The organism is Rahnella sp. WP5, from assembly GCF_000745615.1.
Taxonomy (GTDB): Bacteria; Pseudomonadota; Gammaproteobacteria; order Enterobacterales; family Enterobacteriaceae; genus Rahnella; species Rahnella aceris.
Map to the genome: position 1 here is coordinate 1 of NZ_JQJR01000013.1, position 115,343 is coordinate 115,343.

Genomic DNA, 115,343 nt, shown 5'->3' on the forward strand with positions numbered 1-115,343 from the left:
TAATAATTCAACTAAATGAATTACTGCTTGGTCACTCTAAGACTTGATATTTTTTGCCACCGAAGTGGCTGATATCGTCTTGTGAGTGCCCACACAGATTGTCTGATAAATTGTTAAAGAGCAGTGAGTTACGCGCTTTCGCTTGCTAACTCGAGGTGGCGTATATTACGCTTTCCTCATTCAGTGTCAACCGTTTATTTTATCCGGTTGCCGCTGTTTTTAATCTTTCCGACCCGGTCACTTCGTGATGTTGTTCACGTTGTTCCCTGTCGATGGAGCGGCATTATAGGGAGTTGGATTTTAATGGCAAGCGAATAAATACAGTTTTATTTCGTTTGCCGTTTTTTTGTCCAGAAGCCGTTATTTCTGCCCTTTTGCTATAAAGGAAGGCAATGCAGCAAGGCTTTCCAGTACCGCATCCGCAGCACTTTCACTTTCCGGGGTTACGGGTTTGCCGGTACGAACTAAAATCTTATGCCCCACTCCTGCAGCAGCAGCTGCCTGCATATCTTCCAGTTTGTCGCCCACCATATAAGAAGAGGCCATATCAATGCCTAGTTCTTCTTTGGCCGTCAAAAACATCCCAGGTTGCGGCTTACGGCAATCACAGGCTTGTGTAAACTCCTTAACCAAGCCTTCAGGATGATGCGGACAAAAATAGATACCGTCGAGATCCACGCCACGATCGGCAAGCGACCAGTCCATCCACTCGGTCAGAGTCAGAAACTGATCTTCAGTAAATTTGCCGCGTGCTATACCGGACTGATTGGTGACCAGCACCAGTAAAAAGCCCATCTCTTTTAATTTAAGACAAGCATCGATTACACCGTCGATAAACTGGAAGTTATCGATTTCATGTACATAACCATGATCGACATTCAAAGTGCCATCACGGTCGAGAAAGATTGCTGAAACAGGTTGTGCCACGAATTTGCTCCTGATGGCTGATTAACGGCGCCAGTATCGCATGTTTTCAATGCTTGTGAGAATGCTAACCTGGTTGACTTAGACGTCTAGACGCCTTAGCATCCACGACATGCTACGGGGAAGACCTCCGCAGAGTTAAATTCACCACGTCACGGCAAAAAGACAGAATAAAAAATAATATGATTAAACTTTCTAACATCACCAAGATTTTCCTGCAGGGTTCGCGCCAGATCGTCGCGCTCTCTGACGTGAGTCTTCACGTCCCTGCCGGACAAATTTATGGCGTAATCGGTTCTTCCGGCGCGGGGAAAAGTACCTTAATACGCTGCGTCAATTTGCTGGAGCGCCCGACTAAAGGCCAGGTGTTGGTCGATGGTCAGGATCTGATGTCCTTCTCAGAGAAAGCGCTGACCCGCGCACGCCGCCAGATTGGCATGATTTTCCAGCACTTTAACCTGCTGTCCTCTCGCACCGTTTTTGGCAACGTTGCCCTGCCACTCGAACTCGACAATCTTTCTTCAGCCGATATTAAGAAACGAGTTTCCGAGCTGCTGAGCCTGGTCGGGCTGGAAGATAAGCATGATGCCTACCCGGCGAATCTTTCCGGTGGACAAAAACAACGCGTAGCCATTGCCCGTGCGCTGGCCAGTAATCCAAAAGTATTGCTGTGTGATGAAGCTACCAGTGCACTGGATCCAGCTACCACCCGCGCAATCCTGGAATTACTAAAAGATATCAACCGTCGTCTGGGTCTCACGATTCTGCTGATCACCCATGAGATGGACGTCGTAAAACGCATTTGCGATCAAGTTGCTGTGATCAGCGATGGCAAACTGATTGAGCAGGATAAAGTAAGCGAGATGTTCTCACATCCTAAGACTCCGCTTGCACAGCAATTTATTCAGTCAACGTTGCACCTGGATATTCCGGAAGATTACGCCGTGCGTCTGGTACCCCAGCCTGAAACGGGTCGCGTTCCTTTACTGCGCCTGGAGTTTACCGGTCAGTCCGTTGATGCCCCGCTGCTTTCCGAAGCAGTCCGTCGCTTTGACATCAACAATAATATTATCAGTGCTCAGATGGATTATGCCGGCGGTGTAAAGTTCGGGATTATGCTGACAGAAATGCACGGTTCAGAAGAAAATACTCAGGCGGCAATTCAGTTCCTGCATGAGAATCAGGTGAAAGTAGAGGTGCTGGGTTATGTCTGAGGCAATGATGTGGTTAATGGGCCGCGGAATCTGGGAAACGGTCATCATGACGCTAACCTCTGGCTTCTTTGGTTTTGTGTTAGGTTTGCCTTTCGGCGTACTGCTGTACGTCACCCGTCCGGGTCAGATTGCAGAGAATAAAAATATCTATCGCGTGATGTCAGCGCTGGTTAACATTTTCCGTTCCATTCCTTTTATTATCTTGCTGGTATGGATGATTCCCTTCACGCGTATGATTGTCGGCACCTCAATCGGTTTGCAGGCAGCGATTGTCCCGCTGACTGTGGGTGCTGCGCCGTTTATTGCCCGCATGGTTGAGAATGCCCTGCTGGAAATTCCAAGCGGTCTGGTGGAAGCCGCCCGCGCAATGGGTGCAACACCGATGCAGATCATCCGAAAAATCTTATTGCCGGAAGCTCTGCCAGGTCTGGTCAATGCTGCCACCATCACGCTGATCACTCTTGTAGGCTATTCTGCTATGGGTGGCGCTGTCGGTGCCGGTGGTTTGGGACAAATCGGTTATCAGTACGGTTATATCGGTTACGACGCAACTGTCATGAATACTGTATTAGTCCTGCTAGTGGTTTTGGTGTATTTAATTCAATTTTGTGGCGACCGCATCGTAAAAGCAGTCACACATAAATAACAAAACAACAGCTGTAATAGCTACCTGTGAATGATTTATATCCGTTTATTGAGGAAAGGACATGTCTAACAAATTCAAATCCATTGCAGTTGTCGGCGCGCTTCTGGGATCGCTGGCTTTAGTGGGCTGCGGGCCAAAAGAACAAGTTCCAAATCACATCAAAGTGGGTGTGATCGTAGGCTCTGAACAGCAGGTCGCTGAAGTTGCACAGAAAGTAGCTAAAGAGAAATACGGTCTTGATGTTGAGCTGGTGACTTTCAATGATTATGTATTGCCTAACGAAGCACTGAGCAAAGGTGACATCGATGTTAACGCCTTCCAGCATAAACCTTATCTTGATCAGCAGATCAAAGATCGCGGTTACAAACTGGTCCCGGTGGGTAACACGTTCGTTTACCCAATCGCCGGTTACTCTAAGAAAATCAAATCTATTGATGAGCTGAAAAATGGCGACCAGGTTGCGCTGCCAAACGACCCGACTAATCTCGGCCGTTCTCTGCTGCTGCTGCAAAAACAAGGTCTGATCAAACTGAAAGACGGTGTTGGTCTGTTACCGACAGTTCTGGATGTGACTGAGAACCCTAAAAATCTGAAACTGGTCGAACTCGAAGCACCACAACTGCCACGTTCACTGGATGATGCGAAAATCGCTCTGGCCGTAATCAACACCACTTACGCCAGCCAGATCAACCTGACGCCAGAGAAAGACGGTATCTTCGTAGAAGATAAAGAATCTCCATACGTGAACCTGATCGTTGCACGTGAAGATAACAAAGATGCTGAAAACGTGAAGAAATTCGTTCAGGCTTACCAGTCTGATGAAGTGAACGCTGCAGCGAATAAAATCTTCAACGGTGGCGCAGTGAAAGGTTGGTAATTGCCCGAAATCAGGAACCCTACTTTTTTCCTGAGTATTCGTTTCTAAGATAGTAAGCTCGCAAATACATCTTTTCATAAATAAATAACAAGGCGGGCTGATGCCCGCCTTGTTATTTTCTCAATACCTTGGTTCAATAACGCCACATTCTTTCCTGTAAACATATTAAAAAGCAGAGGATATACCATGCGTGCTTTACCTCTCTGTTTGTCGGCACTTTTGCTGGCGGGTTGTTCCCTGACTCAACACACACAGCCAACCCCCCCTGCGCCTGTTGTAAAAGAAGAACCAAAACCTGTCAAACCAAAGCCGACACCAGTACGCCCCGCTCCTGTAAAGCTCTATAAAGATGCAGAAGCTTTAGTCGGAACTCCATTCCGTGATCTGGGCGAAGTCTCCGGCGAATCTTGCCAGAGCGCTCAAAATGATGCGCCACCGAGTCTGGCTACTGCACGGAAAAGAATGCTGACCCGTGCATCCTATATGAAGGCCAATGCCGTATTGTTACATCAGTGCCAGATTATCAGCGGCGTACCAGGCTGCTTCCAGCAGGCGATTTGTCAGGGTTCCGCCCTGAACGTCACGTTTAAATGACCTCATTTTCTTTTGAGCAAATAGGGATCATTCACTCGCCCTATAAAGAGAAGTTTGCTGTTCCGCGCCAGCCCGGATTGATCCAGGATGGTGGCGGCGAATTACATCTGCATCCGCCTTATAACCAGCCCGAAGCTGTTCGCGGGCTGGAAGACTTCAGCCATTTATGGGTGATGTTTATTTTCCATCAGACGATGGAAAGCGGCTGGCATCCGACAGTTCGCCCACCACGTTTGGGCGGGAATGTGCGTACCGGTGTATTTGCCACCCGTTCAACCTTCCGGCCTAATCCGCTCGGGATGTCTCTGGTTGAACTGAAAGGGATTCGCTGTCAGGGTCAGAATGTCATTCTGCAGCTTGGCAGTCTGGATTTAGTGGATGGCACACCTGTTGTGGACATTAAGCCGTATCTTCCATTTGCGGAAAGCCATCCTGATGCACGCGCCGGTTTTGCTCAGCACGCACCTGATGCCGATATGCCGGTAGAATTTTTACCGCAGGCTGAACAGCAACTGGCTGAGCATGCGAGGCAATACCCGCATCTGCGCCGCTTCATCACGCAGGTTTTAGGACAGGATCCCCGTCCGGCTTATCGTAAAGGTGAAGCCACAGCGCGCGATTATGCCGTTCGTTTACTAGAGTTTAATGTCCGCTGGCGGGTCACAGGCTCTGTGAATCAGGTATTGTCCCTCGACAAAGACTAAATTTCCTCTGCCTCTCTTTTGACAATAGCAACTCGCTGGTAAACTAAGCCACTTTTCACGTTTTGGCTGCCCATGGCAGCCCGATTGCAATTTGCAGTGCTAACGGAACCAACACATCATGCGTACTACTCAATATCTGCTCTCTACACTGAAAGAGACGCCAGCCGACGCGGAAGTTATCAGCCACCAGCTGATGCTGCGCGCAGGGATGATCCGTAAACTGGCCTCAGGCCTGTATACCTGGCTGCCGACCGGCTTACGTGTTCTCAAGAAAGTTGAAAACATCGTACGCGAAGAAATGAACAACGCGAACGCCATTGAAGTGTCGATGCCGGTAGTCCAGCCCGCTGATTTGTGGCAGGAGAGCGGACGTTGGGAGCAATATGGTCCGGAATTGTTACGTTTCGTTGATCGTGGCGAGCGCCCGTTCGTACTGGGTCCAACCCATGAAGAAGTGATCACTGACCTGATCCGTAATGAAGTCAGCTCATACAAGCAGCTGCCACTGAATTTCTTCCAGATCCAGACTAAATTCCGTGACGAAGTTCGCCCGCGTTTTGGTGTAATGCGTTCCCGTGAATTCCTGATGAAAGATGCCTACTCATTCCATACGACGCAGGAATCTTTGCAGGAAACTTATGACGCGATGTACGCGGCCTACAGTCAGATTTTCAACCGTATGGGTCTGGATTTCCGTGCCGTGCTGGCGGATACCGGTTCTATCGGCGGCAGCGCCTCTCACGAATTCCAGGTGCTGGCACAGAGCGGTGAAGATGATGTCGTATTCTCTGATTCTTCTGATTTCGCCGCTAACATCGAATTCGCAGAAGCGCTGGCTCCCGCAACGCCACGTGCTGCAGCAACAGAAGAAATGCGGATTGTCGAAACACCGGACGCAAAAACTATCGCTGAACTGACAGAACAGTTCCAGCTTCCGGTTGAGAAAACGGTGAAAACTCTGATGGTTCATGCAACAGCGGAAAGCGGTCATAAACTGGTTGCTTTGCTGGTTCGTGGTGATCATGAGCTGAACGAAATCAAAGCCGAGAAGCTGCCGCAAGTTGCTGCACCACTAACATTTGCAACGGAAGCGGAGATTCGTGAAATCGTCGCGGCTGGCCCGGGTTCACTCGGTCCGGTTAATCTGCCAATGCCAATCGTCGCGGATCGTACTGTTGCTGCAATGAGCGATTTCAGCGCAGGCGCTAACATCGACGGTAAACACTATTTCGGAATTAACTGGGATCGCGATGCTGCGCTGCCAGAAGTAGCCGATATCCGTAATGTGGTAGCCGGTGATCCAAGCCCTGATGGTCAGGGAACGCTGGTCATTAAACGCGGTATCGAAGTCGGTCATATCTTCCAGCTGGGAACCAAATATTCCGAAGCGATGAATGCTACCGTTCAGGGCGAAGATGGCCGTAACCAGTTGATGACCATGGGTTGTTACGGTATCGGTGTGACTCGTGTGGTCGCTGCAGCGATTGAACAAAACCACGATGACCGCGGTATTATCTGGCCGGATGCTATCGCACCGTTCCAGGTCGCTATCCTGCCAATGAACATGCACAAATCTTTCCGTGTGAAAGATGCGGCAGAAGCGCTGTATAAAGAACTGCGTTCACACGGTATCGATGTGATCCTCGACGATCGTAAAGAACGTCCGGGCGTCATGTTCGCGGACATGGAATTGATCGGTGTGCCGCATCAGGTGGTGATTGGTGATCGTAATCTGGATGCTGAAGAGCTGGAATACAAAAACCGTCGCACTGGCGAAAAACAGATGATCAAACAAAGCGATATCGTGGAATATCTGCTGAGCCAGATCCCGCGTTAAGATCCGCTGATGATCATTCGTCCATAAAAATGCCCGCATAATGCGGGCATTTTTATTTGTGCTATTCCGCCTGAGCCTAATCGCTTTTACGGGCAGGACTTCGTTGCATCAAACCGTACGTTTTTATCTGCAACCACAGCCTTTTGCACCTGCCCTTCTTCCATTGACGGCTCTGTCATGAAATGCCCGTCCATAGAAAGGAAGACCAGCTGATTGGGGGTTTTACGCGAGGCAAGATACCCTTCTTCCAGCGATTTATTTGCCGACATCGGGAATATGTTGCCTGTCACACAATCTTTAAAGGAAGCAGCATCGGCGCTGTATTGCATCATTCCGCTCAGTGCCATTGGCGTTTTCGGCAAATTCTGCTGCACCGGCGTCAACGTATAGTTGAATGTGGACGTAATCGGCTCACCGCTTTGATCCAACATTTCCAGATTTTCATCTTTCGGATGGAAATAACGTTTCTCGCCCTGGCTGTCCGTCAGCACCAGTTTATCCGCAGTGCGGGCCCAGCGTCCGTAGCTGGCAAACACCTGATCGCCCTCTTTGCCGCCCTGATATTCCTCCTGAAGGATGTAAGTCCCATCCTGATCCAGGAATAATGACGTCTTCAGGCCACTGCAATCTGCGCACGGCAACACGCCACTGTAACTCTGCTGCATAGCCTGCAACGGTTTTTCATGATTAAAGGCGGCGGTATGGCAACCGAAGAGTGACAGCGCCCCGAGCGCCAGCACTGCACTAATGATGATTTTTTTCACAGTTTCTCCCCTACTGCTTTTCTACAGTGCCGCGATAAAAATTGTCCTGCAGCACGAAGTTAGGGCTAACGTATTTTGCCCCGTAATGCTTTTGTCGCACCCTTGCGAACTTTACTTTCAACCCGACGAATTTTAGACCCACGAGTCGGCTTCGTCGCGCGGCGCGGTTTTTCTACTACCATCGCCTGTGAAATCAGTGCCCCCAACCGGGCCAGAGCGGCTTCGCGATTCATCTCCTGACTCCGGTATTCCTGGGCTTTGATAATGACCCAACCGTCGGCAGTAACAGAATGATGATTAAAAGCCAGTAACCGCTCTTTGTAATATTCTGGCAAACTCGACGCTTTAATATCAAAGCGTAAATGGATAGCCGTTGATGTTTTATTGACGTTCTGACCGCCGTTGCCCTGAGCGCGGATCGCCGTTAATTCGATTTCGCCGTCAGGTATTTCCAGTTTTCCTGAAAGGATTAGCACGCTGATTACCTGGCTTCTTTTATGACAGACTCTTTCCATTCAGAAAAATGAATTTCCAAATTACTCTGAGCATCAGAAAGCCAAATAGTTCCGTCCTGCAATGTCGCCTGTAAGTTCATGGTACGGCTGCCAAAAGCAGTCAATTGATTCAGCAACTCATCTTCTAAATAACGGATACGCAGGTTCTCAAAACCTCTGACTTTCCCCTCGATTTGCGACCACCAGACTTTCGCAGCACGCTCACCATACGCATAAAGGACCACCTCACGCGATTGGTTACAGGCTTTTTTCAGACGCTTCTCATCAGGTAGTCCTAATTCGACCCATAATTCGATGCCGTTATGATCGTTTTTACGCCAGATTTCCGGCTCATCTTCGGCGCTTAATCCGCGGGTAAAAGTCAGTCGTTCGTCGGCATGGTAAATCCATGCCAGCAGACGCAGCATCATGCGTTGTTCTGTTTCGGAAGGATGCTGTGCCAGAGTCAGGCTGGCGTCATGAAAGAAATTACGATCCATATCAGCGATATTGACCGCTGCTTTATAAATGGTTGCTTTTAACGCCATGGTAAACCCCTTGATAATAGACGCACAGTTTACTTGAAAGCATCCTGCTGCGGCCAGTTTTCCCCCGATGGTCATCCGCAATAAAGGCTTTACGCAAACGATTTACCTTTACAGGCCTGCTAATAACTCACACTCTCCTGTGCTATAGTCGTTAAATACTGAGAGCTTATCTTTCTGCGCTTTCCTCAGAGGGATACGCTTTTTAGGGAGAACTTATGCAACAATACTGTGAGTTGGTACGCCGTAGATATTCTGAAATTGCCAGCGGTGATCTCGGATATGTGCCCGATGCGTTGGGCTGTGTATTGAAAGCATTGGACGAAGTCGCAGCAAATGCTGAACTTCCGTCTTCCGTTAGGGACCAGGCGGCCTACGCCGCCGCTAACTTATTGGTGAGCGATTATGTCGATGAATGATGAGTACCAACCCATCAATTGTGATGACTACGATAATCTCGAGCTCGCCTGCCAGCATCACCTGGTTTTGACGCTGAAGATGCGTAGTGGAGAAGTCGTTGAGGCTAAAGCCAACGATTTGTTAATGCGTAAGAAAGTGGAATATCTGGTGGTTGAGGCGAACGGCGAACAACGAGATCTGCGTCTGGATCACATTGAAAGCTTTAGCCATCCGGAAATTGGCACCGTTGTCGTCAGTGCCGAATAGCGACAACCGACGTCAGTTACCTAACGGGCAATCTCAGGATTGCCCGTTTGCATTTCTGAAGCAATCTTATTTCAACGACGTCAGACTGGCGTAATACGCTGCCAAATCACTGATATCCTGATCGGATAATGACGCACTAAAAGCCTGCATCACACCCGCCTGCCCGCCACTTCTCTCACCCTTCTTGTAAGCATGCAGTGAAAGCGCCAGATAATCTGCATTTTGCCCTGCCAGATTAGGATAAATCGAATTAATGGCTTTACCCGTTGCGCCGTGACATGCCGAGCAGCTGGCTGATTTAGACTGCCCGTCAACCACATTTCCCCCCGCCAGAGCAGGCAAATTGATCAGCATCGATGCCACTATCCCTGCCAGTGTTCTTCCCATTACTTGCATCACAACTCCCCGGGCAAATAACATCCGCCTCAAATAAACCGTTCTTTCCGTTTATTACGCAGCCGACCAGATGATCCGCCATTGCGCTTCATTATTTTCAGCCCGGGACTGGCGCGTAATAAACCAACCCGGGGCTGCCATCAATTGATCATTGTAATAAACCAAAGGGATACGGCCCCGTTCCCATGGCGGCACACCTAACTCAGACCACAATTTTTTCGCCTGGCGCGCACGATCCCGCCCGACTTTTTCGATATATCCCTGCACCTGAAAACGCACAGTGATCTTTTCGCCAGCACGTGGCTGGCGGATCAAACAGTCAGCCCCCTGCGCGATGAGAACATGATCGGCCATCAGACAGCCCAGACCGTCAGGTAGCGTTAATTTTTCAGCCGGATCCCAGCAGAGGATTTGATCTTTAAGCGACCGGCGTTCTGGCAATACATACAAACGCCCACGGAAACGCCGGACTACCATTTTCCCCAGCACTAACTGCGCCTGGGCATCTTCGCGGCTCAAAGCTACCTCATCCCATATTCTCTGCAGTTGTTCACGCGAAGGCATTCTTGCGCCACGCAATGCCAGCCAGCGACGTAATAGCGCAGAGCGTCTGACGGCTGAAAACGCCTTCAGTCTCTCAACCGACAGACTGCCCTGCTCATCGGTCAATGAAGTGAGAGACTCACTGAGCAACTCATCCAGCAGCGTCTCCTGCTCTGCGCAAAGTGATGCGCTGCGGGCTGTGGCTTGCGCAAAGTGCGGCCAGCGCTGGTAAAGTGCGGGAAAAATATCCAGTCGCAGAAAATTGCGATCAAAGCGGGCATCCCGGTTACTGTCATCTTCAATCCAGCTGAGCTTTAACTGCTTCGCGTATTCTTCAAGCTGCTCACGGCTGAGCTCCAGAAAAGGCCTTAACAAGCGATAACCGTGTGTTGAACTGTCCCCGCTCATCGCCGAGAGACCGGCAGGTCCGCTTCCACGTTTAAGCGCCAGCATGAAAGTTTCGCATTGGTCATTCAGGTGTTGTGCTGTCAGTAACACTTCACCAGCAGTCAGACTTTCAGCAAATGCCTGATAACGTGCCGTTCGTGCCGCCGCTTCAATCCCACCTTCCTGTGCATCTACCTGCACTTTAGCGACGGAGAAAGGGATATCTCGCTGCTGACAAAACGTCTGGCAGTGTGCGACCCAGTCATCTGCAAACTGGCTTAGTCCATGATGGATATGCAATGCACGCAGTTCGATATCCGGCAACGCTTTGTCGCGTAACTCAGCCAGTCCGGCCAGCAGTACGGAAGAATCCAGTCCGCCGCTGAACGCAACGCAAAGTCTTCGTGCATCACCGATTTTATTGAGCAGATGTTTTGAAAGAAATGTCACGGCCAGTTTTGAACTCATAGGATAATCAGGATTCGTACAGTTCCAGCGGCAAGCCATCCGGATCGTTGAAGAAAGTAAATTTTTTGCCGGTATAAGGATCAATTCTTACCGGTTCGCAGACAATGCCGGCTTCAGTGAGGGCGGAAATGGACTGTGCGATATCTTCAACGCTGAACGCCAGATGGCGTAATCCGCACGCCTCAGGACGACTTGGCCGGGCTGGCGGTTGCGGAAAGCTGAATAATTCAATGGTGTAATGACCATTAAGCGCCAGGTCAGCTTTCCAGGAATCGCGTTCCTCACGGTAAAACTCCCCCAGTAACGTGAACCCGAGAATGTCACAGTAGAAGTGTTTGCTGGCCTGATAATCAGAGCCAATGATGGCGATATGATGGATCTGGCGGAGATTAAGCATAGTCATGTCCTGTTGATTTCTGACCTGCACGTTACTCAGGGCGGCCAAACACGTCAATAAAAAGCCCTCCTAAAGAGGGCAGTTTGCTAGCCCGCTTCCGGAAGTTTTAAGACCTTCACCAGATAGCGCCCGTCTTCTGTGAGCCGCGTTCCATGAATATCAGTTTCAAAACCGGGGTAACGCTCGCCTATCGAACAAAGCATAATCAGGAAATCGAGCACAGCCCGACTTTCTTCCGTGATCATCTCGCCCGGCATCACTACAGGTACACCCGGCGGATAAGGCAGGATCATGTTGGCTGACACTTTGCCGACCAGTTCATCAATGTCGCATTCATCAATATGTCCGCGTACCTGATGCTGGAACATTTCGTACGGCGTCATTTTCATTTCAGGCAGCACATCAAATGCTTCCAGCATTAAACGCGGCAGGTCGTGACGAACGATCAGTTTGTGGATCCCCTGCGCCAGATCCTGAATCCGCATATTGCGATAAAAATCAGGATCTTCCGCATACAGATCAGGCAGCATATTCTTGACCCGCAAATTGAGATCATAACTGCGCTTAAAATCAGTCAGGCCGCGCATCAGACTCATGGATTTGGTTTTATCAATGCCGATACTGAACAGGAAAAGCAGATTGTACGGACCGGTTTTTTCTACCACCACACCGCGCTCATCGAGGAATTTCGCCACTAACGCCGCCGGGATCCCCTGTTCTTCCAGCTTACCCGTTTCATCCATTCCGGGTGTCAGGATCGTCACTTTGATCGGATCAAGATACATATGATCGGTATCGGCGTTGGCAAAACCGTGCCAGTTTTGATCGGGGTTCAGCGGCCAGCACTCGGCTTCATCAATATATTCAGGCTGCCAGATATCAAAGAACCAGCCCTCGGTTTCTTCCCGCAACCGCTGTATCTCCTTACGGAAATGCAGCGCGCGTTCAACCGAGCGGTTAATGAGACGCCGTCCGGGGTTACCGCGCAACATCGCCGCAGCAGTTTCTGCAGAAGCCACAATGCCGTAATTTGGCGATGTTGTGGTGTGCATCATATAGGCTTCATTAAAGGTACTTTCGTTGTAATCACCCTTAATGTGAATCATCGATGCCTGAGAGAAAGCTGCCAGTAGTTTGTGCGTTGATTGCGTTTCGTAAATGACTTTTCCGGGAATGCGCTCGCCGCTCATTCCGCTTTTACCGTCATAAATCGGATGGAAATTAGTGTATGGCACCCATGCAGAATCGAAATGAATCGACGGAACATCCAGTGTGTTTTTGATGTAATCCGTGTTGTACAGCAAGCCGTCGTAAGTCGAGTTAGTGATCACTGCGTGCACTGGCCAGGTGGCATTCTCTGTCTGTGCAATTTTATCTTCGATGCTTTCGCGGGTGAATTCATGCTTAGGAATCCCGCCAAGAATGCCATACGCGTTGCGATTGGGGCGCAAATAGACCGGCACAATATTGGTCATCATCATCAGATGGGCGAGCGATTTATGACAGTTGCGGTCAATCAGCACCGTACTCCCTGCCGGTGCCGCATACATTCCGACAATTTTATTGGCCGTCGAGGTGCCATTAGTGACGATATAACTTTGCTCGGCGCCGAAAGTACGGGCGATATATTCCTCCGCCTCTAGATGCGGACCAGTGTGATCCAACAGGGAACCAAGTTCTGTCACAGAAATCGACACATCGGCTTTCAACGTTTTGGCCCCGAAAAAATCATAGAACAACGTCCCTACCGGGCTTTTTAAAAACGCCGTACCGGCCATATGCCCCGGCGTACAGAAAGTGTACTTTCCTTCTTCTACGTAGGTGAACAACGCTTTAGTCAGCGGCGGCGTAATGGTATCGATGTATTCATCGGTGTACTGGCGGATGCGTTTGGCAATATCCTCCGCCGCACTCAGTGCGTATTCAAAGAAATAGAGCACCATGCGCATTTCATTAACGTCGACGTCCAGCGTCGAATGCGTATTGATGAAAGCGTAAAGCGGCAGATATTCATTCAGCTCATTAATGGCTGTACACAGCTCTTCGCTATGCTGATCCCAGTCGAAAATAGCGCCGCAAATACGGGCATTATTTTCGATGAGTTTGAGCAGATCCGCGCGATCGCGCGGATAAATGACCTGAAATCCGAGAAGCGTCAGCGCGCTATCCAGTTCACGGATCGGCTCGTCTTTGTAGTAAGCCCCTTCCGGGCGCATGATAGCGATAATATTCATCTGACAAATCCTTCTGTTATTTATTTTCTAAGGTATTTATAGAAACACGGTTAGTGCCTGCTGGGTACCCTTTACCGTTGAGTTTAAAGTGAAATGGGGAAATTTAAGAATGCTGGAAAGATGGATAGATGAAAACGGACAATAAAAAAGGCCACGCAATGCGTGGCCTTTCGAAAATCACCTTCAGGATCAGCAGTAGCCGTAAGTCATCAGACGCTGATAACGACGGTTACGCAGCTCTTCCGTACTCAACACATCCAGATCGCTCAGATCAGCTTCAAGTTGTGCACGCAGAGAAGCAGCCATCGCTTCTACATTACGGTGAGCGCCACCCAAAGGCTCAGGGATCACAGAGTCGATCAGTTTCAGCTCTTTCAGACGCGGTGCAATGATGCCCATCGCTTCCGCGGCCAGAGGGGCTTTATCCGCACTCTTCCACAGAATTGATGCACAACCTTCCGGCGAAATAACCGAATAGGTGCTGTATTGCAGCATATTAACTTTATCACCCACACCAATCGCCAGTGCACCACCTGAACCACCTTCACCGATAACGGTGCAGATAACCGGGACATTCAGACGGGACATTTCGCGCAGGTTACGGGCGATCGCTTCAGACTGACCACGTTCTTCAGCGCCCACGCCCGGATAAGCGCCCGGTGTGTCGATGAAGGTGATGATTGGCAGTTTGAAACGCTCAGCCATTTCCATCAGACGTAGCGCTTTGCGATACCCTTCCGGGGCGGGCATGCCGAAGTTACGACGAATTTTCTCTTTCGTTTCACGGCCTTTCTGATGACCAATGATCATCACGGCACGTTCGCCCAAACGAGCAATACCACCAACGATAGCTTTATCGTCTGCGAATGCACGATCACCCGCCAGTTCATCAAAATCGGTAAAGATATGTTTGATGTAATCAAGCGTATAAGGACGACGAGGATGGCGTGCCAGTTGGGCAATTTGCCAGGCACCCAGATCAGAGAAAATCTTACGGGTCAGTTCAACGCTTTTCTCGCGCAAGCGTGCAACTTCTTCGTCCAGATTAATATCTAATTTTTCGTCTTGACGGCTGACTGCAGTCAGCGAGTCAATTTTCGCTTCCAGTTCCGCAATCGGCTGTTCAAAATCAAGAAAATTCAGACTCATAGCATTCCTATTTTAGTCAAATTCCAGTTCCACCTGCTCAGTACCGACCAGGCCTCGCAAATCCAGCAACAGTTTGTCCGTTGGCGTAACACGCCATGACGCCCCGAATCGTAGCCGGGCTCTTGCGTTTTCTCGTTGGTAATACAGATGCACTGGTATCGTCCCCGATCGATGTGGTTCCAACGATTGGCGGAGACGGTTCAAAAGCTGGTCATCAATTTGCCTGTCAGTCAGCGAGATAGCAAGACCGCGAGCATATTTTTCCCGTGCTTCACTGATGTCCATTACATCGCGGGCCATCATTTTAAGCCCGCCACTGAAGTCATCAAAGCTGACCTGTCCTGTGGCGATAAGGATACGGTCTTTTTCCAATAAATGCTGGAATTTTTCCAACGCTTCGGTGAACAACATCACTTCCAGACGACCGGAACGGTCATCAAGTGTACAGATCCCAATGCGGTTACCCCGCTTGGTGACCATGACACGCGCAGCGAGGACCAGCCCCACTGCGACGGTCATTTTGCCCCGTTCCGTCGGGTGCATATCTTTCAAACGCTGGCCACCGCCATAACGTTCAATTTCTTTCAAATATTGTGTGATCGGATGGCCGGTCAGATACAAGCCGAGCGTCTCACGTTCGCCATCCAGAACCGTTTGTTCCGGCCATGGCATCACATTCGCGTAAGATTTCTCAACCTGCTCAGGCGCTTCTGCAAGCACACCAAACATATCAACCTGACCAATCGCCTCGGCTTTGGCATGTTGATCAGCGGCTTTCAATGCGTCGCTTAAGGAACTCATCAACGCGGCACGATGTGGTCCCAGACGGTCAAACGCCCCGGACATGATCAGCTTCTCGAGAATACGTTTGTTCAGTTTTTTGACGTCAGCACGCGCGCAGAGATCAAACAGTTCTTTGAAATAGCCGCCTTCGTTACGCGCTTCAATAATGGCTTCAATCGGACCTTCACCCACGCCTTTAATCGCGCCGATGCCGTAAACAATTTCGCCTTCATCATTCACGTGGAAATGATACAGACCGCTGTTGATATCAGGCGGTAAAATCTTCAGCCCCATACGCCAGCATTCATCCACCAGCCCGACCACTTTCTCGGTGTTATCCATATCAGCCGTCATTACCGCCGCCATGAACTCCGCAGGATAGTGCGCTTTCAGCCACAGCGTCTGATACGAGACTAAAGCGTAAGCCGCCGAGTGAGATTTGTTAAAACCGTAACCGGCAAATTTCTCTACCAGATCAAAGATTTTAATCGCCAGTTCGCCGTCAATACCCCGAGATTTGGCCCCGTCTTCAAAACCACCGCGCTGCTTGGCCATCTCGACCGGGTTTTTCTTACCCATTGCACGGCGGAGCATGTCTGCACCACCCAGCGAGTAACCGGCCAGAACCTGCGCAATCTGCATAACCTGTTCCTGATACAGGATGATGCCGTATGTCGGCTCCAGCACAGGTTTCAGGGATTCATGCTGCCACTGGATATCCGGATAAGAAATCTCTTCACGACCATGTTTACGGTCAATAAAGTTATCCACCATGCCGGACTGCAATGGCCCAGGGCGGAACAGCGCGACCAGTGCGATCATATCTTCGAAGCTGTCGGGCTTCAGACGTTTGATCAAATCTTTCATGCCGCGGGATTCAAGCTGGAATACCGCCGTGGTTTCCGAGCGTTGCAGCATGTCGAAGCTTTTTTTATCATCCAGCGGGATGGCCGCAATATCCAGCGGTGCCTCACCGGCTTTCGCACGGCGGGCGTTGATCATCTCCAGCGCCCAGTCGATGATGGTCAGCGTACGCAGACCGAGGAAGTCGAACTTCACCAGACCCGCGTATTCCACGTCATTTTTATCGAACTGCGTGACCGGGTGATTACCTTCGGCGTCGCAATAAAGCGGCGCGAAATCAGTGATTTTGGTCGGCGCAATCACCACACCACCGGCATGTTTACCGGCATTACGGGTTACACCTTCCAGCTGACGCGCCATATCGATCAGCGACTTAACTTCTTCGTCAGCCTCGTAAATCTCTGGCAACTGCGGCTCAGCGGCAAATGCTTTTTCAAGCGTCATCCCCGGATCAGGAGGCACCAGTTTGGAAATGCGGTCAACGAAACCGTAAGGATGCCCCAGAACACGGCCCACATCGCGGATCACCGCTTTGGCCGCCATGGTACCGAAGGTGATGATCTGCGAGACCGCTTCGCGGCCATACATTTCTGAAACGTGATCGATAACCCGGTCGCGTTTTTCCATGCAGAAGTCGACGTCAAAGTCGGGCATGGAAACACGCTCAGGGTTAAGGAAACGTTCGAACAGCAGGTCAAACTCGAGCGGATCCAGATCGGTGATTTTCAGGGCATACGCCACCAGAGAACCCGCACCGGAACCACGCCCCGGCCCGACAGGCACGCTGTTATCTTTCGACCACTGGATAAATTCCATTACGATCAGGAAGTAACCGGGGAAACCCATCTGGTTGATAACTTTAAGTTCGATGTCCAGACGCTCGTCATATTCAGGGCGTCTTTGTGCACGAACTTCCGGATCCGGGAATAAAAACTCAAGGCGCTCTTCCAGCCCGATTTTTGATTTTTCGACCAGAAAATCTTCAGTGGTCATATCACCGGTAGGGAACTGCGGCAGGAAATATTCGCCCAGACGGATGGTGACATTACAGCGTTTGGCGATTTCCACGCTGTTTTGCAGAGCTTCAGGCAAATCCTCGAACAGTTCGCACATTTCATCTTCACTGCGCATATATTGCTGTGAAGTGTAATTGCGCGGACGTTTAGGATCATCCAGTGTAAAACCATCGTGGATCGCAACACGAATCTCATGGGCATCAAAGTCGGTCGGCACCATAAAGCGCACGTCGTTGGTTGCCACCACCGGCAAACCGCGTTCTGTCGCCAGTGCGACCGCCGCATGCAGATAGTTTTCTTCTTCTGCCCGACCGGTACGGATCAATTCGAGATAATAGCGATCAGGGAAATACTGCTGGTAGAAATCCAGGCACTGACTGACTTGCAAATCATTTCCGCGGGTCAGAAACTTACCGACATCACCCATTCTCGCGCCGGAAAGCAGGATCAAACCTTCATTGAGTTCTGCCAGCCATTCGAGATCGACGATCGGCCCGGCAGCGCCGTAACCGCGCTGATATGCTCTGGAAATCAATAATGTCAGGTTCTGGTAGCCCTGATTATTCATCGCCAGAATAGTCAGTTGGGCCAGTTCATCACCCAGAATTTCGCTTTGGACATTCAGGTCTGCACCGATAATCGGTTTTACACCTGCGCCATGTGCTGCACCGTAAAATTTAACCAGTCCGCACAAGTTAGTGAAATCGGTAATCGCCAGAGCAGGCATGCCGAGTGACGCTGCGCATTTCACCAGCGGACCGACCTTCGCAAGCCCATCCACCATGGAATAGTCGCTATGTACACGCAGATGAATAAAACGAGGTTCGGCCATATCCAGAGTCCAGAAATGAGTGAATTAAAGGTTTGTGTGCCCGTCTTTTTTAGCAATAAAAACGGGCAGGAACAAATGACGCGTTATGCCAGTCCGAGCGCGCGTTTCACCGGTGAAAAACTTCGCCGGTGGTGTGTAGTGGCTCCAAGACGGGCAAGACTTTCAAGATGCACCGGCGTCGGATAGCCTTTGTGCTTCGCAAAACCATATTCAGGGAACTGAAGATCCAGTTCAACCATTTCGCGGTCGCGGGTGACTTTAGCCAAAATTGAGGCTGCGCTAATTTCAGCGACTTTGCTGTCCCCTTTCACTATCGCCTGTGAAGCCATCGGAAGTTTAGGGCAGCGATTGCCGTCAATCAGCACCATATCAGGCGTAATACACAAACCGGCAACGGCTCTTTGCATTGCCAGCATGGTGGCATGCAAAATATTCAGTTCATCAATTTCATGTGGTTCAGCGCGCCCGAGACTCCAGGCCAGCGCTTTCTCTTTGATTTCGATGTATAACGCCTCGCGGCGCTTTTCAGAGAGTTTCTTGGAATCTGCCAGCCCGGCAATCGGGTTAGCAGGATCAAGAATCACAGCAGCGGTGACGACTGCCCCCACCAAAGGACCGCGCCCCACTTCATCCACGCCTGCAATACAGACGGCTTGTGGATAGATAAATACATCACTCATCGCTTTGCCAGCTCCATGACAGCCTGAGCAGCCTGTTCGTCTGCGTCACGGCGGATACTTTCATGCAGTTCCAGGAACGTCTCACGCAGTTCCCGGCTTTTCTCACCACCGGCCAATAAAGGCAGCAACGCAGCAGAAAGTTTGTCAGGTACACATTCGGTTTGCAGTAATTCGGTGACAATTTCCCGCCGTGCCAGCAGATTTGGCAATGAAACATACGGCGTTTTCACCAGACGTTCCGCCAGCCAGAAAGTGAAAGGCTTCATACGATAACCCACGACCATCGGGCATTTTGCCAGCATACATTCCAGCGCTGCCGTTCCCGATGCCAGTAAAGCGGCATCACTGGCGATCATCGCTTCCCGACCTTTCCCATCGAGCAAATGCGCAGGAAGATCAGGGGCTATTTCAGCCTTGATCCGTTCAAACTGCTCGCGACGTTTGGCATTCACCAGGGGCACAACGACATGTAAATCAGGATAAGTCTGTCGTAGCTGCAAAGCTGTTTTCAGAAAATCCGCGCTGAGCATTTCCACTTCAGCGTGACGACTTCCCGGCAGCAAAGCAAGGCAATGCACATCTTCAGGAATACCGAGTGACAAACGTGCAGCCTGTTTATCAGGATGCAGCGGCATCGCATCGGCCATCGTATGACCAATGAAACGACAGGGAACATTGAATTTGTCATAAAACGCTTTTTCGAAAGGCAGGAATGCCAAAACCAGATCCGTTGCCTTGCCGATTTTGAAAACACGTTTTTGACGCCAGGCCCAGACAGACGGGCTGACATAGTGAATAGTACGCAGACCGCGCTGCTTCAAACGACCTTCAAGCGTGATGTTGAAGTCAGGAGCATCAATGCCCACGAACACATCAGGCTTCAGTTCGCTAAAACGACGGGTCAGATCTTTGCGGATTTTCAACAAGCGTGGCAGCCGTTCAAGAACTTCCACCACGCCCATTACCGCCAGTTCTTCCATCTCGTACCAGGCTTCGCATCCTTCCGCCTGCATCAGCGGACCCGCGACACCCACAAAACGGGCATCAGGATGATGCTTCTTCAAGGCTCGAATCAGCCCGGCGCCAAGAATGTCACCGGACGTTTCACCGGCCACCAGGCCAATTGTCAGAACAGGCTTTTGCATTGTTTTCCGTAGCGCAGATCAGCGAATAATACCGCGCGTTGAGCGGTCAAAGAAATCACTGAAAGGTTTAGCTTTCGGGAATTCAGCCGCGATAGCAGCGATTTCCGGTTGTGCTTCTTCCAGCGTTTTACCGCTGCGGTACAGTAACTTATAAGCATTGCGAATAGCGTGCAGATCGGCTTTTTCGAAACCACGTCGCTTAAGCCCTTCGATATTGATGCCGAAAGGTGTCGCATGGTTACCTTGCGCAATGACAAACGGAGGAACATCCTGAGCAACCCCGGAACATCCACCCACCATCACATGCGCACCGATAATACAGAACTGATGCACTGCCGTCATGCCGCCAATGATCGCGAAATCATCAACCTCAACGTGACCACCGAGGGTCGCGTTGTTCGCCAGAATACAGCGATTCCCAATGACACAATCGTGGGCAATATGTGCGTTAACCATCAACAGGTTATCACTACCCACTTTTGTCAGACCACCGCCCTGAACGGTACCACGATGAATGGTAACGCTCTCACGAATATTGTTGCGATCGCCGACCTCAACGCGTGTTGGTTCACCGGCATATTTCAGATCCTGGTTAATTTCACCAATGGAAACGAACTGAAAGATGCGGTTATCGCGACCAATTTTGGTCACGCCATTAAGAACTACGTGTGATTTAAGCTCGGTGCCTTCACCAATTTCTACCTGGGAACCCACGTAGCAGAAAGGACCGATATGAACTCTGGCACCGATAACAGCACCGTCTTCAACAATAGCGCTTGGATGAATAAAGGCGGTTTTATCAATCATGTATTAAGACTCCCGGCGGCGGGCGCACATCATTGATGCCTCGCAAGCGATCTCGCCATCGACTTTCGCGACACCTTTGAAACGAGCAACGCCACGACGCTCTTTAATGAATTCAACTTCCAGAACCATCTGGTCACCCGGCAGGACCGGACGTTTAAAGCGTGCATCGTCGATTGCTGCAAAATAATACAATTCGCCAGGTTCCAGTTTTCCAACGCTTTTAAACGCCAGAATGCCGGTGGCCTGAGCCATTGCTTCAAGAATCAAAACGCCCGGGAAAATCGGTTTACCCGGGAAATGGCCCTGGAAGAACGGTTCGTTAAAAGAAACGTTTTTCACAGCGCGCAAAAATTTCCCTTTCTCAAAATCCAACACGCGATCAACCAGCAAGAACGGGTAACGGTGTGGCAGTAAATCCAGTATCTCTTCAATATGCAGAGTATGAGTGTCAGTAGTCAAAATACTCTTCCTGTCTATAAAAACTGATGGCATCAATAACACGGCCTGCCAGACCCCAAAAGAAGGTCATCAGGCAGGCCGCAAATAGGAACGTATGTCGCAGGTTCACTCAACGAAGGGAACACAAAGCAGCACCGTAGGTGGTAATTAATCTTTTTCGATTTTACGCTCGACAGCTTTGAGGCGTTTATTCATCTCGTCGATATTCATTACCAATGCAGCCGTCTTACGCCAAACTTTATTCGGTTGTAACGGGATACCGGAGGAGTATACCCCAGGTTCAGTGATTGGTCGCATTACCATTCCCATTCCCGTCACTACGGCCTGATCACAGATTTCCATGTGACCATTGATAACACTGGCTCCGCCGATCTGGCAGTAGCGTCCAATTTTCAGACTACCGGCCATAATAACACCGCCAGCGACCGCCGTATTGTCTCCAATCACGACGTTGTGTGCAATCTGGCATTGGTTATCAATGATGACGCCATTGCTAATGATAGTGTCATCCAGTGCGCCACGGTCAATCGTGGTACAGGCACCGATTTCAACACGGTCACCGATAATGACAGTACCTAACTGTGGGATTTTAACCCAATTACCACGATCATTGGCATAACCAAAACCATCAGCGCCGATCACAGTACCTGACTGAATCAAGCACTGCTCGCCGATTTCAACGCGGTGATAAATAGAAACATTGGCCCACAAACGTGTGCCAGCACCTATTTTTGCCTCTTTACCGATAAAACAGCCTGCACCGATGACAACATTGTCACCCAATACAACGCCTGATTCGATGACTGCATTTGCGCCAACCGAGACATTCTTACCTAATGTTGCACTGTCTGAAATCACCGCACTCGCCGCGATATCCACTGCCGGTGCTGGCGTGGTATCCAGCAATTGCGCCATCCGCGCATACGTCAGGTAAGGGTTTTTAACCACTAATGCCGCTGTAGGGCAAAATGGCAGATCCGCTTCGGTCAACACTACGGCGCCTGCATTGCAGGAAGCCAACTGTTCACGGTAACGGCTGTTTGATAAAAACGTGATTTGCTCAGAGTGTGCGGAATGCATTGAAGCAACGCCGGTGATGGCAATTTCGCCATCACCGTGCAATTGTGCATCCAACTGCTGTGCGAGATCAGCCAGTCGAATTGAAGACATGTTTATTTAACCTGTTTCAGCACATCAGCAGTAATGTCTTTGCTATTGTCAGCATATGCAATGGCATTAGCATCGATAACAACGTCATAACCTTCTTTACTTGCTACAGTTTTCACAGCGTCCTGAATACGGCTCAGGATTTTGTTGCGCTCTTCGCCCTGACGACGACGGTTGTCCTGGTCGAATTGCTGCGCTTTTGCAGAGAATGCTTCACGCTGAGCCATTACGTCTTTTTCAAGTTTAGAACGGTCGCTGGCTTTCATTGTAGAGCCATCGCGTTGCAGACGTTGCATTTTGGTTTGCAGATCACGTTCCTGAGATTGCAAATCTGTCGCACGGCTTTTGAACTCGTTTTCCAGCTGTTTTGCTACAGCTTCACGAGCAGGCATTTGTTGGAAAATACTTGCTACGTTAACGATAGCAATTTTATCAGCAGCCTGAACGCTAGCTGAAGAAGCCATAACTAAACCGAGGCCTGCGGCATATAACCACTTTTTCACTATAAACTCCTTCCATCACCCGTTGTGCCATATGGCACATTAAATTACACAAAACACCTGACATGAAAACAATACACGGGCCGAAACCCGTGTATGAGATTTATCATCAGGCCATTGCGATTCTGCTGGACAACTTCTGCCCGGACAGAACGTTACCAGGTTTTACCAATGTTAAACTGGAACTGTTCTGCCTTATCGCCTTCATATTTCTTGACCGGTTGTGCGTAGGAGAAGACCAATGGTCCAAGTGGAGACATCCACTGCAACGCAAGACCCGAAGAAACACGAATGTTACCTGGTTTACTGTAATCAGGAACGCCTGCCGCAATAGTCTGCGGGGTGTTTTCCCAACCTGTATCCCAAACAGTACCGCTGTCCACGAACAGGGAAGTACGCAATGAGTTAGCGTATTTCTCGCTAACAAATGGAGTCGGAACAATCAGTTCAGCACTCAATACTGCCATTGCGTTACCGCCAACTGCGTCGTTTGAGTTATCAATCGGACAGCCGCTGTAAGATGTGTTAGCCGTAGTACATTTGTAGTATGCCGCTTTTGGACCAATGGTGTTCGACTGGAAACCACGAACACTGCTTGAACCACCGGCATAGAAGTTGTCGTAGAACGGCACTTCTTTACCGCCAAGACCGTCTGCGTAACCTGCACGCGCACGGCCCATCAGCACCCAGTCACGATCCTGATTTAGCGGCATATAACTGGTTGAATCAAATGTAATTTTATAATATTCGTTATCAGAACCCGGAACGGTTACTTTACCGTTCAGGCTGGCTTTCGTCCCCGATGTTGGGAAGTAGCCACGGTCGAGATTGTTATAACCCCAGCCGAGGTTGGCGAAGAAATCATTCGCACTAAAGTCAGCATCAGCATTGTCACTGGTGGTCACCGGCGGTTTCAGCCCAACAGAGTTCAGATAACGGAACATAGCGATCTGTGGTTCCATATTGGACAGATCGTTGTGTACGTAATCCAGACCCAGGCGCAATGAGTTATTTTCATTGATTGGGAAACCAAGATTACCGCCAATACCATAACTTCTGTTGGTATAGCTGGACAGGTCCGCATCATCAGCTTTGAAGTCGTTATAGAAGATACGACCACCCAGACTTACGCCATCAACGGTGAAGTAAGGGTCAGTGATAGTGAATTCTGCATATGTCTGGTAATCGTTTTTAGTACCGCTGATGCCAACAGAATTACCCGTACCCAGCCAGTTATCCTGCTGGACACCCACCTGGAAGCTGACACCACTCTCAGTACCGTAACCCACACCAAAGTTGAAGCTACCGGTGTTACGTTCTTTCACTTTGTAGACAACATCAACCTGATCAGGCGAACCTGGAACACGCTGCGTATCAACATCAACCGTTTCGAAATAACCCAGACGGTTCAGACGCTCTTTACCTTTATCGACCAGATCGTTGCCCAACCAGGCACCTTCCATCTGACGCATTTCACGGCGCAGTACGCTGTCCTTACTGGTGTCATTACCTTCAAAACGGATATGACGTACATAGAAACGGTTCCCCGCATCAACGTTGATATGCAGTTTGACGGTCTTGTCTGCATCATTAATTTCTGGCTGTGTAGTCACACGCGGATAGGCATAGCCATAACGACCAAGCATCTGCTTGATGTCGTTTTCCATTTTGGTGACTTTGGCGCCGTTATACAGCTCGCCTTTATCAATTTTAGTCAGGCTTTGAACTTCTGCTGAGTGACCCGCCATGCTGCCAGTCACTTCAACGCCAGAAAGTTTGTATTGCTCACCTTCTGTGATGTTCAGCGTAATGTAGATGCCTTTTTTGTCCGGCGTCAGACTGACCTGAGTCGAATCAATGTTGAAACGGGCATAACCGCGATCCAGATAGAAACTACGCAGGGTTTCAAGGTCACCCGCGAGTTTTTGTTTCTGATATTTACGGTCACCGACCACGTTCCACCATGGCACTTCATCACGCAGCTGGAAGCGTGAAATCAGATCATCGGTCGTAAAGGCATGGTTACCAACAATGTTGATCTGCTGAATTTTGGCAGAAACACCTTCGGTGAAGACCAGCTTCAGATCAACACGGTTACGTGGCAAAGGGGTCACAACCGCTTTTACCGATGCACTGTATTTACCGACGCTGTAATAGAAGTCTTCGAGACCTTTCTCGATGCTGCCGATGGTTGTACGGTCAAGGGCTTCGCCAACACGGACGCCAGAGGCCTCCAGGTTTTGCTTCAGCATGTCATCTTTCACCGATTTGTTACCGGAGAAAGTAATGCTGGCAATAGTTGGACGTTCTTTGACCTGAACAATCAGAGAATTTCCATCGCGCAGGACACGAACATCCTCGAAGTTGCCAGTGGCAAACAATGCACGAATGGTATTACTGATATCATCGTCAGTCACCGTATCACCGACGCGAACCGGCATATTGAGTAACGCCGCACCGACGGCAACTCGCTGCAGGCCTTCGAAATGAATATCTTTCACTACGAAACCGTCTGCACCGTATACGGTGGCGCTGCCAAACAGCAGCGACGCTATGAGCAACTTTTTGATCGCCATCGTTGTTATGCGTTCTTCCTAACCTAATCTCCGGCCTTAAAGACGGGAGAAATCATTGAAAAGTGCAAGCCCCATCAACAACACCAGCAAAACTGAACCAATGCGGTAACTGAAGTCCTGAACTCGCTCGGAAACTGGCCCACCTTTAAGCTTTTCTATTGCGAGAAACAGCAGGTGTCCACCATCTAATACCGGTAATGGGAAGAGGTTGATGATCCCCAGATTGACACTAATGAGTGCCAAAAACGTGAGGTAAGACACCAAACCATATTCAGCTGACATTCCTGCGCCCTGTGCGATGGATATTGGGCCACTCAGATTGTTCAGCTTCACATCTCCGGTAATTAACTTACCCAGCATGCTCACTGTGAGTTTCATCAGTTGCCAGGTTTTATCCCCGGCCTCATAAAACGCCACAAACGGGCCATACTGACGGATTGTTTTATATTCATCAGGCAGCGGTATCACTTTCGGTACCACACCAGCAAAACCCTGTATCTTGCCTTTACCTGCGGACTTCGTGTCCGGCGTCAGTGTTAACGCGACGGGATTCCCCGCCCGCTCAACTTCCAGTGCAATTGGTTTACCCGGATTGTCACGTACCTGTATGACAAACGACTGCCAGCTTTCCAGAATCTGACCATCGACTTTAACGATCCTGTCCCCGGCTTGCAAACCCGCCTTTTGCGCGGCTGAATCTGGCTGCACCTCCTGCAGAACAGATTCTATCTGCGGCCCTCTGGGAATCATACCCAGAGACACCACCGGATCCTGCTTTTCAGGATCAAACTGCCATTGACGCAAATCCAGAGTTTTCTCAACGACCTGGGATGAGCCAAATTGCGCCACATCAACCGTCGTTTGATCATCACCAATTTCGCCGACTAACGCCATACGAACTGAATCCCAATCAGGCGTTTCGATACCCGCAACAGATTTTAGTTCCATTCCGGGTGAAATATTGGATTGTGCGGCAATTGAATTTGCAGTGACATTTGCCACGACAGGACGCACGCTCGGCACGCCGATGACGAAGATCAGCCAGTAAGCAAAAACAGCAAAAATGAAATTGGCGATCGGCCCGGCGCTGATGATAGCAGCGCGCTGCCAGATTTTTTTGTTATTGAAAGATTGGTGGCGGAATTCAGGCGCTACAGCCTCGACGCGCTCGTCGAGCATCTTAACGTAGCCTCCGAGAGGAATGATGGCCAGAACATACTCTGTTCCCTGACGGTCAGTCCGGCGCCATAGCGCGCGTCCAAAACCGACAGAAAAACGTTCGACACGCACACCACAACGACGAGCAACCCAGAAATGGCCGAACTCGTGCACGGTGATAAGCACCCCCAATGCGACGATAAAGGCGGCCAGGCTCCAGAGTATGTTCATCATATGTCTAACTATTCCTTAGGAAACTTCACCGTCACAGACGGATTAATACACTAACAGCATCAGACAGGCGAATACAGGCACCGCAGCCGTCAGGCTGTCGATACGATCCAGTATTCCGCCGTGACCAGGGATCATATGACCACTGTCTTTGATCCCTGCCTCGCGTTTGAACATACTTTCCGTCAGGTCGCCCAGCACAGAAGCCAGCGCGGCAACAACGGAACAAATCAATAAGGTCGACGGTACCACATCAAGTGGTGCGTAGCGGCCAAATAACCAGGCTATGAGGGCTGAAGTCAGAAGACCGCCAGCAAACCCTTCCCAGGTTTTCCCCGGGGATACTTTAGGCGCCAGTTTATGCTTACCAAATAATTTACCAAACAGGTAAGCGCCGGAGTCTGCCCCCCAGACCAGTAGCATCACATATAACAACCACCATGCGCCAGTATGATGATTTTCTGCATAACCGTATTGGCGCAGTGCGACCATACCCCAGAAAAACGGCACAATAGTCAGTATGCCAAAGACTAAGCGCAGCACACGGGAATGGCGCCAGAAGGCTGCCGAAGCAGGATATCCAACCACCAGCACCAATGCCAGACACCACCACGCAAGCGCAGCCCATAATGAGCCTCCGACTTGCAACAGATGCACGCTTTGCTGGTAAGCAGGTATGCTCAGCATCATCGCTGCCAGCAGGAAACCACATAATATAGCCAGCCAGATGCGCTGATTACGGCTTGCAAAACCGGCCAGTTGCCCCCACTCCCACGCTGCCAGCATGCACACAACTAACGTCACGATGGCAAAACCGACAGGCGGTAATAAAAAGAGTGCTGCAATAACAATCGGTATTAAAATCAGAGCTGTGATAATGCGATACTTCAGCAAATGTTCTCCCTAGGACGCATTGGCGCCGATAGGTGTAGTCCCCCCGAAGCGGCGCTCGCGTTGTGCAAAAGCAGTCAGCGCACCTTCAAAGGTATTTTCATCAAAATCAGGCCAGAGGACATCGGTAAAGTAGAGCTCCGCGTAGGCAATTTGCCACAGCAAAAAGTTACTGATCCTATGTTCCCCACCGGTTCTGATCACCAAATCGACGGGTGCCAGTTCGCTCATACAGACCGCTGAATTCAGCAATTCTTCTGTAATCTGTTCTGCCCGCAGCGTGCCGGCTTCAACCTGACCCGCCAGAGTCTTAACGCCTTGAATAATATCCCATCGGCCACCGTAATTCGCGGCAATGTTCAGGGTAAGACCGTCGTTATTTTGAGTCATTGTTTCTGAACGACGAATGCGTTCCTGCAGACGAGCACTAAAGCGACTGACGTCGCCAATGACCCGAAGCCTGACATTATGTTTATGCAAGCTTTTGACTTCACTGTCTAATGCACGGACGAACAACTCCATCAATGCGGAGACTTCCTGGGCCGGACGATTCCAGTTTTCACTACTAAAGGCATAAAGCGTGAGTGCATCAAGGTGATGACTGGCAGCAAAACTTACCGCTTTGCGCACCGACTTCACTCCCGCTTTATGACCGAATACCCTCATTTTACCCTGACGTTTTGCCCAGCGTCCGTTACCGTCCATGATAATGGCAACATGGCGAGGTTGAGAGCAATACATATCAGACATCTGTTGATTTTCGAGGGACATAACGCGTACTCATTTCCTTTTATCAGAACACAGCGGCTTTCTGGCTGGCATAACATTCTTCTGGCTGACGACGCCACAACAGTTAGCTGGCGGCACACCTTTCTGTCGCTGGTGCGACTACACGCGCAAAAAAGCCGTGTCCCCCTTGCAGGCACGGCTTACACTGACAGATCACCGATTCCACCTTTAACACTCAGGCCCTGAAAAGCCAAATCTACTGTCAGTGTGGCGCAGACTATACCATTTCAATGTGATGCTAACAAACTGCTGCATAAGTACAAAAACAGCCTTATAGCGCAAATGTATGAAGTTTCTCACGTGCACTGGCTCTCGCCTGCGCGTCGATCTCCAACACTTCCTCAACAGAATCAGGTTCAGCGCTCACTAACTGCTCCATCACCTGACGATTCAGGCCAGCAATGTCAGTAAAACGAATCTCACCATTGAGGAACGCGGCCACCGAAATTTCATTCGCGGCATTCAGTGCCGTCGTCGCTGCCTGCCCGGTGTTGCTGGCTTCGATAGCCAATTGCAAACAAGGATAACGTGCGTAATCCGGTGCACTGAAAGTCATCGCCCCCATTTTACAAAAATCCAACGCTTCGACGTCAGTTCTGACTCTGTGCGGATATGCCATGGCATGCGCAATTGGGGTACGCATATCCGGCGAGCCAAGTTGAGCCAGCACGCTGCCATCGCAATAACGCACCATGGAATGGATCACGGATTGCGGATGGATAATCACTTCCATCTCAGCAGCAGAGGCATTAAACAACCAGCGGGCTTCAATATACTCCAGCCCTTTATTCATCATGGTTGCCGAGTCGACGGAAATTTTACGCCCCATCGACCAGTTGGGATGCGCGCAAGCCTCATCAGGAGTGACATCGCGAAATTTATCCAACGGCAGTTCGCGGAACGGGCCACCGGATCCGGTTAAAATAATGCGGGAGATCCCGTGGCTTTCGAGGGAAGCATATCCCAGCTGTTTTTGAATGGATTCAGGTAAACTCTGGAAAATAGCGTTATGTTCACTGTCGATAGGCAATAGCTGAGACTGACTATGGCGGACAGCGTCCATAAAAATGCGCCCGCAGGTCACCAGCGATTCTTTGTTAGCCAGAAGCACCTGTTTACCGGCGCGGACAGCAGCAAGTGTCGGTAACAAGCCCGCAGCCCCCACGATAGCCGACATCACCTGATCCACATCATCAAGAGCGGCCAGTTCAGTCGCCGCATCGGGTCCGGAAAGCACCTCGGTACGGCTTCCCTGTTCAGCCAGAATGGCTCTCAGCGCACGGGCAGAAGATTCATCCGCCATCGAAGCATAGGCAGGGTGAAACTCAAGACACTGCTGCGCCATAACGTCAACATTGCGCCCTGCAACCAGTGCTTTAACGGCGAAATCGTCAGGGTTAGACCGGACAACGGAAAGCGTGCTGGTGCCGACAGACCCTGTCGAACCAAGAATAGTCATTTGTTTCATGAAAATGCCCGGGATAGCGCTCGTAAATTCGGAAAGTGCACAGTCTGAAACCTCTTATCTGGCTTGTCCATGAGATTGTTCGAACAGGTAAAAAATTTAAAGCCCGATAAAAGACAAAGCGCCGCAATTGCGGCGCTTTGGAAGAAATTCAAGCCGGATTAGAACTCCATTAACTCGGCTTCTTTCTCGCTCAGAGCAACGTCGATTTTCTTGATGAAAATATCAGTCAGTTTCTGAATATCGTCCTGGGAACGGCGATCTTCGTCTTCGCTGATTTCTTTATCTTTCAACAGTGCTTTGGTTTTATCGTTCGCATCGCGGCGGACGTTACGGACAGAGACACGGCCCTGCTCTGCTTCGCCACGCACCACTTTGATCAAGTCTTTACGACGTTCTTCGGTCAGCGCTGGCAATGGAACACGAATTGTCGCGCCTGCAGAAGACGGGTTCAGACCCAAATCAGAGGTCATGATCGCTTTTTCAACAGCAGCGCTGATAGAGCGGTCAAAAACAGAGATTGCCAGAGTACGGGAATCTTCCACCGTCACCTGTGCCAGCTGACGCAGAGGCGTTGCTGAACCGTAGTATTCCACCATGATGCCATCCAGGATGCCCGGAGATGCACGGCCGGTACGGATTTTGCTGATATGCGTTTTGAATGATTCAACGCATTTTTCCATGCGAATTTCAGCGTCTTTTTTGATTTCGTTAATCACGTTGTGAACCTTTGAAAGCTGATTACCTGGCAGACCATAACATCAGTATAGTCCGTGAATACTCATGCCAGCAGAGGCTGGCTGAACGTAATGTTCAATTGTGAAGGATCACTCCGCTTTAGAAATCAGCGTTCCTTCATTTTCACCCATCACCACGCGACGCAGTGCACCAGGCTTATTCATGTTGAAAACGCGAATTGGCAGATTGTGATCGCGGGCCAGCGTGAAGGCCGCCAGATCCATCACTTTCAATTCCTGTTCCAACACTTCCTGATAGGTCAGTGTTTCGTAGAGTGTCGCTTCCGGATTTTTCACCGGGTCGGCAGAATATACGCCGTCAACTTTGGTCGCTTTTAATACCACATCAGCTTCGATTTCGATCCCGCGCAGACAGGCTGCTGAGTCAGTGGTAAAGAAAGGATTGCCGGTACCGGCGGAGAAAATCACCACACGGTTATGACGCAGCAAGCTGATGGCTTCTGCCCAGCTGTAATTATCACAAACACCGTTCAAAGGGATTGCAGACATCAGGCGTGCGTTAACATAGGCGCGGTGTAATGCATCACGCATTGCCAGGCCATTCATGACAGTCGCCAGCATACCCATATGGTCGCCTACAACACGATTCATGCCCGCCTGTGCCAGACCCGCGCCACGGAACAAGTTACCACCGCCGATCACAACACCTACCTGAATGCCGAGTTCGACCAGCTCTTTTACTTCCTGAGCCATGCGATCTAATACACTCGCGTCGATACCAAAACCTTCACTACCCTGCAGGGCTTCGCCACTGAGTTTGAGCAGGATACGTTGATAAACGGGTTTCGCATTGGTAGCCATGGTGTCTGTCCTAGAAGCAATGTGTCTTAATGGATAGTCAGTCTTTACATCATAGCGCTGTCTGAATGACATTCACGCACAATGTAATAGGAATTTGGGGCTGGATAAAACGGAACCGCCCTTTCGCAGCGGTTCCATTTTAGGGTGTATCAGATACTGATTAAGACTGTTTAGTCATTGCTGCAACTTCAGCAGCAAAGTCAGTCTCAACTTTCTCGATACCTTCGCCCACTTCGAAGCGGATGAAGTTAGTCACGTCAGCGCTATGTTCTTTCAGAACCTGGCCCACAGTTTTGCTTGGGTCGATAACGAAAGGCTGACCAGTCAGAGAAACTTCGCCGGTGAATTTCTTCATGCGGCCTTCAACCATTTTCTCTGCAATCTCTTTTGGCTTGCCAGACTGCATCGCGATGTCCAGCTGAACCTGGTACTCTTTTTCTACCACTTCGGCAGACACATCTTCAGGCTTAACGAATTCTGGTTTGCTTGCTGCAACGTGCATAGCAATTTGCTTAACCAGTTCTTCATCAGCGCCTTTAGCAGCAATCAGAACGCCGATACGAGCGCCGTGCAGGTAGCTGCCCAACACGTCGCCTTCAAGGATTTGAACGCGGCGAATGTTGATGTTCTCACCGATTTTAGCAACCAGCTGAATACGCTCTTCTTCGAACTGAGCTTTCAGGACTTCAACGTCAGTCACTTTGCCTGCAACAGCAGCGTCCAGCACTTTGTCAGCGAAAGCCTGGAAACCAGCATCTTTAGCCACGAAGTCAGTCTGGCAGTTAACTTCCAGAATCACGCCGAAGTTACCTTCGATTTTGGTTTTGATCACGCCGTCAGCAGCTACGTTGCCTGCTTTTTTCGCCGCTTTGATCGCGCCAGATTTACGCATGTTTTCAATTGCCAGCTCGATGTCGCCGTTAGCTTCAACCAGAGCTTTCTTACAATCCATCATGCCAGCGCCAGTACGTTCGCGCAGTTCTTTTACCAGGGCAGCGGTAATATCAGCCATTGTATTTTCCTCGATTATCTCAGTGCAAAAAGGGTTTTTGCGGTGAGATATTTCTCGCATTTAAGATAAGCAAAGGGGGCCAATAAAGGCCCCCTAACCAACATATTTCAATACCTGGTTAATAAGGGCTCTGCTGAGCTTGCCTTATTATTCAGCTTCTACGAAGCTTTCTTCTGCCTGAACAGCCAGATCTTGCGAACGGCCTTCACGAACAGTGGCAGCAACAGCGCTCAGGTACAGATTTACTGCACGGATTGCGTCATCGTTACCAGGGATAACAAAGTCAACGCCATCCGGATCGGAGTTGGTATCAACAATGGAGAATACCGGGATACCCAGGTTGTTAGCTTCTTTGATTGCAATGTGTTCGTGATCAGCATCGATAACGAACAGAGCATCAGGAAGACCACCCATATCCTTGATACCACCCAGGCTGTTTTCCAGCTTAGCCAGTTCACGAGTACGCATCAGCGCCTCTTTCTTGGTCAGCTTCTCGAAGGTGCCGTCCTGAGACTGAATTTCCAGATCTTTCAAACGTTTGATGGACTGACGAACTGTTTTCCAGTTAGTCAGCATGCCGCCCAACCAGCGATGGTTCACGAAGAACTGGTCGCAGTTGTGTGCAGCTTCTTTTACCGCTTCGCTTGCTGCGCGTTTAGTACCAACGAACAGGATCTTACCTTTACGGGAGGAGATCTTCTGCAACTCAGCCAGAGCTTCGTTGAACATTGGAACAGTTTTCTCAAGGTTGATGATGTGAACCTTGTTACGAGCGCCGAAGATGAATGGCTTCATTTTCGGGTTCCAGTAACGGGTTTGGTGACCGAAGTGAACACCGGCCTTGAGCATGTCGCGCATGGAAACAGTTGCCATGATAAAACCTCTATTAAGTAGTTGGGGTTATGCCTCCACGTATCCCATACAACCGACCCTGCAGAACGAATTCCCAAGGCACCCCGGCGTATGTGTCGATACGTGTGTGTTATTACTTACGTTAATAAGTACACAATGAGTGATTTTGGCTTTAATCCCTCAGAGTCGTAAGACCCAGAGCGGATTGCCGGCGCGCTTTATACCATAAATAACGGCCCGGCAGCAACTTTTGTTCACCGGATTGCTTCCCGGGAAATGATAGTTTGGCAGCAAATATCAGGGCTGATACCATAAGCCACAGCTAATTATTGACGACATCGGTGTAGAAATAAAGCACACCTGATGCACAGAACCCGCAGGACAACACATGGCTATTTCAATCAAAACCCCTGAAGACATCGAAAAAATGCGCGTTGCTGGCCGTCTGGCCGCGGAAGTGCTGGAAATCATTGAGCCTTTCGTTAAACCGGGCGTCAGCACCGGCGAGCTGGATCGCATTTGTGCCGATCACATCGTGAACAAGCAACAGGCGGTTTCTGCCTGCCTGGATTACCACGGCTTCCCGAAATCTGTCTGTATTTCCGTTAACGAAGTGGTGTGCCACGGTATTCCGAGCGAAGACAAAATTTTGAAAGATGGCGACATCGTCAACATTGATGTCACGGTCATTAAGGATGGTTTTCATGGTGACACCTCCAAAATGTTCATCGCGGGTAAACCGACGATTCTGGGTGAGCGTCTTTGCCGTATCACGCAGGAAAGCCTGTATATCGCACTGCGCCTGATCAAGCCTGGTATCCGCCTGCGCACGTTGGGTAAAGAGATCCAGAAGTTCGTTGAAGCCGAGAAATTCTCTGTGGTACGCGAATATTGCGGTCACGGCATCGGTGAGGGTTTCCACGAGGAGCCTCAGGTACTGCATTACGATGCGGATGACGGCGGTGTTGTGCTACAGGCGGGTATGGCGTTTACCGTTGAACCGATGGTCAACGCAGGCGATTACCGTATCCGCACCATGAAAGACGGCTGGACAGTAAAAACTAAAGATCGCAGCTTGTCGGCTCAGTACGAGCATACTATTGTGGTGACAGATAACGGTTGTGAAATTATGACGCTGCGTAAGGATGACACCATTCCGGCTATCCTGACGCACGACTAAACAGTCACCCGCTCTGCGGAGAGGGTATAAATCTGTGAATCAAGCCGGCGAAAGCCGGTTTTTTTTATCTTTCACGTTTATTGGTCTCTCACGTGTAGGGCTGCGCACCCATGATTGAAAACTTCCCGGCTGAAAAGAGCGTACTACTGCAAACCACGCAGGATCTCGCCCGTACTTTTCCGCTACAACCGGCCTCCCCTTCTGTCTATCCGGACGACGATTTAAACCGTCAGAGCCTGAAACAGCATATGGAACAGTTTCAGGCATGGCTGGCGGATGCCTTCAATGCCGGGCAACAGGCTGAAGAACTGGTAGACGCACGGACGCATTACATCGATCAGCTGTTACAGCGTCTGTGGACCTTCTACGGCTTCGACAATATTCCGGAAACCGCGATGGTGGCCGTAGGCGGCTACGGGCGCGGCGAATTGCATCCTTTATCGGATATCGATGTTCTGGTGCTCAGCCAGAAACGGCTTAACGATGAACAGGCATTGCGCATCGGTGAACTGATTACCTTGCTGTGGGACGTTAAGCTGGAAGTCGGACACAGCGTGCGTACGCTGGAAGAATGTCTGCTGGAAGGATTGGCTGATTTAACCGTAGCCACCAACCTGATCGAATCCCGCCTGATCTGCGGCGATGTCGCGCTGTTTCTCAGTATGCAGAAACACATTTTCAGCGACGGATTCTGGCCTTCGCCAAACTTCTTCCGCGCCAAAATTGATGAACAAAATGAACGCCATCTGCGTTATCACGGCACCAGTTATAACCTTGAGCCAGATATCAAAAGCAGCCCCGGCGGCCTGCGCGACATTCACACCATTTTATGGGTAGCCCGTCGTCATTTTGGCGCCACATCGTTGGACGAAATGGTGGCCTTTGGTTTTCTGACCAAAGCTGAGCGCAACGAACTGCTGGAATGTCAGAGTTTCCTGTGGCGAATCCGTTTTGCCCTGCATTTGCTGCTGCCCCGCTACGACAACCGTCTGCTGTTCGACCGCCAGCAAAGTGTGGCGCAATTGCTGCAATATCAGGGCGAAGGCAATCAGCCCGTCGAACGCATGATGAAAGATTTCTACCGCATGACCCGCCGGGTCGGCGAGCTGAATCAGATGTTATTGCAGTTGTTCGATGAAGCGATTCTGGCCATCGGCCCGAATGAAAAACCACGGCCGCTCGATGAAGATTTCCAACTGCGTGGCGATCTGATTGATCTGCGGGACAGCACGCTCTTTGACCGCCGTCCGGAAACTATCATCAGCATGTTCCACCTGATGGTGCGCCATCGCGAAATCAAAGGGATTTACTCCACCACCGTCCGCCTGCTGCGCCATGCCCGTCGCCATCTCAAAGAGCCGCTATGCATGATCCCGCAGGCGCGCGAAATGTTTATGTCGATCCTGCGCCATCCGGGCGCCGTGTCACGCGCGCTGGTGCCGATGCACCGCCATAGCGTGCTGTGGGCATATATACCGCAATGGGGGCAGATCGTCGGGCAGATGCAATTCGACTTGTTCCACGCGTACACAGTCGATGAACATACCATTCGTGTGCTGCAAAAACTTGAAAGCTTTGCTCATGAAGAAACCCGGCCAAAGCATCCATTATGTGTGGAGCTGTATCCGCGGCTGCCACAGCCTGAACTGTTGCTGATGGCCGCCCTGTTCCACGATATTGCCAAAGGCCGCGGTGGTGATCACTCGATTCTCGGCGCGCAGGATGTGCTGGAATTTGCCGAACTGCACGGGCTGAATTCCCGTGAAACCCAGTTGGTCTCGTGGCTGGTTCGCTGTCACTTGCTGATGTCAGTGACGGCACAGCGCCGCGATATTCAGGATCCTAATGAAATCCAGCAGTTCGCCGCAGAAATGCAGACCGAAGTTCGCCTGCGCTATCTGGTCAGCCTGACCGTTGCCGATATCTGTGCTACCAACGAAACCCTGTGGAACAGCTGGAAACAAAGCCTGATACGCGAACTGTATTTTGCCACCGAAAAGCAATTGCGCCGCGGCATGCAAAACACGCCGGATCTTCGCGAGCGCGTGCGTCATCACCGCCTTCAGGCGCTGGCATTGCTGCGTATGGATAATATTGATGAAGAAGCGCTGCACCGTATCTGGAGCCGCTGCCGGGCGGATTATTTCCTGCGCCATTCACCCAATCAACTGGCATGGCACGCAAGACACCTGCTGGAACATGACTCCACCAAACCGCTGGTGCTGGTCAGCCGTCAGGCAACGCGCGGCGGGACCGAGATATTTATCTGGAGCCCTGACCGACCGTATCTGTTTGCCACCGTCGCCGGTGAGCTGGACAGGCGTAACCTGAGCATTCATGACGCGCAGATTTTCACCAATCGCGACGGCATGGCGATGGATACTTTCATTGTACTGGAACCGGACGGCAGCCCGCTGGCACAAGACCGGCATGAAGCCATTCGTTACGCGCTGGAACAGTCGATGACGCAGGCTTATCAGCCGCCGCGTGCGCGACGTCCTTCGCCGAAACTGCGTCATTTCAGCGTGCAGACCGAAGTCAGTTTCCTGCCGACGCATACCGACCGCCGGACGTATATGGAACTGGTGTCGCTGGATCAACCCGGCCTGCTGGCACGCGTCGGGGAAGTCTTCTCTGATCTCGGCCTGTCGCTGCACGGTGCGCGCATCTCGACCATCGGCGAACGCGTAGAGGACTTATTTATTCTGGCAAATGGCGAGCGTCGTGCGCTGGATAAGCAAACTCGCCAGGAAATCACACGCCGGTTAACTGAGGCACTCAACCCTGGCGATAAAATGTGATACAAGTACCACTATCTTTTAAAACCAATTCAGGAAAGAGAACAGGATGCAGCAACTACAAACCGTTATTGAACAAGCCTTCGAGCGCCGTGCAGACATTACTCCGGCTAACGTTGACAGCGTAACGCGCGACGCTATCACTGAAGTTATCAGCAAAATCGACAGCGGCGAATTGCGCGTTGCTGAGAAGATTGATGGCGAATGGGTGACGCATCAGTGGCTGAAGAAAGCGGTACTGCTCTCGTTCAGAATCAATGACAACCAGGTGATGGAAGGCGGTGAAAGCCGTTACTTCGATAAAGTGCCCATGAAATTCGCTGACTACGATGAAGCGCGTTTCCAGCGTGAAGGTTTCCGCGTGGTGCCACCTGCTGCCGTGCGTAAAGGCGCATTCATTGCACGCAACACCGTGCTGATGCCTTCTTATGTCAACATCGGCGCTTACGTTGATGAAGGCACCATGGTTGATACCTGGGCGACTGTCGGTTCTTGTGCGCAGATCGGTAAAAACGTTCATCTGTCCGGTGGCGTAGGTATCGGCGGCGTTCTGGAGCCACTTCAGGCGAACCCGACTATCATCGAAGACAACTGCTTCATCGGCGCGCGTTCAGAAATCGTTGAAGGCGTGATCGTGGAAGAAGGCTCGGTGATTTCCATGGGTGTTTACATCGGCCAGAGCACCAAAATCTATGACCGTGAAACCGGTGAAGTGCATTACGGCCGCGTACCAGCGGGCTCCGTAGTTGTTTCCGGCAACCTGCCTTCTAAAGACGGTAAATACAGCCTGTACTGCGCTGTCATCGTCAAGAAAGTAGATGCAAAAACTCTGGGTAAAACCGGCCTGAATGAGTTATTGCGCACAATCGACTAAACTTAGAAATAGCGGGTATTGTTTTAAAAAATAACCCGCTATTTTTTTATCTTCTAAACGGCAAACTGTGCAATTAATCAATGATTAAAGCCGCCGTTCAGTTCATCATGACACTCTGATTTTCTCCTAAACGAAGGTGGCGCTATGTATGACAATCTGAAAAGCCTGGGCATTAATAATCCCGACGATATTGATCGTTACAGCCTGCGTCAGGAGGCCAATAACGATATTCTGAAGATCTATTTCCGCAGAGATAAAGGCGAGTTTTTTGCTAAAAGCGTGAAGTTTAAATACCCGCGCCAGCGTAAAACCATCGTTGCCGATAATGCCGGTCAGGGTTATAAAGAAATTCATGAGATCAGCCCAAATCTGCGCTATGTGATTGATGAGCTGGATCAAATCTGTCAGCGTGATCAGGTAGAAGTGGATCTGAAACGTAAAATTCTGGATGACTTACGCCATCTTGAATCTGTCGTGGCGAATAAAATTTCTGAGATTGAATCTGATCTGGAAAAACTCACCAACGGCCGCTGATAAATTCCGGTCAGAAGATGTGAATACAAAAAAGGTCAGGCGTTTGCCTGACCTTTTTTATTTCTTGCGCGCAGAACGGCAAAGGGTGTGACGTTATTTAAGCAACTGTCCCCATTTTTCCACCCACGGAATCGCAACGGTTTCCGGTTCGGCAGTTTCCATGGCGTCAATTTCCAGCATTTCGCCAATGCGCGATGCGCCTTGTTCCTGCAATAAATCATCCAGCTTATGGCCGCCGCCACAGAAATGATCGTAGCTGATATCACCCAGCGCAATCATGCCGTAACGCAACTCCGGCTGATAGCCCACGGTGTCACGGATGGCGACATACAAAGGCGCGATGCTGTCCGGCAAATCCCCCTGACCGGTAGTGGACGTCACAATCAGCACAAAGTGATGACGGTAGTATTGCCAGGCTTCAAGCGTGCCTTCTTCAAACAGTTTCACGTCATGACCCTGGCCTTTCAGCACGGTTTCCGCTTCCTCTGCCACCAGTAACGCATTGCCGTATACCGTACCGACAAAAATTCCGACTTCTGCCATGGGTTTCACTCCTGTGTGATGCCAATATTTCAATCAAAGGGACTAAATTTGTGCACTATCCTGACGGCAAGTTTCTGCAAACTCAACCCTTTCAAGCTCAGGGATTTTTCCCTGCCAGCCAAACTGTGTCACCACATTTTGCCAGCGATGATCCCAGCGCGCCTGAATCGACAACGGCTCACCCGTAACCGGATGAGGCAATTGCATATGACTGGCGTGCAGCATCAGCCCGGAACAGCCGAAATGCTGCGTCATACCCCGGTTTTGCTTTAAATCACCGTGCGCACTGTCTCCGATTATCGGGTGACGCAAATGCGACATATGCCTGCGCAGCTGATGTTTACGACCGGTTTCTGGTTTCAGTTCAACCAGGCTATAACGCGCCGTATCATAACGACCAACAGCCACGGGCATCTCGACCTGAGCCACCACGCGATAATGCGTGACCGCAGGCTGTGGCGCTTTATCCGGACTGGCAAACTTATCGGCGATTTTATCAAGCTCTTCTGTCAGCGCGTAATCGAGGGTACCGTCTTGCGGCACATACCCGCGAACCACGGCATGATACATCTTGCTCATCTGGTTATTTTCAAACTGCTGCGACAGTAAACGCGCCACGTCACTGGACAGCGCCAGCAGCAAAACGCCCGACGTCGGCTTATCCAGCCGGTGAACCGTAAACACATGCTGACCAATCTGATCACGCAATGTTTGCATCACAAACACCGTTTCATGGCGGTCCAGCCAGCTGCGGTGAACCAGCATACCCGCAGGTTTATTTACTGCGATAAGATGTTCGTCCTGATACAAAATTTCCAGCATGTCAGTCTTCTATGTTCAGCAAATCGTCGAGGCGTTGCAGCTGAGTCAGCAAACGGAGTGCTTCAGGCATCGCCACTTCAAAATAGGGGGTGATAGCAAAACGGGTTGGCATTGGTGTCTGGGCCTCCAGCAACGCGTACATACGGGGAACCAGCACCCATTGGAGCCATTGTTCAGCAGACAGGGTATCCACTGAAAACGGCTCTTTGCTTTCAAAGGCTTCCGCTTCCGGCGGCGTGGCGTGCCACAATTTTTCATCACGCATGACCTGCTCGATATCTTCTAAAATCTGGCGAACCTGGTTTTCTATATTCATCAATGACTCTCTTCGTTCATGGCCCCGGGCAGCCTCCGCCGGGGGGCGCAAAGCATAACATTGAAGGACTGATGCCCCAACTTTCTGCATCCTATCCAATTTATCTATCCAACCATAAGTTTTTCGTGGTAGCGATAAACGCCCGTTACGGGCAAACTACCGCCACTTTTTTCTTTACAGATCTGTCCACATGTCCGCACAACACATTCAAAAAGCACACGCAACACCGGCAAAAGCCATGCTGGCCTCCGTCACCGGCTACGCCATGGACGGATTTGATTTACTGATCCTCGGTTTCATGCTCCCGGCTATTACCAGCGAATTTGGTTTGTCTTCCTCACAAAGTGGTTCGCTGGTGACCTGGACCCTGATTGGTGCCGTACTGGGCGGCGTCATTTTCGGGCCCATCAGCGATCGTTTCGGCCGCATCCGGGTACTGACCTTCACCATTCTGATGTTCTCCCTGTTCACCGGTTTATGCGCTTTCGCACAAGGGTACTGGGATTTACTGATCTATCGCACGCTGGCCGGTGTCGGGCTGGGCGGTGAATTTGGTATCGGCATGGCGCTGATTGCAGAAGCGTGGCCGGCGGAAAAACGTAACCGCGCCTCGGCCTATGTCGGCATGGGCTGGCAGCTCGGCGTGCTAATGGCCGCCTTCCTGACACCGATGTTGTTGGGCATTATCGGCTGGCGCGGTATGTTCCTGGTCGGACTGTTACCGGCGCTGGCCTCTTTCCTTATCCGCCGCACAATGGGCGAACCGGAAGCCTTCGTAAAACACACTGCCAGCAATAATGATGGCTCACTGTTTAGCCGCATTAAGTTACTGTTCCGCGATAAAGCCACGACCAAAGCCAGCATCGGCATTCTGATCCTGTGCTCTGTTCAGAACTTTGGTTATTACGGGCTGATGATCTGGATGCCGAGTTATCTGTCGAAAAACTTTGGCTTCTCACTGACCAAATCTGGCCTGTGGACCGCCGTGACGGTTGTCGGTATGACCTTCGGCATCTGGCTGTTCGGCATGTTGTCGGATCGTTTCCCACGCTGGAAAATCTTCCTGATTTATCAGATTGGCGCTGTCGTGATGGTAGTGTGTTACGCGCAGTTGTCTGACCCGACGCTGATGTTGTTCGCAGGCGCGCTGATGGGGATGTTCGTGAATGGCATGATTGGCGGTTACGGCGGCCTGATTTCCGATCTCTATCCGGTACGTGTCCGGGCGACAGCCCAGAATCTGTTATTTAATCTCGGACGTGGCGTCGGTGGTTTTGGCCCGCTGGTGATTGGCATGCTGGTGGCACAGGTGTCATTTACCGCAGCAATTACCTTGCTGGCCGCGATTTATCTGCTGGATATTTTTGCCACTTTATTCCTGTTGCCGAAAAAGCAGGGGCAGGATGATGTCTTGGGGGCGATCGGCTGAGGAATGGCTGGCGCTTTTGGGCTGGAAGGAAGATTTTACAGAAGTAATTTTTATAGACATAAAAGTTGGGGGCACTGTTTTCACAGTGCCCCCGGTTCGTTTTATAGCAATCCAGCTACCTGAGTGCTCCCTGCTCAATCCCTGAAAACTTTTCCTGCGGTTATCCTAACCGGCTGTCCTTTGCATCGTCCAACTTTCATCCTGACTGTCTGTCCTAAGTCATCCTGACTGATGTCCCTTGGTCATCTGTGACCCGCTCAGCTTCCTTTGTGAGCTCTCTTCTCCGTCCTGGAGGTGTCCCTGGTTTCGTCCTGAAACATCCTGGCATAATCCGATGCCGTCCTGACTCTTCCTGAGCCGTCCCCTTTTTTATGAATCAGCCATCATCCTGATGTTCTGCTTCATGCTTCCTTAGTGCCTGACTAGAATCGTTGATTTCGGCCTTGGGGGCAAGGCAGGCTGTAAGCCAACCTCGGCGGGCGTAAGCTGTCTCACAACCAATAAATCAAACAACTAATTGATTTTATTTATGAAAATTATTTTAACCAGGAAGTAATTAAGTCAAATTAGCGAGATCTCTTACAGCCTTTGTGAGAGATCTCTCACACGCTTGTGAGCCATTTGTGCTCTGCGGGATGGGTCGTTCAGATGATGTTGCTCAGGCGGGACAAACAGCGGTCAGCATTGTAAGGAATTCTGATAACGATGGCGAGAGTATAGTTCGTTTTTTACTGCCGAACTGTTCCAGCACGACATTACCGGTCACATTGCATAACGAAACCAGATCCAGCTCGGAATCTGTGGTCGCCAGAAAAAGGGTGGGGGTCAGCTTCAGCCTCTTTTGCGTGACCAGATGCCCGATCAGATTTTCCTGCAAGCGGGTGAAATCTTCCTGGCTCCAGACCTGCAACAACGTCAGCGGATTTCCCTGCCAGCTGGCGGTCATGTCCCCTGCATACTGTGTCGTGTAAAACTCATGCGCCTCGGGACGCAGCTGTAATTCCAGCGCCCGTTCTACATTTTGCAAGGTCGCATCTGGGGTAAACGTCTGTGTTAGCCAGAAGACCTTGTCTTCATCTGTTTTGACCACGCACGGCGAATCCACACCAAAAAGGGCTTCACTGGCGGGCGGCATGCCGGTTTCCTGTTGCCAGAGATCGACATAACGTTGAGTAAATTCACGCAATGCTACAGAAACTTCAGACTCCATAATTCTCTCATCTTCCGGTAAGGCTGGGGTAAACTAGGGATTATTCTCTATTGTACCTATTTCGTAAGGTGACAGCATGTCCTCATATCAGGATAACCCCGCCCTGGCGCAACTGACGCTGGGTAAAAGTACGGCTTATGTCGATCAATACGACGCGTCTTTATTGCAGGCTGTTCCGCGCAGCATGAACCGTGAACCGCTGGGTTTATATCCGGACAACTTACCGTTTCATGGCGCAGATATCTGGACGCTGTATGAACTGTCGTGGCTCAATGCCAAAGGCCTGCCGCAGGTTGCCGTGGGTGAAATCAGTCTGAATGCCAACAGCCAGAATCTGATCGAATCCAAAAGCTTCAAGCTCTATCTGAACAGCTTCAACCAGACCGTTTTCGCGGACTGGCAGGCGGTCAAGGAAACATTAACCCGTGATTTAAGCACCTGCGCGCAAGGCGAAGTCACGGTGAGCGTCAGCCGTCTGTCTGAGATTGAAGGTTCAGCGGTTGGGCATTTTGACGGTGTTTGCATTGATGAGCAGGATATTGAGATCGACAGTTACGAGTTCAGCACGGATTATCTGGCCAATGCTAAAGGTGCTGAGATCGTTGAAGAATCGCTGGTCAGTCATCTGCTGAAATCCAACTGCCTGATCACCCATCAGCCAGACTGGGGTTCCGTTCAGGTCCAATATCGCGGCCCGAAAATCGACCGTGAAGCGCTGCTGCGTTACCTGGTTTCTTTCCGCCATCACAATGAATTCCACGAACAATGCGTTGAACGCATCTTTAATGATTTGCTGCGTTTCTGCCAGCCGGAAAAGCTTGCCGTTTATGCGCGCTATACACGCCGCGGTGGTCTGGACATCAATCCATGGAGATCCAACTTCCCGTTTGAACCTGCAACTGCGCGACTTGTCAGACAATAATGCGAGACGTTGCTCAAGAACTGAGCTAACGCTCTGTCAGCATTGGTAAAAGCCTGATGACGGGGTTACTGTTAAATCGCGTACGGCGCAAAAAATATGATCCGAAAAATCATGCGCCGCAATCAGGTAGCAGAAAGAATCACTGCACCCGTTGGTGTCAAGGAGCAACTTTGATTACACATATCAGCCCGTTAGGCTCAATGGATTTGTTGTCGCAACTGGAAGTCGACATGCTCAAACGTACTGCGAGCAGCGACCTCTATCGTCTTTTCCGAAATTGTTCACTGGCCGTGCTTAACAGCGGCAGCCAGACTGACAGCAGTAAAGAGCTTCTCGACCGTTACGAAAGCTTTGATATCAATGTGCTGCGCAGAGAGCGTGGCGTGAAACTGGAACTGGTAAACCCACCGGAAGACGCATTTGTGGATGGCCGGATTATCCGCTCATTACAGGCCAACCTGTTTGCTGTACTGCGCGATATTCTGTTCGTGAGCGGGCAAATCGACAACGCCGGTCGTTTTCAGCACCTGAATACCAAAAACTCAGCGCATCTGACCAATCTGGTGTTCTCTATCTTACGCAATGCCCGCGCCCTGCATCTGGATGAAGATCCGAACATGGTGGTTTGCTGGGGCGGACATTCAATTAATGAAATTGAATATCAGTATGCCCGTAACGTCGGTAGTCAGTTGGGTCTGCGTGAACTGAACATTTGTACTGGCTGTGGCCCGGGCGCAATGGAAGCCCCGATGAAAGGCGCCGCCGTCGGCCACGCGCAACAGCGCTACAAAGCCGGCCGCTTTATCGGCATGACAGAACCGTCGATTATTGCTGCTGAGCCGCCTAATCCACTGGTCAACGAACTGATCATCATGCCGGATATCGAAAAACGGCTTGAGGCGTTCGTGCGCATTGCGCACGGGATCATTATCTTCCCTGGCGGTGTAGGTACCGCAGAAGAATTACTGTATTTGCTGGGCATTCTGATGGATCCGGAAAACAGCGATCAGGTTTTACCGCTGATCCTCACCGGCCCGAAAGAAAGCGCCGATTACTTCCACGTTCTCGATGCCTTCATTAAAGAAACGCTGGGTGAAGAAGCCTGTAAGTTCTACACCATCATCATCGATGATCCGACAGAAGTTGCCCGTCAGATGAAACGCGCCATGCCGCTGGTGAAAGAAAACCGTCGTAACAGCGGAGATGCCTACAGTTTCAACTGGTCGATTCGCATTGCGCCCGATTTGCAGCACCCGTTCGAACCGAATCATGAAAACATGGCGAACCTGAATCTTTATCCTAACCAGCCACCGCAGGAACTGGCCGCCGCACTGCGCCGCGCCTTCTCCGGTATTGTGGCCGGTAACGTAAAAGAATTTGGGATCCACGCTATCGAAAAACATGGTCGCTTCAAGCTGCACGGCGACCCGGCATTAATGAAAAAAATGGACAGCCTGCTGCAAGGTTTCGTCGCCCAGCACCGTATGAAATTGCCGGGCAGCGCATATATTCCTTGCTATGAGATTTGTGCCTGATCGACTGATCACACGGCAAGTCACACTTCTAAAGCAGATCTAAGGGCGACGCGAGTCGCCTTTATTATGGAGATTAACATGGCAATACATCTGCTGATTATTGATGCCCTGAACCTGATCCGCCGTATCCATGCGGTTCAGGGTTCGCCTTGTCTGATTACCTGCCAGAACGCCATAGGTCAGTTGATTCAACATACTCAGCCCACACATGCCGTTGCCGTATTTGACGAAGATGACCGGGCAGACAGTTGGCGTCATCAGTGTCTGCCCGACTACAAAGCCGGACGCTCACCAATGCCAGATAATCTGGTTGCGGAAATGCCCAGCCTGAAAGCCGGTTTTGAAGGGCTAGGCATTGCCTGCTGGCATTCTGCCGGTAATGAAGCGGACGACCTGGCGGCAACACTGGCCGCGAAAGTGTCATCCGGCGGCCATCAGGTCACCATCGTTTCAACCGATAAAGGGTACTGTCAGTTACTGGCACCCAATATTCAGATCCGTGATTACTTCCAGAAACGCTGGCTGGATATGCCGTTTGTTCAGGAAACGTTTGGCGTATTGCCACAGCAACTCACCAATTACTGGGGTCTGGCCGGGATCAGCAGCAGTAAAATCCCGGGAGTGCCGGGAATAGGCCCGAAGACGGCGGTCACGTTACTGACGCAGACCGGATCGCTGGATGAGCTTTACGACAATCTGGAAGGCGTGCCGGAAAAATGGCGTAAAAAACTCGAAGAGCACTGTGAACTGGCGTATGCCTGCAAACGTGTATCAACGCTGCAAACCGACGTCGCGCTGGATGGCAATTTGCAGCAACTGCGCTTGCCATAAAAAAGCACTTCTCAAACGCAAGTGCTCAGGAAGGATACTCTGAATAATTTGAATTGCAGGCAGGTGGCAAGTAAGTGATTCGGGCTAACGCACGCAGCCAACGCCCCTGCAGTTCAAAGTATGACGAGTATCAGCGATCGCGCTCGTCGCGACGTCCGCCAATAGCCGACCAGAAACGGCGGATATGCACGGTGACTTCTTCGCGATCGTGATAAAGCTGCTTCGCGAAGATCTCGGCATTCACGCCATTTTCTTTCAGACGTTCGTCGATGCGTTCAAGAATATTAGAGACTTCTTCGTAACGCTTTTTCATCGGCAACTTCAGGTTAAAGATCGCCTCACGGCACCAGCCGTTGACCAGCCAGTCACACATCAGCGCAGCCACTTTAGCCGGTTTTTCGACCATGTCACACACCAGCCAGTAGTTCTTAGTGCTGGTGGATTTGTAACGGAAGCCGTCTTCACGCAGATGAATCACCTGACCGGTTTCCATCAGGCTGGGTGCCATCGGACCGTTGTCGACAGCCGTGACCATCATGCTGCGTTGTGTCAGCTGATACGTCCAGCCGCCAGGACACGCGCCTAAATCCACCGCGTACATGCCACTTGCCAGACGTTCATCCCACTCATCAGCCGGAATAAAGACATGGAAAGCTTCTTCCAGTTTCAGCGTTGAACGGCTTGGCGCTTCGGAAGGAAACTTGAGGCGCGGAATACCCATATAGAACGGTGAATTGTTATTGCTGTAGGAATACCCCACATAGCAGCAACCCGGGGCGATAAAGAACACATGCACTACCGGACGCAGCGCATTCTCTTTCTTGCCCAGCACTTTGCATTCGCGCATCGCGGAACGCAGCGGCACAGTCAGTTTGCGGCAGAACTTGGTCAGCTCTTTGCTTTCATTGGTATCAGGCACTTCAACGCGAAGCTCACCACCGTTGGTAATCACGTTCTGAACCATGCCGACAATCGGAGAAACACGATCTTCCGGCGGCAAATCTTTCAGCAACTCTCCCACCACGATCAACTGACGGGCAAAAATCAGCTCGCGGAAGGGCAGTTCTTTGGCGATACGGTCAGCATCATCTGGTTGATAGCATTCAAACAGCACATAACCGCTGTTTTCTTTCACGCGGGCAAAACCGAAGATTTCCATCTTCGCAGCTTTGTCAGTAATTTCTGCTGCGCATTCTTTTTCAAAACCCTGACGGCAGTAGAGAGCAAGTTTATTCATGGCGTTCGGCCTTTTTCTTCAGGCGCAATGCGCCGATCAACAACAAAATCCAACCGACCAGGAACAAGGTACCGCCAATCGGAGTGACAAAAACGAACAAACGGAGATGTGACAGCGCCAGACAATAAAGGCTGCCGCTGAATAAAACGGTTCCCAGCGCTAAAAAGGCGCTGCTCCAGTAGAACCACACATTGCGCTGGCGCTGCATCGCAACACCCAGAATCATCACTACCAGCGTATGAATGCTTTGATAAGTTAACCCGGTATGGATCCATGCCATTTCCGCTTCGCCGAGCGACTGGCTCAACACATGTGCGCCAAACGCACCGAAAGCGACGTAGATAAAACCGCTGATAGCGGCGAAAATCAACATTGAACGACTGGTCATTATGCGTTACCTGTTATCGTTATTTGCTGATGAAAACCTGATTAATCAATCCCATCAGCAGACTCAGGACTTTCTATCCCCAGGAATCAGGCCTCACGCCTGATCGAAACGAAAGCGCAGTTTTTCCTGCTCGCTGGCTGCACGGGCGAGGATCCACTGACGAAAGGCGGCTATTTTACCCAGTTCTGCCTGACTGTCATGACAAACCAGATAAAAAGCATTTTTACTAATTAAAACTTCACTGAACGGACACACCAGACGTCCGGCCTCAATCTCAGTCTGTGCCATGACATTATTCACCAGCGCAATACCCTGCCCGTGAACGGCGGCCTGAACCACCATCGCACTGTGGCTGAAAATAGGCCCCTGCTGCACATTCACCTGCTGCAACCCAAGCTGTTTGGTGTACGCCAGCCAGTCCCGACGGGAAGCATCGTGCAGCAGTGTGTGATGACTTAAATCGGCGGGTTCCTTCAGCGGATTATCCCCCATCAGCAACGAAGGAGAGCAAACCGGCAGTAAATACTCCGCATACAATCGCTCTGCCCGTAGCCCCGGCCAGTTACCCCGACCATGGAATATGGCGACGTCGACATCGTCGGCCAATTTATCTTCTTCACGGTCTACCGCCTGAATGCGTACATCGATGCCCGGATAAGCTGAGTTAAAGCCAGACAATCTTGGCACCAGCCATTGAATCGCAAAACTGGGCGGTAAACTGACGGTCAGCGCGCCTTTGGCACTGCGTGCCTGAAGTTTACGTGTGGCCTCATTCAGAGCAGAGAATATCTCTTTGATATCCAGATAATAGCTCTGCCCTTCTTCGCTCAGTAACAAAGAGCGATTGCGGCGGCGAAACAGTTTTAACCCTAAAAAGTCCTCAAGTGACTTAATCTGGTGGCTAACAGCGGCCTGCGTGACGAACAATTCCTCGGCAGCCTTAGTAAAACTAAGGTGACGCGCTGCGGCATCAAACACCCGCAGAGAATTCAAAGGCGGTAAACGTTTTGACATAGAATGGATACTTCTTATTCGCCGGTTAGCGGAACGCCTGTCCGTGGGTTTAGGTATTAGTTTTTTTAATCCGAGACATTATAATTTGTCCGTTGAGGATGTACAGGCAAAAACCTATAGTGGCGCCACTTCCTGAGCCGGAACGAAAAGTAGATTGGTATGAGGATGCTGAAATACTTTTGGCTTGTGGTTGTGATGTTGTGTTTGCAATTGTCTGGCAATCCAGACGCGTAGCTTGAATGCTACAAACTTTTCACTTCCTGTACATTACCCTGTCTGTCCAAAGTGATTTTTTAGCACCGCAATTTGCGGTGCTTTTTTTTGCTTTTTTTGCTGCATAAAGGACGTAAAGAAAACACCAGGCAGCAGAATGGCGAGCGCATAATGTGACAAAACCGGCTTCCTCGCAAGAGGAGCCGGTTTTGTCACAAAGCAAAATGTGAGGTTACCTGAGCGACTGACTCAAGGTGTTCACGTCAGGAATCAGTTCCCTTCTGCCATTTCTTTGATTTCAGATTTATTGATCTGCTGCTTATTGCCATACGCATCGGTATAACTGATCATACCGGTATCACTGTCGGTGCTAGGTTTGCCTTCAGCAACAATGGTGCGGCCATCGTTGGTATGCATCACGTAGTTGCTCGAACAGGCGGCAAGTGTTGTCGTCAACAGTGCAGCTGAAATTACGGCGGCGATCTTCTTCATCATAGACTCCTTGCAGATTAATATGCTTCAAATTCCTGGTTAGACTCCAGGCTAATGCTTCTAGTCTTCGTAATTCAGCATAACAAACCTCTGATGAATTTCCAGGTAACCATTCCTAAAATGAATAAGCGGCTTGTGTTACAGATAAACCTGTATTTTTAACTCAGGCCGAAGGATCTGATTTCGTATGACTGATTTTAACCCCGCAGATTTTCGTCAACAGTTTCCTGCGCTATCTCAGGGGCAATGTTATCTCGACAGTGCCGCCACCGCCCTGAAGCCGCAGGCGGTGATCGAGGCCACTGTAAATTTCTACTCTCAGGAAGGAGCCACCGTGCACCGCAGCCAGTATCATGCGGCGCAAACCCTGACAGATAACTACGAGCAGGCCAGAAGGCTGGTGGCGCAGTGGATCAACGCGCCGCATTCCGCAGATATCGTCTGGACGCGGGGAACCACGGAGTCCATAAATCTGGTGGCACAAAGCTGGCTGCGCCCGCGGCTGCAACCGGGTGATGAAATTATTGTCAGTCAGGCGGAACATCACGCTAACCTCATTCCGTGGCTGATGGTCGCACAACAATGTCAGGCGCGGGTGATCACGCTGCCAGTGGATGAGTGCGGCATTCCTGATATCACCGCCCTTTCCGCCCTGCTGAACAACAAAACCCGCTTGCTGGCACTGACGCAAATGTCGAATGTTACCGGCGGAATACCCGATATAGCCCGTGCCGTTGAACTGGCACACGCTAACGCCACGCCCGTTCTGATCGATGGCGCACAAGGCGTTGTTCATTGTCCGCCAGACGTTCAACAACTCGATATCGACTTTTATGCCTTCTCCGGCCATAAGCTTTACGGACCGACAGGCATCGGCGTGCTGTATGGCAAAACTGAATTACTCGAGAATATGGCACCGTGGCAGGGCGGCGGGAAAATGCTGACCCAGGCTTCCATGACCGGTTTTATACCGCAGGCCGTGCCCCACCGCTTCGAAGCGGGTACGCCTAACATTGCCGGTGTGATCGGGATGTCAGCAGCGCTGAAATGGTTAAAAACCGTAGATCTGCAAGCAGCAGAGAAATATACACAAAATCTGGCGAGTCTGGCTGAAGAGCAGCTTACGCAGATTGAGGGTTTCCGCAGTTTCCGCTGTCAGAATGCCTCACTTCTGGCATTCGATATCGCCGGTGTACATCACAGTGACCTTGTGACATTGCTGGCTGAACAAGGCATTGCCTTGCGCGCCGGACAGCATTGCGCCCAGCCATTGATGGATGCTCTGGGCATCAGCGGCACATTACGGGCTTCATTTGCGCCGTATAATAATGAACAGGACGTTATACGGCTGGTCAGGGCAGTAAAATATGCTTTCGATCTGTTAGCCGACTAATTCATTCTTTGGGGAATACCATGTTAGCGCCACATCCTTTCGGCCATGAGATCACTGAATCCTCACTGACCGAAAAATTCGCGTCATTCCGTCAGTGGGAAGACCGCTACCGTCAGTTAATCCTGCTGGCGAAATCTTTGCCGCCGCTGGATACGACGCTGAAAACGCCGGAAAATGAGCTGTCTGGTTGTGAAAACCGGGTATGGCTAGGCGCGGAAAAAGCGGTGAATGGAACAATGCATTTCTATGGTGACAGCGAAGGAAGGATCGTTAAAGGTTTGCTGGCAGTGCTACTGACCGCCGTGGAAGGCAAAACGCCAGACGAGATTTTAATGCGGGATCCGCTGGCGCTGTTTGATGTATTGGGATTGCGTGAGCAACTGAGTACCAGCCGCTCCAGCGGGCTTCATGCGCTGGCAGAAGGCGTAATCGCCCTGGCTCGTCAGGCTGCCTGAGCCTGACGCTGCGCCTTAGCCATCATCTTCTTCAGTACGTGGGATACCGCGACAAAACCAAACGTCGCGGTAACCATCGTTGCAGCCCCAAAACCAGACGCGCAATCCATGCGTTTAGGGCCTTCTGCGCTTGCCTTTGCAGCACATACCGAGCCATCAGCCTGCGGATACATCAACGGCTCGCTGGAAAACACACAGTCAATTCCGAGCTTACCTTTGCTGTTTTTCACCACGTTGAAATCATTTTTCAGACGTTCACGCAGTTTTGCCGCCAGCGGATCCTGAATGGTTTTCGCCAGATCCACGACAGCAATTTGGGTCGGATCAATCTGACCACCCGCACCGCCCGTCGTCACCACCGGAATTTTATAACGACGGCAATAGGCCAGCAGCGCGGCTTTAGGCCGGACGCTGTCGATAGCATCAATGACATAGCTGAATCCGTGATCGAGCATCTCAGCCACGTTATCCGGCGTAATAAAATCATCAATGCAGGTGACTTTGCACTCCGGATTAATCGCCAGAATGCGCTGCGCCATAATTTCCGTTTTTGCCTGCCCGACGTTTTCACGTAACGCATGGATTTGACGGTTGGTGTTGGTCACACACACATCATCCATATCAATCAGCGTGATCGCGCCAATACCGGTGCGGGCCAGCGCTTCCGCAGCCCATGACCCCACTCCGCCAATACCAATCACACAGATATGCGCCTGCGAGAACAGCTCCAGCGATTGCTGACCATAAAGCCGGGCAGTTCCGCCAAAACGTTGCTGATAAGCGTCGGAGTAAGTCGCTGTCATGAAAAGATAAACCTCAGTGCGTTCGAAGACTTTGTCGTTTGAAATCTAGTTGGATGGCGCGTATGCCGTGAACAACGGCTTGCCGTTCTGCGCTGATTTTAACACCCAGACGCGTCCATAGTGATTATAAAATCCTGCGGAGTGGCCAGCGTCAGGACCAATCCCCTGATACATATCGAAATGTTGTCCTTTAATCGCACCACCAACATCCAGTGCGACCATCAGACGCATATGATATTTACCGGTAAACTTGCCTTTATCGTTAAGCTCCGGCACTTCCGCCAGCAAGGTAGTACCCGCCGGGATCAGCGAACGGTCAGAAGCTACAGAGGCTTTGGCAATCAGCGGCACACCGCTGGCACCGCGAACTGGCGCGAAAGGTTCAGGCTTGAAGAAAACGAATGACGGATTCTGTTCCAGCAATTCACGCACTTCTGCCGGGCTGTGAGTATCTGCCCACTGGCGGATCGCCTGCATAGACATATTCTCACGCGCCACTTCACCGCGGTCGATCAGCACTTTGCCGATACTGCGGTAAGCGTGACCATTCTTGCCCGCATAACCGAAGAACATGAACGGGCGACCATCGCCGTAATCGACATAACCGCTGCCCTGTACTTCCATCATAAAGTTATCCATCAGGGAGTTGGTCCAGGCCACCACATAGTTATCACTCAGGGCACCGGAGTAAATCGAAGCACGATCGGGCAGACGACCGCGTTTAGGCGGCATACGGTAAAGCGGATACTGGAATTCGCCCTGACGGGTATAGCGCGCCTGCACAACTGGCGTGTAATAGCCAGTCAGTTGCACGTTACCAAAATTGTCAGCACCTTCCATCTGATAGGCGCTGATGCCGTACTGGCTAAGATTGCGGGTATCAGCCCCGGAGCGCAGCCATTGTTCAACAGCCTGGAATGTCGTGTTATTACGGCCATATAAAGAAGAAGAGGCAATTTGTACCGCAGCGACCTGATTAGAGTAATCCAGCGCATTTACCGGCTTGCCTGTAGCATTGGGCTCATTCACATATTCAAGCGCATTATCCAGACGGCCATCTTTATACTGCTGGCCCCGGTCAGTCGGTCGCGAAGAACACCCCGCCAACACCGCTAACACCAGACCACCCAGCAGATATTTACTCCAACGTCCTTTCATTATTCCGCGCTCTCTTACTTTCAGGGAAATGGCTGGCGAAACGATAACAAACGCCCTATCAGAAAGGAATTACCACAGCCGAAAAAAGTGTACTGAGCCAAATTGAACACCAAACGGCGATTTTGTGCATAAAAAGCCAGCAACTAAGTGCTTTATTTGAATAAATTCAAAAAAGGGTTGCACGAAATCTCATGGGGAGTATAGTTCGCCTCCATCGGACGCGGGGTGGAGCAGCCTGGTAGCTCGTCGGGCTCATAACCCGAAGGTCGTCGGTTCAAATCCGGCCCCCGCAACCAATTCGATATCGATGCACTTAATGCCCGGTTGAATTGTACGATGAATTAAAGCAGTATACGGACGCGGGGTGGAGCAGCCTGGTAGCTCGTCGGGCTCATAACCCGAAGGTCGTCGGTTCAAATCCGGCCCCCGCAACCAATTCGAGACAGACGCATAAAGATGCTCAGTTCGAATAATGTGATGAAATAAAGCAGTAAACAGTAGTGACGGACGCGGGGTGGAGCAGCCTGGTAGCTCGTCGGGCTCATAACCCGAAGGTCGTCGGTTCAAATCCGGCCCCCGCAACCAACTACTAAAAATCAGTGAAAAACATCAGGCACCCTAACGGGTGTTTTTTTGTATCTGAATTCCGGCGAAGCGCGGAATAATCACCCCGCCCCCGCGCGACTCATCCCATCGTCGACATCCCGCCTTGTGCGAAATACGCTTTGATCCCGGCCAGAATTGACTCCGCCACCTGCTGCTGAAAATGCGCAGTCCGCAATTTTTTCTCTTCATTAATGTTACTGATAAACGCCGTTTCGACCAGAATCGACGGAATATCCGGCGCTTTCAATACCGCGAATCCGGCCTGATCCACTTTATTTTTGTGCAGATGATTAATCTTTCCCATGCGCGTCAGCACTTCTTTGCCAAATTTCAGGCTATCGCTGATGGTTGCCGTCTGAACCAGATCAAACATCGTGTGATCCAGATACCGGTCGCCACTTTTACTGACGCCGCCTATCAGGTCAGATTCATTCTGCGTTTGTGCGAGAAAACGTGCTGCGGAACTGGTGGCGCCTTTGGTCGACAACGCAAAAACCGATGAGCCTCTTGCTGCCCGACTGGTAAAGGCATCTGCGTGGATAGAGATAAAAAGGTCTGCCCGCAGTTTTCGTGCCTTTGCCACGCGGACTTTGAGCGGAATAAACACGTCTTCATTGCGGGTCATATGCGCTTTCATATTGGGTTCACGCGCAATCAGCTTCTGTAATCTGCGGCCAATCTGCAACACGACATCTTTTTCACGGGTCTTGTATTTGCCAATAGCTCCCGGATCTTCACCGCCATGGCCGGGATCAAGCATAATCACCAGCGGCCGGCTTCGCCCCGCCTGGCCGTCTTTCTTCGTTTCCGGCGGTAACGTTCTCGCGACATCTCCGCGGTTGTAATCTTCCAGTAACGCCAGCAGCGGATCATCCTGAGCACTGATCTCACCTTCTTGCGGATACAAATCAACCACCAGCCGGTTATGGAATTCAGCGACCGGTTTCAGCGTGAAGACATGCGGATTGATTGTACGCTTTAGCTCAAACACCAGACGCACCGTTTTGGTATCAAACTGCCCCACCCGCGCCTGCCGGATGTAAGGATCACTTTGCTGGATTTTTTCACCCAGTCCCTTGAGCACACTGTTGAGATGCACGCCTTCGATATCCACCACAACGCGTGGCGGATCACTGAGCAGAAACTGCTTATATTTTAAGGGCGTGCTGGATTCGAGGGTGATTCGGGTATAAGTAGACGAGGGCCAGATGCGTACGGCAATAACCTGTGAGCTGGCCGCAAAACCTACTTTACTCACGCTGAGCATCCAGGAAGCAGCTACGGTTTGCAGGAGGCGTCATCTTCCGGGATTGTGAGTATCGTCAGTCATGCAGTCTCAAAAAGGTCCAAAAGTTAAAAAAAGATGATAAAAAACTCAATTTACGAATTCTAACGAATCATATCCTGCATGTCATTCCTAAACATTTAGTCTATTTATCAATTTGTTGTATGTTTGTGATAGGGGTTAAAACAAAAACAGAGATTTCTTACTTGCCACAGGGCCATAAAAGAATAAAAATACAAAAATTACGAATAAAAATTCATACGAGGTTTTGCCGTGAAGGAACGTAGTACTGAACTGGTCCAGGGATTTCGCCACTCAGTTCCCTATATAAATGCTCACCGTGGCAAAACATTCGTTGTCATGCTCGGTGGAGAAGCCATTGAACATGAGAATTTCAGCAATATTGTCAATGATATCGGCCTGTTACACAGCTTAGGCATCCGTCTGGTGGTTGTTTATGGCGCCCGACCGCAGATTGATGAGAACCTTTCTGAGCATAATTACGAACCGATTTATCATAAAAACATCCGCGTCACCGATGCCCGCGCGCTCGAACTGGTTAAGCAAGCCGCAGGTCTGCTGCAGCTCGATATCACAGCGCGGCTGTCAATGAGTCTGAATAATACGCCACTTCAAGGTGCACACATCAACGTCGTCAGCGGCAACTTTATTATTGCTCAACCGCTGGGCGTCGATGACGGTATTGATTACTGTCACAGCGGGCGTATCCGCCGTATTGATGAAGAAGCGATTCACCGTCAGCTCGACAGCAATGCCATTGTTTTGCTTGGCCCGGTGGCAGTTTCGGTTACCGGTGAAAGCTTCAACCTGACTTCTGAGGAAGTAGCGACACAACTGGCAATCAAACTGAAAGCGGAAAAAATGATCGGCTTCTGCTCTTCTCAGGGGGTAATCAACGAGGAAGGTAATATTATTTCCGAACTGTTCCCTAATGATGCACAGCAAAGAATTGATCAGATGGAATCCAGCGGTGACTATCTTTCTGGCACCGTTCGCTTCCTGCGCGGCGCGGTGAAAGCCTGCCGCAGTGGTGTACGTCGCAGTCACCTGATCAGTTATCAGGAAGACGGTGCGCTGGTTCAGGAACTGTTCTCGCGAGACGGTATTGGTACGCAAATCGTGATGGAAAGTGCCGAGCAAGTGCGTCGTGCAACCATCAACGACATCGGCGGCATTCTGGAACTTATCCGGCCGCTGGAGCAGCAGGGTATTCTGGTGCGTCGTTCCCGCGAACAGCTGGAAATGGAAATCGATAAATTTACCATTATCGAGCGGGATAACCTGACCATTGCCTGCGCAGCGCTTTACCCCTTCCATGATGAAGGGATTGGCGAAATGGCCTGCGTGGCGGTTCACCCGGACTACCGCAGCTCTTCACGCGGTGAAATGTTACTGCAACGCGTTGCCAGCCAGGCGAAACTTATGGGGCTGAACAGGCTGTTCGTACTGACGACCCGCAGTATTCACTGGTTCCAGGAACGTGGCTTCAAGCCAGCAGAAGTGGATGTGTTGCCGATTCAGAAACAAGAAATGTACAACTACCAGCGTCGCTCCAAAATACTGATCGCCGAACTGTAAAAATCTCACCACCTTTCCTCAGTGGTAAAAAAGGACGCTCTCGCGTCCTTTTTATTTTGCCTTGCACATCAGTACGTTATTTATCCGTGTGCGGTTCCAGCACCTGTTGCAACGTGGAGGTGTCAGGCCAGGTTTTAAAGCCCTCAGGCGCCGCATATTGTGGGGTCTTGCTGTCGTTGCCTGAGACCTGCGAAAGCATCGCCAGACCATCCTGCTTCATTACAGCCTGATCGAAATAATCCGCCAGTTGAGTTTGAGTCAGCCCGGCAATAACCCGGATCACATTCGTGCGGGTATCAAATTGCGGATTTCCGCGACTGAAATCATTCCCCAGACGGTCGGCTTCCTCATCTAGCGTCTGCGGATTTTGCTGCATTTCATGCACCAGTCCCTGTTTATATTGCAGAAACTCATCATCCTTCATTTCACGCAGACGTTTTTCTGCCTGCTGATAAAATGCCAGATAGCGCTGATACAGATAGTCAGGTTGCTTGCTGTTACTTTGCAGCAGGAAACCAATCCCCCACTGTTTTCCTACCGGAATAGGGAAAGCAAACACGGCATAACCCAGTTGTTCCTGTGTCCGAAGCTGGCTGTAGAACCATGGCTGAATAATCTGTCCCAACAATGCACTGTACGCCATGCTCTGAACTTCATCATAACCGGTGGGAACATATACCGCTGCCAGTGCTGAGTCCGAACTTGTCCCGATACGCTGGATATTTGCTTTCAGCGGCTGAGTCACTACAGCCTGCTTTCCGCGCCACCACCGTGTCCCATGCGCGCCCAGCTTTTGCATAATTTGCTGAGACATCGCTTTAACCTGATCAGCCGTCATGTTACCCACAACCATCATTTCCACGGCAGCATGGTGAACCAGTTGTTCACGGTAAGCGTTAACATCATCCAGTGTGATGGCGGAAACCAGCTTTTCACGCTCGCTGCGCTCGGTGTAAGGCACCCGCGAAAGTAACTGAACCGGTTGCAGCGCCAGCTCAAACGCTTTTCCTTTATCTGCTGAAGCTAAGCGTTCGAGATACCATGATTTCGCCTGATCAAGCTGTTCCTGAGTCGGTTTGAAATCGGGGTAGTTATCAACCAGTGCGGCCAGTAAATCAGGCAGACACTCGGTAAAACCTGTGGCAGTAAACTGCAAACCGTTATCCGGAGATGTCCCGAACGTGATCCCGCCAATGGATGCCTGATAACTCAGCTGATCAAAAGCCACGCCGGTGAGGTAATCCGTCAGGCCATAGAGCACCTGATTTTTAGCCGTGCTGAGCGACTGCTCATTGCGGAAAGAAACAGTCACATTGGCTTTAGGCTCATCAGCAAAATAACGGCTCGGCATGTAGAACACACGCAAACCCTTATCTTCAACCAGCAGCTCAGGTTTCGTCGCCGTCGAATCTTTAGTGACCAGCGTAAGTGAATCAGGAATGTACGGATTCAGCGCTGGCAGGGACAGCGAAATCCCCTTCCCCAACGTCTGCCACTGCGAGTAGGTTTGCGCGGAAACTTTATCAATTTCATATGGCGCATTAACGAAGTAGGCCACTTTATTGTGCGGCTCGTTCGGACTGATGATCCAGTAACGCGCATTTTGCGGCGTCATTTCTGTTAGACGTGACTCAATCGCTTTGGGGTCATACTGGTCAGTCAGATAAGGTGAGTCGAGAACGTGCTCGACAGGGACCCGCAACATGGTGTCCACCAGCCATTCGACATAATCCATATCACGCGTCAGCGCCGGATAGCGGAAGTCGAGCGCCATAACGTGGGCAATTTCATCAAAATAGGTTTTTTTGATGCCCTGAGCGCGTATTTCGTTGAGATAGTTGAAAATGGCTGCAATAACCGTATCGCGCTGCGCCAGTCCCTTATCAGTCAGGGAAACAGAGATATTGAATACGCCCATATTACGGTTAACCATCGGGTCCGCACCTGCGCTGATCCCATCGGCATAGCCTTGCTTCTGTAACCAGTCTGATAAGGTATTCGGGCTGCGGTTACCCATCAGATAGCTGATATAGGTGTCTGTTTTACTGCGAAAATGGGCACTATTATTATCAATTGCAAATTCAACCCGTAATTCTTTGCGCGGCTGTGCAGGAACGAAATGGATAAACTCACCCTTTTGGTCTGCTGTTAATGTCGGGACCGTAATCGGCGGCACGGCTGCGTGGTGATTGGCGATCTGACCAAAGGTTGTGGCGGCCAGCTCAGCAAGTTCAGGCAACGGTTTATTACTGTAAATCACACCGACCATCAGGTTGGCAGAATAGTAGCGCTGATAAAAAGCCGTCAGCTGATCATGAAGCTTACTGCCCGGTTTATCTTTCAACGTATCCAGGTTACCGCCTGAAAAACGGGACGCCGGATGCCTGGGATTTAATGTCTCTGCGCGAACTTGCGCCATCCGCATGCCGTCACGGGATCGGGCCATGGTCAGCTCAGCGTTCACCGCGTTACGCTCACGGTCCCCGTTGGCGGGGTCTAACAATGGTTCACCGATAGCATCTGCAAGGCGATCTACCGCTTCTGGCAAGGCATCGTTTTCTACTTCAAGATAAAACGCGGTACGGTAAGAAGCAGTGCTGCCATTGTGGCTGCCACCGTGTTTCTTAAGGAATTCAGACAGACTTTCCGGCTGAGGATATTTCTTCGAGCCCATCAGTAACATGTGCTCAGTATAGTGGGCAAGACCCAGCTGAGAATCAGGATCCTCCAGCGAACCGACAGGAATGGCGAGCGCGGCGAGTGATTTGGGGGCTTGAGAGTCAGAAACCAGCAAGACGGTCATATCATTAGCCAGTTTAATTGCCTGATACTGGCGAGGGTCGTTCTGACTTTTATTGATAGCTTGTGCAAAAGGCTGCCAGTCGGCTGCACTTGAAACAACAGGGGCCCAAAAGGTCAATAACAACAGTACCCCGGAAATGCGGGTAACGTGTTTTAACATTGCCACTCTCCCTCAATCGAATAAACGTGCCACACGGGCAATAAATATACAGCTCACCGGTAGATGAACCTCAACAAGCTGTTTTGAGCGGTTAAGCCTGCTAAGACCCCGCAGAAACAGGATAGTTGTGAAAAAAATCGAATCGGGATTTTCTTCCTATGTTCCGTCACGTTTTAACCATAAAGCCAATTGCTCCCTATAGGGAAAAATAACCCTGTTAAACTACTCTAAGCTGTTAGCCCGCCATTGCAAGTGGCTTAACAGTATTTTTGTCCGGTAATATGCGGCTTACAGGCACAACTTCAGGGGCCAAAATTGCATATTAAGCGCTGCAATATTGCCTGATATTTTGCCGGCGTTTGAATTGTCGCAGTGACCAGCTTGCAGGATTGTGCATCTGAAATGCCTGTAAATCGATATTCCCAATCTTTCGCTAAAGGCTCCGTCCCCTTTCCTGCCACTGAATATGCTTCAAGCTGGGAATGTGCTTCTGACCACGCCTGCTGAACCTGCCACTGACGCATAAACCCATTGCTCAGTGATTGGTAATAATTCAGGAGTCCCAGAATGGAAACTGACAAGAACAACATGGCGATCAGCGCTTCCGTGAGGCTGAAACCTTGCTGTGCTGAGTGGCTTTCATTCATTGCAGATCTGCTCATCAGCCTCAGGACAAAAATCCAGCCATCCCTGTGTCAGCGGTGAAAAAATCAGATTTCCACCAGTCTGTTTTTTAATACTGACTTGCTGATACTGCATAACCGGCTCATTGCCTTCAGCCATTCTTCCCTCACCACGAACCAGAAAGATATCCTGACGCAATGAAGGCCGGGTACACGTCCTGCCACTTCCTGAAACAATGAGGCCTGCGGGCATATCCCGGCACTGCCAGAGAGGTTCGCTGCTGTCTTTCCATGACTGGCGGATACCCCATGCTAATGCTGAGGCTGCATTTTCCCGGGCAATGACATAGCGGTGCTGATTTGACGTCAGCGCAAGCCCGGCGGAAAGTTGCTGTTGCAGCGAGTTAAGGGCAATCAGCCCTAATCCCATCATCACCAGAATACTCAGGATCATGGCGCTCCCCCGCTGTCTGGACGAATCGCGCATTTTTTCTGCTGTCATAAGACGTGGCCTGCAATCATCTCGGTCACCTGCCGGTGGATGAAAGGATTTTTGCTCCAGCTGGCTTCAAGTTGCAGAGAATACAAGCGGCCGGAGCCACTTGCTGCTACCTCGGTTACCACGAACCGGGTCACGCTGACTTCAGCAGGGTCGAGGAGTTTTTCCCAACCTCCACTGCTGCAATCACCCGCCCCGCGCTGGATCTCAATACCGCCCTGACGCAAACGGTAACCAAAGTATTCAGAGTCCGCCGTCCCGGGCTTATCCCATGTTCCGTTGCGGTTCAGGTCATAGATAACAAGGATGCAGGAGCTGGTTGCTTCACCCGCCGCGTTGCCGATGATGACAGATTTACCCGCGCAGGTTCCGTTACAGAAACCGGCCCGACGAATATCTTTGCCAATGGCAAAAGTAGTCTGGCGCAACAGTTGCTCGAGCTGATAATGTCGGCCCAGATTCTGGCTTCTCTGGCGCATCAGCGGATAGATTTGCGCGGCACTGAGCATCAGCATGCTGCCAATCCCCATCGCAATCATGACTTCAGGCAGCGTGAATCCCTGACAACGGGCTAAATTCACTGGCATAAGCCGATACTCAGTAAAGGCTGATTTTCACTACACGTACGTAACCGTCCTCTGACAGAAAGTACGATTCGCAAACTACCCGCTGAATTTTTTAGTGTGATATGTCCGGCAAGTGCGGCATTACGCAGGCCGTAAAAACCCATGGTTTTTTCACTGACAGCGAGTAACTCCACACCGGGTTCATTGATGGCGAATATTTTACCCACGGCATTATGACAACCTGAAGGGCGGGTTCCGCTACCCACACATCCATTAGCACCGGCAATGCCCCATAAGACAGCAGAACGATTGTAATTATTGGCTTCGGCCTGCACCCCGTACAAATACAAACGCAGTTGCTGCGCAGATTGCTCAAGCTTTAATGCCTGCTGATAATCGCGCCAGGTGTGGATTCCCCACAATGTGCACATGGCGACCAAAGTCACAACAACCATCATTTCTATCAGCGACATTCCCTCTTCCCCTACCCGCTCAAATGTTTTCATGCGGCCAAAATAGGCATTTAGATTTTTTCCGCCACTGGGAGAGTCATTTTTTCCAGGATGTCATGAGAACTATCGGTGCAACGAAATCCACGCGACAAATAAGTTGCGTGATGTCTCGCAGGGATAGTATCGGGATGTAAATCGGGATTGGAATCGTCAGTAAAAGGCGTAAAAAGTGGAGCAGAGGGAAAGCCGGATAAAAGGGAAATGGCCGCCTGACAGTGCTGTCAGGCGGTAAAAACAAGGAATCAGATCGCGACCGGCGCTTTGATTGCGGGATGCGGATCGTACCCTTCAATCTCGAAATCTTCGAAGTTGTAATCAAACAGGGAGGCAGGTTTGCGTTTAATGGCAAGTTTTGGCAATGCACGAGGCTCACGCGTCAGTTGCAGATGTGTCTGTTCCATATGGTTGCTGTAAAGATGCGTATCACCACCGGTCCAGACAAAGTCACCGACTTCCAGATCACATTGCTGCGCCATCATATGCACCAGCAGCGCGTAGCTGGCGATGTTAAACGGCAGTCCGAGGAAAACGTCGCATGAACGCTGATACAACTGACAAGACAGTTTCCCGTCGGCCACATAGAACTGGAAGAAAGCGTGGCAAGGTGCCAGCGCCATCTGATCCAGTTCACCCACATTCCACGCCGACACAATAATGCGGCGTGAATCAGGGTCTTTTTTCAGTTGTTCAACAACGCTCGCCAGTTGGTCGATTTGCCTGCCGTCAGCCGCGCCCCAGGCACGCCATTGCTTGCCGTAAACCGGGCCGAGGTCGCCATTCTCATCTGCCCACTCATCCCAGATGCTGACATTATTTTCACGCAGATAGGCGATGTTAGTTTCACCTTTCAGGAACCACAGGAGTTCATGAATGATTGAGCGCAAGTGACAGCGTTTGGTGGTGACCAGCGGGAAACCTTCCTGCAAGTTGAAACGCATCTGATGACCGAAAATCGACAGCGTGCCTGTACCGGTACGGTCGGCTTTAGGGGTGCCCTCATCGAGCACTTTCTGCATTAAATCCAGATACTGTTTCATGTTACCTCACGACAATTGTTTCTGCGGACGGCGATATGCCCAGACCATCACAATCAGGCCAATGACAACCATTGGAATGGACAGAACCTGCCCCATGCTGATGATCCCGTCGAACAGACCGAGCTGTGCATCCGGCTGACGGTAGTGTTCAACGATAATACGGAATAAGCCATATCCGATCAGGAACAAGCCTGACACCGCGCCCATCGGGCGTGATTTACGGATGAATATGTTCAGAATGATGAATAGCACGATGCCTTCAAGCAGCAGTTCATACAGCTGGGAAGGATGGCGCGGCAATACGCCGTACTGGTTCAACAAAGGCTGCCATTTAGGGTCAGCCGCCGCAATGGCGATATCTTCCTGACGGGATCCCGGGAACAGCATTGCCCATGGCACATCTGTGGTCACACGGCCCCAGAGTTCACCATTAATGAAGTTACCCAAACGACCTGCGCCAAGTCCAAACGGGATCAGCGGAGCGATAAAGTCGGAAACCTGGAAGAAGTTGCGTTTGGTTCGATGGGCGAAAATCAGCATGACCACGATTACGCCAATCAGGCCGCCGTGGAAAGACATGCCGCCATCCCAGACCTTGAAAAGATAAAGCGGGTTATCGAGGAATAAAGGCAGATTGTAGAAGAAAACGTAACCGATACGACCACCGAGGAATACCCCCAGGAAACCAGCATACAGCAAGTTTTCAACTTCATCTTTTGTCCAGCCGCTGCCTGGCTTATTGGCACGGCGTACTGCCAGCCACATCGCGAAGACAAAACCAACTAAGTACATCAGTCCGTACCAGTGGAGAGATACCGGTCCGATTGAGAAAATCACCGGATCAAACTGGGGAAACGCCAGATAGCTGTTGCTCATCTATCACCACAAATTGTTTATGATTATTGCCCGTTCAGGGGCCAGCAGGGAGCGAATAGTAGCATAGCCGGAAGGTTTTCCGGGGCTAAGCCGCTGGAAAAGTTCTGTAAAAAATCATCTCATCCTGTGCCGGAAAGCGAGCAGGATGGGAGTAATACGGCACAAAGCATCAACTCAGGTGCTTATTTACCACCACGGATCAGGCCGCCCAACCCGCGTCTTTCCATAAAAGCAGCGGTCATATGACGAACGTCCGTCGTAAAATGCGCCTGCAGCACCCGACCGGCAAGCTCTTCGGCATCATGAAGTTCGATACGGCGAAGCAGGTATTTTACACGGGCAACACTGCGCCCGTTCATACTGAGATTACGAAAGCCCATGCCGGTAAGCAGTAACGCGCCCATCGGATCACCCGCCATCTCGCCGCATAAGCTGACATCCAGCCCGGCAACCTCAGCGGTGGTGACAATTTGTTTGAGCACCCGCAGCATCGCCGGATGCAGGCTGTCATACAGCCCGGCAACGCGGGTATTGTTGCGATCAACAGCGAGCAGATATTGCGTCAGATCGTTGGTACCGACGGAAATAAATTCCACTCTTCCGGCCAATGCAGGCAACATAAAGACCATTGATGGGACTTCGATCATTACGCCAAGACGCGTATGTGGCAGCTCGTAACCCAACTGTTCTTCCACTTCACGTCCGGCGCGATCGATTAAACGACGGGCCTCATCAATCTCTTCAAGGCTGGTAACCATCGGCAGCAGAATACCGAGATTTCCGGTCGCAGCATTGGCACGCAGCATCGCGCGAACCTGAATCAGGAAAATTTCAGGCTGATCAAGAGTAATACGAATACCGCGCCAGCCCAGACAAGGGTTTTCCTCGCTGATCGGCATATAAGGCAGCTGTTTATCAGAGCCGATATCCAGCGTTCGCAATGTCACCGGCTTTTGCGGAAACAACTGCAACATGCCCTGATATTGCGCGACCTGCTCTTCTTCAGAAGGGAAGCCGCTTTGCAACATGAAAGGAATTTCGGTGCGATACAGCCCGACGCCGTCAACGCGGCTGCCGAACAATTTTTCATGGTCAGCACTCAGACCGGCGTTGAGCATCACTTTCACCCGCTCACCACTTTTCAGCGCTGCAGGTTGCTCAACATCATCTTCAGCCTTCTGACTCAGCTCCATTTCTTCGCTGATCAGCCGCGTGTATTCCGTGACCAGTACGGCTTCCGGATCAATCAGCAGCTCACCGCGATAACCATCGACAATCAGTTGTCGCTGACTGAGCAGTGCAGGCTGAATATCGGCGCCCATGACGGTCGGCACGCCCATCGCACGGACCAAAATCGCCGCATGTGAGTTAGCTGCACCATCACGAACTACCACACCTGCCAGCCGGTCCTGCGGCATTTCGGCCAGCAAAGTAGCGGTCAGTTCGTCGGCAACCAGAATAAAACGTTCCGGCCACTGTGTGTTGCCCTGAATCGTATCATCAAGATGGAAAACCAGCCGCTGGCCCAGCGCACGTAAATCGCTGCCACGCTCACGCAGATAGGTATCCTGCAAGCTGGCAAACTGCGCCGCAAACTCTTCCACGACCTTTTTAACTGCCCACTCCGCGACGGCGCCCTGATCTATTTGAGCGAACAGTTCACGCTTGAGGCGTGCATCATTAAGAAGGTGAGAGTAGAGGTCAAAAATCGCCGCGCTTTCTTTCTGCGCACTCGCCGCGAAACGTTTACTGAAACGGCGGAACTCAGCACCGGCGTCTTCCAGGGCCCGGGTCAGACGTTCGCGTTCACGTACGGTATCCAGCGTAGACGCCATATAAACGTGATCGAGCGAAGGTTGCGAGCTGTCCTGCCAGCCGATACCGATGGCCACACCCGGCGATGCGGCAAGCGCACGAACGCGCGTCTGGCGAAAGCGCCCGTAAAGCACATTAAGCTGTGCCTGAGAAAGGATCGCCGCCAGCTGAGTGGCGAGCGTGACCATAAACGACTCTTCACTTTCGTCGAACTGCCGGTGTTCGCGTTGCTGAATAACCAGCACACCCAGCAGCTGACGACGGTGAATGATCGGCACACCCAGGAAGGATCGGAAAAGATCTTCTTTTACGGCGGGGATATATTTAAAACTGGGATGGCTCTGCGCATCGGCAAGGTTAATGGGCTCAGCCAGACGCCCTACCAGACCCACAATCCCCTGATCAAACGCCAGCGTAATAGTCCGCCCGCGAGGTTTTTTCAAACCTCGCGTCGCCATCAGGTAATAACAACGGCGGTCATTGTCAGCGAGATAGACGGAACAGACTTCCGTGTCCATCGCCAGGCAGGTTTCGTTGACCAGTACATCCAGCGCATCATTGAGGCTGGACGCCATTGCTACCTTTTCAACAATTTCTCGCAAACGCGTGAGCATCTCTTCGTGACTTAGCCTCTTTTACGACGATAGGCGGGCGATGTCCTGGGAAGGGAGACTTCCTGCATCGGCATAATCGTGGTGGAAAACTCTTTCATTACACGCCGGTAAACATCGCGCTTAAATGACACCACCTGACGAACCGGATACCAGAAACTCACCCAACGCCAGCCATCAAATTCAGGCGTACTGCTGCGCTGCATATTGATATCAGCATCGTTACACATCAGTTGCAGCAAGAACCATTTTTGCTTTTGGCCGATACAAACCGGCTTTGTGTCCCAACGCACCAAACGTTTTGGCAATTTATAACGTAACCAGTTACGGGTTGAAGCCAGAATACGGACATCTTTACGGCCAAGCCCCACTTCCTCAAACAGCTCGCGGTACATGGCCTGCTCAGCGGTTTCACCAGGGTTTATGCCCCCTTGTGGAAACTGCCAGGAGTGCTGGCCGTATCGTCTGGCCCACAACACCTGACCCTGCTTGTCACAGATTACAATACCAACATTCGGGCGGTAGCCATCATCATCGATCACCGGACTACCCCAATAGCTAAACTCATAGATGTACTGATTGTTTCATACTACCAACAGGCGGTAAACCACTGGTTAATACCGATCAGCATGAATAAAAATGGGATAACTCACAGTTATACGCCAAGTTATAAACAGATTTTAAAAATCACCTGCGATTTTATTCACTTTTTCTGTGGATAGGTATGTGAAGAACTTCAGAGTAAGCAGGGTAAAACTCTTCTTAACTTATTTTTGCCGGGAAAACATGCTCCCGTAAAAACCTTTTAAAACAATTTATTACCTGCATTAAACAGAGTTATCCCACGGTTAAAAATGAGAGTTATCTCACACCTTCAAGTGATCTGGCGAAAGATCCACCAATGTTGTTTTTATCCACAGCGATCGTCTAAAAGTTGACGTCATTGCCCCAAAAATTGGATAAAACCCCTCCCGTCAAGCCTGTAAATCGAACCAGTGATCGAATTCAGGCAGGGTTATCCAAGAAATCTGTGGATAAGTAGGTGGAAGATCCTGTTCATTGTCGCCTTCAACAGGTGATCAACCTAATCGTTAAGGCGCAAAAGAAGTCAGAAACCTGAAAAAAAACTAAGACAAATCATGCTATTATTTCATTGCTCCACAGGAATAAGTTTTTATTCACTGTGCATGACAAAAGCAGTACGAAATTTAATCTATTGAGTGAGCATTGTTTTTTTATGTCTATTCCTTTACCTGCCACCCAGCCTCCGCACAACGAACAGCAACTGTTGCACCGCGCACAATCGCTGGCGGGTCATACGCTGGGTGAACTGGCCGCTCACGCTGGCCTGCCCATTCCTGAGAACCTTAAACGGGAGAAAGGCTGGGTCGGTATGCTGCTTGAGGTGTATCTCGGCGCCATCGCAGGAAGTAAACCGGAGCAGGATTTCGCTGATATTGGCATTGAGCTGAAAACGATCCCAATTGATTCCCGTGGCAGGCCGCTGGAAACCACATTTGTCTGCGTTGCCCCGTTAACCGGTAACAGCGGCGTGACGTGGGAAAACAGCCATGTGCGCCATAAACTGGCGCGGGTTTTGTGGATACCGGTCGAAGGTGAGCGCCAGATCCCCCTGGCTGAGCGCCACATCGGGGCGCCTTTATTATGGCAACCCTCTGAGGAAGAAGATGAGCAACTGCGTCAGGACTGGGAAGAACTGATGGATTTGATTGTTCTGGGTAAAGTCGAAAGCATCACAGCCCGACATGGGGAATACCTGCAAATTCGGCCCAAAGCTGCCAACAGCAAAGCGCTGACGGAAGCGATCGGGGAGTCAGGGCAACCCATTTTGACGCTGCCGCGCGGCTTCTATTTGAAAAAGCGTTTTACGGCGGCGCTTCTGGCCCGCCATTTTCAGCTTTAACCGATATCATTTCCCGCTGCCTGCGGGATAGTTTGCTACGCTAAATGTGAATATCTTCGGTACAACAAAAAGGAACGTTAACGATGATGAAGAAAACTTTAATGGCGGCCGGTGCTGCGCTTGTGGTGTTGAGCCTCGCGGGCTGTGCCAGCGATTATGTGATCTCAACCAAAGACGGCAATATGATCCTGACTGATGGTAAACCTAAGCTGGATAAATCTACCGGACTGCTGAGTTACACAGACGAACAAGGCAACGACCGCCAGATCAATAATGACAACGTCAGCCAGGTGATGAAGCGTTAAGCATTACGCTTCTTAACCCGTCGCAGAGCCAGTTATCAGGACTGGCTCTTTGTTATTTTATCCACCGACCGCGTCGTTCCTCCCGCACACACTGCCACTTCCCCCATCTGCCAGCCTTGTATATAGTCAGTTAAGGCGCTTTTTCTAACAGGCTGACATTCTCAGATATAAAGGAAGACCGGCAATGCAATATCACCGTATACCCCACAGTTCTTTAGAAGTGAGCTTACTGGGACTTGGCACCATGACTTTTGGTGAACAAAACAGCGAAGCCGACGCCCACCAGCAACTCGATTACGCCGTTGCGGCGGGCATCAACCTGATTGATACCGCAGAGATGTATCCCGTTCCGCCGCGTCCTGAAACCCAGGGGCTGACGGAAAGCTATATCGGCAGCTGGCTGAAAGCCCGTGGCAACCGTGAGAAAATTGTTCTGGCGAGCAAAGTCTCCGGGCCTTCCCGCGGCAATGACAACGCCATTCGTCCGGCTCAGATGCTGGATCGCAAAAATATCCGCGCGGCGCTGGATGCCAGTCTGCAACGTCTGAATACGGATTATCTGGATCTTTACCAGTTGCACTGGCCGCAGCGTCAGACCAACTTCTTTGGCAAACTGAGTTATCAGTACACCGAAGAGCAGTCCCCGGTTACCTTGCTGGAAACGCTGGAAGCACTGAATGAACAGGTTCGTGCCGGTAAAATCCGCTATATCGGCGTTTCTAACGAAACCCCGTGGGGCGTGATGCGTTACCTGCAACTGGCGGAGAAACATGATTTGCCGCGTATCGTTTCGATTCAAAACCCATACAGCCTGCTGAACCGCAGCTTTGAAATCGGTTTGTCGGAGATCAGTCAGCACGAAGGGGTTGAACTGCTGGCCTATTCCAGCCTGGCGTTTGGCACGCTGAGCGGTAAATACCTTAACGGTGCGAAACCGGCCGGGGCGCGTAATACGTTGTTCAGTCGTTTCACCCGTTACTCATCACCGCAGGCTGAAGCGGCGATTGCTGAATATGTCGCGCTGGCGAAGAAACGTAATCTGGATCCTTCTCAGATGGCGCTGGCCTTTGTGCGTCAGCAACCGTTCGTGGCCAGCACGCTGCTAGGCGCCACCACAATGGAACAACTGAAGATCAACATCGACAGTCAGGATCTGACACTCGATGAGGAAATCCTCGCTGATCTGGAAAACATCCACAAACGCTTCACCATTCCTGCGCCGTAAATCCTGATTGCAGGCAACAAAAAAGGGCGCTGAGCGCCCTTTTCTTTTGTGCGAAAACAACATTACGCCATACGGCGTTTCTGCATGTTTTTCCAGATCCACAACCCGGCAATCGCCAGCGCGAACACCACACCGAACCCGATGCCAATCGCCACCACCGGCGCACCGGCCATCACCACCAGCGAATACAAGCCGAGCATCAGCAGCATGGCGGTGTTTTCACCCAGATTCTGTACGGCAATCGCGTTACCGGCACCGACAGAAATCTTACCGCGATGCTGCAACAGGGCATTCAGCGGGACCACAAAGAAGCCGCCTAAAATCCCCACCACCACCAGCACAATGTAAGAACTCAGCATGCTGGTTTGCAGCGCAAAGACCACCACGGCGATACCGATGGCGACACCTGCTGGCAGGCAGCGTTTCACGGTTTCCAGACGGATTAACTTCGCCGCCGCTCCCGCACCAAACACAATCCCGATCGCCACCATCGCATTCAGCAAGGTCGGGGTTTTGTTATCGGTGATGCCCAGCGCCACGGGAACCCACAGCACCAGCAGGAAACGCAGCGTCACGCCCGCGCCCCAGAACAAGCTGGTACCGACCAGCGAGAAGCGGGTTTCGCCATCCTGCCACAAGGTTTTGCAGGCAGAGAAAAATGTCCGGCTCATTTTTGCCGGATTCCATGACTGCCCCGGACGCGCCGGGTTCAGCTTCGGAATAAACCAGTTTGCCGCCACTGCCGCGCCATACGCCAGCACACAGATACCGAGCGCCGCCAGAATGCTCCAGTCAGCCAGTGCGCCACCGGCCACAGAACCCAGCAGGATCGCGGCAATAGTAGAGGCTTCCATCAGGCCATTGGCTTTCACCAGTTGTTCACCACTGGCGATCTCGCCCAGAATGCCGTATTTCGCCGGTGAATAAGCCGCAGCGCCAATGCCGACCAGCGTATAACCGAGGAACGGATTCATGCCCGCGCAAATCACCGCCGCGCCCGCCAGTTTCAGCAGGTTAGCGACCATCATCACGCGGCCTTTGGAAAAACTGTCGGCAAACTGCCCGACAAACGGCGCGAGAATGATGTACGTCGCCACAAACGCCATTTGTAAAACGGGCTGGCTCCAGTCGGGATAAAGCTGTTGTTTGATCAGCGCCAGCGCGGCAAACAACAGCGCGTTGTCACCGAAAGCCGACAGGAACTGCGCCACGATCACCGCCGTCATACTCTTTGACATCAACGGCCCTGCAGCTGCCTTTAAAGGCTGACTCATGCTTCACTCTCCGGGTTCTCTGCCATCTCGCGCAGGGTGACAAAATCGGGTTTACCGCTGCCGAGCAACGGTAACGCTTTAACGACGCGAATTTCACGCGGCACGGCCAGTTCCGGCAACCCCAGTTCACGGGCAGCTTTACTTAACGCATCACGACGTAATTCAGGATCGGTGGTAAACAGCACCAGTGCCTCGCCTTTGCTGGCATCACTGCGCGATGTCGCCGCATGCTGTTTATCGGGTGAAGCCTTGATCGCCAGTTGCTCGACACTTTCCAGCGAGACCATTTCTCCCGCCAGTTTGGCAAAACGCTTCACGCGACCACGGATGGCACAGAAACCTTTTTCATCCAGCGTGACGATATCACCGGTGTCATACCAGCCCGCCTGCATTTCACCTGCGGCATTCTCAGCCTGCGGAGTTTCCAGCACACCCGGATTTTCGACGCGCAGATAGCCTTTCATGATGTTCGGCCCGCGCAGTTGCAGACGACCGCCCTCCTCAATGCCCGGCACGGTAATCAGACGAGACTCCATCCCCGGCAGAATTTTGCCGACGGTATTCACTTTGGTCGCCATCGGTACGTTGATCGCCCCCACCGGCGCACATTCGGTCACACCGTAGCCTTCGAGAATGCGGATACCAAATTTGTTCTGCCAGATTTCCTTGGTGCTTTCAGCCAGTTTTTCCGCACCGGCCACCACATACCGCAAGCGGGCAAAATCATACGGATGGGCAAAGCGGGCGTAATTGCCCAGGAACGTTGAAGTACCAAACAGCACGGTACAGTTCTGGTCGTAGACCAGTTCGGGCACGATGCGGTAATGCAGCGGACTCGGATACAGGAACACGCGAGCGCCGGTAATCAGCGGCGTTAACAATCCGACGGTCAGGCCAAAGGCGTGGAACAGCGGCAGCGACGACATAAAGCGGTCACGTGGCGTAAAGTCCGCCACGGTACGGATTTGCTCGACGTTAGCCAGCAGGCTGGCGTGTGAATGCACCACGCCTTTCGGATTGCCTTCAGAACCCGAAGTAAACAGCACCAGTGCTGCATCATCGGCTTTTTGCGGCAGCATCGCACGACGCGGGAAGATCAGATGGAACAGGATCCACAGCTTGTCCTGCGTGGTCACCGTGTCTTTCAAATCTTCCAAATAGACCCAGTTCGCCTCTGGCACGTTCTCCGGCAGGTGCGTCAGTTTGCCTTTTTCAAGGAACTGGCGGGAGGTAATAATGGTTTTGATCTGCGCCGCTTTCATCGCGCTTTGCAGCCCTTTGGCACCCGCAGTGTAGTTAAGCAACGCCGGAATACGGTTGCGCATTGACGCGCCAAACAGCGCCGCCGCCATGATCGTGGCATTTGGCAACAGCATCCCGACATGCTCACCTTCGCGGGTAAAACGTTGCAAAATGCGGCTCACGCCCAGGCATTTTTTCAGCAGTCCCTGATAGGTATCTTCTTTGAACGCGATATCAGCGATACAGGGTTTGTGACGGCCATAACGGGTTTGTGCGGACAACAACGCCTGATACAGCGTTTCCGGTTCGCGGGTATCCATACGCGCCTGCATCATAATTTTATGCAGTTGCTCACCGGCGAGAATGCGGCGGTCACGGGAACGCGGCGCATCCGGCATCGGAATGGTAGTCGGCGGCAAAAGATTGATGGTGACCTTCGGGAACCAGCGGATTTTAAAGCTGCCGAACAACCGGCCAAACGGCGTATATTCCGGCCCGTCTATGCGCACCGGAATGACGGTCGCCTGTGACTTCGCCGCCACAAAGGCCGCGCCGTCGTAAATCTTCATTAATGAACCGGTAACCGTAATGCGCCCTTCCGGAAACACAACCACCGGACGCCCTTTCTCCACCTCGCGGATCAAATGCTTGATCGCCATCGGTTTGGTGGGATCCAGCGGCATGAAGTCCACATAGGGTTTCAGCCAGCGCATAAACCAGCTGTCCGTGATGTTGGAATACACTGCAAATACCGGTTTGACCGGCAGGAAAAGCACCAGCAACATGCCGTCAATAAACGAGACATGGTTCGGCGTGAGGATTAAACGCGGGTAATTAAAATCGTTTCTCGCCGGGGTCACGGTGACCCGGAACATCAGGCGGAAGAGCCATCTGAACGCGGCGAAAAGAAAGTTATACATGTTTGCCATCTCCTTATGTGTCATCCCTGATCTTGAAGAAAAAGGTTGGGGAAACAGCATACTATAAGCCGCTGAAAAATGACGACAGTCAGAGAGAGTTTAGGAGGGAACTGATCGGTGTGCCGGAGTTGAGGCAAAAAAAAACCTACGCATCCGCGTAGGTTGGTGCAAATTTAATCGGTATCAACATGCAGAGCACGTTGATGATTCACCAATCAATACCTCTGGGACGTTCAATTTAGCTGTTTTGTACGAACCACAGCCAGCAGGCAATCGAAACATAATTCCGCAAAGTGTAACGAGTGGTGAAAATAGGCCCGATTTATCCTAAATCGGGCTAACTATTTAAAAACTACCTTAAACAGGTCCCACTTCGACCAGGCAACTCATGGCATTTGGCCCCTGCGTCAGACGCGACGTGCCGATATCCAGCGTAAGTACATTCGGGTTCCCCGCTTGCTCGGTTTCCTGCCATCGGCCACCAAAGCCAGGATCAAACCAGGCGCCGGTCGACATCAGCACCACGCCACGCGTAATTCCGTCACTGAGTGACACCCCCGCCAGACAACTGCCACGCGCATTGTGCACTTTCACCCGGTCTCCCTCCTTGAGCTGACGGCTGAGAGCATCTTCCGGATGCATAAACAACGTTTCCTTACCGGCGGTTTTGTTCGACTGCGCCAGCGGCGACTGATCAAGCTGGCTGTGCAGACGATCTTTTGGCTGAATGGAAATCAGGTGCAGCGGCCACTGTTTGGCACTTTCCGCGCCCAGCCATTCTACCGGCGGCTGCCACTCCGGGTGCGGCGCGAAATCGTCATAACCGTAACCCGCGATGGTTTCGGAGAACAGTTCGATTTTGCCGCTGTGGGTCCCCAGCGGATTAGCACGCGGGCTTTTACGGAATTCCTCAAAGAACACGTAATCTTTTTCCGGCACCGGCAGTTCAACAAAACCGCGCTCCCAGAAGGTTTCAAAGTCAGGCCATTCCACGCCGGTGCCTTTCTGCGCTTCGCCGCACTGACGGTAAATATGGCGCAACCATTGATCTTCATTACGCCCCTGCGTGAACTGCTCGCGGTAACCGAGACGGTCAGCAATGTCAGCGAAAATATCAAAATCGTTACGCGCCTGATGTTGTGGCGCAACAGCCTGATGCATCGCCAGCACGAAGCGGTCGCGTGACGATCCGCCGATATCATTACGTTCCAGCGATGTTGTCGCAGGCAGCACGATATCCGCCATCTGCGCCGCTGGCGTCCAGACGTTATCCTGCACAATCACGGTGTCCGGCTTCTGCCAGCCTTCGACCAGACGGTTAAGCTGCTGATGATGATGGAACGGATTACCGCCCGCCCAGTGCACCAGGTGAATATCCGGATAATTCAGCGTTTCGCCCTGGAATTCATACGGCTGGCCGGGATTGAGCAGCATGTCACTGATACGCGCCACGGGGATCGACAAACCAGAAGGATTCGGCCCGGCACTGACGGCAGGCCCCGGCGTGTCATAACGCGGATTACCCACGCTGTTCATCGAGCCGTGACCGAAGGAGAATCCGCCGCCCGGCAAACCGACCTGCCCGAGCATGGCGGAAATGGCGATCATCATCCAGTAAGGCTGCTCGCCACGGTGAGCACGCTGTACAGAATAAGAACAGGTGATAAAGCTGCGTACACCGATCAGATCATCCGCCAGACGCGCAATACGCTCAGCCGGCACGCCGGTAATGTGGCTTGCCCAGTCAGGGGTTTTCGGGATGCCGTCAGTGTCGCCGCGCAGATAGGCGGCAAGCTGCGGATAACCGACGCAATGGCTGGTCAGAAACGCCTCGTCCTGCGCTTCTTTGCGCTGAATCTCAAACGCGACGGCCATCATCAGCGCCGCATCGGTGTTCGGGCGGATCGGGATCCACTCTGCATTCACGAATTCCGGACAGTCGTCGCGCATCGGGCTGATGTTAATGACGCGGGTGCCTTTTTTCGCCAACTGTTCCAGCGCCGGTTTCAGGGTATGTTCCACCGCGCCGCCGGACGCCACTTGCGCATTTTTCAGCGCCAGACCGCCAAATGCGACCAGAATGTCAGCGTGTTCGACCACACTTGGCCACGAGGTCACGCGTCCGGTCAGCGGGGTAAACGTGCCGATAACGTACGGCAGGAAAAATTGCGCCGAGCCCCAGCTATAGTTGCCCTGCTGATCCACCCCGCCGCCACCGGTGAAATAAAAACGACGCACCAGAGAACGGGCGTGATGCAGACGTCCGGCCGATGACCAGCCGTAAGAGCCGTTGAAAATGCCGGAAGCGCCGTAGCGATCACGCACGCGTTTATTCTCTTCGGCCACCAGATCCAGCGCCAGATCCCAGTCCACTTCGACAAAATCTTCGCGGCCCCGCAGCGAACGATCGCTGTTTTCGCGATGTTTCAACCACGAGCGGCGCACGGCCGGTTTGCGGATACGTTTGTCGGAATAGACCAGCGGCGCAATGGAATCGAGCAGAGGTGAAGGATCGGCATCCGCCTTATAAGGTTCACAACGGATCAAGCGGCCATCTTCCACCACAGCGGTATATGCGCCCCAGTGGGCCAGTTGCGGATAGCGTTTTATCGACATAATTTCTATTTTTCTCAGCGCAGATAAATGACTTTAAAAATACCATTCACTGCGCTGACACTTCAAAGAACAAATAATCTTAATAAAACGCATTTCCACCCTATCGCACTGGGATTTCGGTTAATCACCACGATCTTTTCCCGTTACATCGCGCTTACATCAAAAAGTTGCGATCAGCATCCTTGCAGCCACCGGTCTTTTCCGCAAAACTGGTCAGTGTAAACGATTACCCTCACGGAAAACGGAAGTGTTATGGCAACGATTAAGGATGTAGCAAAACTGGCAGGCGTATCGGTTGCGACCGTTTCACGCGTGATAAACCATTCCCCGAAAGCCAGCGACAGCTCGCGGGAAGCCGTACAGAACGCCATGCAGCATCTGCAATATCATCCGAATGCCAACGCCCGTGCCCTCGCCCAACAGGCAACCGAAACGCTGGGGCTGATCGTGGCCGACGTTTCTGATCCGTTTTTTGGCGCGATGGTCAAAGCGGTCGAACAGGTGGCCTACGCCACCGGCAATTTTCTGCTGATTGGTAACGGTTATCACAACGTTGAAAAAGAGCGTCAGGCCATTGAGCAGTTGATCCGCCACCGCTGTGCGGCGTTAGTGGTTCACGCCAAAATGCTGCCGGAAGATGAGCTGACCAGCCTGATGCAGCAAATCCCCGGGATGGTGCTGATTAACCGCACGTTGCCGGGTTTTGAACAGCGCTGTATTGCACTCGATGACCGCTACGGTTCCTGGCTGGCGACGCGCCACCTCATTCAGGCCGGCCATCAGCGCATCGCGATTTTATGTTCCAACCACGGCATTTCCGATGCCAGTGACCGGCTTCAGGGCTATATCGACGCCCTCACCGAACACAACATTCCGGTGGATGACAAGCTGATTGCCTACGCGGAACCGGATGAAATCGGTGGTGAGAAAGCCATGGCGGATTTACTGGGATTGGGCAAAGGGTTTACGGCAGTGACCTGCTACAACGACCCGATGGCTGCCGGTGCATTATCGGTATTAAGCGATAACAGTATTGATGTGCCGGGCGAAATTTCGCTGATTGGCTTTGATGATGTGCTGATTTCACGCTATCTGCGCCCGCGTCTGACCACCGTACGTTATCCGGTGGTGGCAATGGCGAATCAGGCAGCGCAACTGGCGTTAGCGCTGGCAAACGGTCAGCCGTTACCGGAAACAACCCATATGTTCAGCCCGACGCTGGTACGTCGTCACTCGGTGAGCGGCCCGGCAAACAGCTAAAGATGTTGATGGAAAAGATGCACCGGCTTATCCGGATAATCCAGCGCATCGCCGATATATTTCCAGCCAAAACGTTCGTAATAGCCGGTGAATTCGGCATACAAATACAACTCACAAAAGCCGCTGCGGCGGCTCTGTTCCAGTACAAATTCCTGTAACTGCTGCCCCAGCCCGCACGAACGGAAATTTTCATCCACGTATAACGCCGCCAGCCACGGGGTAAGATCCTGACGGCTGATCAAATCACAGCGCCACAGGCCCACGGTTCCTGCCAGCCTGTCGTCTTCGAGTGCGATAAACGTTTGCGGCAAGTCCGCGCCGGACAGGCTGCTTCGCACCACGCTGGCAAAAAACTCCCGGCTGTTTTCGCTGCCAAATGCCTGCCAAAGCCAGTCTGTGACCGCGTCCTGAAATTCAGGCCGTTCACTCAGATTAATAATCTTCATCGCTTTCAGACCATCTTTCCCTGAAAAATCGGCACAGATTCAAACAGATAGCCGTCAAACTCCGGCGCATCCACATCCGACAATTCCATCAGCGTATTTTTCACATTTTCCATGTGCTGCCACATCGCCTGATACGAGCCCATGACGTCGCGGCGGCGCAGTGCGGCCAAAATATTCTGATGATCAGCCAGCCATTTCAGGCGGTAACCGCGGGTAGCTATATGGCTGTGTAACTGTTTCCACAGCGGGCTGGAATCCCGGTGCATCCAGATATTTTTCACCGAATCGAGCAGCATCTGGTTTTGTGTCGCACCGGCAATCAGCAGGTGGAACAGCCGGTCGTTATCACCGCTTTCGTCGTTAGCCACGATGGCAATTTGTTCCTGCTCCAGCGTGCGGCGCAGATTTTCGATATCCGCTTTGGTGGCCATTTTGGCGGCAAACGCGGCAATATTACTTTCGAGCAACTGCCGCGCCTGTAAGATTTCAAAGGGGCCAATCTGCCCCTGATACAACAGTTCGTCTTCGCCTTCTTCCTGAGAAGGAATGCGGATCACGTACACGCCGGAACCCTGACGGATATCCACCGTGCCCTCCAGTTCCAGCATCAGTAAGGCTTCGCGCACAATCGTCCGGCTGACGCCGTAGTTTTCCGCCATATTGCGTTCGGGCGGCAGGCGGGATCCCACGGCGAAATGCCCTTGCTTGATTTGCTCACGCAGGTCATGCCCGATTTCCTGATACTGCTTTCTGTCCTGCGAAACCACACCTTTTTCCACACAATCACCCTGATGCAAAAAACAAAAAAGACCGGATGTTACTGTATCAGAGATAATGCCTGATCCAGCACTTTTGCACCGTTTAACGTGCCGTAAGCCACCATGTCGATCACCGCAATCGGAATGCCGTGTTCATCGGTCAGCTTTTTATTCTCCGCCAGTTTAAAACGCACCTGCGGCCCGAGCAGCACGGCGACAATATCGCGGCCATAGGCTTCAAGCTCGTCACGCAGATTGTTTTCAGGGATCGCGTAGATCTGATATTCCAGCCCCCGCGCAGTAACTTCTTTTTCCATTTTGGTGACCACCAGTGACGTGGACATCCCTGCCGAACAAGCTAAAACGATTCGTTTCATAGTGTTTCCTTAGGTTATTTTTCCTGGTCATCGAGCGTTAAAGACAACACACCACTTTCACTGAGTGATTTAAACCAGTGAGAGGATTTCTTCTGACGGCGATCACGATTGTTATCAAGATCAATTTCGATCAGCCCGTAACGATTTTTAAAGGCGTTCATTGGCGAGACATTATCGGTAAAGGCCCAGAGCATATATCCCTGACAATTGGCGCCGTCTTCCCGCGCTTTTAATGTCCAGTAAAGATGCTCGGCAATAAATTCAATACGATAGTTGTCCTGAATTTCCCCGCTGACGGCATCGCGAAACTGGCCTTCATTTTCGATACCCATGCCGTTTTCAGCCACAAACCACGAAATATTTCCGTATTCCGCTTTAATGCGCATCGCCATGTCATAAATAATTTTCGGATAGATTTCCCAGCCACGCGATTTATTCATCCGGCGTCCGGGCAATTCGAAATGTTCGTAGTAATACGCCGGATGGAATGGTGTGTCTTTATTCCATTCGCGGGACGGTGCTTTCACCCGGTGCGGGTAATAAAGATTAATACCCACTTCATCCACGGTGTTATTACGGATAACCGCCAGTTCCGCTTCTGTATAATCGAAATGTACGCCGTGCTTTTCCAGTAGCTCCAGTAATTCCTGTGGATATTCCCCGTTGATCATCGGGTCTAAAAATACGCGGTTATAGAATAAATCGTATAAATGCGCCGCCTTTTGGTCATGCGCCGCCGATGAACGGGCGTACGTCACTTCCGGATTTAAAATCACCCCGACGGTACCTGCGGCGTGATATTTTTTGCGATGGAACAGTTCGACCACTTTGGCGGTTGCCAGCACTTTGTGGTGATTCCACTGCATCCATTTCGCGGTATTTTGCTCGAACGGCCAGCGTATCGCATCCAGATACACGCGGGTTTGCACCACCACCGGTTCGTTGAAGGTAAACCAGCGGCGGACTTTTCCGGCATACCGTTCGAAGACTTTTTCTGCATACAACACAAACAGATCGACGACTTTTTTCGAGCTCCAGCCATCGTATTTTTCGATCAGAAACGCCGGTAATTCGTAGTGTTCAAGACACAGCATCGGTTCGATGCCGTTACGTTTCATCTCATCGAGCAGATCGTCGATATATGCCGCGTATTCTTCATCGACCGTACCCAACTCATAGTCGGTGAAAAAGCGCGACCAGTTAACTGACGTGCGGTAATGGCTCAGCCCGCTGGCTTTCATCAGCGCCACGTCTTCTTTGTAGCGGTTGATGAAATCGGTGGCTTTCGCCGGGCCGTAACCGTTGTGCCAGACATGGCGGTTATTTTTGTACCAGAGATCCAGATACGAATCCTGCCCGTCTTTTTTGCCGCTCCAGCCTTCGGTCTGCCACGCAGAGGCGGCGGCACCGAGAATAAATCCGTCAGGAATGGCGATTGAAACCTTACTCATAACATCCCTCATTTTCCGAATAATTTACGCCGTGGCAGCCTGTTTCTGGCTCTGCTGCATGGCTTCAAGCTGAGCCTGATCGGCACGACGCGCCGCGACTTTCACAAACGGCAGATAAATCAGTACCGCCACCACAATGCAGCCAATCTGGGTGAATACCGCGCCCATCGATCCGGCCGTTGACAGCCAGGCGTTGATAATCGGCGGTGTGGTCCACGGCACCATCACCACCGCGCGTCCGGCGAATCCGAGGCTGGTGGCAAAATAGCCGATGGTGCCAGTGATCAGCGGCGTGATGATGAACGGGATGGCCAGGATCGGGTTGAGCATAATCGGCATACCGAAAATCACCGGTTCATTGATGTTGAAGAAACTTGGCCCGAGGGACAGTTTGGCGATTTCGCGCATCTCTTTGCGGCGGGTAGCGATCATCACCGCCAGCAACAAACCGATGGTACAACCCGAGCCTCCGATGCTCATATATACATCCCAGAACGGCATGGTGATGATGTTTGGCACCTCATGACCCTGCTCAAACGCGGTCATGTTAACCATGATGGCGCCGAGCAACAGCGGTTCGCGGATCGGTTTAATCATCTGGTTGCCATGAATACCAATCACCCAGAACAGCTGCGCGACAAACATCAGCAGCAGAATGCCCGGCAGACTTTGCATCACCGATTCCAGCGGACGCTGAATCACCTGATACACCGCATCGTACAGATACATGCCGGTGACGCGGTGGAATACAAAGCCGAAGGTAGCGACGAGCACCACGGTAATGATGGCGGGAATTAACGCCGAGAATGACGCCGACACATTGGGCGGCACGCTCTCAGGCATCTTTATACGCAGGCCGTTAACCCGTTCCAGACGGGAATAAATCTCCACCGACAGAATGGCAATAAACATGCCGAGGAACAGACTTTTAGTATCGGAGAATTGTTTTGCCAGCACATCTTTCACTTCCTGCATCTGGCCGTTAACCATCATATCGACGGTGGTTGGCGTCACGGCAATAAAACAAATCACTGCCAGCAGGCCGGGAAATAACGAACGTGAGCCGTTAATTTTCCCGAGTTCGATACCAATTAAAAACACCGCACCGATGGTCAGAAAACTGAGCGTGGCGTAGTTAATACTGCTCATGATCGGTTTGAGGGTGGCCAGCCAGGAGAACATTTCAAAATGCGCTAATCCGTTTTTCGGATCCATCACCATATTTGAAATTAAAACTGAGAATGCCCCCACAATAATAACGGGCATTAACGTGATAAAAGACGCCTTAATAGCCATGATGTATCGGAAGCTATTAAAGGTGTTGGCGAATCCCCCCAGAGAATCGATAAAGCGGTCTTTCAGTGACATGACAGCACCTCATTTTCTTTTTTCTATACTTCACAGGTGTTGATTTCGTCTTCACCTTTTATATTGAATGAGGAATAAAGGTGTCGTACGAAGCAGGGTCAGATTCCGGTTCTGTAAATCATCCTGTCGGCCATATTTCGGGAATAATTTCGTAATGTGGCATGCCAAAAAATAGCGGAATACGAATTAATTTCTGTGACAGCGTTCTCACATGTGAATATTGGAATTCCAATATGATGATTTCACCCCCTTCTGGTATACCAATTTGGAGTTTTCGATGGAATTCGATCTGGAACAAACGGTGATGGAGTTATTGATCAACGCCGGAGAAGCACGATCTAACGCCATGATGGCGATTCAGCATGCACGTAAAAAAGAATGGGAACAGGCTGATGCGATGCTGAAAGCCTCGGACGACGCGGCGCGTGTTGCGCACAAAGTACAGACGCAACTGATTGGCCTGGATGAAGGCGTGGGGAAAATTCCGGTGAATCTGATCATGGTGCACTCGCAGGATCATCTGATGACCGCCATGCTGTGCCGTGATCTGGCAGAAGAGATCGTGTTACTGAGAAAAGAGATGTTTGATAAGTAAACTTTCTCCCCTGCGAAGGGGAGGGTTGGGGTGGGGTATTAAGGTCAAAAACAAAATTCAAAGTGTGCTTTAACTCATTGCTTTGTATTTAAAACCCCCTCCCCGCCTCCCCCTTCGCAGGGGGAGGAGCAAAGCAAGCCACCTCACCGGCTCAGACGCAGAGACTAGAGCTCCAGAGCAATTAACTCTTCCACCGTCTGCCTGCGACGAATCAGTCTTGGCACGCCATTCTCAAACAATACTTCCGGCAGCAGCGGGCGGGTGTTGTAGTTCGATGACATGGATGCGCCATAGGCACCTGTATCGTGGAACACCAGATAATCGCCGATGTGTACCGGCGGCAGCGGGAAGGTTTCCACTCCGCCGCCTGCCTGCTGGGTAAACACGTCGCCGGATTCACACAGCGGACCGGCGATCACGGAATCCGTCAGCGGTTGTCCGCTGACATCGCGGCCATCGGCCGGTAACAGTGAAATATGGTGATAGCTGCCGTACATCGCCGGACGCATCAGGTCATTAAAGCCTGCGTCGCACAACACGAAATGACGGCTGCCCATGTTTTTCACCGCACGGATTTGCGCCACCAGCACGCCGGATTCCGCCACCAGGAAACGCCCCGGTTCGATCTCCAGTTTAATCTCATGCCCGAGATGCGCGGCAATCTGCTCGCGCGCACGATTCCACAGACCAAAATAGTGGCCGGTATCAATGGATTCTTCTTCAAAATGATAGGGGATCGACAGGCCGCCTCCGGCGGAGATCGCTTCAATATCGTGTCCGGTTTCAATCACCTGACGCACCATCGCATCGCAAACCTGCTCAAGGTGACCATAATCCACGCCGGAACCGATATGCATATGAATGCCCACCAGTTTCAGGTCGTAACGGGCAATCTCTGTCAGCGCCTGCGGTAAATCGGCATACCAGATCCCGTGTTTACTGTTTTCCCCGCCAGTATTGGTTTTCTGGCTGTGCCCGTGACCAAAGCCCGGGTTCACGCGCAGCCACACCGGATGTCCGGCTTTGTGCTGGCCAATCTGACTGAGCATGTCGATGGAACCGGCGTTCACCGGAATATCCAGCGCTGTCACGCGCTCCAGCGTCGGTTGATCCAGTACGTCAGCAGTAAACACAATCTCACTGTCTGTGCCGCCCGGAATAAAACCGGCCACCAGCGCACGCTCAATTTCACCCAGAGAAACGGAATCGACCTTCACGCCCTGCTCGCGCATCAGACGCAGGATATGAATATTAGAACAGGCTTTCTGCGCAAAACGGATCACGTCAAACTGGCGCAACTGCGCGATGCGCTGTTTGATAATGTCAGCGTCATACGCCCACACAGGGCAGCCAAATTGTTGCGGCAGAGCCAGTAAATTCGCGGCATTAAGCGCGGTAGACATATCGTTCAGAGCGCGTGGCATAAGATTTTCCGTCAGTTGAAGTCCGTCATATTTCCCTCAGTATGCCGCGTGGCAGACCAGCGATAAAATATCTATTTCAGGCAAGTCTATTCATTTATGATATGGGCTATTGTCATCGCTTAGCGGATGAAACCATGCCAGCTATTTCCCTGCGCCATATCGAAATTTTTCATGCGGTCATGACCACCGGCAATCTGACTGAAGCCGCTGCGTTGCTCAATACCTCGCAGCCGACAGTCAGCCGTGAACTGGCGCGCTGCGAAAAGTTGCTGAATCTGCAGTTATTCGAGCGTCTGCGCGGACGTTTATATCCTACCGTTCAGGGTCTGCGGCTGTTTGAGGAAGTACAGCGCTCGTACTACGGGCTGGACAGAATTATCAGCGCGGCGGAAGGCATCCGTCAGTTCGAGCAGGCGCAACTGTCCATCGCCTGCCTGCCGGTATTCAGCCAGTCGTTGCTGCCTGCGGTGTGTAAGCCGTTTCTCGACCGCTACCCTGACGTCAGTTTCAATATTGTGCCGCAGGAATCGCCGCTGCTGGAAGAATGGCTGTCGGCGCAGCGCCATGATTTGGGGTTGACGGAAAACACCCAGACCCCAGCCGGAACCGAGCGACAGACGCTGCTGACACTGAACGAAGTGTGCGTGCTGCCTGCCGGACATCCTTTGGCTGAGAAATCGCGACTCACACCACAAGATTTCAGCGGACTGAATTATATCAGCCTGTCGGCGACCGACAGTTACCGGCAACTGCTGGATACGTTATTTATGGAACAACAGGTTACGCGGCGGCTGGTGATGGAAACCCACAGTGCGGCGTCGGTGTGCAGTATGGTGCGCGAAGGCGCGGGTGTGTCGATCGTCAACCCGCTGACCGCATTGGATTATTGTGACAACGGACTCGTCCTGCGGGAATTCAGCGTCGCCGTACCCTTTACCGTCAGCCTGATCCGGCCATTGCACCGCCCCGCTTCGGCGCTGGTCACCACATTTACCGAACACTGCCATCAGCAGGCGCAACGCTTTGCCGGGCATCTCGAGGCCGCGCTGATGCGCTGAACAGAAAAAAAAAGCCACGCCGGAGAAACTCCGCATGGCCTTTAATCTTTTCAGCGGCTGGATTACGCGGCCGCTTTTTCCGCTTTCTTCGCCGCACGGCGGAAAGTGATCACACACAGCACGAAGCCGATAGCGCCGAGTGCGCCCGCCGCCAGCGGCACAGTGCTCAGTCCCATTCCGCGTTCAATCACCGCGCCGCCCACCCAGGCACCCAGCGCATTGCCCACGTTAAACGCCGCAATGTTCAGGGTCGACACCAGGTTTGGCGCATTTTTGCCGTAGGTCACCACGTTAACCTGCAAGGCTGGCACCGCGGCAAAGTTCACCATCGCCCAGATAAACAGCGTGATTTCCGCCGCCACCAGATGAACGCTGGTGTAGCTGAACAGCACGGAGAATATGGCGATCATCAGGAAAGTCAGGGTCAGCGAGATACCCAGACGCCAGTCCGCCAGACGCCCGCCCAGCACGTTACCGATGGTCAGACCGAGGCCGATCAGCAGCAGCGTCCAGCTGACACCGTGCTCAGACACGCCGGTAATTTGCGTCAGGATAGGCGCGATATACGTGAACAGCGCGAACATCGCGGCAGCAAAGAAAATAGTGATCGACAGCGACAGCCATAATCCCAGGCTACCCAGCGCACGGATTTCCTTACGCAGATCAGTCGGCTCTTCTTCTTTCTTATCCGGCAGCTTTTTATAGAGCGCGAACAGCGAGGCCACGCCAATCACCGCCACCACCCAGAAGGTTGAACGCCAGCCGAAAGCCTGTCCGAGCGCAGTACCGAGCGGAACGCCCAGCACGTTAGCCAGTGTCAGGCCGGTGAACATCAGCGCAACCGCTGAAGCACGACGGTTAGGCGCCACCAGACTTGCCGCTACCACCGCGCCAATCCCGAAGAAGGCACCATGACACAGCGCGGTGATTATGCGCGCCAGCATCAGGAAATCGTAGCTGTACGACAGCGCGCACATCACGTTGCCAATAATAAAGATGCTCATCAGCAGCAGCAGGGTGTTCTTGCGCGGCAGTTTTGCCGTCAGCACGGCCATGATCGGTGCCCCGATTGCCACACCCAGCGCGTATCCGCTGATTAACCAGCCTGCAGAAGGAATACTGACATTCAGATCCCCCGCCACGTTGGGGAGCAGCCCCATGATGACGAATTCAGTGGTACCGATGGCAAACGCGCTGAGCGCCAGTGCCAGGAGTGCGACAGGCATAAAAACTCCGGATATTTTTAGTGATGAGTAAAGGCACCGGCATTGCGCCGGATGGGTTTAAATACCACGTTGATCACACTTTTGACCAGACGCAGTCTGTGCCCTTGCTGCCTGAAAAACACCCGATATCAGGATTAATCTTTACATAACAATACATTGCAGGGAATGCGCGGAAGACGAAAAAGGGACCGATTCCACTGGCTTATTCCCTGCCGGTGACTCAGCGTTTTTCTTCTGTCAGCGACAGCCAGCGCGGATGGCCTTTGAACCATTCCACCAGAAAATCGAGCAGCGCTCGCAACGCCGCCGGCATTTGCCGCCGGGACATGTAAATCGCATAAATCCCCATTTCCTGTGGCTGCCACTCGCTGAGTAAGGCGACGAGCTGGCCGCTGGCAATCAGCGGTGCCGCCGAATAATAAGGCTGCATGACGATTCCCGCGCCTTCCACTGCCCCGGTCAGCAGCACCAGCGATTCATTAGCGCTCAGATTTCCGCTCACCGGAATCGCGACCTGTTCACCCTGCCGTGCAAACTGCCACAGGCTTTTGCCGAACCAGGTGTACGTCAGGCAGTTGTGGACTGCCAGATCCTGCGGATGCTGCGGCGTACCCTGCGCGGCCAGATAAGCCGGAGACGCGCAGACGACCGACGGACACAGCGCCAGCGGCCGGGCGATCAGGTTCGGATCCAGATCGTTTGTGATGCGCAGCGCCAGATCGATCCGGTCTTCCACCAGATTGATCGCCCGGCTTTCCAGCTGAAGATCGATACTGACCTGCGGATGTCGGCGCAAAAATTCACTGACCGCAATCACCACCGCACCCTGCCCGAAAGATTGTGAGCAACTCAGACGCAGCAAACCGCGCAACGCTTCATCGCCCGTATCCGCCACGCTGCTCATTTCCGCCGCCACCGACAGCATTTTCCGGCAACGCGCCAGCGTGTTTTCGCCCGCATCCGTCAGGCTGAGTTTGCGGGTGGAGCGGTGCAGCAGGCGCGCGCCCGACCACTTTTCCATCTCCGACAGATAACGTGTCACCATCGCCCGCGACATATTCAGCGATTCGGCAGCACTGACCATGCTTCCCCGTTCAACAATGGCAACAAACACTTGTGCAGCGGTAATTCTGTCCATGATTCGTCCGGTTTATGCAACAAACAGTTGCGCATTATCCGGTTTTTCCCGCGGATTATGCAACGTACAGTAGAGTCTTACTGAATGTGATTATTTATGTCTCTGAGGAAAACCCATGCAACTGAAACATCTGACTCTGATCGCCGCCCTGCTGGGCAGCAGCCTGTCCGCTCACGCCGCCAGTGCACTGAAAATGGACGTGTATAACCCGGGTGAAAAAAGCGTTTTCCCGGTTTCTTCTGAAATCATTACCGGCGATAAAGAAGCGGTTCTGATCGACGCGCAGTTCCAGCGCAATGACGCAGAAAAACTGGTGGAAATGATCAAGGCGACCGGCAAGAAACTGACGACGGTGTACATCAGCCAGTCCGACCCGGATTACTACTTCGGGCTGGATGTCATCCATGCCGCGTTCCCGGACGCCAAAATCGTGGCAACGCAGGCCACCATCGATCAGATCAACGCCAGCAAAGACGGTAAAGTCGCTTTCTGGGGACCGCAGTTGAAAGACAATGCGCCAAAATCTGTTGTGGTTCCTGAACCGCTGAAAGGCACGACCTTTGAACTCGAAGGCCATAAGTTTGAGGTTCAGGGCGTAGATAAAGAACGGACGTTTGTCTGGATCCCGTCGCTGAAAGCGGTAGTGGGCGGCGTGCTGGTGAATGGCAATAACATGCATGTCTGGACAGCAGATACGCAGACGCCGAAATCCCGTAAACAGTGGGTAGAAGCGCTCAATGAAATTACCGGTCTTAATCCGCAAGTCGTTGTACCGGGACATTTCCTGCCGGGCGCGCCAAAAACGCTGGAATCGGTGGAATTCACCCGCCAGTATCTGCTGACGCTGGAAAAAGAATTACCGAAAGCGAAAGATTCTGCCGCGCTTATCGCCGCGATGAAAAAACATTATCCGCAACTGAAAGACGATTCTTCATTACAACTGAGTGCGAAAGTATTGAAGGGCGAAATGAAGTGGCCGCAGTGAATATAACCTGACTCGGCGCCCTCTTCGGCTAAAGGCATACGTCGATCGGCTCCCTCCCCTGCGAGGGGAGGGTTGGGGTGGGGTATTGCAGCAAAATCAAAAAGTTGAAATGTGCATTGACGAGGTGCTAACCCTTAAAACCCGCCTGAGGCGGGTTTTAAACTTACGGCGTCACCCGTACAAATTCGCCTTCGGCCTGCACGTTGTGACCGAAACCGCAGTCATTGGTGGTGTGAAGTTTAACGCTCCGGGGTGCGAAATTCATGTCCACGCTACACTCGCCGCCACCGGCGGAGGCATCATCGGCTTCGTGGTAAACCGCGTGATTATCTTTGATTGCCGTCACCACCGAAAAATCGCCGGTATTCGGGCCGTAATACAGTGACATCTGCCCCATGTATAAACCGCTGAAATCGATTTTAAACTGCGCTTCTTCGGCTTTCACTTCGACGATATTCCAGCTACCAAACCCGGCATATTGCCAGTAAATCCCTGCCGGACTTTCGGCTGGCGGCAAGGCATCCAGTTTTGGCTGCATCTGACTCAGGTTGTATTGTGATTTTTTGTCAGCAGGTGCCAGCATCAGCCAGGCCCTGGCTTTCAGATAATCGCCCTGCTTTATGTAGGTCAACGCAATGTTGTTGTAGGCCGTGGCAATCTGGTCCTGCGGCTTATGGCAAAACTCGCTCCAGGCGACCTGATTACGAAAAATTTCCCGGGCTTTGCCCATATCACCCTGCTGATAAGCCACTTTTCCGGCAGCGGCATAAATCCCGGCTTTAACACAATCGGCGTCGATATCCGGTTCATCAATCTGGGCAAACGCCTGAACACTGGCAAAACATCCTGCCACCAGCAGTAAATTCACTGCGACTTTCATCAAACATCCTTCTACTTTTGTGGTCTACAGAGCTTCGTGCTGGAAAAACATCCTTACAAGTGGCTCATTGCCCTATCGCACTGAGCCACTCATTCTGGGATGATTGGCTTTACAACATATCGATTACACATGGCTATTATGACTAAAAAACCTGGGAAATCGGCGCAATGGGGCGCCGTCTGGCAGTTAATTAAGCCTTACTGGCGCTCAGAAGAAAAGTGGCGTGCCTGGAGCATGTTGACCACAATCATCATCCTTTCGCTGGCCGGTGTGTACCTCAGCGTACAGTTTAACGAATGGAACCGTGTCTTTTATGACGCGCTGCAAAACAGAAACTATCCGGTTTTCAAAGCCCAGCTGTGGAAATTTACCTGGCTGGCGCTGTTGTTCATCGTTATCGCCATCTACAGAGTGTATCTGACGCAGGGTCTGCAAATGAGCTGGCGGCGCTGGATGACTGAAGAGTATATGGAGAAGTGGCTGACCAATCACGCCTATTATTACACGGAGTATCAGCATCAGGTGGATAACCCCGATCAGCGTATTTCCGATGACCTGAATGCCCTGACCAGCGGGACACTTTCTCTGGTGCTCGGTCTGCTGTCGAGCGTGGTGACGCTGTTCTCCTTCGTATTTATTTTGTGGTCGATCAGCGGGCCGCTGAACTTTATGCTCGCGGGCCATCACGTTGAAATCCCCGGCTACATGCTGTGGTTCGCGCTGCTCTATGCCGCCATTGGTTCCTTCATTATCTGGTATATCGGTAAGCCGCTGGTAAGACTCGGGTTTAATCAGGAATGGTTCGAGGCGAACTTCCGTTTTGGCCTGATCCGTATTCGTGAAAACAGCGACGCGATCGCGCTGTATCACGGTGAAAAAAACGAGCACGATCAGCTGACCGGCAAGTTTGAATCCATCAAAACCAACTGGTGGTCTATCATGCGCGTCACCCGTCGCCTGAATGTGGCATCCAACTTTTACGCGCAGTTTGCCAATATTTTCCCGATCCTGGTGGCGTCACCGCGCTATTTCTCCGGCGCGATCCAGATGGGTGCGCTGATGCAGATTGCTTCCGCGTTCGGTCAGGTGCAGGGCGCGTTGTCCTGGTTCATCGATGCCTTTACCGATCTGGCAAACTGGAAAGCCACGGTTAACCGTCTTGCCGGTTTCAATGCGGCAATCGATCAGGTTAACGCTCAGCCGCGCGGCATCAGCGTAGGCAAAAGCACCGAACACGCCTTACAGCTTGATAAACTGACGCTGAACCTGCCGAACGGAAATCCGCTGTTTTGCAATATTTCTGCTGCCATGCAACCGGGCGAACGCGTGCTGATTGCCGGGCCTTCCGGTTGTGGTAAATCAACGTTGCTGCGTGCGATTGCCGGTATCTGGCCTTACGGCTCGGGCAATATTGCACTGGCAGAAGGTAAGCGTTATCTGTTCCTGCCACAACGCAGTTACATTCCGATTGGCACATTGCGCGATGCGCTCAGTTATCCTGACGCCAGCCGTGAATATACGGATGAACAACTGCAACAGGTGCTGACGCAATGTCGTCTGTCACATCTGGCGGCGGTAGAAATTCTGGATGATTACGCCAACTGGAGCCAGCGTCTCTCGCCGGGTGAACAGCAGCGGCTCTCCTTTGCCCGTGCGCTGTTGATCAAACCCGATACGCTGTTCCTCGACGAAGCCACCAGCGCACTGGATGACGAAACCGAACAACAGGTATACGCTCTGCTGCTGAGCGAATTGCCGGAAACGTCAGTTATCAGTGTGGCGCACCGTAATTCGGTCGCGAAATACCATCAGCACTGCTGGCGGTTCAAAAATCAGGAAAATGGCCCATGCGGATTCACCTCCACGGCGCTGTTGCCTGAATAACGCCTGACGCCACCGGAAAGTGGTTTCAAAATGCAGAAAGGTTGCTGATGTCAGCAACCTTTATTTTTTGTGTGTGCTGAAACCCATTTTGAGCAGAAAACCAACAGGGTGGCTGGCTGCTTTGTATAGCTGACTATACAATTATTCTTAAGTGAAATTTAAAAGGGTCGGAGGTAAGGGTTAATGAAGATAGACAAAAATTCGTTCACGCCGCTTTATCTGCAAATTGAGCAGCAACTTACCGAAAAAATCAGCACCGGCGAAATCCGCCCCGGAGATCCGATCCCGACCGAAGCCGCCATGTGCGAAATCTATGGCGTCTCGCGCATGACCGCGCGAAAAGCCGTGGATTATCTGGTGCGTCAGGGGCGTGTCGCCCGTTTTCGCGGTCGCGGCACCTTTGTCGTTGAGCCGCCAAAGCAGCAGAAAATCATTCTGCCGCTCGACCGGCATCTCACCGCCAGCGAAGTCGCCCAGGAAAATAATCAGCGCATTGAAAATCAGGTGCTGGAATTTCGCCGTATGCCTGCCAGTGAAGACATTGCCCGCGAACTGAATATTCCCGCCGGTACTGAAGTTTATTTTATGATCCGCCTGCGTCTGCTCGGTGATGAGCCGTTTGTGTATGAACAATGCTGGATGCTGTGCGACCGGTTCCCGGATATCACGCGCGCCGCCATGACATCGTCAAAATATGCTTATATTCGCTCGAAAGGTTTCCAGCCTGCGGGCAGCACCAAACTGATTTCGGCAGAACTGCCATCCAACGAGATACGCGTCGCGCTCAACCTGTCACGCGACCAGCCGGTGCTGCATTCCCACGCGATTGTGTCGTTCACTGACGGCACGCTGTTTGAAGTGTCTGATGTCTACTACAACCAGAAAAACTATGGCTTCAGCGTCCATGCCAAAGTGAAAGCTTAAGCGCCGTCAGGCAATGCCCGACAACTCCGCCTTCACCAGATTCGCCACCTGTTCAACCTGCGGGCCATAGATCACATGCACATCCGTTTCGGTGATGCGTTTCACCCCCATCGCGCCGGTTTTCATTAATGTGCCATCCTGTACCTGAGTCATATCTTTGACCTTCACGCGCAGGCGGGTGAAACAGCAATCGACCGCCGTAATATTCCCCTCGCCGCCCAGTCCGATGATGATATTTTTGGTTTTTTCGCCCGTGCCCTGCGCCGGTTTTGCACGTTCTTCGGCATCATTTTCATCCTCACGCCCCGGCGTTTTTACCTGCATCCGCAGAATGACCCAGCGGAACGTGAAGTAATACAGTGGCGCGTAGATGATGCCGAGGATCAGCGGATACCACCAGTGCGTGCGGCTGCCGCCGAGCACGCCGAAGATCAGGAAGTCGATCGCCCCGCCCTGCACGTTACCGATCATCACATGCAGCATTTGCATCAGCACGAACGACAACCCCGTCAGCACCGCATGCAGGAAATACAGCACCGGCGAAACGAAAATAAAGCAGAACTCCAGCGGTTCAGTGATCCCGGTGGTAAATGACGCCAGTGCGCCCGCCAGCATCAGCGCTTTCACGCGGCCTTTATGTTCCGGCCGCGCGCAGTGATACATCGCCAGCGCCGCCGCCGGTAACCCGAACATCATCACCGGGATTTTCCCCTGCGCCAGGAAGCGCGTGGCCTGCTGCGTGACCGCATCGGAGATCGTGCCCGGATTGGCCAGCGCAGCATTAAAGATATTCAGCGCGCCGACAATACTCTGGTTATCCACCGTGGTGACACCGCCGATGGGGGTAAAGCGCACGGTTTCATTAATGATGTGATGCAAACCGGTCGGGATCAGCAAACGTTCTGAGGTGGCATAAATAAAGGTGCCGATCTCGCCCGTGCGCCCGATCAGCTCGCCGATCCACTGGATCCCCTGGGCGATCGTCGGCCAGATCAGCGACATCAGCACACCGACGATCGGCAGCACCAGCACGGTGACAATTGGTACAAAACGCCGCCCGCCAAAAAACGCGATCGCCGTCGGCAGCACGATGGTATAGAAACGGTTGTGCAGCCACATGGTGATCAGGCCGACCAGCACCCCGCCCAGCACGCTCATGTTGTAGGTGAAAATCCCCAGCGTGTTGGTGAACTCGGCGGCGTAAATCATCGCGTCACTTTCGGTCATGCCTTTTGCCGTGAGTTTGGCGACCGTAATGGTTTCCGGCGTAATCCCCTGCGCCAGCAGGCTGTAATTAACCCCGACGTGCAGCCCGACAAAACCGATCACGGCGGAAAACGCCGCCGTGGCCTTCTCTGCATTAGCCAGCCCCATTGCCGTGGCGACCGCAAAAAACAACGGCAAATTAGCGAACAGCGCACCGGAGACCTGACGGATAAAGCCGATGACCAGTTGCAATGTTTTCATCTGGGTAAAGGTTTCACCGGTGACCGCCGGATTCTGCAATGCGGCGGCCAGGCCTAAGAAAATCCCGGCGGCGGCAATCACCGAGATAGGCGTCATCAGGGCTTTCCCCAGATCGTGAACCTTGCTGCCAAGTTTTATCATCTGTCTTCCCTCAATTCGCTGGCTAAAAATAAACCGTTAATTGAGTTAAGTCACAGAATGTATAGTTGTATAGACATAGCAGTCAGGAGTATGAAAGGGATCACAGTTTTGCGAGAGGAAAGCTGGCTGGCGGTGCAAAGGCAAAAAAAAGCCCACATCGGACTGTGGGCATGGGGGTTGCAACTGGCCGCTGTTCAAAACGGCTGGCAACAAGCAAATGTGAGAACTGCTCGTTCTCGGCCCTTAAGGTAACGGCTGCGGGCTTAATCCCTTAGTCTTTTCAGGTAAGGAGCAGGTTAAAATGTATAAATTTGTTTGATATGCATCACACTTTTTTAACACCTAACAATTCATTCACTTTTAGAACATCCCTCTGATAATTATTCTTATGGCCTATTAATTAGTTTACTAAGTAATGACTTTCCTGCCATTTTCCACTGCACGAAAAGACTAAAACCTCACAAGAACAAGGGATTATGTAGCAACATAATCCTCATGTTTTGAAATATAGAAACATGGGTGATGACAATATCCTTACACCGGGAAATCAGGCGCTCTCGTATAGTGAAGGACTTGTTGAGAATGGTTATTCTCAATTCCCCCAAAAGAGTGAATTCTATGCGCCTGAAGTTACTTTCTGTCAGTACAGTGGTACTGCTTTCCGCATGTGATGGTTCTGCCAGTTCTGCTTCCCCGGCAGCACAGGCTCCTGCGGTGAATGTCGTTACTTTGCACAGCCAGCCCGTCGCCCTCACCACCAGTCTGCCCGGCCGCACCACGGCGGTTCGCAGCGCGGAAGTCCGTCCGCAGGTGAGCGGCGTGATCCAAAAACGTCTGTTCATGGAAGGCAGCGAAGTCAAAGCCGGTCAGCAGCTTTATCAGATTGATCCGTCAACCTATCAGGCCTCTTTCGATCGCGCGATGGCGACCTGGAAAAGCGCCGACGCCACCGCCCGCCGCTATAAACCGCTGGTTGAAGCGCAGGCGGTCAGCCGTCAGCAATATGATGATGCCGTGGCCGCCGAGCGCGAAGCCGCAGCGGATGTCGAGACCGCCCGTGTCAATCTGCAATACACCAAAGTGTACGCGCCGATTTCCGGCCATATTGGCCGCTCGCTGTATACCGAAGGTGCGCTGGTGACCAGCGGCCAGACGGCATATCTGACCACTATCGATCAGCTCAATCCTATCTATGTTGACGTCAATGAATCCTCACAAGATTTGCTGAAACTGCGTCGCGCGCTGGCTTCCGGTAAGTTGCAGTCCGCCGGTGACAACGCCGCGCAGGCCACCCTGACGCTGGAAGATGGCAGCAAATACGCCCTGCCGGGCAAGCTGGAATTCTCCGAAGTCACCGTGTCGCAAAGTACCGGTTCCGTTACCCTGCGGGCCTCTTTCCCGAACCCGCACGACGAACTGCTGCCGGGTATGTTTGTTCACGCCCAGTTACAACAAGGTATTGATGACAAAGGTATTCTGGTACCGCAGGAAGCCATCATGCATGACGTCAAAGGTGCGCCTTATGTGTATGTGGTGAAAGCCGACAGCACCGTTGAGCAGCGTTCCATCACCACCGGTCAGATGATGAACGGTAACTGGTTAGTCAGTCAGGGTCTGAATGACGGCGACAAAGTGATCACCGACGGATTACAGAACGTCAGGCCGGGTGCAAAAGTCAACGCCACCGAGCGTAAAGCCAGTGCCCCTGCCGAACAGGCTAATCTCGCGATGACCGATCCTTCCGCGCAATAGGTGAGCTGAATGTCTACTTTCTTTATTAACCGCCCCATATTCGCCTGGGTTGTCGCCATCGTCATCATGCTCGCCGGTGCGCTGTCGATCATGAAACTGCCGATCAGCCAGTACCCGAATATCGCGCCTCCGGCGATTTCCGTCAGCGTCACCTATCCGGGTGCGTCTGCGGAAACCGCCCAGAACACCGTAGTTCAGGTCATTGAACAGCAACTGAACGGGCTGGATAACCTGCGCTATATCGAATCGCAAAGTAACAGCGACGGAAGTGCCACAATCATTGCCACCTTTGATCAGGGTACTAACCCGGATATCGCGCAGGTTCAGGTACAGAACAAAGTGTCGCTGGCCGAATCGCAACTGCCGACCGAAGTGGTCAATCAGGGGATCCGTATTGCCAAATATCAGGCCAACTTCATGCTGCTGGTCAGCCTGATTTCGACCGACGGTAAAATGAGTAACTCGGATCTGAGTAACCTGCTGGTGACCAAACTGGAAGACCCGATCGTGCGTACCAAAGGCGTCGGCGACTTCCTGCTGCTCGGTTCAGAATACGCCATGCGTATCTGGCTCGACCCGGCAAAACTGTATAAATATCAGCTGGTCCCAAGTGATCTCAGCGCGGCGATTGAAGCGCAAAACGTACAGGTGTCGTCCGGTTCCCTCGGCGGCCTGCCGACGGTCAAAGACAGCAAACTCAGCGCCACGATCATTGGTAAAACCCGTTTCGACAGCATTCATCAGTTCAAAAACGTGCTGCTGAAAGTGAACGCCGACGGTTCTCAGGTGCGTCTCAGTGATGTCGGTAACGTGGATCTGGGGCCGGAAAGTTATTCCATCTCCTCCACGTTTAACGGCAGTCCCTCTACCGCTATCGCCCTGCGTCTGGCAAGCGGCGCGAACGTACTGGACACCGACAGAGCAGTAAGAGAAACCATCGCCGGGCTGGAAGATTCTCTGCCGGCTGGCGTGAAAGTCGAGTTCCCGTACCAGACCGCGCCGGTGGTCAGCGCATCGATTGAGGAAGTGGTGAAAACGCTGATCGAAGCCATCGTGCTGGTGTTCTGCGTGATGTTGCTGTTCCTGCAAAACCTGCGCGCAACGCTGGTCACCACGCTGGTGGTGCCGGTAGTGCTGCTCGGTACCTTCGGTATTCTGGCGGCAGCGGGGTATTCCATTAACACCCTGACCATGTTCGGGATGGTGCTGGCGATAGGCCTGCTGGTGGATGATGCCATCGTGGTGGTGGAAAACGTCGAACGTGTGATGACGGAGGAAAAGCTCTCGCCGAAAGACGCCACCATCAAATCGATGAAACAGATCCAGGGCGCGCTGTTTGGTATCGCGCTGGTGCTGTCTGCCGTACTGGTGCCGATGGCGTTCTTCGGTGGCTCAACCGGGATCATCTACCGTCAGTTCTCGATCACCATCGTATCCGCGATGGCGCTCTCCGTACTGATGGCGCTGATTTTCACCCCGGCGCTGTGCGCCACCATCATCAAACACAACGACGAGGAAAAATCGCAGAAAGGCTTCGCGGGCTGGTTTAACCGTAACTTCGACAAAGGTGCGATGCGCTACACCCGCGCCGTCGGCACGGTCATCTCACGCCGCCGTCTGTTTATGGGCATCTACCTGCTGATCGTGATCGCCACCGGCTTTATGTTCACCCGCGTGCCGACCACCTTCCTGCCGGATGAAGATCAGGCCGTGATGTTTGTTCAGGCGACGTTGCCCGCCAATGCCTCGGCAGAACGAACCCAGCAGGTGCTGGATAACGTCCGGGAATATCTGATGACGCAGGAAAGCGGCATCGTTTCCTCGGTGTTTACCGCCAATGGCTTCAGCTTCGCCGGACGAGGTCAGAACGTCGGGATTGCCTTCGTGCAGTTGAAAACCTGGGCCGACCGCCCGGCCGCTGCGCAAAAAGTTCAGGCGCTGGCCGGTCGTGCGATGGCGCATTTCGCCACCATCAAAGATGCCCGCGTATTTGCTTTCGTTCCGCCAGCCGTTATGGAACTGGGTAATGCCACCGGCTTCGACTTCTTCCTGCAAGACACCAATGGCAAGGGGCATGAAGCCCTGATGGCCGCACGTAATCAGTTCCTGCAAATGGCGTCACAGGACAAACGCCTGATGGCTGTGCGCCCGAACGGGATGGAAGATGAACCGCAATATCAGCTGGAAATTGACGATGAACGGGCGCAGGCGCTGGGTCTGAGCCTCGACGACATCAACAACACCTTGTCAGCGGCCTGGGGTTCAGCGTATGTGAACCAGTTCATGTACAACGACCGCGTGAAGCGAGTTTACATCCAGGGCAAGGCGGCTTCCCGCGTCACGCCTGAAGATCTGAACAACTGGTATTTCCGTAATTCCAGCGGCGATATGGTGCCGTGGAGCGCCTTCGGCAGCGGCAAATGGGTGTACGGCTCACCGCGTTATGAACGTTTCAACGGCGTGTCTTCCGTCGAACTGATGGGTTCACCGGCACCGGGCTACAGCTCAGGCGATGCCAACGAGGCGGTGATGGAAATCGCGGCCAAACTGCCACCCGGTTACAAAGTGGCATGGCACGGCCTGAGCTACGAAGAGAAGCTTTCCGGCTCACAAACACCGGCGCTTTACAGTCTGTCGATGATCGTGGTGTTCCTGTGTCTGGCGGCGCTGTACGAGAGCTGGTCAATTCCGTTCTCCGTCATGCTGGTGGTACCGCTGGGGATTTTAGGCACCATCGGTGCTGTGTTGCTGCGCGGGTTGTCGAATGATGTCTTCTTCCAGGTTGGCCTGCTGACGACCGTCGGGCTGGCGGCGAAGAACGCCATATTGATTGTTGAGTTCGCCAAGGAGCTGCATGAGAACGAAGGGATGTCGGTGGCACAAGCGGCCATCGAAGCGGCCAAGCTGCGTATCCGGCCGATCATCATGACCTCAATGGCCTTCGTCCTCGGCGTATTCCCGCTGACCATTTCCAGCGGCGCGGGCGCGGGCAGCCAGCATTCCATCGGGACGGCGGTGGTCGGCGGCATGCTCACGGCCACCTTCCTGGCGATCTTCTTCGTGCCGATGTTCTACGTCACGGTTGTGAATCTGTTCACCCGCAAATCGAAAAAACACGATAAGGCGCTTCCTGCACCAGAGGCAACACACCATGAATAAACCGCATTTCGCGCTGTCGCTTATCGGCGCGTTTTCACTCACCCTGCTGGCCGGCTGTACGATGGAGCCGGATTATCAGCGCCCTGCGCTGCCGGTTGCCAGCAACTGGGACGGCGCCAAAACCGGTGCTGCGCAGGATATCGGCTGGAAAGCCTTCTTCAATCAACCGGCGATGAAGCAGCTGATTGGCATGTCCCTGGCTAACAACCGCGACCTTCGGGTCGCGGCATTAAACGTCGATACCGCCCGCGCTACCTTCCAGATTGACCGTGCCGCGCTGCTGCCGACACTCGACGCCAGCGCCGGTGAAACCAACCAGCATCTGCCGGGCGGATTGTATTCAACACAAACCAGCGGACCGGTGACGTATCAGCAATACAGCGCGAATCTGGGCGTAACGTCTTATGAGGTTGACCTGTTTGGCCGCTTACGCAGCCTGCGCGATCAGGGGCTGGAAACTTATCTGGCGACAGAAGCCACGCAGCGCGCCACGCAAATTTCGCTGGTGGCTGAAGTCGCTTCCGGCTATCTGAGTCTGGCGGCGGATAACGATCTGCTAAAACTGGCGATCAGCACCGCCGACAGTCAGAAAAAATCTTACGAACTCACCAAACGCAGCTACGATTCCGGCATCGACACTTCACAGGATCTGGTGCAGGCCGAAACCACGGTGCGCGCGGCGCAGGCCGACATCGCCCAGTACACACGTCAGGTACGTCAGGACGTCAATGCACTGACACTGCTGGTCGGCACCACCATTCCACAGAGTTTGCTGGCGAACGCCACCCTGCAACAGGACTGGAAATTCCCGCAGACACCGGCCGGTTTGCCCTCTGATCTGCTGACCCGTCGTCCGGATATTATTTCCGCTGAACATACGCTGAAAGCGGCTAATGCCAATATCGGCGCGGCGCGTGCAGCGTTCTTCCCAAGCATTACGCTGACCGGCACGGCAGGCACAGAAAGCGGCAGCCTGAGTAAACTGTTCGACGGCGGCACCGGTGCGTGGTCATTTATGCCATCGGTTAATATCCCGATCTTCGACGGCGGCGTGAATCAGGCCAATCTCGACATCGCTAAAGACACCAATAAAATTGATATCGCCAACTATGAGAAAGCGATTCAGACGGCGTTCAAGGAAGTCTCCGACGGCTTAGCCGGTCAGGCGACCTACAAAGATGAATTGCTGGCGCGCCAGCAGGACGCCGACGCCAATCAGCGCAACTACGATCTCTCGCAGATGCGCTTCAAAGGCGGTGTCGATAACTACCTGAGCGTACTGGTCGCGCAGCGCTCGCTGTATTCTGCTCAGCAAACACTGATCACCACCCAGCTTGCCCAACTGAATCAGGACATCAGTTTGTATAAAGCGTTAGGAGGCGGCTGGAAGGAGTGATTTTTGAGTAAAAGGAAACGCCGGCAGAAGTCGGCGTTTTTGTTTGAGCCGGAGACGCCTTATCCCGCCACATATTCATCTCAGAATCTTCTTCACTAACTCACCCCGCGCATCAAAATAACGGCTCGGCCAGATCACGCTCGGATGCACCTCCAGCGCCTGTGCAATCACCTTCTCCCCTTTCGGCCATGACCGCGACAGCGCATTCGATAAGGTGGATGAGCTCAACCCGGCACTGCGCGATACCGCCGCCAATGTCGTACCCCGTTTACGCAATGCCGCAATGATGTCTGCCTGATGCCAGTCGGTATGATTCTGTGCTTTGTTCATGGAGGATCCTTTCCTTTTAGTGGTTAGTTTTCATACTTAACAAAACCATTATCCTGTTTTGGGATATTTCAGTAAAGCGTTGATATTCGTTTTTGGGATTTTTATGACGAGTATTTTCGATGGCATCAATCTATGATCGTGATTATCAGGAAGTGATTGGTTTATTGAAGAAAGCCAGGCTGGAAAAAGGGATCACGCAGATCGAACTGGCTAAGACGTTGGGAAAACCGCAGTCATTTATCGCTAAGTTTGAAAACGGCGAAAGGCGGCTCGATGTGGTTGAGTTTGTCAGGATTGCGCGGCTGTTAGGAGTTGAGCCGAAAAGTGTTTTGGAAACGCTTTTTGATTCGAATAATAGCGACAACTAATGAGTCAATATCAAATTATTCAATCTTCGCTGTCACAAGTGAAGGTTGAATAAAAACGGAATCGAGTCAAGTACTCACGATTCCTTGAGTATCGGCCAGCATTACAGCTAGATCAAATCCCTAAATCTTCAAAATTGCCGTCTCCTATCACTCCCCTGACTTCATTTTTAATCCGCTTTTTTGCATCCTTCCCCCCTAAACACCTACACTCCATCTTTACAGTAAAGACACTTTTCTATCGCTTTTGTGTAGAGATAAAATGAAGAAACTTGAAGCCATCAGAAGGCTGGAAGCACTAAGCCGTCGAGGGCGGACCGTTTTTTGGGTGCGTAATCTGCTTAAGATCTCTCCCGAGGGCTCGCCCGTATGCTGAAAGCTGGGCTCAAAAACCAAACCAATGAAAAAATTCTGTAGAGACTTCTCGCAAAATAACGCATTCAAAATTAGCCCGGATAATTCCGGGCTATGAACGAGCATTTTCGACTGGGTCTAAGAGGATTTTCGAGCATCGTTTGCTTTGATCTCTTCGACCCAAGCTTCCATTATCCACAGGCAAGTGGCGGCTTGTGGTCCTGCATCTAATAATGAAAGGCGGATGCGGTTATATATCGCCATGTCGCTATTCGTTATTTTATCAAATGGCGGAACGCAGGCTATATCCGTTCCTTGCTGGTGCTTGTAATGATGCTTATCGAGAATTGACATCATTTTTAGTGCTTCTTTTGCGTTCGCATCGGGCGCGTAATAGAGCGCGCCAGCAAGTTGATTGGACTGTTGTAGATTTACTACAGGCGCTAAATCCGGGACTAACAATAGCCATTCATTGTCACCCTTAGAGATTTTTTTAATCGCCTCAGCCCAGTCTTCTGCTGTTATTTTAGATGAAAAACTGTTGCTTCAGTATTTATGGACACTTGCTCTTATATCCTTTGGAGTAGTCGAAGCAAATCCGGCCGGGCCTTCTTTTCTCTCGCCGTGTGTGCGAATTAATTTTCTGCCATATACATCAATTCTTCCTCTGATGTCCACGCTATAATTATCTTTGAGACATAAACATTCTCGGATTGTCATTTTCATAAAACCATTATAAAAAGAGAGACATTACGTTATGCCTCTATGCTTTTATGAATAATTAGAAAACCTTCAAAAAAGTAATATTCAGAAGTTTATTACTGATGAAAGAGCTACATTGCTGGTAATCAATAGTCTCAAATAATATCTGTCAAAAAATACGGCTAAATCGTAACATCTGGTATTTCTCCGTACTAAAAACTGAAGTGAGGCAAAGCCCCACTGAGTTTATTTTAATAAGGTGCAGCGTCCAGATGTACAATAACTTTATAACTTCCGTTATCGAATGAGTATATATCGCCGCGAACGCGAAGATATAGATGATCATTGTTGGCTATGGCCGTGGCCTTGCTGTCAGATGTGACCATGAATGCCCTTTGGTCATCAATATGAGCCATAAAATCAGCCTCACTTTTCGTCGCATCATACAAATAATAGTGGTACGAAAATGACGTCATTGCTCCAGCACTGGCCTGGGTTACATACAAGGTGACCAGGTTATTAACTTTAACCGTCTTATACAAATCATGCCCCACTGGAAATGTAAGAAAGTGAATGACCCATGCGATCATCAAAACTATAAAAAGCGCAGGGACCAAAACATAGCGTTTCTTAAAAACCCGTTCTTTTTGCATAATCGATACCCTGCTTTATCCAGAATTGATCTTTTGGGTCGTCACCATCGTCTTTAAGCCATAAAAATTCCAGAGTTGCCATTTTCATACGTCCATTTAAAAAAGAGACATTACGTTATACCTGTATATTTTAACAAGCCATTGGAGAACCTTTGAAAATGGAATTTTCAGAAGTCTATTATTGATGAGGCGATAATATCATCTCTGTTCAGATGGCCAAATTTAGGGTACCACTTCAGTATTTACTCCGGAAAGTAGTCGATATCAACCGCCACTCATTAAGGAAAATTTATAGCCGTTACTAGCCTCACATAATCAGAAATTACCCTTGTATAATCCTGACGACTATGGTGCCATTTAAACCTTATCAAAGATATGGACATGGTGATTTTATGCAAGCCTCAGACTATCTAAGACTAAAGTTTCAAAGTGACAGACAGCTAGGAATCTACGTTCAAAGGGGGATGAATAGCTATGTCAAAGAAACACAAAACGTCCTCTCTAATATCTCTTCAGGCATGGAAAGGGCGAGTTGGTATACGTCCTGTTTAATCCCTCGGTATGGGGATGTGTGTAATGAATTAGTAACCGAAGAAAAGAGAATGAGCCTTTCTATCGCCTCAATCTTCAGATACCACGACGTGATAGAGCAAATGTTATATCTGTATTTTGAAATGATAATTAAAGATACTGAAAACGAAAATGAAAGCGGCAAGGTTCAGGGGATAACGAAAACAATCACGGGGCATATTGCGGATTCTCAAACAGGGAAAGCCGCAAGGTTTGGGATCGCCTACGCGATATCGAAAAGCTTATCCGCTTCAGGTATGGTGTCGAACATCGTAGCTGAAAGGGTTGCGAGTAAATCCCCATACGTGATTTTTGCCTTACAGGCTTTCGGTATTGATCAAAAGGCCGCATTAGCCGCGCGGAAATTAAAAACACTAGATCCCCGATATTATGCAATCTTATACACCGCTGAATTAGAAATGCTTTATTACTTTGTTGAACCTGTTTTAGAAGATATAATAAAGAAAGTAAAGGCTAAAATGCTGCATAATTTAGATGAGATTTATGAAGAGTTAAGAGATAAATATAATGTTTAAAAGCTTAATATCTTTATTATTATCAGATATTTTATTTCCTATTGTTGTTATTTCATCATGGCTGTTTTGTATCTATATTTTTCCCTCGTATGGCGTGTTGATAGGCGCGGTATCGGTAATCTTCTGGATTATCATTTTTACGAAATTCACATCAAAATTTGATAAATACAAATAAAACAAGGAGTTAAAATGTAAAATCCGGCATATTTATGGCTGACAGATGAAAGCGGTTCACCTATGATTGGTGCGTCTCTAGTGTCTGGCCGCGTGGGTGCTATAGAAGTAAAATCCCTCACACATAACGTAAACATACCAGTAGACGGGAATACAGGACGGCTAACAGGAACGCGAATACATGCGCCGATAATGATACAAAAAGAGTTTGATTGTGTTACGCCTCTTTTATATAGGGCGTTGAGTAATAATTTAACGCTGCAATCTGCGGTGTTAAAGATGTATTCAATTACTGATGAAGGATTAGAAAGGGAATATTTTAATATCATTTTAGAAAACGTAAAAATATCTTCAATCACTCCCGATTTATATCCCGGAGCTTCAACAGGTACGCATATGGAAACTATCTTACTTCGTTATGAAGCGATTACGTGGAAGTATTGCGACGGTAATATTATTTTTAAAGATGGATGGAATCACCGTACAACAGCGTGATTTAGCCAGGATGCTGCAGATTCTATACTAAGGAATGGCGGCTTAATCGCTGCCATTATCAATATTGATACGTGCTTCGATTAAGGTTTTTCTGATATGAATCTCTACACCAAAGACCGTTTTATGTGTCCTTCGTGCAGAGATAATTCAAACTCTCTTACTTACCCACATCCCCGTTCCATCCCCCGCCCAGTGCGGCGATCAGCTTGACGCTGGTGACCATCTGGGTGCTGAGCAGTGACAGGACGCTTTGTTGCTGGGTCAGGCTGGTGTTCTCGGTGGTCGCGACGTCGAGATAGTCGATCATCCCCGCCTGATACTGGTTGTAGGTCACGCGGGCGGATTCCTTGGCGGAATCGGCGGCGTTCTGGCGGGCGACCAGTTCGCTGTCCAGCGTGTGCAGTTCAACCAGATAATCTTCCACTTCCTGCATCGCGGTTAACACGCTCTGGCGATAACTGGCGACGTCGGCGTCATACGCAGCTTCGGCTTGTGCCACTTTGCCACGGGTGGAACCGAAATCCAGTACCGTCTGGCTGAGTTCCGGGCCTAAAGACCAGACGCGGTTTGGCAACGAGAACAGGTTATGGAAGGCCGAGCTGGCAAAACCGCCGCTGGCACTTAAGGTCAGATCGGGATAATACGCAGCAGTGGCGACACCGACTGCCGCATTGGCAGAGGCCATGGTGCGCTCAGCAGCGGCGATATCAGGACGACGCTGCAGCAGTTGCGACGGAATCGCATCCGGCATCGCAGGCAGGTTCAGTTTTACGTCGCGGGCGGCGAGGCTGAACTGCGCTGGCGGTTTGCCGATCAGTACGGCGATAGCGTGCTCAAGCTGGGCGCGCTGCCATTGCAGATCCAGCGCCGACGCTTTGGTACTTTCCAACTGAGTCTGTGCCTGCGCCAGTGTGCCACGCGAGGTACTGCCACCGGCATACTGGTTCTCAATCACGGTCAGATAACGCTGATAGGCGTCAATACTTTGCTTATACAACGCGATTTGCTGATCCATCACCCGCAACTGGAAATAATCCTGCGCCAGTTCGGATTGCGCGCTGAGCGTCGCATCAGCCAGATCGGCCTTGCTGGCCTGCGCGCTGGCATCCTGTTCTTCCGCCGTGCGGCGCAGTTTGCCCCACAAGTCCAGTTCCCAGCTTGCACTCAATTGTGCGGACTGGCTGTTGCTGGTGGAGGTTGAGGTGCCACTGCGCGTGCTGCCGACGGTGGCATCCACGGAAGGATACAAATCAGAACGCGCCTGCGTCACCAGTGCCTGGGCTTCGCGGTACTGCGCGGCGTACTGGGCAACGTTCTGGTTGGAAATCTGCACCTGTGTCAGCAGGGACGACAGCTCAGGATCCTGATACACCGCCCACCAGTCGCCTTTGGCCTGATTATCTTTCGGGATCGCGGCCGTCCAGCCTTTGGCTTCTTTAAATGCCGTTGGCATAGCCACATCCGGCCGTTTGTAATCAGGGCCGACGGCACAGGCGCTGACCAGTAAGGCCAGCGCCAGCGGAGCAAGACGGAACACCATTGAACGTGTTTTTTGCAGAGTCATCAGATTCGCTTCAGGGTAATGAGTTTCAGTGTGATCAGTCATGAGAACTGGCCTCCGGCGGCGTCGCGTGAGGACGCAGACGTTGCCACAGACGATGCGTCGCGCGGCTGGTGCGATCCATATACAGGTAAACCACCGGCGTGGTGAATAACGTCAGGATCTGGCTCAGTGCCAGCCCGCCGGCAATTGCCAGACCCAGCGGACTGCGCAGATCCGCGTCCCCCCCGCTGCCCATTGCCAGAGGCAGGGCACCAAAGAACGCCGCCAGCGTGGTCATCAGGATCGGACGGAATCGCATCAGACAGGCCTGAGTGATTGCCTGTTGTGGCGTCAGACCCAGCCGCCGTTCGGCGTCGAGCGCGAAGTCGATCATCATGATCGCATTCTTTTTGACGATGCCGATCAGCAGCAGGATCCCGATCAGCGCGATCACCGTCAGTTGCGTATTGGTCATCAGCATCAGCAACAGCGCCCCCAGCCCGGCGGAAGGCAGCGTGGAAAGAATGGTCAGCGGGTGAATATAACTTTCGTATAACACGCCGAGCACGATATATACCGCCGCCAGCGCGGCCAGGATCAGCCACGGCATGGAACTGGCCAGCGCTTCAAACGCCTGCGCCGTCCCCGCATAACTGCCATGAACGGTATCCGGCAAGCCGATTTGTGCCATGGCGGTTTTCAGCGCAGCCTGCGCATCTTCCAGCGCATAGCCGTCGGCGAGGTTGAACGCGATAGTCGTGGTCGCCGTCTGCCCCTGATGGGACACCGACAGCGGTGCGTTGGCGCCGCTGAAGGTGGCAAACGCCGACAACGGCACCTGATTACCAGAATCGGTCACGACATACAGCTGATGCAGCACATCCGGATTGCTGGTGTAGTCAGACGTCAGGTTCATGACCACGTGATACTGGTTCAGCGTTTTATAGATCGTGGCAACCTGCCGCTGGCTGAAAGAATTGTTGAGCAACGTGTCAATCATCTTCACGTTCACGCCCAGTTGCGTGGCACGATCCCGGTCGATATTGAGCATGACCTCCTGACCGCCGGTTTGTGCATCGGAATCCACACCGGTCAGTTGCGGCAGTTTCGCCAGCGCTTTCTGCACCTTCGGTGCCCATTCCCGCAACACCGAAAGATCGTCAGATTGCAGACTGTACTGATACTGCGCGTTGGCGCTGCGCCCGCCGATATGCAGATCCTGCGCCGCCATCAGGAACAACTGCGCGCCCGGCTCCTTGCCGGTCGCCATCATCAGACGGTTAGCCACCTGATTGGCGGTCGAGGTACGTTTGTCGAAATCTTTCAGACGCACGAAGAACGTGGCGGTATTACGTGAACCAAAGCCGCCGCTGCCCGCCGAACTCATCACCGCTTCTACCGCAGGATCGTCCTGAATGATCTTGCTGTATTTCAGCACCTGCGGCTGGATCGACTGGAACGAGGTGTTCTGATCCGCACGCAACATGCCCATCAGCATGCCGGTGTCCTGATCCGGGAAGAAACCTTTTTCCACCACGGTATAAAGATAGAAATTGAGTATCACGGTGAGGAACAACCCGACCAGCGTGATCAGCTGATGGCGCATAACCCAGCCGAGCGCGGCAGAATAGGCCGCCAGCAGTTTGTTAAGGCCATGCTCGATCATGCGGTAGATGCGCGGCTGACGTTTTTCCACCGGCGGTTTACGTTTGAGGAAACGTGCGCACAGCATCGGCGTCAGGCTCAGTGACACCAGCATCGAGATGATCAGCGAGACACTCAGCGTCACCGCAAATTCGCGGAACAGACGCCCGACGATACTGCCCATCAGCAGGATCGGAATGAAAACCGCGATCAGCGACAGCGTCATCGACAGCACGGTGAAGCTGACTTCCTGTGCGCCTTTCAGCGCCGCCCGCACCGGTCCCATTCCCTCTTCGATATGCCGCGTAATGTTCTCCAGCACCACAATGGCATCATCGACCACGAAACCGGTGGAGATGATCAGCGCCATCATCGAGAGGTTATCCAGACTGTAGCCAAGGAGATACATCACCGCGCAGGTCCCGATCAGTGACACCGGTAGCGCCACGGCGGGGATCAGCACAGCATTCCAGTTACGCAGGAACACAAAGACCACCGCGATCACCAGCAGCGTGGCTTCCATCAGGGTCATTTCCGTATCACGCAGGGAAGCGGAAACGTTAGGCGAACGATCCAGAGCCAGGTTCAGTTGCACGTCGCCCGGCAGACTTTCTTTCATCAGCGGCAGCGCGGCTTTGATCGCCTGAATGGTTTCCAGCATGTTCGCGCCAGCCTGGCGCGTTACACCAATCATCACCGACGGCGTGCTGTTGTAATACCCGACGTTGTATTTGTCTTCGACGGAATCATACACATTGGCGATATCGCTGAGGCGGATGGCCGAACCATTGATGTAGGTGACAATCAGCGTTTTGTACTGCGCGGCGGTACTTTGCTGGCCGTTGCCTTCAATCATCCACGACTGATCCGACCCTTGCAGCAAGCCTTTCGGCAGGTTGCTGGTGCTGTCGGCAATCGCAGCACGAATGGTGTCGAGGGAAATCCCGTAAGAGGTGACGGCTTCAGGGCGTAAATCAATGCGCACGCCCGGCAGCGCCGAACCCACCAGAGAAACCTGCCCGACGCCGTTAACCTGTGCGATTTTCTGTTGCAACTGGCTTGAGGCAATATCGTACAACTCACCTTTACTGCGCGTGGCCGAGGTCAGCGCCAGCATGATGATCGGCGCATCCGACGGGTTGGCTTTGCGGTACGTCGGCAGCGACGGCATGCTGCTCGGCAGTAATGCACGGGAGGCGTTAATCGCCGCCTGAACGTCACGCGCCGCGCCGTTGATGTCGCGATCGAGATCGAATTGCAAAATGACGCTGGTCGAACTCTGCGAACTGCGCGAGGTCATTTCCGTCACACCGGCGATTTGCCCGAGCGCCCTTTCCAGCGGCGTCGCCACCGTCGCCGCCATGGTTTCAGGACTGGCACCCGGCAGACTGGCACTGACCAGAATGGTCGGAAAATCGACCTGCGGCAGCGGTGCCACCGGCAGCAGGCGATACCCGAGCAAACCCAGCAGGAGTATCGCCATCGTCAGCAGCAATGTCGCAACCGGGCGGAAGATGAAGAAACGCGAAATGTTCATTTATTCCGCCTGCTTCGCTGCACGCCGGTGACGTGGATTAAGGCGGTGAGAAAGCCGGTCAAACATCAGGTAAATCACCGGCGTGGAGAACAGCGTCAGAACCTGACTGAAGATCAGACCGCCGACGATCACCAGCCCCAGCGGCTGACGCAGTTCCGCGCCGGATCCGCTCGCCAGCATCAGCGGCAACGCCCCGAGCAGCGCGGCCATGGTGGTCATCATGATCGGACGAAAACGCAGTAAACACGCCTGGTGAATCGCCTCACGCGGCGATAATCCCTGTTTGTTTTCCGCATCCAGCGCAAAGTCGATCATCATAATGGCGTTCTTTTTCACGATGCCGATCAACAGGATCACCCCGATCAGTGCGATCAGACTGAATTCCGTACCGGCAAAGATCAGCGACAGCAATGCACCGACCGCCGCCGACGGCAGCGTGGAAAGAATGGTCACCGGATGAATAAAGCTTTCGTACAGAATACCGAGCACGACATACATGGTCAGCAGTGCGGCGAGGATCAGCCACAGCGTGTTGCCGGTGGCACTTTCAAATGACGCCGCCGCACCCTGATAGCGCAAAGTGATGCTGTCCGGCATGGCGATATCAGCCACCGTGGTTTTGATCGCCTGCTGCGCCTGCTCCAGCGAATAACCGTCTTTGAGGTTAAAGGAGACGGTGACCGCCGGGAACTGATTGAGGCGCGCCTGCAACAATGCGCCGGTGCGCATGTGGATTTTGGCAATCGACGTCAGTTTGACCATGCCATTGGTCGCCCCGGCATTGGTGGTGGTGGTCGAGGTGCCGCTGTCCGATGTCGAAGAAGACGTGGTGCTGGTGGTGGTCGCCACCGTGCCGGATGTTGAGGTGCTGTTGTTGGTCGCCAGATAGACATCGTCAAAAGAAGCCGGTGACTGCTGGAACTGCGGGGCCACTTCCAGCACCACGCGGTACTGGTTCGCCTGGGTAAAGATGGTGGAAACCAGCCGCTGGCCGAAAGCGTTGTACAGCGCGGTATCGACGTCAGACGCCGTAATACCGTAGCGTGCGGCAGCGTCGCGATCGAGCTCCACATAGGCTATCTGCCCCTGATTTTGCAGGTTGCTGACCACTTCGCTGAACTCCGGCAATGCACTGAGTTTCTCAATCAGCTTCGGTGTCCATTGCACCAGATTTTCGCTGTCGGCATCATCCAGTGTGAACTGGTACTGGCTTGGCGTGACCTGATCGTCCACCGTCAGATCCTGCGAAGCCTGCATATAAAGCTCAATGCCCGGCACGCCTGCGGTCTCCTGCTTCAGGCGTTCAATGATCGCCGGTGCACGTTCGCTGCGTTCATCAAAGGACTTCAGGCTGATCTGCAAACGTCCGCTGTTCAGACTGGTGTTATTGCCGTCCACGCCGATGGTAGAGGACACGCTTTCCACATCCGGATCATTGAGGATAGCGGCAGTCAGTAATTGCTGACGACGCCCCATCTCGCTGAAGGAGACATCCTGCGAGGCCTGGGTGATCCCCTGGATCATGCCGGTATCCTGCGACGGGAAGAACCCTTTTGGCACAATCACGTACAGCAACGCGGTGAACACTAACGTCGCGGCAGCGACCAGCAGCGTGAGCTTCTGATGGTTCAGTACCACGATCAGCATACGATCGTAACCGGCGATCATTTTGTCAAAAAACTCACCGCCTTTACGGTAAAACTTGCTCTGTTTTTCTTCCGGCGTGTGACGCAGCAAATAGGCGCACAACATCGGTGTCAGGGTCAGCGACACCACCATCGATACCAGAATCGACACGGCCAGGGTAATGGCGAATTCGCGGAACAGACGCCCGACCACATCGCCCATAAACAGCAGCGGGATCAGTACCGCAATCAGCGAGAAGGTCAGGGAAATAATGGTGAATCCGATCTGCTGCGAACCTTTCAGCGCCGCCTGCATCGGCGTTTCGCCCTCTTCGAGGCGTCGTGAAATGTTTTCGACCACCACGATGGCGTCATCGATAACAAAACCGGTGGCGATGGTCAGCGCCATCAGCGAGAGGTTGTTAAGACTGAAACCACACAGGTACATCACACCAAAGGTGCCGACCAGCGAGAGCGGCACGGCCACGCTTGGGATCAGCGTCGCCGCGACATTACGCAGGAACAGGAAGGTGACCATCACCACCAGCGCAATCGACAGCAACAGCTCAAACTGAACGTCGCTGATCGAGGCACGGATAGTCTGGGTACGGTCAGAAATCACGCTGATTTTGACCGACTCCGGCAGCGCTTCCTGCAATTTCGGCAGTTGTGCTTTGATGGCATCCACCACCTGAATCACGTTGGCGCCCGGCTGACGCTGAACGCTGATAATGATCGCCGGTTGTTTGTTCGCCCACGCAGAAAGGTACTGATTTTCCGCGGCTTCGGAGAGCGTCGCGACGTCGCGCAAACGCAGCGCCGCCCCGTTTTCATAATTAACAATCAGGTTGCCGTATTCAGCGGCAGTGCGCAGCTGGTCATTGGCATCGATGGTGATCGAGTGGTGCGGCCCGTCAAAGCCCCCCTTGGAACCGTTAACGTTACTGTTGCCGATCAGCGTGTTGATGGTTTCCATGCTGAGGTTATGCGCCGCCAGCTTGCGCGGATCCACCTGCACGCGGATCGCAGGCTGATGCCCGCCCGCCAGCGTGACCATACCGACGCCGGAAATCTGCGACAGTTTCAACGCCACGCGGGTATTCACCAGATCCTGCACTTTGGTCAGCGGCAGGGATTCAGAGGTCGCGGCTAATGTCAGCACTGCGGCATCCGCCGGATTCACCTTCTTGTAAGTCGGCGGATTAGGCAGATCGCTTGGCAGCAGGCTGTCAGCGGCATTGATCGCCGCCTGCACTTCCTGCTCAGCCACATCAAGGGACAAATCCAGCGAGAATTTCAGCGTAATAATGGAGGAGCCGCTGGCGCTGGTGGAATACATCTGACTCAGCCCCGCCATCTGCCCGAGCTGACGCTCAAGCGGCGCGGTAATACCCGACGCCATCACGTCCGGACTGGCGCCCGGATACAGCGTGGTCACCTGAATGGTCGGGTAATCGACCTGCGGCAGCGCCGAGGTCGAGAGCATGTTGTAGGCGAAAATCCCCGACAACAGCACGGCGACCATCAGCAGAATGGTCGCGACCGGCCGGAGTATAAAGAGGCGTGAAGGATTCATTTAGACCCGCTGTCTTTACCGGCTGTAGTTGGGGGTGCATCAGGCGCGACGGCCGTTTTATCCGCACCGGTAGTGGCTTTATCCACACCGCCGCTCTGCTGACGCTCTTTGGAAGAGCCACCTGCTGCTGCAGCCTCACCGGAATTCGGTGTGACAATCTCGACTTTGGTGCCGTTGTTCAGACGGTCAATACCGGTGGTGACCACCTGCTCGCCCGGCTTCACGCCGGACAAAATCGCCACCTGGTCATCACCAAAATCCGGGCCGGACTTCACGCTGCGACGCTCAATGGTGCTGTCGGCTTTCACCACATACACAAAGTCGCCGTCGCTGCTCAGCTGCAATGCCGCCGCCGGGATCACCGTGGCATCTTTCAGCGTCGCGACCTGCAGACGGGCATTCACAAACTGATTCGGATAGAGTTTTTCATCGTCATTATCAAACAACGCTTTCAGCTTGATACTGCCGGTACTGGTGTCAATTTCGTTGCTGATAAATTGCAGTTTGCCCTGTCCGAGCACTTCGCTGCCGCTCTGGTCAAAAGCCGTAGTCGGCAACTGATTGCCGCCGCGCAGGGCTTTGAGCAGGGTTTGCAAATTGCTTTGCGGCACGCTGAAGGTCACGGCAATCGGCTGAGTCTGGGTAATGGTAACGATGCCGGTGGTCGAACTGCTGGTGACCATGTTGCCCGGATCCACCAGACGCAGGCCGACGTGGCCGCTGACCGGCGCGGTGATTTTAGCGTACTCAAGGTTCAGCTTAGCGGCGGCGATTTGCGCCAGATCGGCTTTCACTGCTCCCGCGTACTGACCGGCGGTCGCAATCTGGCTTTCCAGATCCTGACGCGCCAGGGAATCCTGTGCATACAGTTTGCGGTAACGCGCCAGCGTCAGTTCGGCACTTTTCGACAGCGCCTGATTCTGCGCTAAATCGCCCTGATACTGTTCCAGCGTGGCCTGATAACTGCGCGGATCAATCTGCGCCAGCAACTGACCCTGCTCCACTTTCTGCCCTTCGGTGAAATACACCTTCATCAGCTGACCATCGACACGGCTGGTCACCGTCACCGTCGCGTTCGCCACCACCGTGCCCAGCGCACGCAGATACACCGGCACATCGGCCTGTGTGGCCTTTCCTGCCTGCACCGGCGTTGCCATTCCTGCCATCATCTGGCCGCGCATTGCGCGCATACCGCCACGGCCCGGTTTTTTATGGGCAGAGGGATCAGAGGCACTTTGGTGGAAAGCAAAAAACCAGACCAGGATCGCGGCAACGATAATGGCGACAATAACCCACACGAATGTGCGTTTTTTGGAACGAGACGAGGCAGTCGGCAGCATAAATTTCTTGGTTTCGCAGTATTAATGAGGAGAAAACAGCTGAAAAATGACCTTCAACCAGAGATTTTCAATATCAGTCAAAAAACCATTATCCCCGAAAAGTGCGGGTGTCTGTTTTTAGGACAACGTAAAGATTTCGTTAGCAATTAAGAATTTCTATTTCTATCAGCAGGATGAATTATACCCGCTAATTTATCCTTTCGAGGCATCTAATGTTAATCACTAAATGAGAATGAATATTGAAGACCGCAACAAAAAAGCATCAGGAAGTGTCAACGAAGACCGGAATTTTGTCAGGAAAACGCGGAGTTAGTGCGGAAAATGCACTGAGATCCCACCCGAACAGGTGAGAAAACCAGAGCTAAATCCTGAAAATATGACCTATAGATAATTTATATTGTTTGCGCCGACCACGGCTTGATATGGTGAAATTTCTGATTGTTTTTCATTTCCATGCAGGGACTCAGGCGAATGCAGACAAAATTTCAATCCAGACCGGTCATTGGGGTAACGCTCGACAGCGAGGAAGCCGGTGGCTATGCCGATTATCCCTGGTACGCCTTACGTCAGAACTATATGAACAGCCTGGCGGAACTGGGTGCCGTTCCGCTGGCGTTGCCACATCACGCGGCGCTGGCCGATGAATATCTGGCGCTGTGCGACGGCATTGTCGTGACCGGCGGGGCGTTTGATGTACCGCCTGAACTGTTTAATGAGCAACAAACCAGTGATCAGGTTCGCCTGAAACCCGCCCGCACCGAATTTGAAAAAGCCATTGTTAAAGGTGCCATGCAGCGCAATATGCCGCTGCTCGGGATTTGCGGTGGCCAGCAACTGCTTGCCGTATTAACCGGCGGCACGCTGCATCAGCATATTCCCGATGCGCTGCCCGATGCCCTGGAGCACAGCACCACTGTCGACACCGAAAACGCGGGCGGCAAAAAACGCGCGCGTCACCCGGTAGAAATTGTTGAAGGTTCACTGCTCAGCCGCTGCGTAGATCGTGACCATTACGTCGTGAACAGCTCACACCATCAGGCAGTGAAATCCGTCGGTCCCGGCTGTATCGTCAATGCTTACGCACCCGACGGCGTGATCGAAGGCATTGAATGTGAAGGCTATGATTTCTGTCTTGGTGTGCAATGGCACCCTGAATATCAGCAACATGCGCAGGATACTCAGCTTCTTAATGCATTTGTTGTTGCCGCTTCGCGCTATCAGCAGTCGATGCGCTCAGCAGGTAAGGCGATGACGGAAGCCATGAATGATGTGATCGGCCGTGCGGGAGACGAACCGGCATGAACCCGGCGGCACTGAAATCGCAAACGGAGCAGATACTGCGGGAACTGCATATCGACCCGGCGGTTATCGCACATCGCACGCTGCCGTATTTTGAAGAAGTAAGTGAGCACTTACTGGTGGAGGCGGAAACGGATGCCGAAAGCGGTAAAATATACCGTCTGACCGCCCCCGCCTCTGCCGCCTGGCATACCATGAGACAGCAGGCGGCTACTGACGGCGTGGGGATTTATCTGGTTTCCGCCTACCGCAGCCTGAATTATCAGGCTGATTTAATCCGCGCCAAACAACTGGCAGGCATCGCCCCGGAAGATTTCTTTACCTCGCTGGCGCCGCCCGGATGCAGCGAGCATCACACCGGCTGCGCCGTGGATATCAATACGCCCGGCTGCGACGAAGTGACCGGCGTTTTTGGTGAAACAGAAGCTTTTCAGTGGCTGCAAAGCCACGCCGCCGGATTCGGTTTTGTGATGTCATTCCCGCTGAACAATCCCTGGGGATTCATTTATGAACCGTGGCACTGGTGCTGGCATTCCAATTCCTGATGAATCCTCTACACTTACCGCCCTCTCCGCTACAGGCTTTAAGGGACCACCATGGAACTCGCCGTCACGAACGCTGATTTTTACCTTAAAATTTTGG

General features: G+C 51.9%; 101 protein-coding genes, 3 tRNA genes and 1 pseudogene (1 of these 105 running past the window's edge). 40 read left to right on the top strand and 65 right to left on the bottom strand.

Annotation, left to right across the window (positions count from 1 at the left end; genetic code table 11):
* Nucleotides 1-360: 360 nt before the first annotated feature.
* Nucleotides 361-927: a D-glycero-beta-D-manno-heptose 1,7-bisphosphate 7-phosphatase gene (gmhB, locus tag EX31_RS12875; RefSeq protein WP_013574225.1), complete on the bottom strand. Its 567-nt coding sequence runs from the start codon at nt 925-927 to the stop codon at nt 361-363.
* Nucleotides 928-1,106: 179 nt separating this feature from the next.
* Here gmhB and metN point away from each other — a divergent pair, with 179 nt between their 5' ends.
* The 6 genes from metN (at nt 1,107) to proS (ending at nt 6,796) form a co-directional block, all read left to right on the top strand.
* Nucleotides 1,107-2,138 (top strand): methionine ABC transporter ATP-binding protein MetN, encoded by a 1,032-nt coding sequence (gene metN / locus EX31_RS12880; RefSeq protein ID WP_013574224.1) that lies wholly within the window; start codon nt 1,107-1,109, stop codon nt 2,136-2,138.
* Complete coding sequence (locus tag EX31_RS12885) at nt 2,131-2,784, top strand: methionine ABC transporter permease MetI (RefSeq protein WP_013574223.1); 654 nt, start codon at nt 2,131-2,133, stop codon at nt 2,782-2,784. The genes metN and EX31_RS12885 overlap by 8 nt, the downstream gene beginning before the upstream one ends.
* Nucleotides 2,785-2,845: 61 nt before the next feature.
* The gene (locus EX31_RS12890) at nt 2,846-3,661 is read left to right on the top strand and encodes a MetQ/NlpA family lipoprotein (protein WP_037035129.1); all 816 of its coding nucleotides are present in this window, start codon (nt 2,846-2,848) and stop codon (nt 3,659-3,661) included.
* 186 nt (nt 3,662-3,847) lie between these two features.
* Complete coding sequence (gene rcsF / locus EX31_RS12895) at nt 3,848-4,255, top strand: Rcs stress response system protein RcsF (protein WP_013574221.1); 408 nt, start codon at nt 3,848-3,850, stop codon at nt 4,253-4,255.
* Complete coding sequence (tsaA, locus tag EX31_RS12900; RefSeq protein WP_037035132.1) at nt 4,252-4,959, top strand: tRNA (N6-threonylcarbamoyladenosine(37)-N6)-methyltransferase TrmO; 708 nt, start codon at nt 4,252-4,254, stop codon at nt 4,957-4,959. The genes rcsF and tsaA overlap by 4 nt, the downstream gene beginning before the upstream one ends.
* Nucleotides 4,960-5,077: 118 nt before the next feature.
* Nucleotides 5,078-6,796: a proline--tRNA ligase gene (gene proS, locus EX31_RS12905; RefSeq protein ID WP_037035133.1), complete on the top strand. Its 1,719-nt coding sequence runs from the start codon at nt 5,078-5,080 to the stop codon at nt 6,794-6,796.
* 86 nt (nt 6,797-6,882) lie between these two features.
* Here proS and nlpE read toward each other — a convergent pair whose 3' ends face one another.
* The 3 genes from nlpE to EX31_RS12920 all read right to left on the bottom strand — a co-directional run bounded on the left by nlpE (nt 6,883) and on the right by EX31_RS12920 (nt 8,602).
* Nucleotides 6,883-7,560 (bottom strand): envelope stress response activation lipoprotein NlpE, encoded by a 678-nt coding sequence (gene nlpE / locus EX31_RS12910; protein WP_037035134.1) that lies wholly within the window; start codon nt 7,558-7,560, stop codon nt 6,883-6,885.
* A 65-nt stretch (nt 7,561-7,625) separates the two neighbouring features.
* Entirely contained in the window at nt 7,626-8,075 is a 450-nt protein-coding gene (arfB, locus tag EX31_RS12915; RefSeq protein ID WP_222940690.1) for an alternative ribosome rescue aminoacyl-tRNA hydrolase ArfB, read from the bottom strand.
* Nucleotides 8,042-8,602, bottom strand: coding sequence for a YaeQ family protein (locus EX31_RS12920; RefSeq protein WP_013574216.1), 561 nt, complete (start codon nt 8,600-8,602; stop codon nt 8,042-8,044). The genes arfB and EX31_RS12920 overlap by 34 nt, the downstream gene beginning before the upstream one ends.
* A gap of 215 nt (nt 8,603-8,817) precedes the next feature.
* Here EX31_RS12920 and EX31_RS12925 point away from each other — a divergent pair, with 215 nt between their 5' ends.
* Nucleotides 8,818-9,018, top strand: a complete 201-nt coding sequence (locus EX31_RS12925; protein WP_013574215.1) for a YaeP family protein — start codon at nt 8,818-8,820, stop codon at nt 9,016-9,018.
* Nucleotides 9,005-9,265, top strand: coding sequence for a Rho-binding antiterminator (rof, locus tag EX31_RS12930; RefSeq protein WP_013574214.1), 261 nt, complete (start codon nt 9,005-9,007; stop codon nt 9,263-9,265). The genes EX31_RS12925 and rof overlap by 14 nt, the downstream gene beginning before the upstream one ends.
* Nucleotides 9,266-9,331: 66 nt before the next feature.
* Here rof and EX31_RS12935 read toward each other — a convergent pair whose 3' ends face one another.
* The 21 genes from EX31_RS12935 to rpsB all read right to left on the bottom strand — a co-directional run bounded on the left by EX31_RS12935 (nt 9,332) and on the right by rpsB (nt 33,646).
* Nucleotides 9,332-9,661 (bottom strand): c-type cytochrome, encoded by a 330-nt coding sequence (locus EX31_RS12935; RefSeq protein WP_037035138.1) that lies wholly within the window; start codon nt 9,659-9,661, stop codon nt 9,332-9,334.
* 54 nt (nt 9,662-9,715) lie between these two features.
* Nucleotides 9,716-11,059: a tRNA lysidine(34) synthetase TilS gene (gene tilS / locus EX31_RS12940; protein WP_037035139.1), complete on the bottom strand. Its 1,344-nt coding sequence runs from the start codon at nt 11,057-11,059 to the stop codon at nt 9,716-9,718.
* Nucleotides 11,060-11,066: 7 nt separating this feature from the next.
* Entirely contained in the window at nt 11,067-11,456 is a 390-nt protein-coding gene (locus EX31_RS12945) for a VOC family protein (protein ID WP_015689431.1), read from the bottom strand.
* Between the two features lie 86 nt (nt 11,457-11,542).
* Nucleotides 11,543-13,690: a lysine decarboxylase LdcC gene (locus EX31_RS12950; RefSeq protein WP_013574210.1), complete on the bottom strand. Its 2,148-nt coding sequence runs from the start codon at nt 13,688-13,690 to the stop codon at nt 11,543-11,545.
* A 189-nt stretch (nt 13,691-13,879) separates the two neighbouring features.
* Nucleotides 13,880-14,839, bottom strand: a complete 960-nt coding sequence (accA, locus tag EX31_RS12955; protein WP_013574209.1) for an acetyl-CoA carboxylase carboxyl transferase subunit alpha — start codon at nt 14,837-14,839, stop codon at nt 13,880-13,882.
* A gap of 12 nt (nt 14,840-14,851) precedes the next feature.
* Nucleotides 14,852-18,334 (bottom strand): DNA polymerase III subunit alpha, encoded by a 3,483-nt coding sequence (gene dnaE, locus EX31_RS12960; protein ID WP_037035140.1) that lies wholly within the window; start codon nt 18,332-18,334, stop codon nt 14,852-14,854.
* Between the two features lie 83 nt (nt 18,335-18,417).
* Nucleotides 18,418-19,014 (bottom strand): ribonuclease HII, encoded by a 597-nt coding sequence (rnhB, locus tag EX31_RS12965; protein ID WP_037035141.1) that lies wholly within the window; start codon nt 19,012-19,014, stop codon nt 18,418-18,420.
* The gene (lpxB, locus tag EX31_RS12970) at nt 19,011-20,159 is read right to left on the bottom strand and encodes a lipid-A-disaccharide synthase (RefSeq protein WP_037035142.1); all 1,149 of its coding nucleotides are present in this window, start codon (nt 20,157-20,159) and stop codon (nt 19,011-19,013) included. The genes rnhB and lpxB overlap by 4 nt, the downstream gene beginning before the upstream one ends.
* A gap of 18 nt (nt 20,160-20,177) precedes the next feature.
* Nucleotides 20,178-20,966: an acyl-ACP--UDP-N-acetylglucosamine O-acyltransferase gene (lpxA, locus tag EX31_RS12975; RefSeq protein WP_013574205.1), complete on the bottom strand. Its 789-nt coding sequence runs from the start codon at nt 20,964-20,966 to the stop codon at nt 20,178-20,180.
* Nucleotides 20,967-20,969: 3 nt separating this feature from the next.
* On the bottom strand, nt 20,970-21,425 hold the full coding sequence (gene fabZ / locus EX31_RS12980; protein WP_013574204.1) for a 3-hydroxyacyl-ACP dehydratase FabZ: 456 nt from the start codon (nt 21,423-21,425) through the stop codon (nt 20,970-20,972).
* Nucleotides 21,426-21,572: 147 nt separating this feature from the next.
* Entirely contained in the window at nt 21,573-22,595 is a 1,023-nt protein-coding gene (lpxD, locus tag EX31_RS12985; protein WP_013574203.1) for a UDP-3-O-(3-hydroxymyristoyl)glucosamine N-acyltransferase, read from the bottom strand.
* Nucleotides 22,596-22,597: 2 nt separating this feature from the next.
* Nucleotides 22,598-23,095, bottom strand: coding sequence for a molecular chaperone Skp (gene skp, locus EX31_RS12990; protein ID WP_013574202.1), 498 nt, complete (start codon nt 23,093-23,095; stop codon nt 22,598-22,600).
* 152 nt (nt 23,096-23,247) lie between these two features.
* Nucleotides 23,248-25,668 (bottom strand): outer membrane protein assembly factor BamA, encoded by a 2,421-nt coding sequence (bamA, locus tag EX31_RS12995; RefSeq protein ID WP_013574201.1) that lies wholly within the window; start codon nt 25,666-25,668, stop codon nt 23,248-23,250.
* 36 nt (nt 25,669-25,704) lie between these two features.
* On the bottom strand, nt 25,705-27,060 hold the full coding sequence (gene rseP / locus EX31_RS13000; protein WP_013574200.1) for a sigma E protease regulator RseP: 1,356 nt from the start codon (nt 27,058-27,060) through the stop codon (nt 25,705-25,707).
* Nucleotides 27,061-27,102: 42 nt separating this feature from the next.
* Complete coding sequence (gene cdsA, locus EX31_RS13005) at nt 27,103-27,951, bottom strand: phosphatidate cytidylyltransferase (protein WP_013574199.1); 849 nt, start codon at nt 27,949-27,951, stop codon at nt 27,103-27,105.
* Nucleotides 27,952-27,960: 9 nt separating this feature from the next.
* Nucleotides 27,961-28,719 carry a (2E,6E)-farnesyl-diphosphate-specific ditrans,polycis-undecaprenyl-diphosphate synthase gene (ispU, locus tag EX31_RS13010; protein ID WP_013574198.1) on the bottom strand — a complete coding sequence of 253 codons (759 nt, stop codon included), beginning with the start codon at nt 28,717-28,719 and terminating at the stop codon, nt 27,961-27,963.
* A 289-nt stretch (nt 28,720-29,008) separates the two neighbouring features.
* Nucleotides 29,009-30,205 carry a 1-deoxy-D-xylulose-5-phosphate reductoisomerase gene (gene ispC, locus EX31_RS13015; protein WP_037035143.1) on the bottom strand — a complete coding sequence of 399 codons (1,197 nt, stop codon included), beginning with the start codon at nt 30,203-30,205 and terminating at the stop codon, nt 29,009-29,011.
* 158 nt (nt 30,206-30,363) lie between these two features.
* Complete coding sequence (frr, locus tag EX31_RS13020) at nt 30,364-30,921, bottom strand: ribosome recycling factor (protein ID WP_013574196.1); 558 nt, start codon at nt 30,919-30,921, stop codon at nt 30,364-30,366.
* Between the two features lie 108 nt (nt 30,922-31,029).
* Nucleotides 31,030-31,761, bottom strand: a complete 732-nt coding sequence (pyrH, locus tag EX31_RS13025) for a UMP kinase (RefSeq protein ID WP_013574195.1) — start codon at nt 31,759-31,761, stop codon at nt 31,030-31,032.
* Nucleotides 31,762-31,921: 160 nt separating this feature from the next.
* Complete coding sequence (gene tsf, locus EX31_RS13030) at nt 31,922-32,773, bottom strand: translation elongation factor Ts (RefSeq protein ID WP_013574194.1); 852 nt, start codon at nt 32,771-32,773, stop codon at nt 31,922-31,924.
* 147 nt (nt 32,774-32,920) lie between these two features.
* Nucleotides 32,921-33,646, bottom strand: coding sequence for a 30S ribosomal protein S2 (rpsB, locus tag EX31_RS13035; RefSeq protein ID WP_013574193.1), 726 nt, complete (start codon nt 33,644-33,646; stop codon nt 32,921-32,923).
* A gap of 367 nt (nt 33,647-34,013) precedes the next feature.
* On the opposite strand from rpsB, the gene map reads away from it, so the two are divergent.
* From map to EX31_RS13055, 4 genes are all read left to right on the top strand, one after another.
* The gene (gene map / locus EX31_RS13040) at nt 34,014-34,805 is read left to right on the top strand and encodes a type I methionyl aminopeptidase (RefSeq protein ID WP_013574192.1); all 792 of its coding nucleotides are present in this window, start codon (nt 34,014-34,016) and stop codon (nt 34,803-34,805) included.
* Nucleotides 34,806-34,915: 110 nt separating this feature from the next.
* Nucleotides 34,916-37,606 (top strand): bifunctional uridylyltransferase/uridylyl-removing protein GlnD, encoded by a 2,691-nt coding sequence (glnD, locus tag EX31_RS13045; protein ID WP_037035144.1) that lies wholly within the window; start codon nt 34,916-34,918, stop codon nt 37,604-37,606.
* A gap of 46 nt (nt 37,607-37,652) precedes the next feature.
* Nucleotides 37,653-38,477, top strand: a complete 825-nt coding sequence (dapD, locus tag EX31_RS13050) for a 2,3,4,5-tetrahydropyridine-2,6-dicarboxylate N-succinyltransferase (protein ID WP_013574190.1) — start codon at nt 37,653-37,655, stop codon at nt 38,475-38,477.
* 144 nt (nt 38,478-38,621) lie between these two features.
* A complete protein-coding gene (locus EX31_RS13055; RefSeq protein WP_013574189.1) occupies nt 38,622-39,011 on the top strand; it encodes a DUF3461 family protein in 390 nt (129 codons plus the stop codon).
* Between the two features lie 93 nt (nt 39,012-39,104).
* On the opposite strand, the gene EX31_RS13060 is transcribed toward EX31_RS13055, so the two are convergent.
* The 3 genes from EX31_RS13060 to EX31_RS13070 are packed head-to-tail and all read right to left on the bottom strand — an operon-like array spanning nt 39,105 to nt 40,692.
* The gene (locus tag EX31_RS13060; protein WP_013574188.1) at nt 39,105-39,554 is read right to left on the bottom strand and encodes a flavodoxin; all 450 of its coding nucleotides are present in this window, start codon (nt 39,552-39,554) and stop codon (nt 39,105-39,107) included.
* Nucleotides 39,555-39,596: 42 nt separating this feature from the next.
* Complete coding sequence (gene truC / locus EX31_RS13065; RefSeq protein WP_037035145.1) at nt 39,597-40,376, bottom strand: tRNA pseudouridine(65) synthase TruC; 780 nt, start codon at nt 40,374-40,376, stop codon at nt 39,597-39,599.
* A gap of 1 nt (nt 40,377) precedes the next feature.
* On the bottom strand, nt 40,378-40,692 hold the full coding sequence (locus EX31_RS13070) for a YqcC family protein (protein WP_037035147.1): 315 nt from the start codon (nt 40,690-40,692) through the stop codon (nt 40,378-40,380).
* A 190-nt stretch (nt 40,693-40,882) separates the two neighbouring features.
* Between EX31_RS13070 and EX31_RS13075 the strand changes: the two genes are divergently transcribed.
* Nucleotides 40,883-42,121, top strand: coding sequence for an MFS transporter (locus EX31_RS13075; RefSeq protein ID WP_037035148.1), 1,239 nt, complete (start codon nt 40,883-40,885; stop codon nt 42,119-42,121).
* Between the two features lie 658 nt (nt 42,122-42,779).
* On the opposite strand, the gene syd is transcribed toward EX31_RS13075, so the two are convergent.
* Nucleotides 42,780-43,331 (bottom strand): SecY-interacting protein, encoded by a 552-nt coding sequence (gene syd, locus EX31_RS13080; RefSeq protein WP_013574184.1) that lies wholly within the window; start codon nt 43,329-43,331, stop codon nt 42,780-42,782.
* A 76-nt stretch (nt 43,332-43,407) separates the two neighbouring features.
* Between syd and queF the strand changes: the two genes are divergently transcribed.
* The 3 genes from queF to xni all read left to right on the top strand — a co-directional run bounded on the left by queF (nt 43,408) and on the right by xni (nt 46,619).
* Complete coding sequence (gene queF, locus EX31_RS13085; RefSeq protein WP_037035150.1) at nt 43,408-44,253, top strand: NADPH-dependent 7-cyano-7-deazaguanine reductase QueF; 846 nt, start codon at nt 43,408-43,410, stop codon at nt 44,251-44,253.
* A gap of 170 nt (nt 44,254-44,423) precedes the next feature.
* Nucleotides 44,424-45,788: a nucleotide 5'-monophosphate nucleosidase PpnN gene (gene ppnN, locus EX31_RS13090; protein ID WP_013574182.1), complete on the top strand. Its 1,365-nt coding sequence runs from the start codon at nt 44,424-44,426 to the stop codon at nt 45,786-45,788.
* A gap of 78 nt (nt 45,789-45,866) precedes the next feature.
* Nucleotides 45,867-46,619, top strand: coding sequence for a flap endonuclease Xni (gene xni, locus EX31_RS13095; protein ID WP_037035151.1), 753 nt, complete (start codon nt 45,867-45,869; stop codon nt 46,617-46,619).
* Nucleotides 46,620-46,749: 130 nt separating this feature from the next.
* On the opposite strand, the gene rlmM is transcribed toward xni, so the two are convergent.
* The 4 genes from rlmM to EX31_RS13115 form a co-directional block, all read right to left on the bottom strand.
* Complete coding sequence (rlmM, locus tag EX31_RS13100; protein ID WP_013574180.1) at nt 46,750-47,856, bottom strand: 23S rRNA (cytidine(2498)-2'-O)-methyltransferase RlmM; 1,107 nt, start codon at nt 47,854-47,856, stop codon at nt 46,750-46,752.
* The gene (locus EX31_RS13105; protein WP_013574179.1) at nt 47,849-48,244 is read right to left on the bottom strand and encodes a DUF423 domain-containing protein; all 396 of its coding nucleotides are present in this window, start codon (nt 48,242-48,244) and stop codon (nt 47,849-47,851) included. The genes rlmM and EX31_RS13105 overlap by 8 nt, the downstream gene beginning before the upstream one ends.
* Nucleotides 48,245-48,337: 93 nt before the next feature.
* The gene (locus EX31_RS13110; RefSeq protein ID WP_013574178.1) at nt 48,338-49,258 is read right to left on the bottom strand and encodes a transcriptional regulator GcvA; all 921 of its coding nucleotides are present in this window, start codon (nt 49,256-49,258) and stop codon (nt 48,338-48,340) included.
* A gap of 483 nt (nt 49,259-49,741) precedes the next feature.
* Nucleotides 49,742-49,963 (bottom strand): YgdI/YgdR family lipoprotein, encoded by a 222-nt coding sequence (locus EX31_RS13115; protein WP_013574177.1) that lies wholly within the window; start codon nt 49,961-49,963, stop codon nt 49,742-49,744.
* A gap of 187 nt (nt 49,964-50,150) precedes the next feature.
* On the opposite strand from EX31_RS13115, the gene csdA reads away from it, so the two are divergent.
* The gene (csdA, locus tag EX31_RS13120) at nt 50,151-51,356 is read left to right on the top strand and encodes a cysteine desulfurase CsdA (RefSeq protein ID WP_037035152.1); all 1,206 of its coding nucleotides are present in this window, start codon (nt 50,151-50,153) and stop codon (nt 51,354-51,356) included.
* Nucleotides 51,357-51,376: 20 nt separating this feature from the next.
* Complete coding sequence (csdE, locus tag EX31_RS13125) at nt 51,377-51,811, top strand: cysteine desulfurase sulfur acceptor subunit CsdE (RefSeq protein WP_037035153.1); 435 nt, start codon at nt 51,377-51,379, stop codon at nt 51,809-51,811.
* Here the strand turns inward: csdE and tcdA are convergent.
* Nucleotides 51,799-52,614, bottom strand: coding sequence for a tRNA cyclic N6-threonylcarbamoyladenosine(37) synthase TcdA (tcdA, locus tag EX31_RS13130; protein WP_037035155.1), 816 nt, complete (start codon nt 52,612-52,614; stop codon nt 51,799-51,801). The two genes, csdE and tcdA, sit on opposite strands and share 13 nt — an antisense overlap.
* Nucleotides 52,615-52,659: 45 nt before the next feature.
* On the bottom strand, nt 52,660-53,772 hold the full coding sequence (gene mltA, locus EX31_RS13135; protein WP_013574173.1) for a murein transglycosylase A: 1,113 nt from the start codon (nt 53,770-53,772) through the stop codon (nt 52,660-52,662).
* A gap of 219 nt (nt 53,773-53,991) precedes the next feature.
* Between mltA and EX31_RS13140 the strand changes: the two genes are divergently transcribed.
* The 3 genes from EX31_RS13140 to EX31_RS13150 all read left to right on the top strand — a co-directional run bounded on the left by EX31_RS13140 (nt 53,992) and on the right by EX31_RS13150 (nt 54,357).
* Nucleotides 53,992-54,068, top strand: a tRNA-Met gene (locus tag EX31_RS13140).
* 62 nt (nt 54,069-54,130) lie between these two features.
* Nucleotides 54,131-54,207: transfer RNA gene (locus EX31_RS13145), tRNA-Met, on the top strand.
* Nucleotides 54,208-54,280: 73 nt separating this feature from the next.
* Nucleotides 54,281-54,357, top strand: a tRNA-Met gene (locus EX31_RS13150).
* Nucleotides 54,358-54,457: 100 nt separating this feature from the next.
* Here EX31_RS13150 and amiC read toward each other — a convergent pair.
* Nucleotides 54,458-55,669, bottom strand: coding sequence for an N-acetylmuramoyl-L-alanine amidase AmiC (gene amiC / locus EX31_RS13155; RefSeq protein WP_231576057.1), 1,212 nt, complete (start codon nt 55,667-55,669; stop codon nt 54,458-54,460).
* 267 nt (nt 55,670-55,936) lie between these two features.
* Between amiC and argA the strand changes: the two genes are divergently transcribed.
* Nucleotides 55,937-57,262, top strand: a complete 1,326-nt coding sequence (argA, locus tag EX31_RS13160; RefSeq protein WP_013574171.1) for an amino-acid N-acetyltransferase — start codon at nt 55,937-55,939, stop codon at nt 57,260-57,262.
* Nucleotides 57,263-57,338: 76 nt separating this feature from the next.
* On the opposite strand, the gene ptrA is transcribed toward argA, so the two are convergent.
* From ptrA to rppH, 9 genes are all read right to left on the bottom strand, one after another.
* On the bottom strand, nt 57,339-60,224 hold the full coding sequence (gene ptrA / locus EX31_RS13165) for a pitrilysin (protein WP_037035157.1): 2,886 nt from the start codon (nt 60,222-60,224) through the stop codon (nt 57,339-57,341).
* Nucleotides 60,225-60,526: 302 nt separating this feature from the next.
* Nucleotides 60,527-60,871 (bottom strand): prepilin-type N-terminal cleavage/methylation domain-containing protein, encoded by a 345-nt coding sequence (locus tag EX31_RS13170; RefSeq protein WP_037035158.1) that lies wholly within the window; start codon nt 60,869-60,871, stop codon nt 60,527-60,529.
* Nucleotides 60,864-61,349 carry a YgdB family protein gene (locus EX31_RS13175; protein ID WP_231576056.1) on the bottom strand — a complete coding sequence of 162 codons (486 nt, stop codon included), beginning with the start codon at nt 61,347-61,349 and terminating at the stop codon, nt 60,864-60,866. The genes EX31_RS13170 and EX31_RS13175 overlap by 8 nt, the downstream gene beginning before the upstream one ends.
* On the bottom strand, nt 61,346-61,933 hold the full coding sequence (locus EX31_RS13180; protein WP_037035160.1) for a prepilin peptidase-dependent protein: 588 nt from the start codon (nt 61,931-61,933) through the stop codon (nt 61,346-61,348). Before EX31_RS13180 ends, EX31_RS13175 begins: the two co-directional genes overlap by 4 nt.
* Entirely contained in the window at nt 61,924-62,385 is a 462-nt protein-coding gene (locus EX31_RS13185) for a prepilin peptidase-dependent protein (protein WP_013574166.1), read from the bottom strand. Before EX31_RS13185 ends, EX31_RS13180 begins: the two co-directional genes overlap by 10 nt.
* 281 nt (nt 62,386-62,666) lie before the next feature.
* Complete coding sequence (gene thyA / locus EX31_RS13190) at nt 62,667-63,461, bottom strand: thymidylate synthase (RefSeq protein WP_037035162.1); 795 nt, start codon at nt 63,459-63,461, stop codon at nt 62,667-62,669.
* Nucleotides 63,462-63,467: 6 nt separating this feature from the next.
* Entirely contained in the window at nt 63,468-64,337 is an 870-nt protein-coding gene (lgt, locus tag EX31_RS13195; RefSeq protein ID WP_013574164.1) for a prolipoprotein diacylglyceryl transferase, read from the bottom strand.
* 182 nt (nt 64,338-64,519) lie between these two features.
* Nucleotides 64,520-66,766: a phosphoenolpyruvate--protein phosphotransferase gene (gene ptsP / locus EX31_RS13200; RefSeq protein ID WP_013574163.1), complete on the bottom strand. Its 2,247-nt coding sequence runs from the start codon at nt 66,764-66,766 to the stop codon at nt 64,520-64,522.
* A gap of 11 nt (nt 66,767-66,777) precedes the next feature.
* Complete coding sequence (gene rppH, locus EX31_RS13205; RefSeq protein WP_013574162.1) at nt 66,778-67,305, bottom strand: RNA pyrophosphohydrolase; 528 nt, start codon at nt 67,303-67,305, stop codon at nt 66,778-66,780.
* Between the two features lie 695 nt (nt 67,306-68,000).
* Here rppH and mutH point away from each other — a divergent pair.
* The 3 genes from mutH to EX31_RS13220 all read left to right on the top strand — a co-directional run bounded on the left by mutH (nt 68,001) and on the right by EX31_RS13220 (nt 70,217).
* Nucleotides 68,001-68,687: a DNA mismatch repair endonuclease MutH gene (mutH, locus tag EX31_RS13210; protein WP_013574161.1), complete on the top strand. Its 687-nt coding sequence runs from the start codon at nt 68,001-68,003 to the stop codon at nt 68,685-68,687.
* A gap of 86 nt (nt 68,688-68,773) precedes the next feature.
* Nucleotides 68,774-68,992 (top strand): YgdI/YgdR family lipoprotein, encoded by a 219-nt coding sequence (locus EX31_RS13215; RefSeq protein WP_015689428.1) that lies wholly within the window; start codon nt 68,774-68,776, stop codon nt 68,990-68,992.
* A gap of 184 nt (nt 68,993-69,176) precedes the next feature.
* Entirely contained in the window at nt 69,177-70,217 is a 1,041-nt protein-coding gene (locus EX31_RS13220; RefSeq protein ID WP_013574159.1) for an NADP(H)-dependent aldo-keto reductase, read from the top strand.
* 62 nt (nt 70,218-70,279) lie between these two features.
* Here EX31_RS13220 and lplT read toward each other — a convergent pair whose 3' ends face one another.
* The 3 genes from lplT to EX31_RS13235 form a co-directional block, all read right to left on the bottom strand.
* Nucleotides 70,280-71,491, bottom strand: a complete 1,212-nt coding sequence (lplT, locus tag EX31_RS13225) for a lysophospholipid transporter LplT (RefSeq protein ID WP_015689427.1) — start codon at nt 71,489-71,491, stop codon at nt 70,280-70,282.
* A complete protein-coding gene (gene aas, locus EX31_RS13230; RefSeq protein ID WP_037035164.1) occupies nt 71,488-73,653 on the bottom strand; it encodes a bifunctional acyl-ACP--phospholipid O-acyltransferase/long-chain-fatty-acid--ACP ligase in 2,166 nt (721 codons plus the stop codon). Before aas ends, lplT begins: the two co-directional genes overlap by 4 nt.
* Before the next feature lie 357 nt (nt 73,654-74,010).
* Nucleotides 74,011-76,269 (bottom strand): molybdopterin guanine dinucleotide-containing S/N-oxide reductase, encoded by a 2,259-nt coding sequence (locus EX31_RS13235; protein ID WP_037035166.1) that lies wholly within the window; start codon nt 76,267-76,269, stop codon nt 74,011-74,013.
* A 252-nt stretch (nt 76,270-76,521) separates the two neighbouring features.
* Here EX31_RS13235 and galR point away from each other — a divergent pair, with 252 nt between their 5' ends.
* Nucleotides 76,522-77,529 (top strand): HTH-type transcriptional regulator GalR, encoded by a 1,008-nt coding sequence (galR, locus tag EX31_RS13240; RefSeq protein ID WP_013574155.1) that lies wholly within the window; start codon nt 76,522-76,524, stop codon nt 77,527-77,529.
* Here galR and EX31_RS13245 read toward each other — a convergent pair.
* From EX31_RS13245 to EX31_RS13265, 5 genes are read right to left on the bottom strand one after another with little or no spacing between them, the layout of a single operon-like run.
* Nucleotides 77,526-77,975 (bottom strand): GNAT family N-acetyltransferase, encoded by a 450-nt coding sequence (locus EX31_RS13245; RefSeq protein ID WP_037035169.1) that lies wholly within the window; start codon nt 77,973-77,975, stop codon nt 77,526-77,528. The two genes, galR and EX31_RS13245, sit on opposite strands and share 4 nt — an antisense overlap.
* A gap of 5 nt (nt 77,976-77,980) precedes the next feature.
* On the bottom strand, nt 77,981-78,754 hold the full coding sequence (locus EX31_RS13250; protein ID WP_013574153.1) for an FCD domain-containing protein: 774 nt from the start codon (nt 78,752-78,754) through the stop codon (nt 77,981-77,983).
* A 38-nt stretch (nt 78,755-78,792) separates the two neighbouring features.
* A complete protein-coding gene (locus EX31_RS13255; RefSeq protein WP_013574152.1) occupies nt 78,793-79,110 on the bottom strand; it encodes a PTS sugar transporter subunit IIB in 318 nt (105 codons plus the stop codon).
* A 14-nt stretch (nt 79,111-79,124) separates the two neighbouring features.
* The gene (locus EX31_RS13260) at nt 79,125-80,561 is read right to left on the bottom strand and encodes a glycoside hydrolase family 1 protein (protein WP_037035171.1); all 1,437 of its coding nucleotides are present in this window, start codon (nt 80,559-80,561) and stop codon (nt 79,125-79,127) included.
* A gap of 24 nt (nt 80,562-80,585) precedes the next feature.
* Nucleotides 80,586-81,929 carry a PTS sugar transporter subunit IIC gene (locus EX31_RS13265; RefSeq protein ID WP_013574150.1) on the bottom strand — a complete coding sequence of 448 codons (1,344 nt, stop codon included), beginning with the start codon at nt 81,927-81,929 and terminating at the stop codon, nt 80,586-80,588.
* A 277-nt stretch (nt 81,930-82,206) separates the two neighbouring features.
* Here EX31_RS13265 and EX31_RS13270 point away from each other — a divergent pair, with 277 nt between their 5' ends.
* Nucleotides 82,207-82,524 (top strand): PTS lactose/cellobiose transporter subunit IIA, encoded by a 318-nt coding sequence (locus EX31_RS13270; RefSeq protein WP_013574149.1) that lies wholly within the window; start codon nt 82,207-82,209, stop codon nt 82,522-82,524.
* A 164-nt stretch (nt 82,525-82,688) separates the two neighbouring features.
* On the opposite strand, the gene lysA is transcribed toward EX31_RS13270, so the two are convergent.
* Nucleotides 82,689-83,948, bottom strand: a complete 1,260-nt coding sequence (gene lysA / locus EX31_RS13275; RefSeq protein WP_037035173.1) for a diaminopimelate decarboxylase — start codon at nt 83,946-83,948, stop codon at nt 82,689-82,691.
* A gap of 134 nt (nt 83,949-84,082) precedes the next feature.
* Between lysA and EX31_RS13280 the strand changes: the two genes are divergently transcribed.
* A complete protein-coding gene (locus EX31_RS13280; RefSeq protein ID WP_013574147.1) occupies nt 84,083-85,006 on the top strand; it encodes a LysR family transcriptional regulator in 924 nt (307 codons plus the stop codon).
* Between the two features lie 62 nt (nt 85,007-85,068).
* Here EX31_RS13280 and EX31_RS13285 read toward each other — a convergent pair whose 3' ends face one another.
* On the bottom strand, nt 85,069-86,232 hold the full coding sequence (locus EX31_RS13285) for an MFS transporter (protein WP_037035175.1): 1,164 nt from the start codon (nt 86,230-86,232) through the stop codon (nt 85,069-85,071).
* Nucleotides 86,233-86,452: 220 nt separating this feature from the next.
* The gene (locus tag EX31_RS13290) at nt 86,453-87,370 is read right to left on the bottom strand and encodes a LysR family transcriptional regulator (protein WP_037035176.1); all 918 of its coding nucleotides are present in this window, start codon (nt 87,368-87,370) and stop codon (nt 86,453-86,455) included.
* Nucleotides 87,371-87,485: 115 nt separating this feature from the next.
* On the opposite strand from EX31_RS13290, the gene EX31_RS13295 reads away from it, so the two are divergent.
* Nucleotides 87,486-88,355, top strand: a complete 870-nt coding sequence (locus EX31_RS13295; RefSeq protein WP_013574144.1) for an MBL fold metallo-hydrolase — start codon at nt 87,486-87,488, stop codon at nt 88,353-88,355.
* Nucleotides 88,356-88,518: 163 nt separating this feature from the next.
* On the opposite strand, the gene EX31_RS13300 is transcribed toward EX31_RS13295, so the two are convergent.
* Nucleotides 88,519-89,235, bottom strand: coding sequence for a tetratricopeptide repeat protein (locus EX31_RS13300; protein WP_037035179.1), 717 nt, complete (start codon nt 89,233-89,235; stop codon nt 88,519-88,521).
* A gap of 129 nt (nt 89,236-89,364) precedes the next feature.
* Between EX31_RS13300 and EX31_RS13305 the strand changes: the two genes are divergently transcribed.
* Nucleotides 89,365-91,119 carry an ABC transporter ATP-binding protein/permease gene (locus EX31_RS13305; RefSeq protein WP_037035180.1) on the top strand — a complete coding sequence of 585 codons (1,755 nt, stop codon included), beginning with the start codon at nt 89,365-89,367 and terminating at the stop codon, nt 91,117-91,119.
* A gap of 183 nt (nt 91,120-91,302) precedes the next feature.
* The gene (locus EX31_RS13310; protein ID WP_015689424.1) at nt 91,303-92,043 is read left to right on the top strand and encodes a GntR family transcriptional regulator; all 741 of its coding nucleotides are present in this window, start codon (nt 91,303-91,305) and stop codon (nt 92,041-92,043) included.
* Nucleotides 92,044-92,049: 6 nt separating this feature from the next.
* Here the strand turns inward: EX31_RS13310 and EX31_RS13315 are convergent, their stop codons facing one another.
* Complete coding sequence (locus EX31_RS13315; RefSeq protein ID WP_037035182.1) at nt 92,050-93,651, bottom strand: PTS transporter subunit EIIC; 1,602 nt, start codon at nt 93,649-93,651, stop codon at nt 92,050-92,052.
* 618 nt (nt 93,652-94,269) lie between these two features.
* Here EX31_RS13315 and EX31_RS13320 point away from each other — a divergent pair.
* From EX31_RS13320 to EX31_RS13330, 3 genes are read left to right on the top strand one after another with little or no spacing between them, the layout of a single operon-like run.
* A complete protein-coding gene (locus EX31_RS13320) occupies nt 94,270-95,403 on the top strand; it encodes an efflux RND transporter periplasmic adaptor subunit (protein ID WP_015689423.1) in 1,134 nt (377 codons plus the stop codon).
* Between the two features lie 9 nt (nt 95,404-95,412).
* Nucleotides 95,413-98,562, top strand: coding sequence for an efflux RND transporter permease subunit (locus tag EX31_RS13325; RefSeq protein WP_037035184.1), 3,150 nt, complete (start codon nt 95,413-95,415; stop codon nt 98,560-98,562).
* Nucleotides 98,555-99,958 carry an efflux transporter outer membrane subunit gene (locus tag EX31_RS13330; RefSeq protein ID WP_037035186.1) on the top strand — a complete coding sequence of 468 codons (1,404 nt, stop codon included), beginning with the start codon at nt 98,555-98,557 and terminating at the stop codon, nt 99,956-99,958. The genes EX31_RS13325 and EX31_RS13330 overlap by 8 nt, the downstream gene beginning before the upstream one ends.
* 75 nt (nt 99,959-100,033) lie before the next feature.
* Here the strand turns inward: EX31_RS13330 and EX31_RS13335 are convergent, their stop codons facing one another.
* On the bottom strand, nt 100,034-100,288 hold the full coding sequence (locus tag EX31_RS13335) for a helix-turn-helix domain-containing protein (RefSeq protein ID WP_037035188.1): 255 nt from the start codon (nt 100,286-100,288) through the stop codon (nt 100,034-100,036).
* Between the two features lie 119 nt (nt 100,289-100,407).
* On the opposite strand from EX31_RS13335, the gene EX31_RS13340 reads away from it, so the two are divergent.
* Nucleotides 100,408-100,656: a helix-turn-helix domain-containing protein gene (locus EX31_RS13340; protein ID WP_037035191.1), complete on the top strand. Its 249-nt coding sequence runs from the start codon at nt 100,408-100,410 to the stop codon at nt 100,654-100,656.
* Between the two features lie 489 nt (nt 100,657-101,145).
* Here EX31_RS13340 and EX31_RS13345 read toward each other — a convergent pair whose 3' ends face one another.
* A complete protein-coding gene (locus tag EX31_RS13345) occupies nt 101,146-101,469 on the bottom strand; it encodes a hypothetical protein (RefSeq protein WP_037035194.1) in 324 nt (107 codons plus the stop codon).
* Nucleotides 101,470-101,960: 491 nt separating this feature from the next.
* Nucleotides 101,961-102,362 (bottom strand): hypothetical protein, encoded by a 402-nt coding sequence (locus tag EX31_RS13350; protein ID WP_037035197.1) that lies wholly within the window; start codon nt 102,360-102,362, stop codon nt 101,961-101,963.
* A 392-nt stretch (nt 102,363-102,754) separates the two neighbouring features.
* Here EX31_RS13350 and EX31_RS13355 point away from each other — a divergent pair, with 392 nt between their 5' ends.
* A complete protein-coding gene (locus EX31_RS13355; RefSeq protein WP_037035250.1) occupies nt 102,755-103,468 on the top strand; it encodes a hypothetical protein in 714 nt (237 codons plus the stop codon).
* Between the two features lie 195 nt (nt 103,469-103,663).
* Nucleotides 103,664-104,137, top strand: a pseudogene (locus tag EX31_RS13365) (Hcp family type VI secretion system effector); the annotation flags it as partial.
* Between the two features lie 157 nt (nt 104,138-104,294).
* On the opposite strand, the gene EX31_RS13370 reads toward EX31_RS13365, so the two are convergent.
* From EX31_RS13370 to EX31_RS13385, 4 genes are read right to left on the bottom strand one after another with little or no spacing between them, the layout of a single operon-like run.
* Entirely contained in the window at nt 104,295-105,743 is a 1,449-nt protein-coding gene (locus EX31_RS13370; RefSeq protein WP_037035201.1) for an efflux transporter outer membrane subunit, read from the bottom strand.
* A complete protein-coding gene (locus EX31_RS13375; RefSeq protein ID WP_037035202.1) occupies nt 105,736-108,861 on the bottom strand; it encodes an efflux RND transporter permease subunit in 3,126 nt (1,041 codons plus the stop codon). Before EX31_RS13375 ends, EX31_RS13370 begins: the two co-directional genes overlap by 8 nt.
* Nucleotides 108,862-112,062, bottom strand: coding sequence for an efflux RND transporter permease subunit (locus EX31_RS13380; RefSeq protein WP_037035203.1), 3,201 nt, complete (start codon nt 112,060-112,062; stop codon nt 108,862-108,864).
* Nucleotides 112,059-113,402, bottom strand: coding sequence for an MdtA/MuxA family multidrug efflux RND transporter periplasmic adaptor subunit (locus EX31_RS13385; protein ID WP_037035204.1), 1,344 nt, complete (start codon nt 113,400-113,402; stop codon nt 112,059-112,061). The genes EX31_RS13380 and EX31_RS13385 overlap by 4 nt, the downstream gene beginning before the upstream one ends.
* Before the next feature lie 471 nt (nt 113,403-113,873).
* Here EX31_RS13385 and EX31_RS13390 point away from each other — a divergent pair, with 471 nt between their 5' ends.
* The 3 genes in view from EX31_RS13390 to EX31_RS13400 are tightly spaced (at most 51 nt apart) and all read left to right on the top strand, a layout consistent with a single transcriptional unit that may run on beyond the window.
* A complete protein-coding gene (locus EX31_RS13390) occupies nt 113,874-114,704 on the top strand; it encodes a gamma-glutamyl-gamma-aminobutyrate hydrolase family protein (protein ID WP_037035205.1) in 831 nt (276 codons plus the stop codon).
* A complete protein-coding gene (locus EX31_RS13395) occupies nt 114,701-115,246 on the top strand; it encodes a M15 family metallopeptidase (protein ID WP_015689419.1) in 546 nt (181 codons plus the stop codon). Before EX31_RS13390 ends, EX31_RS13395 begins: the two co-directional genes overlap by 4 nt.
* 51 nt (nt 115,247-115,297) lie before the next feature.
* Nucleotides 115,298-115,343: the 5' portion of a GNAT family N-acetyltransferase gene (locus EX31_RS13400; protein ID WP_037035206.1), read on the top strand. The gene runs 509 nt beyond the window's last position; 46 of the gene's 555 nt are visible here — the first part of the coding sequence; it begins with the start codon at nt 115,298-115,300; the stop codon falls past the right edge of the window.

Coding starts and splice junctions, on each gene's coding strand:
- metN (WP_013574224.1), top strand. CDS start 1,107: ATGATTAAACTTTCTAACATCACCAAGATTTTCCTGCAGGGTTCGCGC.
- EX31_RS12885 (WP_013574223.1), top strand. CDS start 2,131: ATGTCTGAGGCAATGATGTGGTTAATGGGCCGCGGAATCTGGGAAACG.
- EX31_RS12890 (WP_037035129.1), top strand. CDS start 2,846: ATGTCTAACAAATTCAAATCCATTGCAGTTGTCGGCGCGCTTCTGGGA.
- rcsF (WP_013574221.1), top strand. CDS start 3,848: ATGCGTGCTTTACCTCTCTGTTTGTCGGCACTTTTGCTGGCGGGTTGT.
- tsaA (WP_037035132.1), top strand. CDS start 4,252: ATGACCTCATTTTCTTTTGAGCAAATAGGGATCATTCACTCGCCCTAT.
- proS (WP_037035133.1), top strand. CDS start 5,078: ATGCGTACTACTCAATATCTGCTCTCTACACTGAAAGAGACGCCAGCC.
- arfB (WP_222940690.1), bottom strand. CDS start 8,075: ATGGAAAGAGTCTGTCATAAAAGAAGCCAGGTAATCAGCGTGCTAATC.
- EX31_RS12920 (WP_013574216.1), bottom strand. CDS start 8,602: ATGGCGTTAAAAGCAACCATTTATAAAGCAGCGGTCAATATCGCTGAT.
- EX31_RS12925 (WP_013574215.1), top strand. CDS start 8,818: ATGCAACAATACTGTGAGTTGGTACGCCGTAGATATTCTGAAATTGCC.
- rof (WP_013574214.1), top strand. CDS start 9,005: ATGTCGATGAATGATGAGTACCAACCCATCAATTGTGATGACTACGAT.
- EX31_RS12935 (WP_037035138.1), bottom strand. CDS start 9,661: ATGCAAGTAATGGGAAGAACACTGGCAGGGATAGTGGCATCGATGCTG.
- tilS (WP_037035139.1), bottom strand. CDS start 11,059: ATGAGTTCAAAACTGGCCGTGACATTTCTTTCAAAACATCTGCTCAAT.
- EX31_RS12945 (WP_015689431.1), bottom strand. CDS start 11,456: ATGCTTAATCTCCGCCAGATCCATCATATCGCCATCATTGGCTCTGAT.
- EX31_RS12950 (WP_013574210.1), bottom strand. CDS start 13,690: ATGAATATTATCGCTATCATGCGCCCGGAAGGGGCTTACTACAAAGAC.
- accA (WP_013574209.1), bottom strand. CDS start 14,839: ATGAGTCTGAATTTTCTTGATTTTGAACAGCCGATTGCGGAACTGGAA.
- dnaE (WP_037035140.1), bottom strand. CDS start 18,334: ATGGCCGAACCTCGTTTTATTCATCTGCGTGTACATAGCGACTATTCC.
- rnhB (WP_037035141.1), bottom strand. CDS start 19,014: ATGAGTGATGTATTTATCTATCCACAAGCCGTCTGTATTGCAGGCGTG.
- lpxB (WP_037035142.1), bottom strand. CDS start 20,159: ATGCAAAAGCCTGTTCTGACAATTGGCCTGGTGGCCGGTGAAACGTCC.
- lpxA (WP_013574205.1), bottom strand. CDS start 20,966: ATGATTGATAAAACCGCCTTTATTCATCCAAGCGCTATTGTTGAAGAC.
- lpxD (WP_013574203.1), bottom strand. CDS start 22,595: ATGTCTTCAATTCGACTGGCTGATCTCGCACAGCAGTTGGATGCACAA.
- bamA (WP_013574201.1), bottom strand. CDS start 25,668: ATGGCGATCAAAAAGTTGCTCATAGCGTCGCTGCTGTTTGGCAGCGCC.
- rseP (WP_013574200.1), bottom strand. CDS start 27,060: ATGATGAACATACTCTGGAGCCTGGCCGCCTTTATCGTCGCATTGGGG.
- ispU (WP_013574198.1), bottom strand. CDS start 28,719: ATGTCCCTCGAAAATCAACAGATGTCTGATATGTATTGCTCTCAACCT.
- ispC (WP_037035143.1), bottom strand. CDS start 30,205: ATGAAACAAATGACTATTCTTGGTTCGACAGGGTCTGTCGGCACCAGC.
- pyrH (WP_013574195.1), bottom strand. CDS start 31,761: ATGGCTACCAATGCGAAACCCGTTTATCAACGTATCCTGCTCAAACTC.
- tsf (WP_013574194.1), bottom strand. CDS start 32,773: ATGGCTGATATTACCGCTGCCCTGGTAAAAGAACTGCGCGAACGTACT.
- rpsB (WP_013574193.1), bottom strand. CDS start 33,646: ATGGCAACTGTTTCCATGCGCGACATGCTCAAGGCCGGTGTTCACTTC.
- map (WP_013574192.1), top strand. CDS start 34,014: ATGGCTATTTCAATCAAAACCCCTGAAGACATCGAAAAAATGCGCGTT.
- glnD (WP_037035144.1), top strand. CDS start 34,916: ATGATTGAAAACTTCCCGGCTGAAAAGAGCGTACTACTGCAAACCACG.
- dapD (WP_013574190.1), top strand. CDS start 37,653: ATGCAGCAACTACAAACCGTTATTGAACAAGCCTTCGAGCGCCGTGCA.
- EX31_RS13055 (WP_013574189.1), top strand. CDS start 38,622: ATGTATGACAATCTGAAAAGCCTGGGCATTAATAATCCCGACGATATT.
- EX31_RS13060 (WP_013574188.1), bottom strand. CDS start 39,554: ATGGCAGAAGTCGGAATTTTTGTCGGTACGGTATACGGCAATGCGTTA.
- truC (WP_037035145.1), bottom strand. CDS start 40,376: ATGCTGGAAATTTTGTATCAGGACGAACATCTTATCGCAGTAAATAAA.
- EX31_RS13070 (WP_037035147.1), bottom strand. CDS start 40,692: ATGAATATAGAAAACCAGGTTCGCCAGATTTTAGAAGATATCGAGCAG.
- EX31_RS13075 (WP_037035148.1), top strand. CDS start 40,883: ATGTCCGCACAACACATTCAAAAAGCACACGCAACACCGGCAAAAGCC.
- syd (WP_013574184.1), bottom strand. CDS start 43,331: ATGGAGTCTGAAGTTTCTGTAGCATTGCGTGAATTTACTCAACGTTAT.
- queF (WP_037035150.1), top strand. CDS start 43,408: ATGTCCTCATATCAGGATAACCCCGCCCTGGCGCAACTGACGCTGGGT.
- xni (WP_037035151.1), top strand. CDS start 45,867: ATGGCAATACATCTGCTGATTATTGATGCCCTGAACCTGATCCGCCGT.
- rlmM (WP_013574180.1), bottom strand. CDS start 47,856: ATGAATAAACTTGCTCTCTACTGCCGTCAGGGTTTTGAAAAAGAATGC.
- EX31_RS13105 (WP_013574179.1), bottom strand. CDS start 48,244: ATGACCAGTCGTTCAATGTTGATTTTCGCCGCTATCAGCGGTTTTATC.
- EX31_RS13110 (WP_013574178.1), bottom strand. CDS start 49,258: ATGTCAAAACGTTTACCGCCTTTGAATTCTCTGCGGGTGTTTGATGCC.
- EX31_RS13115 (WP_013574177.1), bottom strand. CDS start 49,963: ATGAAGAAGATCGCCGCCGTAATTTCAGCTGCACTGTTGACGACAACA.
- csdA (WP_037035152.1), top strand. CDS start 50,151: ATGACTGATTTTAACCCCGCAGATTTTCGTCAACAGTTTCCTGCGCTA.
- csdE (WP_037035153.1), top strand. CDS start 51,377: ATGTTAGCGCCACATCCTTTCGGCCATGAGATCACTGAATCCTCACTG.
- tcdA (WP_037035155.1), bottom strand. CDS start 52,614: ATGACAGCGACTTACTCCGACGCTTATCAGCAACGTTTTGGCGGAACT.
- mltA (WP_013574173.1), bottom strand. CDS start 53,772: ATGAAAGGACGTTGGAGTAAATATCTGCTGGGTGGTCTGGTGTTAGCG.
- ptrA (WP_037035157.1), bottom strand. CDS start 60,224: ATGTTAAAACACGTTACCCGCATTTCCGGGGTACTGTTGTTATTGACC.
- EX31_RS13170 (WP_037035158.1), bottom strand. CDS start 60,871: ATGAATGAAAGCCACTCAGCACAGCAAGGTTTCAGCCTCACGGAAGCG.
- EX31_RS13175 (WP_231576056.1), bottom strand. CDS start 61,349: ATGACAGCAGAAAAAATGCGCGATTCGTCCAGACAGCGGGGGAGCGCC.
- EX31_RS13180 (WP_037035160.1), bottom strand. CDS start 61,933: ATGCCAGTGAATTTAGCCCGTTGTCAGGGATTCACGCTGCCTGAAGTC.
- EX31_RS13185 (WP_013574166.1), bottom strand. CDS start 62,385: ATGTCGCTGATAGAAATGATGGTTGTTGTGACTTTGGTCGCCATGTGC.
- thyA (WP_037035162.1), bottom strand. CDS start 63,461: ATGAAACAGTATCTGGATTTAATGCAGAAAGTGCTCGATGAGGGCACC.
- lgt (WP_013574164.1), bottom strand. CDS start 64,337: ATGAGCAACAGCTATCTGGCGTTTCCCCAGTTTGATCCGGTGATTTTC.
- ptsP (WP_013574163.1), bottom strand. CDS start 66,766: ATGCTCACGCGTTTGCGAGAAATTGTTGAAAAGGTAGCAATGGCGTCC.
- mutH (WP_013574161.1), top strand. CDS start 68,001: ATGTCTATTCCTTTACCTGCCACCCAGCCTCCGCACAACGAACAGCAA.
- EX31_RS13215 (WP_015689428.1), top strand. CDS start 68,774: ATGAAGAAAACTTTAATGGCGGCCGGTGCTGCGCTTGTGGTGTTGAGC.
- EX31_RS13220 (WP_013574159.1), top strand. CDS start 69,177: ATGCAATATCACCGTATACCCCACAGTTCTTTAGAAGTGAGCTTACTG.
- lplT (WP_015689427.1), bottom strand. CDS start 71,491: ATGAGTCAGCCTTTAAAGGCAGCTGCAGGGCCGTTGATGTCAAAGAGT.
- aas (WP_037035164.1), bottom strand. CDS start 73,653: ATGTATAACTTTCTTTTCGCCGCGTTCAGATGGCTCTTCCGCCTGATG.
- EX31_RS13235 (WP_037035166.1), bottom strand. CDS start 76,269: ATGTCGATAAAACGCTATCCGCAACTGGCCCACTGGGGCGCATATACC.
- galR (WP_013574155.1), top strand. CDS start 76,522: ATGGCAACGATTAAGGATGTAGCAAAACTGGCAGGCGTATCGGTTGCG.
- EX31_RS13245 (WP_037035169.1), bottom strand. CDS start 77,975: ATGAAGATTATTAATCTGAGTGAACGGCCTGAATTTCAGGACGCGGTC.
- EX31_RS13255 (WP_013574152.1), bottom strand. CDS start 79,110: ATGAAACGAATCGTTTTAGCTTGTTCGGCAGGGATGTCCACGTCACTG.
- EX31_RS13260 (WP_037035171.1), bottom strand. CDS start 80,561: ATGAGTAAGGTTTCAATCGCCATTCCTGACGGATTTATTCTCGGTGCC.
- EX31_RS13265 (WP_013574150.1), bottom strand. CDS start 81,929: ATGTCACTGAAAGACCGCTTTATCGATTCTCTGGGGGGATTCGCCAAC.
- EX31_RS13270 (WP_013574149.1), top strand. CDS start 82,207: ATGGAATTCGATCTGGAACAAACGGTGATGGAGTTATTGATCAACGCC.
- lysA (WP_037035173.1), bottom strand. CDS start 83,948: ATGCCACGCGCTCTGAACGATATGTCTACCGCGCTTAATGCCGCGAAT.
- EX31_RS13280 (WP_013574147.1), top strand. CDS start 84,083: ATGCCAGCTATTTCCCTGCGCCATATCGAAATTTTTCATGCGGTCATG.
- EX31_RS13285 (WP_037035175.1), bottom strand. CDS start 86,232: ATGCCTGTCGCACTCCTGGCACTGGCGCTCAGCGCGTTTGCCATCGGT.
- EX31_RS13290 (WP_037035176.1), bottom strand. CDS start 87,370: ATGGACAGAATTACCGCTGCACAAGTGTTTGTTGCCATTGTTGAACGG.
- EX31_RS13295 (WP_013574144.1), top strand. CDS start 87,486: ATGCAACTGAAACATCTGACTCTGATCGCCGCCCTGCTGGGCAGCAGC.
- EX31_RS13300 (WP_037035179.1), bottom strand. CDS start 89,235: ATGAAAGTCGCAGTGAATTTACTGCTGGTGGCAGGATGTTTTGCCAGT.
- EX31_RS13305 (WP_037035180.1), top strand. CDS start 89,365: ATGGCTATTATGACTAAAAAACCTGGGAAATCGGCGCAATGGGGCGCC.
- EX31_RS13310 (WP_015689424.1), top strand. CDS start 91,303: ATGAAGATAGACAAAAATTCGTTCACGCCGCTTTATCTGCAAATTGAG.
- EX31_RS13315 (WP_037035182.1), bottom strand. CDS start 93,651: ATGATAAAACTTGGCAGCAAGGTTCACGATCTGGGGAAAGCCCTGATG.
- EX31_RS13320 (WP_015689423.1), top strand. CDS start 94,270: ATGCGCCTGAAGTTACTTTCTGTCAGTACAGTGGTACTGCTTTCCGCA.
- EX31_RS13325 (WP_037035184.1), top strand. CDS start 95,413: ATGTCTACTTTCTTTATTAACCGCCCCATATTCGCCTGGGTTGTCGCC.
- EX31_RS13330 (WP_037035186.1), top strand. CDS start 98,555: ATGAATAAACCGCATTTCGCGCTGTCGCTTATCGGCGCGTTTTCACTC.
- EX31_RS13335 (WP_037035188.1), bottom strand. CDS start 100,288: ATGAACAAAGCACAGAATCATACCGACTGGCATCAGGCAGACATCATT.
- EX31_RS13340 (WP_037035191.1), top strand. CDS start 100,408: ATGGCATCAATCTATGATCGTGATTATCAGGAAGTGATTGGTTTATTG.
- EX31_RS13350 (WP_037035197.1), bottom strand. CDS start 102,362: ATGCAAAAAGAACGGGTTTTTAAGAAACGCTATGTTTTGGTCCCTGCG.
- EX31_RS13355 (WP_037035250.1), top strand. CDS start 102,755: ATGCAAGCCTCAGACTATCTAAGACTAAAGTTTCAAAGTGACAGACAG.
- EX31_RS13370 (WP_037035201.1), bottom strand. CDS start 105,743: ATGACTGATCACACTGAAACTCATTACCCTGAAGCGAATCTGATGACT.
- EX31_RS13375 (WP_037035202.1), bottom strand. CDS start 108,861: ATGAACATTTCGCGTTTCTTCATCTTCCGCCCGGTTGCGACATTGCTG.
- EX31_RS13380 (WP_037035203.1), bottom strand. CDS start 112,062: ATGAATCCTTCACGCCTCTTTATACTCCGGCCGGTCGCGACCATTCTG.
- EX31_RS13385 (WP_037035204.1), bottom strand. CDS start 113,402: ATGCTGCCGACTGCCTCGTCTCGTTCCAAAAAACGCACATTCGTGTGG.
- EX31_RS13390 (WP_037035205.1), top strand. CDS start 113,874: ATGCAGACAAAATTTCAATCCAGACCGGTCATTGGGGTAACGCTCGAC.
- EX31_RS13395 (WP_015689419.1), top strand. CDS start 114,701: ATGAACCCGGCGGCACTGAAATCGCAAACGGAGCAGATACTGCGGGAA.